The sequence below is a fragment of the Mycobacterium sp. NGS33 genome (assembly GCF_059812885.1).
Genome location: NZ_JCALDN010000002.1, coordinates 624,496 through 705,503 on the forward strand (window position 1 = coordinate 624,496; position 81,008 = coordinate 705,503).

General features: G+C 63.6%; 82 protein-coding genes, 1 tRNA gene and 1 pseudogene (1 of these 84 running past the window's edge). 46 read left to right on the forward strand and 38 right to left on the reverse strand.

Annotated elements, in window-relative coordinates:
• Positions 1–609: the 5' portion of a FadR/GntR family transcriptional regulator gene (locus tag AC5Y5B_RS06970; protein ID WP_066866638.1), read on the reverse strand. 213 nt of this gene lie to the left of the window's left edge; the window shows 609 of its 822 coding nt (coding positions 1–609); the start codon lies at positions 607–609; its stop codon lies beyond the left edge, outside the window.
• 100 nt (positions 610–709) lie between these two features.
• Between AC5Y5B_RS06970 and AC5Y5B_RS06975 the strand changes: the two genes are divergently transcribed.
• A complete protein-coding gene (locus AC5Y5B_RS06975) occupies positions 710–3,097 on the forward strand; it encodes a CaiB/BaiF CoA-transferase family protein (protein WP_112631778.1) in 2,388 nt (795 codons plus the stop codon).
• Between the two features lie 18 nt (positions 3,098–3,115).
• Positions 3,116–3,307 carry a ferredoxin gene (locus AC5Y5B_RS06980; RefSeq protein WP_064884705.1) on the forward strand — a complete coding sequence of 64 codons (192 nt, stop codon included), beginning with the start codon at positions 3,116–3,118 and terminating at the stop codon, positions 3,305–3,307.
• A 24-nt stretch (positions 3,308–3,331) separates the two neighbouring features.
• Here AC5Y5B_RS06980 and AC5Y5B_RS06985 read toward each other — a convergent pair whose 3' ends face one another.
• A complete protein-coding gene (locus AC5Y5B_RS06985; protein WP_430917906.1) occupies positions 3,332–4,630 on the reverse strand; it encodes a cytochrome P450 in 1,299 nt (432 codons plus the stop codon).
• A gap of 93 nt (positions 4,631–4,723) precedes the next feature.
• On the opposite strand from AC5Y5B_RS06985, the gene AC5Y5B_RS06990 reads away from it, so the two are divergent.
• From AC5Y5B_RS06990 to AC5Y5B_RS07020, 7 genes are all read left to right on the forward strand, one after another.
• Complete coding sequence (locus tag AC5Y5B_RS06990; RefSeq protein WP_500004565.1) at positions 4,724–5,833, forward strand: aromatic ring-hydroxylating oxygenase subunit alpha; 1,110 nt, start codon at positions 4,724–4,726, stop codon at positions 5,831–5,833.
• Between the two features lie 10 nt (positions 5,834–5,843).
• A complete protein-coding gene (locus AC5Y5B_RS06995) occupies positions 5,844–7,409 on the forward strand; it encodes an AMP-binding protein (RefSeq protein ID WP_500004567.1) in 1,566 nt (521 codons plus the stop codon).
• Positions 7,410–7,499: 90 nt separating this feature from the next.
• Entirely contained in the window at positions 7,500–7,925 is a 426-nt protein-coding gene (locus AC5Y5B_RS07000) for a nuclear transport factor 2 family protein (RefSeq protein ID WP_112631775.1), read from the forward strand.
• 13 nt (positions 7,926–7,938) lie between these two features.
• On the forward strand, positions 7,939–8,469 hold the full coding sequence (locus AC5Y5B_RS07005; RefSeq protein ID WP_500004570.1) for a MaoC family dehydratase: 531 nt from the start codon (positions 7,939–7,941) through the stop codon (positions 8,467–8,469).
• A complete protein-coding gene (locus AC5Y5B_RS07010) occupies positions 8,466–8,927 on the forward strand; it encodes a MaoC/PaaZ C-terminal domain-containing protein (RefSeq protein ID WP_500004572.1) in 462 nt (153 codons plus the stop codon). The genes AC5Y5B_RS07005 and AC5Y5B_RS07010 overlap by 4 nt, the downstream gene beginning before the upstream one ends.
• Positions 8,918–9,445: a maleylpyruvate isomerase family mycothiol-dependent enzyme gene (locus AC5Y5B_RS07015; protein WP_500004573.1), complete on the forward strand. Its 528-nt coding sequence runs from the start codon at positions 8,918–8,920 to the stop codon at positions 9,443–9,445. Before AC5Y5B_RS07010 ends, AC5Y5B_RS07015 begins: the two co-directional genes overlap by 10 nt.
• A gap of 77 nt (positions 9,446–9,522) precedes the next feature.
• Positions 9,523–10,764 (forward strand): HNH endonuclease signature motif containing protein, encoded by a 1,242-nt coding sequence (locus AC5Y5B_RS07020; protein WP_500004575.1) that lies wholly within the window; start codon positions 9,523–9,525, stop codon positions 10,762–10,764.
• Between the two features lie 103 nt (positions 10,765–10,867).
• On the opposite strand, the gene AC5Y5B_RS07025 is transcribed toward AC5Y5B_RS07020, so the two are convergent.
• Positions 10,868–12,334: an aldehyde dehydrogenase gene (locus tag AC5Y5B_RS07025; RefSeq protein WP_112631770.1), complete on the reverse strand. Its 1,467-nt coding sequence runs from the start codon at positions 12,332–12,334 to the stop codon at positions 10,868–10,870.
• An 83-nt stretch (positions 12,335–12,417) separates the two neighbouring features.
• Between AC5Y5B_RS07025 and AC5Y5B_RS07030 the strand changes: the two genes are divergently transcribed.
• The gene (locus AC5Y5B_RS07030) at positions 12,418–13,767 is read left to right on the forward strand and encodes a lipocalin-like domain-containing protein (RefSeq protein WP_500004578.1); all 1,350 of its coding nucleotides are present in this window, start codon (positions 12,418–12,420) and stop codon (positions 13,765–13,767) included.
• Here the strand turns inward: AC5Y5B_RS07030 and AC5Y5B_RS07035 are convergent.
• Positions 13,750–14,901 (reverse strand): aromatic ring-hydroxylating oxygenase subunit alpha, encoded by a 1,152-nt coding sequence (locus AC5Y5B_RS07035; RefSeq protein ID WP_500004580.1) that lies wholly within the window; start codon positions 14,899–14,901, stop codon positions 13,750–13,752. The genes AC5Y5B_RS07030 and AC5Y5B_RS07035 overlap by 18 nt on opposite strands.
• Before the next feature lie 40 nt (positions 14,902–14,941).
• Here AC5Y5B_RS07035 and AC5Y5B_RS07040 point away from each other — a divergent pair, with 40 nt between their 5' ends.
• The 5 genes from AC5Y5B_RS07040 (at position 14,942) to AC5Y5B_RS07060 (ending at position 28,170) form a co-directional block, all read left to right on the forward strand.
• On the forward strand, positions 14,942–15,838 hold the full coding sequence (locus AC5Y5B_RS07040) for a MerR family transcriptional regulator (RefSeq protein ID WP_500004582.1): 897 nt from the start codon (positions 14,942–14,944) through the stop codon (positions 15,836–15,838).
• A gap of 60 nt (positions 15,839–15,898) precedes the next feature.
• Positions 15,899–16,621, forward strand: coding sequence for a DUF1906 domain-containing protein (locus tag AC5Y5B_RS07045; RefSeq protein ID WP_112631766.1), 723 nt, complete (start codon positions 15,899–15,901; stop codon positions 16,619–16,621).
• A gap of 540 nt (positions 16,622–17,161) precedes the next feature.
• Positions 17,162–26,410, forward strand: coding sequence for a fatty acid synthase subunit beta domain-containing protein (locus AC5Y5B_RS07050; protein WP_500004584.1), 9,249 nt, complete (start codon positions 17,162–17,164; stop codon positions 26,408–26,410).
• Positions 26,411–26,435: 25 nt separating this feature from the next.
• Positions 26,436–26,834 (forward strand): holo-ACP synthase AcpS, encoded by a 399-nt coding sequence (gene acpS, locus AC5Y5B_RS07055; RefSeq protein WP_066862574.1) that lies wholly within the window; start codon positions 26,436–26,438, stop codon positions 26,832–26,834.
• Between the two features lie 10 nt (positions 26,835–26,844).
• Complete coding sequence (locus AC5Y5B_RS07060; protein ID WP_500004586.1) at positions 26,845–28,170, forward strand: dipeptidase; 1,326 nt, start codon at positions 26,845–26,847, stop codon at positions 28,168–28,170.
• On the opposite strand, the gene AC5Y5B_RS07065 is transcribed toward AC5Y5B_RS07060, so the two are convergent.
• The gene (locus tag AC5Y5B_RS07065) at positions 28,167–28,607 is read right to left on the reverse strand and encodes a nitroreductase family deazaflavin-dependent oxidoreductase (RefSeq protein ID WP_500004588.1); all 441 of its coding nucleotides are present in this window, start codon (positions 28,605–28,607) and stop codon (positions 28,167–28,169) included. The genes AC5Y5B_RS07060 and AC5Y5B_RS07065 overlap by 4 nt on opposite strands.
• 132 nt (positions 28,608–28,739) lie before the next feature.
• Between AC5Y5B_RS07065 and AC5Y5B_RS07070 the strand changes: the two genes are divergently transcribed.
• Positions 28,740–30,107 (forward strand): cytochrome P450, encoded by a 1,368-nt coding sequence (locus AC5Y5B_RS07070; RefSeq protein WP_500004590.1) that lies wholly within the window; start codon positions 28,740–28,742, stop codon positions 30,105–30,107.
• On the opposite strand, the pseudogene AC5Y5B_RS07075 reads toward AC5Y5B_RS07070, so the two are convergent.
• The 26 genes and pseudogenes from AC5Y5B_RS07075 to AC5Y5B_RS07200 all read right to left on the reverse strand — a co-directional run.
• Positions 30,108–30,206: pseudogene (locus AC5Y5B_RS07075) on the reverse strand (peroxiredoxin); the annotation flags it as partial. It lies immediately after the preceding gene.
• A gap of 33 nt (positions 30,207–30,239) precedes the next feature.
• The gene (locus tag AC5Y5B_RS07080; protein ID WP_500004592.1) at positions 30,240–31,985 is read right to left on the reverse strand and encodes a hypothetical protein; all 1,746 of its coding nucleotides are present in this window, start codon (positions 31,983–31,985) and stop codon (positions 30,240–30,242) included.
• Positions 31,986–31,998: 13 nt separating this feature from the next.
• Complete coding sequence (locus tag AC5Y5B_RS07085) at positions 31,999–32,367, reverse strand: coiled-coil domain-containing protein (RefSeq protein ID WP_500004594.1); 369 nt, start codon at positions 32,365–32,367, stop codon at positions 31,999–32,001.
• Positions 32,364–32,726 carry a hypothetical protein gene (locus AC5Y5B_RS07090; protein WP_500004596.1) on the reverse strand — a complete coding sequence of 121 codons (363 nt, stop codon included), beginning with the start codon at positions 32,724–32,726 and terminating at the stop codon, positions 32,364–32,366. The genes AC5Y5B_RS07085 and AC5Y5B_RS07090 overlap by 4 nt, the downstream gene beginning before the upstream one ends.
• Positions 32,716–33,198, reverse strand: a complete 483-nt coding sequence (locus AC5Y5B_RS07095; RefSeq protein WP_500004598.1) for a phage gene 29 protein family protein — start codon at positions 33,196–33,198, stop codon at positions 32,716–32,718. The genes AC5Y5B_RS07090 and AC5Y5B_RS07095 overlap by 11 nt, the downstream gene beginning before the upstream one ends.
• A 33-nt stretch (positions 33,199–33,231) precedes the next feature.
• Positions 33,232–35,178: a Gp37-like protein gene (locus AC5Y5B_RS07100; RefSeq protein ID WP_500004600.1), complete on the reverse strand. Its 1,947-nt coding sequence runs from the start codon at positions 35,176–35,178 to the stop codon at positions 33,232–33,234.
• A 187-nt stretch (positions 35,179–35,365) separates the two neighbouring features.
• Complete coding sequence (locus AC5Y5B_RS07105) at positions 35,366–36,382, reverse strand: phage tail protein (RefSeq protein WP_500004602.1); 1,017 nt, start codon at positions 36,380–36,382, stop codon at positions 35,366–35,368.
• Positions 36,383–36,423: 41 nt separating this feature from the next.
• The gene (locus tag AC5Y5B_RS07110; RefSeq protein WP_500004604.1) at positions 36,424–39,075 is read right to left on the reverse strand and encodes a hypothetical protein; all 2,652 of its coding nucleotides are present in this window, start codon (positions 39,073–39,075) and stop codon (positions 36,424–36,426) included.
• A gap of 105 nt (positions 39,076–39,180) precedes the next feature.
• Positions 39,181–39,651, reverse strand: coding sequence for a hypothetical protein (locus tag AC5Y5B_RS07115; protein ID WP_500004606.1), 471 nt, complete (start codon positions 39,649–39,651; stop codon positions 39,181–39,183).
• On the reverse strand, positions 39,618–39,983 hold the full coding sequence (locus AC5Y5B_RS07120) for a phage tail assembly protein (protein WP_500004610.1): 366 nt from the start codon (positions 39,981–39,983) through the stop codon (positions 39,618–39,620). The genes AC5Y5B_RS07115 and AC5Y5B_RS07120 overlap by 34 nt, the downstream gene beginning before the upstream one ends.
• 109 nt (positions 39,984–40,092) lie before the next feature.
• Entirely contained in the window at positions 40,093–40,962 is an 870-nt protein-coding gene (locus tag AC5Y5B_RS07125) for a phage tail tube protein (RefSeq protein ID WP_500004612.1), read from the reverse strand.
• A gap of 65 nt (positions 40,963–41,027) precedes the next feature.
• The gene (locus AC5Y5B_RS07130; protein ID WP_500004615.1) at positions 41,028–41,459 is read right to left on the reverse strand and encodes a phage tail termination protein; all 432 of its coding nucleotides are present in this window, start codon (positions 41,457–41,459) and stop codon (positions 41,028–41,030) included.
• 3 nt (positions 41,460–41,462) lie between these two features.
• Positions 41,463–41,825 (reverse strand): DUF5403 family protein, encoded by a 363-nt coding sequence (locus AC5Y5B_RS07135; protein ID WP_202349069.1) that lies wholly within the window; start codon positions 41,823–41,825, stop codon positions 41,463–41,465.
• Between the two features lie 2 nt (positions 41,826–41,827).
• Positions 41,828–42,214, reverse strand: coding sequence for a hypothetical protein (locus AC5Y5B_RS07140; RefSeq protein WP_500004621.1), 387 nt, complete (start codon positions 42,212–42,214; stop codon positions 41,828–41,830).
• Entirely contained in the window at positions 42,211–42,402 is a 192-nt protein-coding gene (locus AC5Y5B_RS07145; RefSeq protein ID WP_500004625.1) for a hypothetical protein, read from the reverse strand. The genes AC5Y5B_RS07140 and AC5Y5B_RS07145 overlap by 4 nt, the downstream gene beginning before the upstream one ends.
• The gene (locus AC5Y5B_RS07150; protein WP_500004629.1) at positions 42,402–42,788 is read right to left on the reverse strand and encodes a Gp19/Gp15/Gp42 family protein; all 387 of its coding nucleotides are present in this window, start codon (positions 42,786–42,788) and stop codon (positions 42,402–42,404) included. Before AC5Y5B_RS07150 ends, AC5Y5B_RS07145 begins: the two co-directional genes overlap by 1 nt.
• Positions 42,789–42,878: 90 nt before the next feature.
• Entirely contained in the window at positions 42,879–44,087 is a 1,209-nt protein-coding gene (locus AC5Y5B_RS07155) for a phage major capsid protein (RefSeq protein ID WP_500004631.1), read from the reverse strand.
• A gap of 6 nt (positions 44,088–44,093) precedes the next feature.
• Positions 44,094–44,585: a head assembly protein gene (locus AC5Y5B_RS07160; RefSeq protein WP_202349066.1), complete on the reverse strand. Its 492-nt coding sequence runs from the start codon at positions 44,583–44,585 to the stop codon at positions 44,094–44,096.
• Positions 44,586–44,643: 58 nt separating this feature from the next.
• Positions 44,644–45,627, reverse strand: a complete 984-nt coding sequence (locus AC5Y5B_RS07165; RefSeq protein WP_500004633.1) for a VG15 protein — start codon at positions 45,625–45,627, stop codon at positions 44,644–44,646.
• Positions 45,624–47,147, reverse strand: a complete 1,524-nt coding sequence (locus AC5Y5B_RS07170) for a phage portal protein (protein WP_500004635.1) — start codon at positions 47,145–47,147, stop codon at positions 45,624–45,626. The genes AC5Y5B_RS07165 and AC5Y5B_RS07170 overlap by 4 nt, the downstream gene beginning before the upstream one ends.
• Positions 47,144–47,701, reverse strand: coding sequence for an HNH endonuclease (locus AC5Y5B_RS07175; RefSeq protein ID WP_500004637.1), 558 nt, complete (start codon positions 47,699–47,701; stop codon positions 47,144–47,146). Before AC5Y5B_RS07175 ends, AC5Y5B_RS07170 begins: the two co-directional genes overlap by 4 nt.
• Complete coding sequence (locus AC5Y5B_RS07180) at positions 47,617–49,305, reverse strand: terminase large subunit domain-containing protein (protein WP_500004639.1); 1,689 nt, start codon at positions 49,303–49,305, stop codon at positions 47,617–47,619. Before AC5Y5B_RS07180 ends, AC5Y5B_RS07175 begins: the two co-directional genes overlap by 85 nt.
• Positions 49,306–49,332: 27 nt before the next feature.
• Complete coding sequence (locus AC5Y5B_RS07185; protein WP_500004641.1) at positions 49,333–50,298, reverse strand: peptidoglycan-binding domain-containing protein; 966 nt, start codon at positions 50,296–50,298, stop codon at positions 49,333–49,335.
• A 14-nt stretch (positions 50,299–50,312) separates the two neighbouring features.
• Complete coding sequence (locus AC5Y5B_RS07190) at positions 50,313–50,501, reverse strand: hypothetical protein (protein WP_202349113.1); 189 nt, start codon at positions 50,499–50,501, stop codon at positions 50,313–50,315.
• Positions 50,501–52,087 (reverse strand): C39 family peptidase, encoded by a 1,587-nt coding sequence (locus AC5Y5B_RS07195; RefSeq protein ID WP_500004645.1) that lies wholly within the window; start codon positions 52,085–52,087, stop codon positions 50,501–50,503. The genes AC5Y5B_RS07190 and AC5Y5B_RS07195 overlap by 1 nt, the downstream gene beginning before the upstream one ends.
• Before the next feature lie 67 nt (positions 52,088–52,154).
• A tRNA-Trp gene (locus tag AC5Y5B_RS07200) sits at positions 52,155–52,227 on the reverse strand.
• Between the two features lie 195 nt (positions 52,228–52,422).
• On the opposite strand from AC5Y5B_RS07200, the gene AC5Y5B_RS07205 reads away from it, so the two are divergent.
• Positions 52,423–53,040 carry a class I SAM-dependent methyltransferase gene (locus AC5Y5B_RS07205; RefSeq protein ID WP_500004648.1) on the forward strand — a complete coding sequence of 206 codons (618 nt, stop codon included), beginning with the start codon at positions 52,423–52,425 and terminating at the stop codon, positions 53,038–53,040.
• Here AC5Y5B_RS07205 and AC5Y5B_RS07210 read toward each other — a convergent pair whose 3' ends face one another.
• From AC5Y5B_RS07210 to AC5Y5B_RS07240, 7 genes are all read right to left on the reverse strand, one after another.
• Positions 53,041–53,844: a hypothetical protein gene (locus AC5Y5B_RS07210; RefSeq protein ID WP_500004650.1), complete on the reverse strand. Its 804-nt coding sequence runs from the start codon at positions 53,842–53,844 to the stop codon at positions 53,041–53,043.
• A gap of 8 nt (positions 53,845–53,852) precedes the next feature.
• On the reverse strand, positions 53,853–54,272 hold the full coding sequence (locus tag AC5Y5B_RS07215) for a hypothetical protein (protein WP_500004652.1): 420 nt from the start codon (positions 54,270–54,272) through the stop codon (positions 53,853–53,855).
• 8 nt (positions 54,273–54,280) lie between these two features.
• Positions 54,281–55,996, reverse strand: a complete 1,716-nt coding sequence (locus tag AC5Y5B_RS07220; RefSeq protein WP_500004654.1) for a serine hydrolase domain-containing protein — start codon at positions 55,994–55,996, stop codon at positions 54,281–54,283.
• Between the two features lie 3 nt (positions 55,997–55,999).
• Positions 56,000–56,866 carry a collagen-like domain-containing protein gene (locus tag AC5Y5B_RS07225; RefSeq protein WP_500004656.1) on the reverse strand — a complete coding sequence of 289 codons (867 nt, stop codon included), beginning with the start codon at positions 56,864–56,866 and terminating at the stop codon, positions 56,000–56,002.
• Positions 56,866–57,870, reverse strand: coding sequence for an LtfC-like domain-containing protein (locus AC5Y5B_RS07230; protein ID WP_500004659.1), 1,005 nt, complete (start codon positions 57,868–57,870; stop codon positions 56,866–56,868). The genes AC5Y5B_RS07225 and AC5Y5B_RS07230 overlap by 1 nt, the downstream gene beginning before the upstream one ends.
• Before the next feature lie 166 nt (positions 57,871–58,036).
• Positions 58,037–58,480, reverse strand: a complete 444-nt coding sequence (locus AC5Y5B_RS07235; protein ID WP_500004661.1) for a phage terminase small subunit — start codon at positions 58,478–58,480, stop codon at positions 58,037–58,039.
• Between the two features lie 370 nt (positions 58,481–58,850).
• Entirely contained in the window at positions 58,851–59,279 is a 429-nt protein-coding gene (locus tag AC5Y5B_RS07240) for a GIY-YIG nuclease family protein (protein WP_500004663.1), read from the reverse strand.
• Positions 59,280–60,963: 1,684 nt separating this feature from the next.
• On the opposite strand from AC5Y5B_RS07240, the gene AC5Y5B_RS07245 reads away from it, so the two are divergent.
• The 29 genes from AC5Y5B_RS07245 to AC5Y5B_RS07385 all read left to right on the forward strand — a co-directional run bounded on the left by AC5Y5B_RS07245 (position 60,964) and on the right by AC5Y5B_RS07385 (position 80,995).
• A complete protein-coding gene (locus AC5Y5B_RS07245; RefSeq protein ID WP_500004665.1) occupies positions 60,964–61,242 on the forward strand; it encodes a hypothetical protein in 279 nt (92 codons plus the stop codon).
• 1,212 nt (positions 61,243–62,454) lie between these two features.
• Positions 62,455–62,805, forward strand: coding sequence for a DUF7199 family protein (locus AC5Y5B_RS07250; protein WP_500004667.1), 351 nt, complete (start codon positions 62,455–62,457; stop codon positions 62,803–62,805).
• Positions 62,806–63,715: 910 nt separating this feature from the next.
• Positions 63,716–64,213, forward strand: coding sequence for a helix-turn-helix domain-containing protein (locus AC5Y5B_RS07255; protein WP_500004669.1), 498 nt, complete (start codon positions 63,716–63,718; stop codon positions 64,211–64,213).
• 28 nt (positions 64,214–64,241) lie between these two features.
• Complete coding sequence (locus AC5Y5B_RS07260) at positions 64,242–64,634, forward strand: hypothetical protein (RefSeq protein ID WP_500004671.1); 393 nt, start codon at positions 64,242–64,244, stop codon at positions 64,632–64,634.
• Between the two features lie 140 nt (positions 64,635–64,774).
• A complete protein-coding gene (locus AC5Y5B_RS07265; protein WP_500004673.1) occupies positions 64,775–65,578 on the forward strand; it encodes a RecB family exonuclease in 804 nt (267 codons plus the stop codon).
• Positions 65,579–65,826: 248 nt separating this feature from the next.
• Entirely contained in the window at positions 65,827–66,081 is a 255-nt protein-coding gene (locus AC5Y5B_RS07270) for a hypothetical protein (protein ID WP_500004675.1), read from the forward strand.
• Between the two features lie 174 nt (positions 66,082–66,255).
• Positions 66,256–66,441, forward strand: a complete 186-nt coding sequence (locus AC5Y5B_RS07275; RefSeq protein ID WP_500004677.1) for a hypothetical protein — start codon at positions 66,256–66,258, stop codon at positions 66,439–66,441.
• Positions 66,442–66,698: 257 nt separating this feature from the next.
• Positions 66,699–67,127, forward strand: a complete 429-nt coding sequence (locus AC5Y5B_RS07280; RefSeq protein WP_500004679.1) for a hypothetical protein — start codon at positions 66,699–66,701, stop codon at positions 67,125–67,127.
• Between the two features lie 30 nt (positions 67,128–67,157).
• Positions 67,158–67,586 carry an HNH endonuclease gene (locus tag AC5Y5B_RS07285; protein WP_500004681.1) on the forward strand — a complete coding sequence of 143 codons (429 nt, stop codon included), beginning with the start codon at positions 67,158–67,160 and terminating at the stop codon, positions 67,584–67,586.
• 64 nt (positions 67,587–67,650) lie between these two features.
• The gene (locus tag AC5Y5B_RS07290; RefSeq protein WP_500004684.1) at positions 67,651–68,391 is read left to right on the forward strand and encodes an AAA family ATPase; all 741 of its coding nucleotides are present in this window, start codon (positions 67,651–67,653) and stop codon (positions 68,389–68,391) included.
• Positions 68,392–68,653: 262 nt separating this feature from the next.
• Positions 68,654–68,929: a hypothetical protein gene (locus AC5Y5B_RS07295; RefSeq protein WP_500004686.1), complete on the forward strand. Its 276-nt coding sequence runs from the start codon at positions 68,654–68,656 to the stop codon at positions 68,927–68,929.
• A gap of 127 nt (positions 68,930–69,056) precedes the next feature.
• Positions 69,057–69,206: a hypothetical protein gene (locus tag AC5Y5B_RS07300; RefSeq protein WP_500004688.1), complete on the forward strand. Its 150-nt coding sequence runs from the start codon at positions 69,057–69,059 to the stop codon at positions 69,204–69,206.
• Between the two features lie 151 nt (positions 69,207–69,357).
• Positions 69,358–70,176: an alpha/beta fold hydrolase gene (locus tag AC5Y5B_RS07305; RefSeq protein WP_500004690.1), complete on the forward strand. Its 819-nt coding sequence runs from the start codon at positions 69,358–69,360 to the stop codon at positions 70,174–70,176.
• On the forward strand, positions 70,173–70,412 hold the full coding sequence (locus AC5Y5B_RS07310; protein WP_500004692.1) for a hypothetical protein: 240 nt from the start codon (positions 70,173–70,175) through the stop codon (positions 70,410–70,412). Before AC5Y5B_RS07305 ends, AC5Y5B_RS07310 begins: the two co-directional genes overlap by 4 nt.
• Positions 70,409–70,738, forward strand: coding sequence for a hypothetical protein (locus AC5Y5B_RS07315; protein WP_500004695.1), 330 nt, complete (start codon positions 70,409–70,411; stop codon positions 70,736–70,738). Before AC5Y5B_RS07310 ends, AC5Y5B_RS07315 begins: the two co-directional genes overlap by 4 nt.
• A gap of 223 nt (positions 70,739–70,961) precedes the next feature.
• A complete protein-coding gene (locus tag AC5Y5B_RS07320) occupies positions 70,962–71,285 on the forward strand; it encodes an endonuclease VII domain-containing protein (protein ID WP_500004697.1) in 324 nt (107 codons plus the stop codon).
• Between the two features lie 153 nt (positions 71,286–71,438).
• Positions 71,439–71,840, forward strand: a complete 402-nt coding sequence (locus AC5Y5B_RS07325) for a CHC2 zinc finger domain-containing protein (RefSeq protein ID WP_500004701.1) — start codon at positions 71,439–71,441, stop codon at positions 71,838–71,840.
• A complete protein-coding gene (locus AC5Y5B_RS07330; protein ID WP_500004703.1) occupies positions 71,770–72,312 on the forward strand; it encodes a toprim domain-containing protein in 543 nt (180 codons plus the stop codon). The genes AC5Y5B_RS07325 and AC5Y5B_RS07330 overlap by 71 nt, the downstream gene beginning before the upstream one ends.
• 21 nt (positions 72,313–72,333) lie before the next feature.
• Entirely contained in the window at positions 72,334–72,912 is a 579-nt protein-coding gene (locus AC5Y5B_RS07335) for a DUF6378 domain-containing protein (RefSeq protein WP_500004705.1), read from the forward strand.
• A gap of 72 nt (positions 72,913–72,984) precedes the next feature.
• Positions 72,985–73,716 (forward strand): metallophosphoesterase, encoded by a 732-nt coding sequence (locus AC5Y5B_RS07340; protein WP_500004706.1) that lies wholly within the window; start codon positions 72,985–72,987, stop codon positions 73,714–73,716.
• Positions 73,717–73,823: 107 nt separating this feature from the next.
• Positions 73,824–74,429: a hypothetical protein gene (locus AC5Y5B_RS07345; protein ID WP_500004708.1), complete on the forward strand. Its 606-nt coding sequence runs from the start codon at positions 73,824–73,826 to the stop codon at positions 74,427–74,429.
• A gap of 142 nt (positions 74,430–74,571) precedes the next feature.
• Positions 74,572–74,745 carry a hypothetical protein gene (locus tag AC5Y5B_RS07350; protein WP_500004710.1) on the forward strand — a complete coding sequence of 58 codons (174 nt, stop codon included), beginning with the start codon at positions 74,572–74,574 and terminating at the stop codon, positions 74,743–74,745.
• Positions 74,742–76,781 (forward strand): ribonucleoside-triphosphate reductase, adenosylcobalamin-dependent, encoded by a 2,040-nt coding sequence (gene nrdJ / locus AC5Y5B_RS07355; RefSeq protein WP_500004712.1) that lies wholly within the window; start codon positions 74,742–74,744, stop codon positions 76,779–76,781. The genes AC5Y5B_RS07350 and nrdJ overlap by 4 nt, the downstream gene beginning before the upstream one ends.
• Before the next feature lie 16 nt (positions 76,782–76,797).
• Positions 76,798–77,328, forward strand: coding sequence for a D29-gp49 family protein (locus AC5Y5B_RS07360; protein WP_500004714.1), 531 nt, complete (start codon positions 76,798–76,800; stop codon positions 77,326–77,328).
• Positions 77,329–77,449: 121 nt separating this feature from the next.
• Positions 77,450–77,884 (forward strand): helix-turn-helix domain-containing protein, encoded by a 435-nt coding sequence (locus tag AC5Y5B_RS07365; RefSeq protein ID WP_500004716.1) that lies wholly within the window; start codon positions 77,450–77,452, stop codon positions 77,882–77,884.
• Positions 77,884–78,222 carry a protein GP44 gene (locus AC5Y5B_RS07370; protein ID WP_500004718.1) on the forward strand — a complete coding sequence of 113 codons (339 nt, stop codon included), beginning with the start codon at positions 77,884–77,886 and terminating at the stop codon, positions 78,220–78,222. The genes AC5Y5B_RS07365 and AC5Y5B_RS07370 overlap by 1 nt, the downstream gene beginning before the upstream one ends.
• Before the next feature lie 8 nt (positions 78,223–78,230).
• Positions 78,231–80,087, forward strand: coding sequence for a DNA polymerase (locus AC5Y5B_RS07375; RefSeq protein ID WP_500004720.1), 1,857 nt, complete (start codon positions 78,231–78,233; stop codon positions 80,085–80,087).
• A 16-nt stretch (positions 80,088–80,103) separates the two neighbouring features.
• On the forward strand, positions 80,104–80,490 hold the full coding sequence (locus AC5Y5B_RS07380; protein WP_500004723.1) for a hypothetical protein: 387 nt from the start codon (positions 80,104–80,106) through the stop codon (positions 80,488–80,490).
• On the forward strand, positions 80,483–80,995 hold the full coding sequence (locus tag AC5Y5B_RS07385) for an endonuclease domain-containing protein (protein WP_500004725.1): 513 nt from the start codon (positions 80,483–80,485) through the stop codon (positions 80,993–80,995). The genes AC5Y5B_RS07380 and AC5Y5B_RS07385 overlap by 8 nt, the downstream gene beginning before the upstream one ends.
• Positions 80,996–81,008: the final 13 nt, after the last annotated feature.

The following is an 81,008-nucleotide window of genomic DNA, read 5'->3' on the forward strand; positions in this document are numbered from 1 at the left end:
GGTGCCGCGGGACGCGCTCTCGTCGGCCCACTGCCGCTCGTGGCTGCTCCACAGTGTCTCGAGGCTGCCGACGACCGCGATGATCGTGTGATTGCCGCACCCGCGAACGACGTGGTCATGGAACTCACGCCCGATCTCGGTGAAAAGCCTTCCATCGTCCAGGTTTTCGGCCATCGACTCGTTGATGCGGGTGAGTTCGGGCACCAGGGTGCTCGCCCGGTCCGGCCGGCGGGCGGCCAGGGCGGCGCAGGCCGGTTCGAGTTCCTGCAGGGCCATGCCGAGGTCGGCGAGCTCGACGGACTCGCTTTGCAACAGCAGCCCGAGCATGTACGCGGCACTGGTCTTGGCCGGGGCGTGGACGACGGCACCACCTCGGTTGCCCCGCCGCACCGACACCAGCCCCTCGGTCTCCAAAATCCGCAAGGCTTCGCGCAGCGACACCAAGCTCACGTTGAACTGCTCGACGAGCACCTCCTGGCGCGGCAAGAGATCACCATCCGCGAGTTCGCCGTCGATGATCTGACGGCGCAACTCATCGGCTACGATTTCGGCGATCCGCGGCGCCGACAACCGGCGCCGGGCGTCGGGGCCAATTCCCAAGGCGGTCATCCGATCCTCGAAACACAAGCAACTCGCTGGCTTAGCTATTTTAGCAGTAATGATATAAATAGCTTCTCTGGTCGCATGCCGATCGGAAGGGCGGGTGTAATTGAGCGAGCGGGCCGAACGCCGGCCGACACCGCTACAGGATTTGCGTGTCGTCGAGATCAGTGACCGGATAGCGGGCAGCTACTGCGGGAAACTGCTGCTCGACGCCGGCGCGCAGGTGCGTAAAATCGAACCGCCGCAAGGCGATTCGTTGCGGGGCTACTCCGCCGGCGGTTCCCCGGTTGCCCCGGGGCGCACCGCGCCGTTCTTCAGTTACCTCAACGCGGGCAAGCGCAGCATGACGTTCGCCGTGGATTCACAGCGTTACCGCGACGAACTGGCCGGTGCCGACGTCATCGTGGTGACCGCGGGCCGGGCGGGCGCCGCGGCGCTGGGCGTCGACCCAGACCAACTGCTGGAGCGCTCGCCGCGGGCGATCATCGTCACCATCTCCGACTTCGGCTGGACCGGGCCTTACGCCGACCGGGCCGCCACCGAGTTCACCTTGCAGGCCTGGGCCGGCTCGCCGGGCTTCCGCGGCGACCCCGCCGGGCCGCCGATCTCCATCGGCGGCGATCTCGGGGAGTACATGGGCGGCGTGTTCGCCGCCTTCGGCGCCCTGGCCGTGCGCCGCCGGGTCGAGCGTGGCGGGCCCGGTGAGCATCTGGACCTGTCCATGCTGGAAGCGCTGACGACGATGCAAAGCAGCGAATGGCTGCATTCTCAGCTGCTGCGCGTCCCGCCGATCCGCCGCACCACCGAGGTTCCCTCGATCGAACCGGCCAAGGACGGCTACGTCGGGATCACGATGGTCACCGGACAGCAGTGGCTCGACTTCGTCGCGATGGTGGAGTGCCCCGTGCTGGAGGAGATCGAACAGCTGCGGTTTCAGATCGGGCGGTGGCAATACCGCGACCTGATCCGCGAACAGATCCATCCGTGGCTGGCCGAACGCACCGTCGCGGAAATCGTCGAACTCGGACAGCTTTTCCGGCTGCCGATCGCGGCGCTGGGCAACGGTTCCACCATCCGGGAGCTGGAGTATGTGCGCGATCGCGAGGTCTTCGTCGCCAATCCCGCCGGGTTCCATCAGCCCCGGCCGCCCTGGCTGATGGCGGCCTGTGCGCCCACGCCGGTGGGCGATACGCCCTCTGTCGGAGAGGCCGATGGCGAGTCCCCTTGGCGGCGTTCGGGACTCGAAGCGGAGCCGGAGCCCGACGGGCTACCGCTGGCCGGTGTTCGCATCGTCGACCTGACCGCTTTCTGGGCCGGGCCCGCGGCAACCCACCTGCTGGCCGCGTTCGGCGCCGACGTCGTCAAGATCGAGTCGATCCAGCGCCCGGACGGCATCCGGTACTCGGGCGGGATGCGCACCGATGTGGACGACTGGTGGGAGTACGGCTGGGTGTTCCACGCGATGAACACCAACAAGCGTTCGGTCACACTGGATTTGGGCTCCGAACGGGGCCGCGGTCTGTTCACCGAGCTGGTCGCCGGCGCCGACGTCGTGATCGAGAACTTCTCGCCGCGGGTGATGGAGCAATTCGGGCTGACCGATGATGCGCTGCGCAAGGTCAACCCGAACCTGGTGTTCGCCCGGATGCCCGCGTTCGGCGTCGAGGGCCCCTGGCGCGAACGCGTCGGGTTCGCGCCCACCATGGAGCAGATCGCCGGCCTGGCCTGGGTGACCGGCCTGCCCGACGCACCCCCCGTGGCACCGCGCGGGGCGTGCGATCCGCTGGCCGGTGTGCACGCCGCGTTCGCCGTGCTGGCGGCGCTGAACTTCGCCGAACGCACCGGGACGGGCCAACTGGTCGAGCTGCCGATGCTGGAAACCGTGCTCAACGCCACGGCGATTCAGGCGATCGAGTCCGAAGTGTTCGGGGTGACGCTGAGTCGTCGCGGCAACCGCGGTCACGGCGCGGCGATCCAGAACATCTACCGGTGCGCCGGATCCGACGAGTGGATCGCCATCACGGTTCGCGACGACGCGCAGTGGCAGGCGCTGGTGGAGTCGATGGGCCGACCGGCGTGGTGCGATGACAAGGAGCTGTCCACCGTCGCCGGGCGGCACGGGCGAGCCGACGACATCGATGCCCGGCTGGCGGACTGGTTCGTCGGGCGGCCACGCGATTCGACGGTGGAGCTGTTGGCGGGCGCGGGAATTCCCGCCGCGCCGGTGGTGTCGCCGTCGCTCGTCACCGACAACCCACAACTGCGCGAGCGCGGCTTTTTCGAAGCGTTGCACCATGCGAGTACCGGACTCGGGCTATACCCCTGCCCGCCGTTCGCTCGCCTCGCCGGCCAGGAGCGGTGGCTGCTGCGGCCGCCGCCGAAGCTGGGCGAGCACAATGAGGAGATCCTGCGCGAACGGTGCGGGCTGACCGACGAAGAACTGACCCGCCTCAGCACCGGCGGGGTGATCGGGACCCGGCCCAAGGGCCTCTAGAGAAGTGGAGGGCGTCTGATGCGCGTGACGGTCGACGAGAACTTGTGCGAGGCCAACGGCTTCTGCGAATCGCTTGCGCCGGAAGTGTTCGAGCTGGGCGACGAAGACGTCGTGCAGATCGCGGACGGCCCGGTGCCGCCGCGCCTGGAGATCGACGTGCGGGCGGCGGTGGACCAATGTCCCAAGGCCGCGTTGCGGTTGCAGGACTGACGCCGGTCGGTCGGCGCCCCTGACTCAGCGCCGCTCGGTCAGCGATATGGCCATCTCGTCGTAGATCGACATGTTGGTGGTCAGGTTCGGATGGGCCACCTTCGCCGGACCGATCTCGATGTCGTCGCAACGCAGGAACAGCTCGTCCAGGACCGCGCGCAGTTCGGCCCGGGCCAGCATCGCGCCCAGGCAGTGGTGCGGTCCGCCGCCGCCGAACGCCACGTGCGGATTGGGCTGTCGGCCGATGTCGAAGGTGAACGGCGAGGAGAAGACCTCCTCGTCGCGGTTGGCCGACCGCAGGGTCGACACCACCCGCTCGCCCTTGGCGATGTGCTGGCCGTCCATCTCGACGTCGACCTTCGCGGTGCGCGTCCAGTACGCCACCGGCGACGCCCAGCGCAACACCTCCTCGACCGCGCCGGCCCGCAGCTCTTCCCGCTCGCGATAGCGTTCCATCTGCTCGGGGTTGGCGACGAACGCCTGCAGACCGATGGCCAGTGCGTTCTTGGTGGTGTCGCTGCCGGCGAAGGCCAGCACGAAGAAGAAGAACTCGAGCTCGTTTTCGGCCAGGCTGAACTGCTCGCCGTCGTCACCGGTGATCACCGCGGAGGCCAGCGTGCTCCAGATGTCGTCGGTGGGATTGCGCCGCTTTTCGGCGGTGAGCTCCATCGCGTATTCGAAGACCGACGCGAAGAGCTCGGTTTCGACATGTCCGCTCGGGTGCTCCTCGGGCGCAAGCGCCTTCAGGATGCGGTCGAACAGCTCGAATATCCGCGGCCGGTCGTCCTCGGGGATGCCGATGATGTCGCCGATGACCGTCATCGGTAGCGCGTCGGCGACGTCGTCGATCCAGTCCCCGCCGCCCCGGGCGAGCAGGCCGTCGATCATCCGCGCCGCACGCTCCCGGATGCCGTTCTCCAGCTTGGCGATCGCACGCGGGTTGAAGGCGTTGGAGATCAGCTTGCGGCGCTTGTTCAGGTCGGGCGGGTCCAGCGTGATGATCGTGGGGGACGCCGAGAACATGGCGACCGGTTGAATGAGCGGGCCGTCGGCCGCGGTGAACGAGTCGGTGTCGCGGTGCAGGCGGACCGCATGCCGGTGTTTGGTGGCGACCCAGAATTGGCGCTGGACGGTGTCGGCGACGCCCGGTGTCAGGTCGTGCCGAAACAGCGGCCTGGTGCGCCGCAACTCGGCGAACAGCTCGTCGGGAAAACCGTTACGCCACAAAGCGAAATCGGAAAGGTCCACCGCGGCTGCCGTCATGCGAACCCCCATTGGCTCGGGCGCCACGCGACGCCCGGTCGGCGCCGCGTTGACGTTCAATGTCTAAAATAGTAAAAATAGACCTTAGTCGTCGAAACGCGGTGAGGTAAGAGCGGCCCAGATGCGCCCGGCCGCGTGGGAAACGGAGTTCTTGTGACGAATACGATTCCAGGGTCAGACCCTTCGGAACGGGAGTTCGGGCAGGCCGGTATCGCGCTGTCGACCTACCGTTTCCCGACGGGCTGGTTCATCGTCGCCTTCGGCACCGATCTGGCTCCCGGCCAGGTCCGGCGCGCGCACTACTTCGGCGAGGAGTTGGTGCTGTTCCGCACCGAGTCGGGCCAGGTCCACGTGATGGAGGCCTACTGCCAGCATCTGGGGGCCAACCTCGGGGTCGGCGGCACCGTGGAGGGCGAGAACATCGTCTGCCCCTGGCACGGGTGGCACTGGCGCGGCGACGGAACCAACGCGCTGATTCCCTACAGCAAGATCGGGTGCAAGAACAACGTTCGCATCCGGACCTATCCGAGCATGGAGTGGTACGGCTTCATCCTGGCCTGGCACGAGCGGCACGGCCGGGCGCCGTACTGGCAGCCGCCGGTCCTGCCGGAACTGGAAACCAACGAGTACTACTCGCTGCACCCGCACACCCAGATGCTCAACCGGGTCAAGGTGCATCCGCAGATGATCATCGAAAACGCCGCCGATCCCTACCACGTCCAATACGTGCACAAGGCCGCCAATCCGGCCACCACGGCGTCGTTCGAGGTGGCCGGGTATCACCTGCACGCCACGGTCAACGCCCATTTCGGCGGGGGCCGCGCCCAGACGTGGCTGACCCCGAACGGTCCGGTGGACGCCAAGATCATCTATGACAACTATTCGCTGGGGCTCGGCGTGGTGCGCTTCCCCAGCGAGCTGGTGGCGACCGTGCAGGTCACCGGCCAGACGCCGGTCGACGAGGACTACACCGATTACTTCTACACGCAGGCGTCCGTGCGGGAACCGGGCGACAGCGGTGACGTGCCCACCGGTCGTGCCGCCCGGTTCCTCGCCCTGCAGCAAGAGGTCATCAAACAGGACTTCTTCACGTGGGAGAACATGAAATACCTGGAGAAGCCGAATCTGGCCCCCGAAGAGGCACATGACTACGCGGCCCTGCGCCGCTGGGCGCACCGCTTCTACCCGGGGGAGCAGCCCTCGCCCTCGGACTTCGGATACAGCGCCGACGGGGAGCCGGATCCGGCGGCCGCCAAAGCTTGACGAAACCCTGATGCCCGGTCCCGCCGATTTCGGTGTCGACAGTTTCACCGTGCCGGCCGTGCTGGATCGGCGTGCCGAGCAGCATCCCGATCGGGTGATGATGTCGATCGCCGATGTGGACGTGACCTTCGAACAGATGCGTCGGCGGTCGTGCGCGGCGGCAAACATGTTGACCGACTTGGGTGTCGGACGCGGTGACCGCGTCGCGTTGTTCACCGGCACGTGTCCGGAATGGGTCTACTTCTGGCTGGGCGCCGCGCGGATCGGTGCGGTGAGCGCGGCGATCAATGCCGCGAACAAGGGCGACTTCCTGTTGCACGCCCTGCGCCTGTCGCAGGCCAAGGTGATGCTGACCGATGCCGAACGCCGGCCCCGCGCCGCCGAGGTCGCCGACGCGGCGGAGAGCCTGACGAACGTTGTGGTGCAGGGTGATTCGCTGACCGCGGCATTGATTGAACGCACCGGCGATGCGCCGACCGGTGGCCCGGGCCGGGCGGACGACCTCGCCTGCCTGTTCTACACCTCGGGCACCACGGGCCCGTCCAAAGCGGTCGCCACGACATGGCACTACCTGTTTTCGGTGGCCGCCACCGTCTCATCGGCCTGGCAATTACGCGAGGGCGAGGCGCTGTGGACGGCGATGCCGTTGTTTCACCTCAGCGCGGCACCCAGCATTTTGGTGCCCCTGCTGGTCGGCTCAACGACGGTGCTGTCCGGGGCTTTTCACCCCGGCGAGGTGTGGGACGACGTACGCGCCCGCGGCGCCGTCGGATTCGCCGGTGCCGGGGCGATGGTCACGATGTTGCAGAATCTGCCCGCGGATCCGGGTGATGCACGGCTGCCGCTGCGGTTCATCTCCGCCGCGCCGATCGATGCAGGCTCCTACCGCGACATCGAAAAGCGGTACGGCTGCCGCATTGTCACGATGTACGGGCTCACAGAGGCGTTTCCCATCGCGGTCAAGACCGTCGCCGACGACGGGATTCCCGGGACCTCGGGCCGGCCGAATCCCGATTTCGAAGTGCGGATCCTCGACGAACACGGGAATCCACTGCCCCCCGACGGCGTGGGTGAAATCGCCTGTCGGCCCAGGCGCCCGCACGTGATGAGCGAGGGTTACGTCGGCTCGGATGCGCGGATAAAACCGCATCCGGAATGGTTTCGCACCGGCGATCTCGGGCGCCTCGATCGTGATCAGAATCTGACCTATGTGGACCGAATCAAGGATGCGTTGCGCCGGCGCGGTGAGAATATCTCCTCGGTCGAAGTAGAGGCCGTGGTCATGAGCCATCCCGCCGTGGCGGAGGCCGCCGCGGTCGGCGTGCCCAGCGAGTTGGGCGAGGACGATGTGCTGGTGGTTGTCACCCTGCGGCCCGGTGCCACACTGGATTTCGCGGAATTGCTCGACTTCTGCGCGGCCCGCATGCCGTACTTCTGCGTGCCGCGTTTCGTGGAGACCGTGAGCGAACTGCCGAAGAACGTGATCGGCCGGATACGCAAAGACTTATTGCGCGAACGGGGCGCCGGTACGGGAGCGTGGGATCGTGAAAGTAGTGGGTATGTCGTTCGCCGTTAGGTTCCGTTAATGTCACGTAATAGTCGACGAGTTGCCTTAATGTCCCGTCAGCCCATTGTCGGCAGTCATTTCTGAGAGAGGCTGGAAGCGATGACCATGACCTATCAGGAACAGCAAATGCTGCAAGCCGCCACCGCACGCGGCGCCATCCTGGATCTGAATGCCCGGCACAATCGGGCCTACTCCGACGGCGATCGCGACCGCTGGATCTCCACCTTCCGCCATGCCGGAGCCAGCTATACCCGCGACGGTGAGGTGTTCAGCGACCTGCGTTCGGCCTTCGACGGTGGCGACGACCAACGACTTGTCACGGTCGATCACGAGATCCGCGTCGACGGGGTCACCGCGACTCAGCATTGCGTCGCCGTGCTTTACGCCGCGATGTATGGCGACACCACGCTGCGGGCCACCGGGACCTTCCGCGACACCTTGATCTATGAGCGGGGTGGCTGGTACTTCACTTCGCGTACCTTGCAGTGGGATTCGGTCCCGAGTCGCCACCCCCTCGTGATGTAAGCGGCACCGATACGTGGAACAGGACTTCAGTCAGCGGCTGACCTACGGCACGTACGACGACGCGCTGCGGATGGTGGGCGCGCGGAGCGAGCCGCGCATCGCCGGAACCGCGGTCAGCGCCGCACGCATCCAATTGTTCGCGGCGATGGTGCGCGACGGCAACCGCTCGTACTGGGATCCCGAGTTCGCCCGGCGGCAGTGGGGAGGATTGCTCGCACCGCCCGCGCTGTTGATGGGCTGGCTGATCGCACCGCCGTGGCAGCCCGGCGGTCGGAGCACTGTCTCGTTGATCGCCCTGCGGGTGCCGCTGCCCGGTACCACATTCATCAACGCGGCCAACGAGGTTGAGTTTCCGCAGCCCATCGTTGAAGGCGACGTGTTGACCGCAGTCGACGAGCTGGTATCGGTGTCACCAGAAAAGCGGACGCGGCTGGGCGTCGGCCATTTCGTCGAGACGCTGGAGACCTATCGTCGCCAGGACGGAACCGTGGTCGCCACCAACCGCAACACCTTGTTCCGCTTCACCCCCGGCGCGGCGTCGTGACCGGCGACGGCCTGGACTGGGCGACGATCACCGTCCCCGTCGACCTGCCGGAAGTGATCGACCACATCAGCTATCAGCGGGTGGTAGAGAACGCCGGAGCGACGTGGGACTATTTCCCCGGCCATTTCGACCCGAATTACGCTCAGGCGCAGGGTAATCCGACAATCTACGTCAACACCATGCACCTGGCGGGGTTCGCCGACCGCGTGGCGACCGACTGGGCGGGTCCGCGCTCCCGGGTGGTGCGCCGGTCCATGCGGCTGGTCGGGTCGGTGTATGCCGGCGACACGATGATCGGTCGGGGGCGGGCCGTGGCGAAGCGCCGGGACACCTCGGAGGACCCGCCGCGCTGTCTGGTCGACATCGAGATCCAGGTGACCAATCAGCACGGCGCGCTGTGCTGTCCGGTCGAGTTGACGCTGCAGCTACCAGAGTGCTCGGGCGATGGATGGACGTAGGCGAACGGCACTTAACGGCCTGCCGGCGGTTCGGCGAGGCGGTTGCCTCGGCGAACGGCAAATGGGACCGTCCGTCCCCGTGCGATGCGTGGGACGCCCGCGGGGTGCTCGAACACGTGATCGGTTTTCACGACGTACTTCTGTTGCGTCCCTTGGGGTTGAAACCCGCGCGGCCAAGTGGCGACCCGCAGGCCCGATGGCAAGTGACCTATGACGCGCTGGCGACGGCGTTTGATTCGGGTCGACCGAAACAACTCGACGAATACCGGCTGGTGCCGAATCTGACCCGTGACGTGTTGGTGCACACCTGGGACCTTGCCCGCGCGGTGGGCGCCGACGATCGGCTGGATCTCGAGTGGTGTGAGCTGTTTTGCGCCGGCCTGCCGGAGGATCCGCGGGTGTTGGTGGCCACCGGAATGTTCGGTGCGCCGATCCTGGTCGGCGACGAGACGGATGCGCAGGCAAGGCTTTTGGCACGGCTTGGCCGCGACCCGCGGTGGCGGCCGGGGGTCTCATAGGGGCGCCTGCGCACACCACATTGGGGTCGGGAATCGGGCGGGCCGCATTTGTCGTACCCGGCTGCGATGACTGCGTCATGTCTCCGACCGCGACTGCAGCCAGCGTCGAAGCGTCCCCGAAGGAACGTCTCGAGGTGCTCTTCGAGGAGTTGGCGGAGTTGAGCGGTCAGCGCAATGCGATTGATGGGCGCATCGTGGAGATCGTGGCCGAGATCGAGCGCGACGAGTTGTGCGGGATGACCGGGGCGCGGTCGGTGTCGGCGTTGGTGGCCTGGAAGACGGGCTGCTCGCCGGCGCACGCGCACACGATCACCACCATCGCGAGCCGGCTACAGGAGTTCCCGCGCTGCGCTCAAGGCCTGCGGGAGGGCCGGCTGTCGGTCGATCAGGTCGGGGTGATCGCCGCGCGCGCCGGCGCGGGATCTGATGCCCATTACGAGCAGCTGGCCAACGTGGCCACGGTGACTCAGCTGCGCACCGCGATCAAGCTCGAACCCCGACCCGACCCCCCACCCGGGCCCGAGCCCCAGGGTTCGTTCACCGCGACCGCCACCGAGGCGGGCAGCTGTTATCGGATCACCCTGAGCCAGCTAGATGCCGCGAAGTTCGACGCCGCGGTGGCCTCGCACCGCGAGGCGCTGATCGCCGAATGGCAACGCGACCACGGCGCGGGGACCTTGGATCAGCGGCCCCCGATGCCTAACACCGTGGAGGCGTTTATGCGCCTGGTCGAGGCCGGCTGGGATGTTGAGGCGGCCCGGCGCCCGCACGGGCAGCACACCACCGTGGTGGTGCACCTCGATGTCGACAAGCCCGCCGCGGCACTGCATCTGGGTCCGCTACTCACCGACGCCGAACGCCGCTACCTGACCTGTGACGCCACGGGCGAAATCTGGTTCGAACGTCACGGCGAGGTCATCGGCGCCGGGCGGGCGACCCGGCTGATCAACCGGCGGTTGCGCCGCGCGCTGGAGCATCGCGACCGCAGCTGCGTGGTTCCCGGTTGTGGTGTGACCCGTGGGCTGCACGCCCATCACATCCGGCATTGGGAAGACGGTGGGCCCACCGAGTTGGCCAACCTGGTGCTGCTGTGCCCGTACCATCACCGGCTGCACCATCGCGGGAGCCTCGAGATCACCGGACCCGCACACGCACTGGTCGTCCGCGACGACGCCGGGCGCGTGCTGAGCCCGGGATCGCTGGCCCGCCCACCCACCACACCCCCACCCACCGTCGCGCCCTGTCCGGGACCAACCGGCGAGCGCGCCCAGTGGTGGTGGTACACCCCCTTCCAACCCCAACCACCACCAACCAACTAACTTGATGCGGCACCGGCCACGACGGCAAGGCATCGAAGTCGAAACACGTTGCGGCACACACTGATTACCGCGTAGTTGACGGCGGTCCCGACAACCGCAAACCCTAGAGCGGCGGCAGCTGCCCCTTGCAGATCAGCGTCTGCAGCTCGACGTACTCGTGCAAGCCCTCGGGCCCGAACTCGCGCCCGATGCCGGACTGCTTGAAGCCGCCGAAGGGTGCACCGATGTCCAAGGTGTACATGTTGATGCCGTAGGTGCCGGTGCGGACAGCGGCCGCGACCTCGAGGCCGTGTTCGATGTCGGCGGTCCACACCGAACCGGCCAAGCCGTAATCGGTTTCGTTGGCGATGCGGATCGCGTCGTCCTCGTCGCGGTAACGCAGCACGGTCAGCACCGGACCGAAAATCTCTTCCCGGGCGATGCGCATGTCGTTGGTGGCGTCGGCGAACAACGTCGGCTGCACATACCAGCCGCGCTCGGACGGGCTCTGTTCGCCACCGAGCACGACGCGAGCGCCTTCGCTGCGGCCCGACTTGATGTAGTCCTGGACGCGGCGCTGTTGTCGTTGGGCCACAAGCGGTCCGATGTCCGTCGACTCGTCGGTCGGGTCACCGACATTCAGCGCCGACATCATGCCGGCCAGCGCGTCGACGACCTCGTCATGTTTACGGTCGCTGACCAGGATCCGAGTCTGCGCCACGCAGGCCTGACCGTTGTTCATCAGTCCCGCGGACTTCAGGCCGGCCACCGTCTTGCCGATGTCGGCGTCGTCGAGAATGATGGCCGCGGACTTGCCGCCCAGCTCCAAGCTCACCCGCTTCAGCTGCTCGCCGCACAGCGCGGCGATCCGGCGCCCGACGGCACTGGAACCGGTGAACGCGATCTTGTCCACCCCGGGATGACGCACCAGCGCCTCACCGATCTCCGGGCCGCCGGGCAGCACCGACACAACACCGTCGGGCAACCCGATCTGCTCGATCATCTCGGCCAACCACAAGGCGTCCAACGGGGTTTCGGGCGCCGGCTTGATGATGACGGTGCAACCCGCGATCAGCGCCGGGATCAGCTTGGGCATGATCAGGAACTGCGGCACGTTCCACGGCACGATCGCCCCGACCACCCCGACCGGAGCCCTGCGCAGGTGTACTTCGCCGAGCACGCCCTGGCGGCGTTCCTCCCACGGGAACTCGCGGGCGGCGGCCAGCGCAAGGTGCATCAGCGCCGCCGCGGCCGCCCCCTGGCCCATTCGGCTGAAGCTGCGCGGCGACCCCATCTCGTCGGTGATGAGGTCGGCCATCTCGTCGGCGTGGCCGGCGTAGATTCCGGCGAGCTGTTCGACCTTGGCCATCCGCTCGGCATGGCTCATCCGCGGCCACGGACCGTGATCGAACGCCTGGCGGGCGGCCGCGACGGCGGCGTCGACGTCCTCGGGGCCGGCGACCTGGACATGCCCGACCGGCTCCTCGGAGTGTGGCGAGATCACCGCGAGCTGCTGGGGATTGACGGGCTTGCGCCATTGGCCCCCTATGAACACCTCGTTATAGGAGCGATGGTCGGAAGTCTTTGTCATCGGGGCACTTCCTCAGGGGATCGGTCCGCGACCGCAATTTCGCTATTCACGCTAACATAGCGAAAAAAGCAGCGAGGCCCGATATGACCAGCGATTGGCGCAGTTACCCGTTTCAGTTGGTGCCCGGCGACGACCAGTTGGAGTTTCCCGCCGCCGAAGGCGAACATGCCGACCAGGAGTCGGACACCTGGTTCATCGCCGGCCAGCTCGACGCCGCCGAGACCGATCGATCGTTTGCCTTCCTGACCATCTTCAACAAGAACCGGCCCGGGGGGACGGTGGTCGCCGACTTCTACACGATGGCGCTGTTCGACCTCGACACCGGCGACTACGGCACCTTCACCGATTACGACATGCCGCCGGCCAACATGGAGCCGGGCGCCCAGCCGAAGATGACGATGGCGTCGGGCCATCTCGACATCACCTATCACAGCAGCGCGGGAACCGCGTCGTGGACGACCGGTCGCAGCGGCGACGGCGAACTGCTGCCCTACACCTACCGGGTCAGCCTGGTCGGAACGGATCAGTGCGGTCGCCCCATGCGACTCGATCTGGCCGTAACACCCACGCGCGCACCGACACCGGTGGGTGCATCGACGTACAACGGAAAGATCGTCTGCTTCGGTCAAAGCGACACCTATTCCTATTTCCAGACCGGAATGGCGATGACCGGCACCTTGCGGTGGGGGGACACGGTCCAGCAGGTATCCGGCGCCAGCGGGCACGTCGATCGGCAGTGGTTTCCCAAGTACGCCGGCGGAGGCGGATCCGGGGGAGACCCGCGGGCCAGGTCCCACGAATGGCGCACGATCAACTTCGACAACGGCGTCGACCTGAGCATCTGGCGCCAGTTCGACCGCGTCAACGCCAATGCGCCGCAGCCGTTTACCGGCATCACCACAAGTCACCCCGACCCCGCGATCGCACCGCAATGCGCCGAAGACATCGAGGTCACGGTCAGCAGCTACGTGCGATGGCCGGAGGCCGTGCGGCCCCTGGTGCGACCGCTCGCGCCGGCGCGGTACATGCCCGACCGGCACCGGATCACCTGTCCCACACTGAAACTGGACCTCGTGGGGGAGCCGCTGGTGCCCGCCCCCGCGCACGGGCTGCCGATCGAGTACATGGAGGGCCCCTACCGTTACCGCGGAACCATGTGGGGAGAACCGGTGACGGGCTTCGCTTTCAACGAGCGCTCCCTCGCGCTCTACCGGGACTGGGAACTCGTCGAGGTGCTGTCCACCACCGTCGCGAACCTGGCGCCGCCGGAACCCGGACTGCAGGCGATGGTGGATCAGGTGGTGCCGTTGGTGGCCGCCGGGCGGCGCAAGGACGCCGTCGAGCTGCTGTTCAGCTCGGCGCCCGTCGAAAACGGTGCGCTGGCAAAGCTTCTCGATGATCTGATCGCGGTGCTGTCAGCCGACGGCGGCTGAGTGCGAGAGCGCCTGGGCCCACGTGATGTGGCGATGCTGCAAGCCCGGCTCGTTGCGGCCGAACACCAGGTGATCGCGCACGCCGGACTCCAGATTGGCTTGCAGCCCCTCGACCAGCCGGTAGTCCTCGTCGCGCACGGTGGCGTGCGCGTACTCGAAGACGGCCTGCGCGCCGGCGGCCACCGCTTCGTCGGACAGGTTCTGCGGAGTTGCGTTCTGGTGGACGGTGATTGACCTGCCCGGCCGGTCGCCGGGGTAGACACGGAACAGCTCGCCGTTGGCGATGGTCACCGACAGCACGATGTTGGGGAACAGCGCATAGATCACCACCATGTTGTGGAACGGATTCCACTGATCCTCGGGCACGTTGTCGAGCTCGAGGATCGTGTTGAGCGGGAAGATCAGCCGGTGGTGCGGCCCGTAGGAGTCGAACACCGTGCAGTTGCTGCGCGCGATGGTGGCAAAGGTCTGCTGATGGACGGTGGCGAAGTGGTAGTTCTCGGCAAAGGTGTCGATCGCCAGTTTCCAGTTGATCGGGGAGTCCAGCACCTTCTCGCCCAGCGGTGACCACCGCCCGATGCCCCACGAGTCCAACTCCTCGGCGAGCGGGCCCAGGTGTGTGGCCACATCCAATGTCGCCCCGGGATCCAGTGCCACCCAAAGGAATCCAGCGAACTCCGTGGCTGGGAGTTCGGTCAGGCCATCGGACTTGATGGTCACTTCCGGGAACCCCTCGCGTCCCGGAAGTGCCACCAAGCGCCCGGTGTTGTCGTACGTCCAGGCGTGGTACGGGCAGGTGAACCGCTTGGCGGTGCCGCATCCGGTCACCACCTGCGACTGGCGGTGCAGGCACACGTTGTCGAACGCCCGGACCGATCCATCGGACGTTCTGGTCAGCAGGATGGACCGCCCCATCACCGTCTTGGTGCAATACGCGCCGGGAGCGGGAAGTTCCGAGACGTAGCCGACCAGTTGAGGACTGGCGAGCAGCATGGCCCGGTCCAGGTCGTGTCGCTCGATGCCCGTGTAGTCCCGCGCGTCGACGGTGTGCTGCTCGGGAGCGAGGTCGGTCGTCTTGTCCCGCGCCAACTTCAACGCGCGCCGGGTCAGGTCGATCAGCTGACCGTGTTCCATCCGCCCAGTACAGACCTTGTCACAGTTGTAAGGTCAAGGGGTGGCTGAGCAGTTGCTGATCGGCGACGTCACGGCCTTGACCGGCATCGCTTCCGGCCGTATTCGCCATTACGAGAAAATCGGTCTGCTGCGCGCGCAACATCTGTCCAACGGGTACCGCGTCTTCGGCGTCGAGCAGGTTCTCGACTTGTTGCGCATCGACCTGATGCGAAGCCTCGGCGTCGGTATCAACGACATTCAGCGGCTGATGCAGGGTGGACACAGCACGCTGGCCGGCCTGCTCGACCAGCACCGCACGCTGCTGATCCAGGAACGTGATCGGCTCGACCAACTGATTCGGGCCATCGACCAATCCTGCGCCGCCACCGAATGTTCCGGCACGGACCTCAACGAACACATCCTGCACCGGTTGGCCACGACGCACCGCGACAGCATCGGCGTGATCGGCCGGCTGAGCGCCCCGCTGTCGGCGCCGGTCGCCGCCATGTACGCGGGCCTGTTCGAGGAGTGGGAGTTACCGGTTCCCGCCTTGTTCGGGCAAATGGTGCTGCCGAGCGCGGCGAGCACCTTGTTGTCGCGGCTGGCCGAGACGCCGGGCCATGAGGTGCTGTTCGCCCGGTTGCGCAGCCTGGCGGCGGACGTGATCGCGCTCGGCGAAGACGATTCGGCGGCGGCCGAGCTTGCGCGCCGTTGGATCGACCAGCAGCTGGCCGACCCGCTGCCCGATGACGTCGTCGCTGTGCTGCGGGAAGTGCGACCGCTGCTGGAGCACGACCCGGTGATCGTGCAGGGCTTTCGCGCCTGGGCGGCCTCGATCAGCCCGGCGGCCGCGCACTTCCTCGAGGAGATCGCCCAGCAGGCCGCTCGTCGCGGATTGGAGGCCGTGAGCGTCATCGTGCTCCCCGAGCACGTTCAAACGAACCAGGCGGCGTTGTGATACAGATGTGACCCGTGTGATCAACGTGTCATATGGTGCTCCTGTCGTACCCTGTGGTTTGTGTCCTCCGTTTCGCGACGCGACCTGCTCAAACTCGCGGCCGCCGCCCCGGCCCTGCTGGGCCTCGGCGCCGCGGGAGCGTCCCTGGGCGCCGCACCGGCGTCGGGCTCGCTCGGCACCCTGCTGGATTACGCGGCCGGGGTCATTCCGGCCAGCCAGATCAGGGCCGCGGGGGCGGTGGGGTCGATCCGGTACGTCTCGGATCGTCGCCCCGGCGGCAACTGGATGCTCGGCAAGCCGATCCAGGTCGCCGAAGCGCGCGACCTCAATAGCAACGGGCTCAAGATCGTGTCGTGCTATCAGTACGGCAAGGGCAGCACCGCGGACTGGCTGGGCGGCGCCAACGCCGGCCTGCAGCACGCGCAGCGCGGGATGCAGCTGCACGCCGCGGCCGGCGGGCCCGCCAGCGCACCCATTTACGCCTCGATCGACGACGACCCCTCCTACGAGCAGTACAAGAGCCAGGTGGCGCCGTATCTGCGGTCGTGGGAGTCGGTGATCGGTCATCAGCGCACAGGCGTGTACGCCAATTCGAAAACCATCGACTGGGCGCTGCACGATGGATTGGGCTCTTACTTCTGGCAGCACAACTGGGGCTCGCCCAAGGGATACGCCCACCCGGCGGCCAATCTGCACCAGGTTGAAATCGACAAACGCAGCGTCGGCGGGGTCGGCGTGGACATCAACGAGATCCTCAAGCCCGAATTCGGGCAGTGGGCCTAGGCCCCGCTCCCGTCGTCTAGACCGGCCGGGGCGCCGGACTCTTAAAATTTCCAGCAAACACTCGTTCGCTCATTTTCCGGAGGGGTGCGAGCGGGCATTCGTCGCCCGTCGCCGCCGAAGGCCCCATGACGGCGCTCCGCGACCCAAAAATTTTATATAACGATTCGATAACAAGACTGCCTTGATCTGCGCAGTTATAGCTACTCGACCGTAACCACCTGCATGCAGCGGGTTTGTTAACCGGGTCCGTGCCGCCGCTGAAACCGCGTGTTACCCAGGACACGGTTACCCATGCGTAGAACTCACCAGTAACCGATCAGCACGCGAAACAAGCGCCGATCCTTATGACACTCTTAGTACAGCCGATGGAGTCCGTCGCGCCGCTTCGCACCACTGAGGCGGTCCGCCGACAACGCACCGGCCGGCCGTTTTTCCGGCTGTGATTCGACGCCGAACCACGCCGCATCGACAGAGCCCCGCCAGGCGGTGGTGACCGCCAGACGACGAGACCTAAAGACGCATACAGGGGAGACAGACAAGGTGACGATCCACGAGCACGACCGGGTGTCCGCCGACCGCGACGGCCAGGGCAAGGTCCCACAAGCCGGGGACACCCACGCCCTTGTCGACCGCCTGACGGCCGGCGAGCCCTACGCCGTGGCTTTCGGTGGCCAGGGCAGCGCTTGGCTGGAGACGCTCGAAGAGTTGGTGTCGGCGGCCGGCATCGAGTCCGACCTGGCAACGCTGGTCGGTGAGGTGAGCCTGCTCCTCGAGCCGGTGGCCAAAGAGCTCGTCGTGGTCCGTCCGATCGGTTTCGAGCCGCTGACCTGGGTGCGGGCGCTGGCGGCCGAAGACCCCGTCCCCTCGGACAAGCACCTGACGTCCGCCGCGGTGTCGATACCCGGCGTGCTGCTCACCCAGATCGCGGCCGTGCGTGCGCTGGCGCGGCAGGGCATGGACCTCAAGGCGACGCCTCCGGTGGCCGTGGCCGGACATTCCCAGGGAGTTCTCGCCGTCGAGGCGCTGAAGGCCGGGGGTGCCCGCGACGTGGAGCTGCTGGCGTTGGCCCAGCTGATCGGCGCGGCCGGGACGCTGGTGGCCCGTCGGCGCGGAATCTCGGTCCTCGGCGATCGCCCCCCCATGGTGTCGGTCACCAACGCCGATCCCGACCGCATCGGCCGGCTGCTCGACGAGTTCGCGCAGGACGTGCGCACCGTCCTGCCGCCCGTCTTGTCCATCCGCAACGGCCGCCGTTCGGTCGTCATCACCGGCACCCCGGAACAGCTGTCCCGCTTCGAGCTGTACTGCCAGCAGATCTCGGAGAAGGAAGAGGCCGACCGAAAGAACAAGCTGCGCGGCGGCGACGTCTTTTCGCCGGTCTTCGATCCGGTGCAGGTCGAGGTGGGCTTCCACACGCCCCGGCTGGCCGACGGCATCGACATCGTCGGCGGCTGGGCCGAGAAGGTCGGCCTGGACGTCGAGCTGGCCCGGCAACTCACCGAGTCGATCCTGGTGCGTCCGGTCGACTGGGTCGAGGAGATCACCCGGGTCAACGACGCCGGCGCTCGCTGGATCCTCGACCTGGGGCCCGGCGACATCCTGACCCGCCTGACCGCGCCCGTGATTCGCGGCCTCGGGGTGGGCATCGTGCCGGCCGCGACCCGCGGCGGTCAGCGCAACCTGTTCACCGTCGGCGCCGTCCCCGAGGTGGCGCGGGCCTGGTCAAGCTACGCCCCGACGCTGGTCCGCCTGCCCGACGGCCGGGTCAAGCTCTCGACGAAATTCACCCGGCTGACCGGCCGCTCGCCGATCCTGCTGGCCGGCATGACCCCGACGACCGTGGACGCCAAGATCGTGGCCGCCGCGGCCAACGCCGGGCACTGGGCCGAGCTGGCCGGCGGCGGGCAGGTCACCGAGGAGATCTTCGCCGACCGCGTCGCGGAGCTCGCTGAGCTCCTGGAGCCGGGCCGCACCTACCAGTTCAACGCGCTGTTCCTGGACCCGTACCTGTGGAAGCTGCAGGTCGGCGGCAAGCGGCTGGTGCAAAAGGCGCGGCAGTCCGGGGCGGCCATCGACGGCCTGGTGATCAGCGCCGGCATCCCGGATCTGGAGGAGGCCGTCGAGCTGATCGAGGAGCTCGGCGAAGTCGGCATCAGTCACGTCGTCTTCAAGCCCGGCACCGTCGAGCAGATCCGCTCGGTGATCCGCATCGCCACCGAGGTGTCCACCAAGCCGGTGATCGCCCACATCGAGGGCGGCCGCGCCGGTGGCCACCACTCCTGGGAAGACCTCGACGACCTGCTGCTGGCGACCTACTCGGAACTGCGGTCGCGCTCCAACATCACCGTCTGCGTCGGCGGCGGCATCGGCACGCCCGAACGGGCGGCTGAATACCTGTCCGGCCGCTGGGCGCAGGCATACGGCTTCCCCCTGATGCCCATCGACGGCATCCTGGTCGGCACCGCGGCGATGGCCGCCAAGGAGGCGACCACGTCGCCGTCGGTGAAGCGGATGCTGGTCGAAACCCAGGGCACCGACCAGTGGATCGGCGCCGGAAAAGCCTCGGGCGGAATGGCATCGAGCCGCAGCCAGCTCGGCGCGGACATCCATGAGATCGACAACAGCGCCTCGCGGTGCGGCCGGCTGCTCGACGAGGTCGCCGGTGACGCGGACGCCGTCGCACAGCGTCGCGACGAGATCATCGCGGCGATGGCCAACACCGCCAAGCCGTACTTCGGCGATGTCGGTGACATGACCTACCTGCGGTGGCTGCAGCGCTACGTCGAGCTGGCCATCGGCGACGGCGACTCCACCGCCGACACCGCTTCACCGGGCAGCCCCTGGCTGGCCGACACCTGGCGCGACCGCTTCCAGCAGATGCTGCAGCGGGCCGAAGCCCGGTTGCACGCACAGGATTTCGGTCCTATCGAGACGATGTACAACGACGAAGCGCTGCTGGAGAACCCCGAGGCGGCGATCGATCTGCTGCTCGACCGTTATCCCGAGGCCGAGTCGGTGCAGCTGCACCCGGCCGACGTCCCGTTCTTCGTCACGCTGTGCAAGACGCCGGGCAAGCCGGTCAACTTCGTGCCGGTGATCGACAAGGACGTGCGCCGCTGGTGGCGCAGCGACTCGCTGTGGCAGGCGCACGACGCCCGCTACGACGCCGATCAGGTGTGCATCATCCCGGGCACCGCGGCCGTCGCCGGCATCACCCGGATGGACGAGCCCGTCGGTGAACTGCTGGACCGCTTCGAGCAGGCGGCCGTCGACGAGGCGCTCGCCGCCGGACTCGAGCCGGTGGTCGTCACGTCGCGCCGGACCGGCCGCGCCGATGTGACGGGACCGCTGGCCGTGGTGCTGGACGCCCCGGACGTGCAGTGGGCGGGTCGCACCGCGATCAACCCGGTCCATCGGATCGCCGATCCGGCCGAGTGGCTTGTGCATGACGGGCCCGAGAGCCGCCGCGCCACCCATTCGTCCACCGGGGCCCGGCTGCAGGTCGAAGGCGACCGCGTCGTCCTCAGCGTGCCGTTGTCGGGCACGTGGATCGACATTCCATTCGCGTTGCCGCCCAACACCGTTGACGGTGCTACCCCGGTGGTCTCCACCGGGGACGCCGCCACCGCCATGCGGGCAGTGCTGGCCATCGCGGCCGGCGTCGACGGGCCGGACTTCTTGCCCGCGGTCACCGACGGCACGGCCACAGCCACGGTGGACTGGGACCCCGAGCGGGTCGCCGACCACACCGGCGTCACGGCCACCTTCGGAGAACCGTTGGCGCCCAGCCTCACCACCGTGCCCGACGCCCTCGTCGGGCCGTGCTGGCCTGCCGTCTTCTCGGCGATCGGCTCGGCCGTCACCGACGCCGGCGTCCCGGTGGTCGAGGGCCTGCTGAGCCTGGTGCATCTGGATCACGCCGCCCACATGGTCGGCGCGCTGCCGAAGGTCCAGTCGCAATTGACAATCGCTGCAACGGCTTCGGCGGCCATCGACACGGACATGGGGCGCGTCGTTCCCGTCTCGGTGACCATCACCGATACCGAAGGTCAGGTGATCGCCTCCCTCGCCGAGCGGTTTGCCATCCTGGGTCGCACCGGTGGCGCCGAACTGACCGAGCCGACGCGCGCGGGTGGTGCCGTCTCGCAGAACGCGACCGACACCCCGCGTCGGCGCCGCCGCGACGTCACCATCACCGCCCCGGTCGACATGCGTCCGTTCGCCGTCGTCTCCGGTGACCACAACCCCATCCACACCGACCGGGCCGCCGCGCTGCTGGCCGGCCTGGAATCGCCCATCGTGCACGGCATGTGGCTGTCGGCCGCCGCCCAGCACGCGGTGACCGCCACCGATGGTCAGGCCCGCCCGCCGGCGCGGCTGATCGGCTGGACCGCCCGCTTCCTGGGCATGGTGCGGCCCGGTGACGAGGTCGCGTTCCGCGTCGACCGTGTCGGAATCGACCAGGGCGCAGAGGTTTTGGAGGTCACCGCCAAGGTCGGATCCGACCTGGTGATGTCGGCGACGGCACGCCTGGCGGCCCCGCACACCGTCTATGCGTTCCCCGGTCAGGGAATTCAGCACAAGGGCATGGGCATGGATGTGCGCGCCCGGTCCAAGGCCGCCCGCAAGGTGTGGGACAAGGCCGACAAGTTCACCCGCGACACCCTGGGCTTCTCGGTCCTGCACGTGGTGCGCGACAACCCGACCAGCATCATCGCCAGCGGTGTGCACTACAACCACCCCGAGGGCGTGCTGTACCTGACGCAGTTCACCCAGGTCGCGATGGCCACGGTGGCGGCCGCGCAGGTCGCCGAGATGCGCGAGCAAGGTGCCTTCGTGGAGGGTGCGATCGCCTGCGGCCACTCCGTCGGCGAGTACACCGCGCTGGCCTGTGTCACCGGCATCTACGAGCTGGAAGCCTTGCTGGAGACGGTGTTTCACCGCGGCTCGAAGATGCACGACATCGTGCCGCGCGATGAGCTGGGCCGGTCCAACTACCGGCTGGCGGCGATTCGGCCGTCGCAGATCGACCTGCCCGACGACGAGGTCCCCGGGTTTGTCGCGGGGATCGCAGAGAGCACCGGCGAGTTCCTGGAGATCGTCAACTTCAACCTGCGCGGTTCCCAGTACGCGATCGCCGGCACGGTGCGCGGCCTGGAAGCGCTCGAGGAAGAGGTGGAGCGGCGTCGCGAAATCACCGGCGGCAAGCGCTCGTTCATCTTGGTGCCCGGTATCGACGTGCCCTTCCACTCGCGCGTGCTGCGGGTCGGTGTGGCGGAGTTCCGGCGGTCGCTGGACCGAGTGATGCCGCGCGACAAGGATCCCGACGTCATCATCGGCCGCTACATCCCCAACCTGGTGCCCCGTCCGTTCACCCTGGACCGCGACTTCATTCAGGAGATCCGCGACCTGGTGCCCGCCGAGCCGCTGGATGCGATCCTCGCCGACTACGACACCTGGCTTGCCGAACGGCGCATCGAGATGGCACGCATCGTCCTGATCGAGCTGCTGGCATGGCAGTTCGCCAGCCCGGTGCGCTGGATCGAAACCCAGGACCTGCTGTTCACCGAGGAGGCCGCCGGCGGCCTCGGCGTGGAGCGGTTCGTCGAGATCGGTGTGAAGTCCGCACCGACCGTCGCGGGCCTGGCCACCAACACCCTCAAGCTGCCCGAATATGCCCACAGCACAGTCGAAGTGCTCAACGCCGAGCGCGACGCGGCGGTGTTGTTCGCCACCGACACCGACCCCGAGCCGGAGCCCGAAGACGAGCCGGCGGCGCCCGCCGAGAGCGCGTCGGCGCCGGAGGCGTCCGCGGCGGCCCCGGCGGTCCCCGCCGCGCCGACGGCGCCGTCGGGTGCGGCACGACCGGACGACCTCGTGTTCGACGCCGCCGACGCCACGCTGGCGCTGATCGCGCTGTCGGCCAAGATGCGCATCGATCAGATCGAGGAGCTGGACTCCATCGAATCCATCACCGACGGCGCGTCGTCGCGACGCAACCAGCTGCTGGTGGACCTGGGCTCGGAGCTGAACCTGGGCGCCATCGACGGCGCCGCCGAAGCCGACCTGGCCGGGCTGCGCGCGCAGGTAACCAAGCTGGCACGCACCTACAAGCCTTACGGCCCAGTGCTTTCCGACGCCATTAACGATCAGCTCCGCACGGTGTTGGGGCCCTCCGGCAAGCGGCCGGCCGCCATCGCCGAGCGGGTCAAGAAGACCTGGGAGCTCGGCGAGGGCTGGGCCAAGCACGTCACGGTGGAGGTCGCGCTGGGAACCCGTGAGGGCACCAGTGTGCGGGGTGGCGCCATGGGCCACCTGCACGAGGGCGCGCTGGCCGACGCCGCCTCCGTCGACAAAGCGATTGACGCCGCGGTGGCTTCCGTGGCGGCGCGTCGTGGGATCGCGGTGGCGCTGCCGTCTTCGGGCGGTGGCGGCGGCGGTGCGGCCATCGACGCCGCCGCGCTGGGCGAATTCACCGAGCAGATCACCGGCCGCGACGGCGTGCTGGCCTCGGCGGCGCGCCTGGTGCTCAACCAGCTGGGCCTCGACGACCCGGTCAGCGCCTCGCCGGCGGCCACCGACGCCGAGCTCATCGACCTGGTGACCGCCGAACTCGGCGCCGACTGGCCGCGGCTGGTGGCACCGGTGTTCGAGCCGAAGAAGGCCGTGCTGTTCGACGACCGGTGGGCCAGCGCGCGCGAAGACCTGGTCAAGCTGTGGCTGGCCGACGAGGGCGACATCGATGCCCGGTGGGTGGAGCTGTCCGAAAGGTTCGAGGGCGCAGGCCATGTGGTGGCCACCCAGGCCACCTGGTGGCAGGGCAAGGCCCTGTCCGCGGGCCGCCAGATCCACGCGTCGTTGTACGGCCGCATCGCGGCCGGCGCCGAGAACCCGGACCCGGGCCCGTACAGCAGCGAGGTCGCCGTCGTGACGGGCGCCTCCAAGGGCTCGATCGCCGCGTCGGTCGTCGGGCGGCTGCTCGACGGCGGGGCCACCGTCATCGCCACGACGTCCAAGCTCGACGACGAGCGGCTGGCGTTCTACCGCGGGCTCTACCGCGACCACGCCCGGTACGGTGCGGCGCTGTGGGTGGTGGCCGCCAACATGGCGTCCTACTCCGACATCGATGCGCTGGTCGAATGGGTGGGCACCGAGCAGACCGAAAGCCTTGGGCCGCAATCGATTCACATCAAGGATGCGCAGACCCCGACGCTGCTGTTCCCGTTTGCCGCACCGCGGGTCGCCGGTGACCTCTCCGAGGCCGGCTCGCGCTCCGAGATGGAGATGAAGGTGCTGCTGTGGGCGGTCCAGCGGCTCATCGGTGGCCTGTCGAAGATCGGCGCCGAGCGCGACATCGCGTCCCGGCTGCACGTGGTGCTGCCGGGTTCACCGAACCGCGGAATGTTCGGCGGTGACGGCGCCTACGGTGAGGCCAAGTCGGCGCTGGACGCCTTGGTGAGCCGCTGGCACGCCGAGTCGTCCTGGGCGGCCCGGGTCAGCCTGGCGCACGCGCTGATCGGTTGGACCCGCGGCACCGGACTGATGGGCCACAACGACGCCATCGTCGACGCGGTCGAGGAGGCCGGCGTCACCACCTACTCCACCGACGAGATGGCGGCAATGCTGCTGGCGCTCTGCGACGTCGAGTCCAAGGTGGCCGCGGCGGGCGCGCCGATCAAGGCGGACCTGACCGGCGGGCTGGGCGAGGCCAACCTCGACATGGCCGAGCTTGCCGCCAAGGCCCGCGAGCAGGCCACGTCAACGTCGGACGAGTCTGCCGACGAGGCCGCCGCCGAGGGCACCATTGCCGCGCTGCCGGCCCCGCCGCGCGGCTTCACCCCGGCGCCACCCCCGGAATGGGCGGACCTCGACGTGGACCCGGCCGATCTGGTGGTCATCGTCGGCGGCGCGGAGCTCGGGCCGTACGGCTCGTCGCGGACCCGCTTCGAGATGGAGGTGGACAACGAACTGTCGGCGGCCGGCGTGTTGGAGCTGGCCTGGACCACCGGCTTGATCCGCTGGGAGGATGACCCCCAACCCGGTTGGTACGACACGCAATCCGGTGACCTGGTCGACGAGTCCGAGTTGGTCGAGCGCTATCACGACACCGTCGTGGAGCGTTGCGGCATCCGTGAATTCGTCGACGACGGCGCGATCGACCCCGATCACGCGTCGCCGCTGCTGGTGTCGGTGTTCCTGGACAAGGACTTCGCGTTCGTGGTCTCCTCGGAGGCCGACGCTCGCGCCTTCGTCGAGTTCGATCCGGAACACACCGTCATCCGGCCGGTGCCCGACTCCAGCGACTGGCAGGTGATCCGCAAGGCCGGCACCGAGATTCGGGTGCCGCGCAAGACCAAGCTGTCGCGGACCGTCGGCGCGCAGATTCCCACCGGGTTCGATCCGACCGTGTTCGGCATCAGCCAGGACATGGCCAGCTCGACCGACCGGGTCGCGCTGTGGAACATCGTCGCGACCGTCGACGCGTTCCTGTCGTCGGGATTCACCCCCGCCGAGTTGATGCGCTGGGTGCACCCGGGCCTGGTGGCCAGCACGCAGGGCACCGGCATGGGCGGCATGACGTCGATGCAGACGATGTATCACGGCAACCTGCTCGGCCGGAACAAGCCGAACGACATCCTGCAAGAAGTCCTGCCGAATGTCGTTGCCGCGCACGTCATCCAGAGCTATGTCGGGAGCTACGGCGCGATGATCCACCCGGTGGGCGCCTGCGCCACCGCGGCGGTGTCGGTCGAGGAGGGCGTCGACAAGATCCGCCTCGGCAAGGCCGAGCTGGTGGTCGCCGGCGGATTCGACGACCTGACGCTGGAAGCCATCATCGGATTCGGTGACATGGCGGCCACCGCCGACACCTCGATGATGCGCGGCCGCGGCATCCACGACTCGAAGTTCTCCCGGCCCAACGATCGTCGCCGGCTGGGATTCCTCGAGGCGCAGGGCGGCGGCACAATCCTGCTGGCGCGCGGCGACCTGGCGCTCAAGATGGGCCTGCCGGTGCTGGCCGTGGTGGCCTACGCGCAGTCGTTCGCCGACGGCGTGCACACGTCGATCCCGGCGCCGGGGCTGGGCGCGCTGGGCGCCGGTCGCGGCGGCAAGGATTCGGCGCTGGCCCGGTCGCTGGACAAGCTCGGGGTGGGCGCCGACGACATCGCGGTGATCTCCAAGCACGACACGTCGACGTTGGCCAACGATCCCAACGAGACCGAACTGCACGAGCGGCTGGCCGACTCGCTCGGCCGCTCCGAGGGCGCTCCGCTGTTCGTGGTGTCGCAGAAGAGCCTCACCGGGCACGCCAAGGGCGGCGCGGCGGTCTTCCAGATGATGGGCCTGTGCCAGATGCTGCGCGACGGGGTGATCCCACCGAACCGCAGCCTGGATTGCGTCGACGACGAGCTGGCCGGCTCGGCCCACTTCGTCTGGGTGCGCGAGACGCTGCGGCTCGGGGAGAAGTTCCCGCTCAAGGCCGGCTTGGTGACAAGCCTTGGCTTCGGCCATGTTTCGGGACTGGTGGCGCTGGTGCACCCGCAGGCGTTCGTCGCCGCGCTCGACCCGCAGCAGCGCGCGGATTACCAGCGGCGCGCGGAGGCGCGCCTGCTGGCCGGTCAGCGGCGGCTGGCGTCGGCGATCGCCGGTGGCGCGCCGATGTACGAGCGCCCGCCGAACCGTCGCTTCGACCATGACGAGTCGGAGAAGCGTCAGGAGGCGGCGATGCTGCTGAATCCGGATTCGCGCCTGGGTGACGGCGACGCCTACCAGGTCTCCGCCGGATGACGTCGGTCCGTTAGCCTGGCGACCCATGGGAATTGTCGGTGTGGGGATCGATCTCGTCTCCATCCCTGATTTCGCCGAGCAGGTCGACCAGCCGGGCACCGTCTTCTCCGAGACGTTCACCCCGGGGGAGCGCCGCGACGCGTCGGACAAGAGTTCGTCGGCGGCGCGTCACCTGGCGGCCCGCTGGGCGGCCAAGGAGGCCGTGATCAAGGCGTGGTCGGGGTCGCGGTTCGCCCAGCGGCCGGTGCTGCCGGAGGACATCCACCGCGACATCGAGGTGGTCACCGACATGTGGGGACGCCCGCGGGTCCGGCTGAGCGGCGACATCGCCAAACACCTGGCCGACGTGACGATCCACGTCTCGCTGACGCACGAGGGCGATACCGCCGCCGCGGTGGCGATCCTGGAGACGACGTCCGACTAGCCTCGATCCCATGAGCGATCTGGTTGAGCGCGTCCGCGAACTGCTGCCGTCGGTGCGGCGCGATCTGGAAGACCTGGTGCGCATCGAATCGGTTTGGGCCGACCCCGGCCGCCGCGACGAGGTACAGCGCAGCGCGCAGGCCGTCGCGGATCTATTGTCGCAGGCCGGTTTCGGCGACGTGCAGATCGTCAGCGAAGGGGGAGCGCCGGCGGTCATCGCGCGCCATCCCGCGCCGGACGGCGCGCCCACCGTGCTGCTGTACGCACACCACGACGTGCAGCCCGAAGGCGACCGCAGCCAATGGCTCTCGCCGCCCTTCGAGCCCACCGAGCGTGGCGGCCGGCTCTACGGGCGCGGCAGCGCCGACGACAAGGCCGGCATCGCAACGCATTTGGCGGCGTTTCGGGCGCACGGCGGGCGGCCGCCGGTGGGCGTGACGGTGTTCGTCGAGGGTGAAGAGGAATCCGGATCGCCGTCCCTGGGCCGGCTGCTGGCCGCGCACCGCGACGCGCTGGCCGCCGACGTGATCGTCATCGCCGACTCGGACAACTGGAGCCCCGAAATCCCGGCGCTGACGGTCACGCTGCGCGGCCTGGTCGACTGCGTGGTCGAGGTCGCCACGCTCGACCACGGCCTGCACTCCGGCATCTGGGGCGGCGTGGTGCCCGATGCGCTAAGCGTGCTGGTGCGGCTGCTGGCCAGCCTGCACGACGACGAGGGCAACGTGGCCGTGGCCGGTCTGCACGAAAGCACCGCCGCCGCAGTGGATTACCCGCCCGAGCGGGTGCGTGCCGACTCCGGACTGCTGGACGGCGTGTCCGAAATCGGCTCGGGCTCGGCGCCGCAGCGGCTGTGGGCCAAGCCGGCGATCACCGTGATCGGCATCGACACCACCCCCATCGAAAAGGCGTCGAACACGCTGATCCCGCGGGCGCGGGCCAAGATCAGCATGCGCGTCGCGCCGGGCGGTGACGCCTCCGCGCATATGGACGCGCTGACCGCTCACCTGGAAAAGCACGTGCCGTGGGGTGCGCAGCTCAGCGTCACCCGCGGCGACCTCGGCGAGCCCTACGCCATCGACGCCAGCGGCAGCGTCTACGACGCGGCACGTGCGGCCTTCCGGCAGGCATGGGGCACCGATGCGATCGACATGGGCATGGGCGGGTCGATCCCGTTCATCGCGGAGTTCGCCGAGGCGTTTCCGCAGGCGAAGATCCTCGTCACCGGCGTGGAGGACCCCGCAACCCAGGCCCACAGCATCAACGAGAGCCTGCACCTGGGCGTGCTGGAACGCGCGGCGATCAGCGAGGCGCTGCTGCTGGCCAACCTGGGCTAGCGCTTGGGTGTCAGCACCACGATCGGGATCGGGCGCGACGTCTGTTCCTGGTACCTGGCGTACTGGCCCTTGTTGACCTTGTTGACGATCGTGAAGAGCCGATCGTAGGTGGGATCGTCCGGCAGAACCGGTCGCGCCGTGGCGCCGAAACGCCTTGGGCCGACGTTAATTTCCACGTCGGGGCGAGCCTTCAGATTGTGATACCAGCCCGGCGAGCGCGGCGCGCCGCCGTTGGACGCCGTCACGAGGTAGTCGTCGCCGTCGCGGCCGTAGGCCAGCGCCGCCGTGCGTGGCTCGCCCGTCTTTGCACCCACCGTGTGCAGCAGCAGACTGGGAATCAGCATCATCCGGTGCCCGATCCACCCGCGGGTCCCCCGATACACGCGATCGTGGAATCGGATGAATCCGGCGAGCGTCTTCTCGGCGAGGGAACTCATGGCGGTCAGTATTGCCGAGTCGGCGGGATCTCTCCCAGTTGGGCCGACTGGTCCCCAGAATGCTTAACGAGACCGGCAGTCTCGCGGCATACTGCTTCTACACGCAGCCACTCGTCCGCAGGAGACGCGACCGTGAGCACGGAAAACACCCTGGCCGGAGACGCCCGCAAGACCAATCGTTACCACTTTGATCGCCACACCCCGGAGTACCGCGAGCGGTTCACCGCGATCACCGAGGAGATGCATGCCAGGTGTCCGGTCGCGTGGACCGACACCTACGACGGGCATTGGGTCGCCGCGGGCAACCGGGAAGTCTTCGAGCTCGCTCGTTGCCCGCACGTGTCCAACGACCACGACGTGACCGGCGAAGGCACTGGGTACAAGGGCATCACGATTCCCACGCTGCCGCAGGGCACCGGCGTCCGCGGTGGCATGCTCGAGATGGACGAACCCGAGCACTCCGCGTACCGCAGCATCCTCAACCCCTACCTGTCGCCGGCGGCCGTCAAGCGCTGGAAGCCGTTCGTCGACGAGATCGTGCGGGCCAGCATCGACGAGAAGATCGAAACCGGCCGGATCGACTTCGTCGACGATCTCGCGAACGTGGTGCCCGCCGTCCTGACGCTGGCGATCATGGGCGTTCCGCTGAAGAAGTGGCAGCTGTATTGCGAGCCGGCCCACGCCAACGTCTACACCCCCGCCGATTCCCCGGACGCCCCAAGGGTTTTGGAGCAGACGATGGCGATGGGAGCGGACCTGTTCAACCATCTCCTGGAGATCCGCGAGAACCCGCGACCCGGCATCGTGGACGCGCTCGCGAGGCTGAAGATCGACGGAGAACCCGCGCCCGACGCCGAACTGCTCGGGATGCTGGGCTTGATCATCGGCGGGGGGTTCGACACGACGACGGCGCTGACCGCGCACGCACTCGAATGGCTGGGCGAAAATCCCGAGCAGAGCGAACTGTTGAGGCGGGAATCGGAGACGCTGCTCGACTCGGCGACCGAGGAATTCCTGCGTTACTTCACGCCCGCTCCCGGCGACGGGCGCACGATCGCCGCCGACCTCGAAATAGCGGGCACGCGGTTCAAGGAGGGCGATCGCCTCTGGTTGTCCTGGGCGATGGCCAACCGCGATCCCGCGGTGTTCCCCGATCCGAATCGGCTAGACCTGAGCCGAAAGAACAACCGGCACTTCAGCTTCGGGCTCGGAATCCATCGCTGTATCGGTTCCAATGTCGCGCGGGTGGTGTTCAAGTCGATGCTCACGGCGGTGCTCGACCGGATGCCCGACTACCGCTGCGACCCCGAGGGCACCGTGCACTATCCGACGATCGGCGTGATCCAGGGCATGCAGCACCTCCCGGCCACCTTCACGCCCGGAGCGCGGCTGGGCCCGGGGATCGACGAGACGCTGGAGAAGCTGCAGTGGGTCTGCGACGAACAGGGGGTCGCGCGGCCGATCACCGAGTACACCGAGGCCGCCGTCATCGGCGGCTGACTACACCGACAGGTCGCGGCGCAGCTTGGCGACGTGGCCGGTGGCCTTCACGTTGTACAGAGCACCTCTTCTACCCAAACAAAAAAAGCCCCGGACCAGGCAATAAGCCCAGTCCGGGGATTCTTTGTGTCGCTAGGGTTGTCGTGCAACGAACCAGGTCTGCGCTCGGCCACCCTTACCGGCAGAGCCGGAGAAGGTAGCCCACGAGCCACCACCCGCACCGGGTGATGGGCCGTCCTGGCCGGGGACCGTAGCCTCGCCACCGCCTTGGTAGATGACTCCTTGGTAGGTGAACGGGGTGACACCCTGGCCGAAGAAGCCGGGAGCGCCGGAGGCTGCACCGCCTGCTGCGGTGAGAGTCCCGTACCCGGGAACCACCACGGTGTTGCCGGAGCCGTTGCTGCCGTTGATGTTGGAGACAGATCCGCCAGCTCCACCGGGGCCGTTTGTGCCTGTGATGGTCGTCGTGCCGTCCGGGATGTCGACGCCGTATTCGAGCGTCGTACCCTTCCACTTACCGCAGTCACCACCGGGAGCCGCTGGGATGGCATCTCCACCACCACCGTCACCCAACTGGACGATGTCGATCAGGCTGCCCTTGACACGGAACTGCTCGGGGATGGTGTAGGTGAAGTTGCCTGCAGCAGCGAACGTCTGCTTACGCGGAGTCAGGACAGGCGGCGCGATGTCGCCTGTCACGATCCCGATGCCGAACCACGGGATGTCGCTGGAGTAGGTCGTAGACGAGAAAGCCAGGGCACCAGAACCCGTCCGGGTGGATGCCGGCCGAGCCGGGACCACCGTAGGGTGATCCGGCAGCCACGAGCCCGCCGACTTACCGGCGATCGAGTGGGTACCTGTACCGACGACCCGCCAGGCCACGCCCAGCACGTCGCTGGGCTGGATGTCCAGCCGCTCAGCCTCGTCCGCGATTGAGTAGACCAGGTACTTCCACGTCGTGTCGACGGGGCCAATCTGGTTGGGAGACGTGTGGATCAGGTCCCAGGTCGACGTGTCGTAGTTCGCTTTGTACACGTCGATGTACAGGGCTGTGATGTTGTCGAAGCCCTTACCGAACCAGGAGATGAACCCCTTCTTGGCAGCCTGCTCCGCTCGCCAGTAGGCGACGGGGACAGAAGACGCTGTAGCCGAGATGATGTCGGTCGGGTCGGTCCCTCCGCTGAACAAGTCGGTCAGCAGGAAGTTCGACTCCTCGGTCTCGTCAATCCCGGACATGATCGACTTGTTGTTGCGGATCGACAGGATCTCGCTGTTGAGCTCACCGATCGAGGCGGCAGAATCCGCTTTGGTCGAGGTGTCCGCTGCGGCGTTACCGACGTCCGCAGAGGTGGCGTTAGTTCCGTCCTGCTGGGCCAACCCGCCGAACAGGTTGGCCACCAAGTTCTTCAGGTTGTTCTCTTGAGCGGAGACCCAGTCCTTGATGGACTGGACACCCTCGTTCACCGGGGTGACAACCAGACCCTGGAAGATCTCGATGATCTGGTTGAGGACGGTGACGATCGTCCCCAGCGGATCGACCAGCAGCCCGTTGACGATCGTGCTGACCGCCGTTGTGACGTCCGCGAAGTCTTCTGCCACCGAGCCGGGGATGAACCCCTCGAACAGCTGCAGCGCCTCCAGCGGAAGCGTGGCCAGGTACTCACCCAGCTTGACGATCGCTGCCGGGACGTCGCTGATCGAGGTCGGCAGCGAGATGGCGGGGCCTTTGATCAACGACTGGACGAAGTCCTCTGTGACGCCCTGTCCCCAGTTGGTGGACCCACCGCCTCCTACTTTGAACGCCCCGAGACCCACCAGCGAGGCGAGGTCGGGGATGTTGCCGAAGACGTCGGCGTCCGACTGATTCGGTGTGGTCACAGGCCGACTCCTTTCAGAGGTCTAGGAGTGCCGGTGCTACGGGAGGTGTCTTGTCCGGGACATGGCGAGAGATCCAGCGCAGCAGCGTGACGATATAGTCAAACGCGAGCTGCAGCTTGGCCTTCGAGTCCTTGTTCTCCTGCTCCAAGCTGTCCAGCCGCTCGTTTAGATCGGCGATCTCCTGCTTCAGCGGTGCTACCAACACCACCGCCGTGTCGGCGATGATCTTCGCCGCCTCGGCGTCCAGCTTGGGGATCTCAGCCTCGGTCCTGCTGGCCTCAGCCTTGCGGCTGCGCTTCTCGAACAGACCCTTAATCCACGCACCCAGGAGCAAGCCGGTTGGGCCGGAAGCGATCCCCGCCCATTCCAGTGCCTGGCTCATGTCGACGGAGGAGTAACAGCCGAGACCTTCTTGACCTTGCGGCCAAACCAGATCGACAACCCGAACGGCACGATCAGCGTGTACACGGCCAGGGCCGAGTCGATGATCGGGGTGATGTTCACATCACGCCCAATCCCCGCTGCCACAACGGAAACCAGCGCGATAGCGACCGCACGGACCTCGGCAGGACTCGGCAGGTGTTCCATGATCTTCTCGACGGTGGGAGTGTCCTGCACGTCGGATGTGTCAAAGTCCTCTGTCACTGCGGTGCCTTTCGGTTGGTCTGGGGGAGTGGGGACGGGATCGTCCTGTAGCTCTCGCGGGTCGAGGGCCTGCGTGTCCTCAAGCTCACTGCTCATGGGAAACCTCTGATTCCTCAAAGACTCTGGCCTTTGAAGGTTGTGGCGGGTCTGGGATCTTGTAGCCGGCTGCCTGGAGCTGGTATGCGAGAGCCCAATTCTCTTGCTGTGTCATCTGCCGGATGTCCGGGATGACGGTGACTTCAGGCTCGGGCTCATCAGCCCGAACCCAGCGGGCCGCTCCGTTGTACTGGTGCTGCGGCCCTCGGAATGCTTCTTGGAACTTGATCTGCTGCTCGGGCAGCTTGCTGACGTGGATGTTGCCGTCCTCGTCGGCGAGACTCGCCAGATAGTCGCGGTGAGCGAAACCCGCCTCCCACAAGTGCTTCGACCACTTCCTCAAGAATCCTGAGTGGGTGATCACCCCGGAGCCCGCGAATGCAGGCATGTTTCGGAGAGCCCAGAGGAAGTGCTCCTCTGGGTCTCCCGGGTTGCACTCCGATTGGGATGGCATGGGTTTCGTCTTCTGCATGGCGAGCCTTCCTGCTCCAGCTACGCTGGAGCGTTACAAAATCCCCAAGCCGCCTCCGACTTGGTTGAACTGACGAATCAGGTCCAGCGCCTTGAGCGCCGGGTCCTGCGGTTCCCGGTATCCGACTTCGGCCTGCCAGCCGCGAGGGCCGTCTTTACCCCAGCCGTACTTCAACTTGCCGATCCGCTCCACGAAGATCACATTCGGGATCGGGTAGTCGTACACCGTTGTGCCGACTCGGTTCCCGACCCAGCAGTGGCCGTAGCCCTGCTCCCCGAAGATGTACGGGGAAGCGTCAGCGACCTTGATCTCGTGGTTAGTATGCGGACGGGTAGCCCACATCTTCGCCCGGATGGCCATCATCGCGGACAGGGTGAAAGCGCGGTCTGCGCCGTCAGCCCAGCCCTCGTAGTAGTGGAAGTCTCCGAGGCTCGTAGCGTTGTCCTCAAGCCCAGCGATCGGCAGGGTGATACCGCCCGAAGCCGCACGCAGACTGGGGATCTCCATGAACGCCAGGAACACATCCTCGTAGAGGATCTTGGCGAGGGCGTCCATGACGCCGCCGAGCGGCGGGAGGTCTATGGCCCCGCCGAATGCAGCAGCACCAGGTGCCGCAGCGATCGCCGAGTTGATCAGCGAGGTGAGGAAGTCCCCGACCATGTTGACACCGGCCGAGATAGCCTCGTTCACACCGGGCATCGAGTGCCCACCGGTCAGGAAGGACGTATCCGTAGCCTCGTAGTAGGTGAACTCCGAGGACTCGATCCCGGTCAGGGGACCGTCCTCGAATACCACCCACGGGGCCATCGGCCTCGTGCCCAGGAAGCCCGGGTTGTAGTACTCCCCTGGGAATGTGGCATCGCCGGTGAAGATGTCGATGCCCTCGGTGTAACCGTCGTCGGTGATGTTGACAACGGCCCTGATAAGCCCTGTGAGCAGCGAACCGCCGAAGGCGGTCTCTGTACCCCAGCCGGAGTTGTCGACGCAGTCCCAGACCAGACAGCCGTGCCTAATCGGTATGTGGCTGAACAGATCCTCGAAGATCGAGACCCCGAGGATCTCGATGTCGAACTCACCCTGAAGGTCTTGGAACGGGTGAGGGTCTTCACCCTTTATGTACCGCCTGCAGGTCATCGTGAGCTGAGCGTCTTCGAGCGTCTTCTTAGCGACGTCGTGGAACTTCTGGAACCGGGAGAAGACGATCGTCAGGTTGGAGTTGTCCCCGAGCAACGGGAACGGCTTGACGATGTTCCTCCACGTCGCTGTGTTGAGCGAGAACGGGAACCACTCGGATAGATCGAGAGGGTTATCCGGCAGCGTCCACAGGCTCGTTTCGAGCCGGAGGATGTTGACGAACAACGTCATCAGCAAACACCACTTGGCCGGCCCGAATACGATCCACAGCTTCGGGAACTGAAGCTCGGGACGCAGGAACGGGTTAGCCCAGCAGACGATGTGCTTAGCCTGCTCGTAGTCGTGCTTGAAGGTGATCTCCAGGTGGGCCATCCCACCCTTTTGCTTTTTGATCGTGTAGTGATCCATAAAGCCCGACCACCGAGAGCCCTGCTTGTCGATCGTGATCAGCACGTTGCGCTTAGCGCGGCCTCGGAAGTTCATCACCCACTTGGCCAGGTAGTGCACCAGCGGAAGCTGGAGCACCGCAGTCCCGGTGTCGTTCTCGATGAACTCGTAGTCGATGTCCAGCCAGCCGGCGACCTCTCCCCGGAGGTTGAAGTCGCCGTCCCACAGACGAATCCGAGGGGGAGCAAGCCTCGCCTGCTCCAGCACATCCCTGCGCTTGAGGGTGTCCTGCCAGAGCCGCTCGTGCTCAGCCCGCTGACTCAGGTCGTACGGCGGGTACAGCTTCGGCGGCTTGATGTCCGGGATCGGAGGACCGGGGGCACCGATGTCCCCTCGGTCCCTAACAACCTTGTCGTACAACGAGGTCGACTCTTCGAGAGTCGCCAGCCCGGGGCTCACTTGGGGCCTCCGCTAGGTCTGAATCTGAAGTCAGACTCCTCTTCCTCGTATTCGACCTCAGAAGCCTCCTGAGCGAGCTCAAACTGCCCTCCGGTGTTGCTTATCCGGGTCTGCAGTTCTAGCTCGTCCTCGGTGTACTCAGGGCCGAAAGTCACTACCGGATGTCCGAATATGCGAAGGACGTAAATCATTCGAGCCCCCACGGGCGAGACCACGGACGGGGGATGCGGAGCGTGATCATCTGCCCCGGAGCACATCCGGCGACGGTGATCTCGAACTTCTTGTTCTGGGTGTACGGCGGAACCGGGTAGCGGAACCTGACACCGTTCATCCGAGCCCAGACCTGAGAGCCGCTGGCAGAAGTGATCTGCTCGACCCGTGGGTCTGTGTCGATGACACAGTCCTCACCGATGATCAGACCGGGGAGCTGCAGACGTCTGTCGGCCTGCTCCTCGTCCTCGAACGAGTAGTCCGGGATGATCCACTGCGTGTAAGGGGCCTGGTCCCACGGGATGGCGATGCCAGGTGGGAAAGGCCAAGGCAGATCGGGGATCTGCTCCTTGGAGCCTGGAACCGTCCACTTCAACCAGATGTACTGGTCGGTGGGGTTCAGGTTGGCCACGTTGATCTTCAGGGTCTCCTGCGGCAGCGTGGTGAACGCCGGGAAGATCCCGTCGACAATCGTCGGCTGGAACCGGGTGTCCCGCTTGGTCTTCGCCGTGTGGACTACGTCGTCTTCCCACCAGAACGGGTCCGCTGCGACCAGCGTCATCTTGACGTCGAGCACCAGACCCAGGTGGGGGTCGGTGTCGAGGTCTACCTCAAGGGCAGACCCCAGACGTACCTTCAACTTCCGGTGCCCGGACTCGGGCGTGGTGACGTGGATGTATGCGTCCCGGTTGAAGGCCAGCGCCTTCCTCAGCGCGGAATCCCTTCCAGACCAAGGGTCGTCCCGATCCGCGAGGATCAGGATCGCCAGCGTGATGTCACGGCGCAGGATGCGGTAGGAGAGGAACCTGGCTCCCGGGAAGTTGCCAGGCTCCTCGTAGACCGTCTTGACGGGAGGGTCGAACAGACCCTTCACCCCGGTGCCGAGGTACATACCCCGGTCACCGGCATTCGGGCCGGCGATCGTGAACCACTCGCCGTTGACACCTTCGAGCTCTACGACGGTGTCGTCGTGCGTTCCGTATTGATTGCTCATCTACCCTCGTTAGGTGTCAAGTCGAGAGCGTCGAAAAACGCTCACCGACCGGCGTATTGCAGCGCCTTACGGTTCTGCTCGTTCTGCTTGACGGCCATCGCCTCGTCCACGGAGTTGACGTGGATGTGGGTGTCGTTACCGCCACCGGGCTTCGCCTGGTTACCGAACGCGCTACCGATCGACTTGGACAACTGCGAAGTCGCCCACTGGATACCGATGTTGGCGATCGTCGGGATCGCACCCTTACCGGAGATGCCCAGGTCCTGCTCGAACTGGTTGATGTTCGCCATAGCGAAGTTGGACCCGATACCCGGCAGCTTCTGGAGCTGCTGACCGAACATCTGACCGATGTTCATGTCCTGCGGGGAGTTTCCCTTCTTGTCCGGGAAGTAGTCCTTCCCCAACTTGAGCTGATCCCTAAGGGTCTGCAGTTGGCGCATCTGATCGGTGATCGACTTGCGACCGGCCTTGTCCTTCGGGTCGAGCGAGTCTCGCTGGACCTTCAGTTGGTCGTACTCCGCACCGATTTCCTTCAGCTCATCGCTGATGTTCTTCGCCAGACCAGGAGTGGCCACACCGTTCTTCATCGCCTCGGAGACCCGACCCGCTAGGTCGGTAGCCCGCTGGATTACACCTTGGAAACCACCCTCCAGGCCCTGTTGGAAGCCCTGGGCTGTGTAGTTACCGATACTGGCGAATACCGTTGACGGTGACTTGATTCCAAGCTGCACCTTCGCAGCGCCCTCGACAGCAGAAGCCAGGTCCTTGGCAGCAGCTACGGCTGCTCCCTTGCCGGCTGTGATACCAGCGGCCATACCCTGGCCTAGAGCCTGTCCAGCAGCCTCACCCGCAGCCCTCAGCCCGGATAGGGCCTTGGTTACCTCGCCGGGGATCTTCCCGACTTCTGCGATGATCTGCTGCACAGCGGTCTTCGCTGCGTTCACCAGGCCGTCGAAAGCACCTTGGGAGCCTGCGGTGACAGCCTGCCAAACCCCTTGCAGTTGCTGGGGTATCTGGTCGAACGCGGCCTTAATCTGACCGGAGATCCCCTGCGCCTGCTGGGCAGCCTGTTGGGCTGCCTGCCCTGCCCCAGAGGGGTTTTGTGCGAACCCAGGGGCCACCGGCCCGGGATTAAACGGGGTGGTGTCCGCTTGGGCGTTGGCGAGCTGAGGCGTAAGGACGCCCAGCGGCTTCTTGCCGAGTCTGTCCGGGTTGAATATGTCCTTGAGCTGATCTAGGAAGCTCTGACCGAGCGACCCGCCGCTGGTGTCGAAGATGCCGGTGAACTTGTTCCAGAGCCCTTTGGCTCCGTTGATAATTCCAGCGTCGTCCGTTGGTATCCCCGGAAACATCGGACTCCCGATCTTTCCGCCCTGTGTCGGGTCCTGCTTGCCAGACCACCACGGCTGGAAGCCGGGCCGGACAGGAGTCGCCGGAGATCCGTCAGGGTTCAGTGCCTGAGTGTGCCCTCCGGGCAAAAGGTTTACAAACTTCTCGATGATCGGGGCGATCGTGTTGAAGAAGTTCGTCAGGTCGGGCAACGCCTTAACCGTCAGGTTGGTGATGGAGTCCAGCGTCTGCTTGATGCTGTTCTGCATCTGCGGATCGGCAGCCAGCTTGATGCCGGCGTCGAACAGCTTGCCGACGAACCCGACTACCGAATCCAACACCGGGCGCATACCCGAGATCGCTTTATCGAGAGTCCCGTCCGCGCTGATCTTCGAGACCCAGCCTGAGAACTTGTCTCCAAGCTCGTTGAACCAGTTGGCCAACCCGGGGAAGTGAGTAGACACCTGGGTGGCCAGGTTGACGAAGCCCGTCGTGAACGCCGAGATGCCCGGGGCGGCAGCCGAAAGGCCTCCACCGATGTTGGCGAACAACGTGTTGAGCTGGTTGACGATCGCGGGCGATGTCAACGTCTTGGCCACGCCAGAGGCGACGTTGACCAGACCCTCGGCAATGCCGCGCATCGCCGTGGTAACCGGCTTAGCGACCGTGAGGAGCTGCTGAAGAACCGGGGTCATCCCCTTGGCGAAAACGTCCGATACGGAGTCTGTGAGCGCCTTGAGGGCGGGTCCCGCCTTCAGCTTGCCCTTCTTGTCTGTGGTAGCCAGGCCTGAGTCCTCAGCGGCCTTCTTGAGGCCGTTCATGCCTAGTGCGACAGCGCCAATCGGTGCCACCACGCCCGAGATGAGCGCGGGCAGCGATGCCAAGGCCGGGGCGAGGATGGCTAGGGCCGGGGGGAGCAGCGACATGATCGCGATCAGGTTCGCCGGGGAGCCGAAGTTCCCAGCGGAACCTAGACCGCCGCCGAAACCACCACCGCCACCTCCGAAGCCGCCCCCACCGCCTCCACCGCCGCCGATCCGGCCACGGAGGCGGTCGAGGAACGACCGGTCGACATCAACGTCAACCTTGACCTTGGTTCTAAAGCCGCTCAGCTCCTGGGCAATCTTGCCCTTCAGGTAATCGGTGTTGACGTCTACCTTCACCTTGGCCCTGGCATCAGCCTCTTCGGCTGCCGCCTTAACCTTCTCGGCTAGGCCGTTCTTGTCAAAGTCGGCCTTAACCTTGACCTTGAATTCTTCGCTTTTCTCGATCGCCGCCAGCTCGGCGTGCAGCTCACGCCGGAACTTCGAGGTGTCCGGGGTGACCTTGATCGAGATAGTGCCGACTACCTGTCCTCCAGCCATCAGCCATCAGACCCCTTCCGCTTCTCGATGACCTCTAGCGCAGCCAACAACTTCCTCCGGAACTCAGCGGTGTCCGGGGTGACCTTGATCAAGGGGGGTCGCCGTTCAGCCATTAGCCTCAGCCGCCTTTCGTTTCTTCGCTTTCGCCAACAGGGTTTTGGCCATGAATCCGAAGGAGCCTGGCTTGTCTTTGAGCTGCTTCTTGACCTTGATGTCGTCGGGGAGCGGATACGGCTCCGGCATCTCGGGAGCTTTACTGTCCGGGTCTCGGTTGGCGCTCAGGAACATCCAGTTCGCTATGGCCTGGAGGTCTATCTGCCTCGCTGCCATGTACCGATCCGGTGACCAGCCTCTGAACTCAGGCCCACCGCGCAGTTGCGCTACGAACGCAGACTCGATCGGCAGGTGCAGAACATGCATCAGAGCCCACCGGGGGGAGAGGGGCTTGTCCTCCGAGAACAAATCCCGGAGGTCAATCCCGTAGTACTGCTTCAGATCCGGTATGAGATCCTCGCCAGCCTCGTCAATGAGGCGGGCGAGCTCTAGGCTTCCCCCGCTTCGGTGTCCTCGATCCATGCGTTCAGGACCTTGGACATCAGGGCAACATGGATGTGCTTGTCGTCATCGTGGAGATCGGACAGGAGCTTCGCGGGCTTGTCAGCCACCGCGTAGAAGATCTTCGAGATGATCTCGACAACCTTGTCCAGTGCCTCCGGGCTGTCATCCTCGGAGTCCACCTTGGACAGGGCATCTATGCTGTCCTTCACGGCCTTACGGTCTTCCTTGGAAAGCCGGAGGGTCGATTTCAGCTCGCACTGCGAACCATCGGACAGCTTGATTGCGAACGGCTCGAACTGCTTCTTGGTTTCCTCTCGGAGCGCCTGCAGGGTGAATACGTTGTTAGTCATTGGGTAGCGGACCTTTCGTGTCGGCGGGCGGTGTTAGAGGAGGAGCGGGCGGCCCGCCAAGGTGAACCCGCTCCCCCGGTTAAACAGACACCTCGGGAGGTGTCAAGTACTACGCAGAACCCAACAGGTCCAGCGAGATCCAGTCGTACAGCCGGCGAGTGCCGTAGTTCAGGAAGGTGGCCTTCACCGGCAGACCGGCGAAGTTGTCCAGCGGCATCTTGATCGAAGCGTCGCGGGAGATCTCAGCCTTGGAGGCGTAGAACCCGACGCGGGCGTCGCCGTCCACCAGGACGACGAAGACCGACTTCTCGACCGGGGTGAAGTTGCCGTCAACACCGAACACGCCGGACGTGTCAGCGGCGTCCTCACCGAAGTACAGCTCCAGCGAGTTGCGGTCGAACTGCTCCAGCGTGAACTTCAGCGAGTCCTCAGTCGGGTCACCAGACTCGACCTCGCGGAGACGCTTGCGCTGCCAGGTGCCGCGCATCTGCTTCTTGCCGCCGTCGAATCCGAACTCGGGCAGGTCATCACGCGAGGTATGCCCCACGTTGACCCAGCCGTTCGGGGACGCCACCTGAGTGACGGTGACGGTCGGGGTTCCGGTTCCGGTGGCGGTACCAGTGACAGCAAAGGCGGTGCCCATCTTGTCACCGATCAGGGCGATCGTGAATCCATCGGTGTCGGTAGCCGACTCACCCTTGATGTCGATGTTCCCCGGGCCGACGCTCTCCAGCGCCTCTAGGGCGTTCTGGACCTGTTCGGCAGTGGCCGGCAGGTTGATGTCATCGGTGGTGTCCTCACCGAGCGTCAGGGTGAACTTGGTGGCCGTGTTGGTCACCTTGATGTTCCGAACGTCCGCTCCGAACGTGTCGGGGTCGAGGGTGTCCACCTGGCTCGGCGTCGGGGCCAGAGCCGCGACGTCGTTGATGAACACAAACCCCTGTGCTACAACCAATGCAGCGTCGTCATCGAGCGCCATGTGCGCTCTCCTTTCGGGTTGTTATGTGGTGGGTCGGGGCGGTCGTACCCCTAAGTCGCTTGGCGCTACGACCGAGAGGGTCGTATGCCTAGCTGGATAAGCCCCTGGACCCGCCAGGAGTCCTGGAACGGGGAGCCAAACTCGGTGGCTCCCATCGTTTCTTTGATTGACGACAGATACCCGTAGGGGGTCACCGTCTGCTTCCGAACGGCTGTGTACAGGGCCTCCAGGGCAACGTCGTACAGGTTTTCCGTGGTCGGGAGATCTACTACGTCGTAACAGGTCAACTCGATGACCGTTAGACCGAACTTCAAGGGGCGCTTCTCGTTGCGCTTCCCGCCGAGGCGTTTGACGTTGAACAACGGGAAGTCCCGGTAGTCGATGTCCTCGGTCCATGTGCCGACCTTCACAGCCCGGTCGTAGTCTGCGAAGGCGGCGCTCAGGATGGGCAGAACGATCTTCTGCGCCCGAGACAGCTTGGGCTTTAGGTCTGCCATGTCCTATTCCAATCCGAACCCGGATGCCTTGTGCAGGATGTACAGGCCCTCGGGCGCTTTGGTCTTCGTGTCCCCGTATCGGCCTCCGGGGCCGAACACACCGGACGGTTCGTGACCGAACTCGATGGCCATCGGGTTGGGTGCGTTGAGGTTGGCGAAAGCGTCAACCTCGCCTTGGCTGGAGTCGACGTTGGTCAGGTGGGAAGGCCCGATGATCTTGTGCCACCGGGTACTTGCCCTCGCCTCTTCGAGGATGGCCTTAGCCGCTTCCGCGATGCCCCTGGCCTCGTCGTGGACCTTGCCTTTGACTTCTCCCAGGTGGGAGACGACGGTGTTCATCGCCTTCTCGCTGATGAGCTCGACCATCGCTAGGTCCGCTTGATCGTGTAGACGACGTGCCGCGTCCTGCGGGAGCTGCCGTATCGCTGTGCGTCACCGAAGATCTGGTACCGAGCCGGCCGACCCTGGGAGTCCAGCCCCCACTCGATGACAGCCTGCGCTCCGAGCTCTCCGTGCTCTGCGGTGAACGAGTTCGGGAAGCGAACGGTGTAGACCCGCTCGCTGCTGAACCCCTCGTCCTCCTGCTCAGCCAGACGGCTGGAAGTGCCCGACTGCCCTTGGATCTGGAAGCGGGCTACCGCGTTGATCCCCTCGGTGGAGGCCTTCGTGATGGTGTTCCCGTCCTCGTCGATCCTCGTGACCTCCGGGTAGACGACGCAGGGCTCGAAGCTGGGGCTGCGGTCGAGGAGGCTCATTGGGCATCCGAGTGGATGTCGCCCGTCTTTTCGACGTTGTCCCAGAACTGATCCGGCTTGCCGGTGAGGGACTTAACGCCTGCGGGGCCTGTGATCCGCCAGTCGTGGACACACTTGTGGCCGCCGGGAACATCCCACTGGCACTGTGTGGCGTCGACCGTGTAAGGGCCGACAACAATCGTGGCCATCAGGAACCCACCACCGGGAACGGGGTGATGACGAACATCCCCTCGTTGATAACGCCCAACGCTTCCCACTCGCTAGGGAGAATCTCCAGCGTCCCGGAGGCGATGTCGTTCATCAGCATGTACTGGTAGTTGCCGTCACCCTCGGACAGGTAGCCGTCCGGGTTCTTGGCCAGCCGCAGAACGGCTTCCGACTCGACCCGCTTGACTTCCGCGAGGAAGTCCTCGTCGTCGTCAGCTTGGGTGGCGAGGTCTGCGATCTTCCGCTTCAGCATCCGCTCAGCGTCAGCGAGCCGGGTGTTGATAAGCGTCTGCAGCGCGGTGTCGAGGGAGGCAGGGTCTTTGCCCCAGCGCGCCGTTACGTCGCTAACGTCAGCGTAGGCAGCCATCTATACCACTCCTCTAAGTTCGTCGGTCTCAGGGCATCTCAGCCCTAGAAGAGGAGGCCCCGAAGGGCCTCCCCTGTTAGGTGTCAAGGCTTACTTAGCAGTAAGCGTGGTGGTGGTGGTGGTGTCAGCCTTGGTAACCGCAGCAGACGACATCAGCGAGACAGATCCCGCCGTGGCGTCGCTGATACCAGCCAGGCCCGCAGCGCGGACATCGGAGATGCCAGCGTCGGCCAGAGCGGCGTTGACGTCGGCAGCCTTGATGCCAGCAGTGGACACGGTGATCGCACCGGTCTGCACGCCGTTCACGGTCAGCTTGGTGGAACCAGCGGTCCCGTTAGCGGACAGGGTGTAGGCGTACGGAGCCAGCTTCACGAAGGCCTCGGTGTCGTTGATCAGAACACCGAACTCGGCCTCGACCAGGATCGCCACCAAGTTGTGCTGCCACAGCGAGACGAGGTCGCCACCGAGGGTGACCGTGGCCTCGTTGCTGACCGAGTAGCTGATGCCACCGATCTGGCCCCAGACGACCTGCGAGAAGTCACCGATGTAGCCGTAGACTCCGGTGCCAGCCTCAACCTGGTCCGACAGGAAGGTCGGACGGCCGATGATGCTGCCGGGGCGAACCGGTCCAGCCTGACCCGAGTAGGTCGGCTCGTTGAACAACGGACGCCCGGTGCTGTCCACCGCGCCGTTCAGGATCGGCTCGGTGATGACGTCCAGCGCGGTACCCGTCCAGCGGTAGCGGTTGCCGTCCGCGTTGCGGTCGGCCGTCAACTGAGACAGCGCGTCGACCGACAGGTCCAGGTAGACGTTCGCGGCAGACCCGTGGGTCTTGGTCCCCAGCGAGTTGATCTTGCTGGTCTGGTCCAGGTACTTCCCGAAGGGGGAGCTGATCCCGTGCAGCACAGCGTCATCGAACGACTTGCCGATCGCTTCACCGACAGCCTGCTGCATGTGGGTGATGTAGGCACCCGGGTTCAGACGCACAACCTCAGCGGAGTCAACGATGATCGCCGCGATCTTGTGGGGCACGAACGACTGCATCGACAGCGCGCCCTTGGTCGTCGGCTTGGCCTCGGCTTCGCCGACCCACTGCGCGGTGACGTTGGTCTTGTTGAAGTGCGGGATCTTGACGCCGCTCGGGCCGAGAGGCACCTTGCGGGCAAGCTGCTGCACGACCGAAGTCCGCTGCGCCGCAGCGAAGTAGTCCTGAGCGAGGTCCGGGGTGATGAACCCCTCGAAGATTGCGTCCTTGGTCTGAGCGAAGTCAGCCTGGTCCGCATTAGTGGAGAATGCCACCTTAGTTTATCCTAACTTTTGCTTGAGCGCCCGCAGGAGCGGGTCACCGTTGAGGGGGAGGGCTTGCGACCCTTGACCCTGGGTAGGGTCGAACGCCGGCATGTGAGCTGCGGGTGCAGCGAATCCACCGGCCAAGTCCGACAACGCTTTCGCCGAGGCCTGGACCTCGTCTACCGTCGAACCTTTGATGCTGTCTACGAACGTCTCGATCTTGTCCTTCGGCACACCGAGTTCGAGGGCGGCTTTCAGCTTCGCCACTTCGATCTCTTTGGCACCGATAACAGCCTGAGCCTCAGCGACTTTCACGTCTGCCTCTGCCTTCAGGCTGGCGACCGCTTGTTCGTGCTGCGCCTTCAGTTCGTCCACAATCGCCTGTTTGGCGGTGCGGTGCTTGGCTGCCTCGTCGCGGAGCGACTTGACGTAGTCCAAGCTGAAGGTCTGCTGTTCTCCGGCCTCCGGGGCCTCGGCAGCAGGGGTCGTGCTTTCGTTGTCAGACATGTTGCCCTTCCAGAGCAGTTGTTGGTACGGACCCCTCCAGGGAGTCTTTTGTGTTGGGCTACGCCGCTTCTGCTGTAGGAGCAGCGGCTGCGTAGTCAGCGGGATTTATCTGGCCGTCGTCCAACGCCCTGCGAAGTGCGTTGAGAGCCCGCTCATTCGCGGTGAACTTCTTGCCCTTTTTCTTCCCGGCTGTGTGGGTGCGATCGGGATCTTCGATGAGTTCCTCGTTCGCTTGCAGCGTTGCCTTTTTCCAAAGCTCCAAAGCTGCTTCTGATTCGGCCTTTCCAGGCCAGCTCTCGACTTTGAACACAGGGACGACCTTGCAGTCGCAGTTGGGATGCCACTGCTCCATGTGCCCGTCGATAGAGTCGAAGAACGCTTGCAGGTCTGCGCCTGCTTCGTCCCATTTCGCTTTGACCTCTGCATCGGCAAGGTCAAGACCAGCGCTGTCAGCGCCGAGATATACGGGGCCTCGGCTGATCAGCATCAGGCACCACGCGCAGGTCTCCCTGCCGGTGGCTACCCGAGCCCAACCACGGACGACTCGCTCCTCGGGAGCTGTGTCTTCCGGCTTCTTCCCTTGCTTCTCGCGCTTGGCGACCTCCTGCTCCTGCAGCTCTGCAAGATCGGTGTCGTCCTCTACCGCGTGGATGATCTGTTGTCGGCCGGCGTTTTCCACCGCCCGGACGGCTTGCGCCGCTACCTGACCAACCGCATCCTGTGGGGATTCCGCCTGGGACATCCGCTTTCGGGCCGGCTCCATGTCTCGGATAAACGAGTCCATCGAGTAGCCTTCCAGGATGCGATCGTTCCTGGGTAGGTCAGGGTGGTGCTGCTCCCGCTGGGAGTCGTAGAACTGCCGAGCGAGAGTGGCCGACTGCTGACGATGAAACTCCACCTGCGGGAAGAGAAACGACAACAGCGCCAACCACTCCTGGACGGTCAGCTTCGGATGTGCGAATAGCTGACCGAACGTCAGGGTGTACCGAACAATCGACGCCGAGATGAGAGCCTGTTGGGCCGCATACTCGTCGGGGTTCATGTCTGCGGGCTAGCCGTCTTGGTCTGAGTCGGCTTCGCTGCGGACGTTGGCTTGTCTGAGGATGACTCAGACGAGCCGGTGCCAGGCTGCTTTATAGGCTGCCCAGGCGCGTACAACCCTGCAAGCTGCAGAGCGGCGGATTCCTGCTTGTCCCAGTCCTGCATCTGCAGACGCTGTTGGACCGAGTAACCCATATCGACCCGAGCCTGCTCCTTGGGGATCACACCCAAGCCGCCACCGTAAAGCTGAGCGGCAGCAGCCGCTTTCGAGGCGTACGTCGGGGTAGCTGGGTCACGCCAGATCGCTTCCATCTGGTAGTCGTCCGGTGTCAGGGACTGCATACCGCCGCCCATAACGGCCTTGGCGATACGCATAGCCTGTTCCCAGGCCCCGCCGAACACGCGAGCCTTCCGCTCGCACTTCATCACCAGCCGAGCCTCGGAAGACTCGATAGCCTCTGCAGACGCCGGGTTCTCGCTGGAGAACGACAGGTACTGCGGGGGCAGGCCGGTGTAGGCAGCAGCCTTGCGGTCGAGCTGATCCAGCGCGTCACCGAAGTTCCGCAGCTCTGCGGCTGCGAACTGGAACGCCTTACCCTCTGGGTCGGCGAACGCGAGAATCCTTGCCATGTAGGCGTCGTACTGCGACTGGCCGGTAGCCGGGTCCACGCCGATGTCCTGCGGCTTGACACCGAACAGCAACCGCTGCGGCACCGCCATCAGCTCGGCAGCGCCTTGCATGTCCATCAGAATCCGAGCAGCCGCGTCGGTTACCGACTGCAGCTCCGGGGTGATCTCCGACGTGCCGTAGACATCCGAGAGCAGAGTCAGGTTCGGGACCGGCACCACCGGTACCACTCCCAGGTTGTGCGGGATCGTGATCGGGGCCTGCGCCTGGCCGCTGATGTACGGCCATGCGATGGTCTGCATCGGGGTGTACAGCGTGACGTACTGGATCTGCCCGTCCTGCGGGGTGCCTGCAGCACCCATCACCACTCGCACCGCCTGAGCGACCTGCCGGGTGTTCGGGTCGACAATCGCGTACAGCGTGTTGGCCGACTCGACTTGGATCTTCGGGATCGTCGGGTCCCAGTTCAGGTCAATCTGCGGGTTGGGAGCTGCGATCGTGATGTACGACGAGCCCATCACCAGCGACTCGGAGAATCCCAGGATCGACTGGACGTCGAGGTTGTTGTAGTCCCACCACGCCTGCAGGTCGGTGTCGGCCTCGTCTTGGCCTCCGAGCCGGAAACCCTCCAGCTTCAACCGCTCGGTGATCGAATCGACGTACAGCCGTGGGTATCCCACGTACGCCAGCAGCTTCCGCATCTCCTGCGGAACGGCGATACCGACCGCGTTCGGTCGGGCGTTCGACAGGTAGTAGTCCATCAACGCTTGGTTGTTCTGGACCTTCGCCTGGTACTGGCTGATCATCGCTTCCCGAGCAGATTCAGGCTGAACCGGCTGCAGCGACGTAGGGTCAATCGGCTGACCCTGAGGCTGCCCGTTAGGCGTGGTCATGTCAGCACTCCGTTAGCTGTCAAGGCAGCTTCAAGCTCTTTCACTCTTGCCTCCAGGGCAGCTATTCGGGCCTCGTAGTCCCTGCGGGACAGCATCTCCAGGACGTTGTCGGCTTTCGAGGCACGTTGAAGGTGGTTGGGATTGACACAGCGGCTATTCGCGCATGTGTGGTGTACCTGGCATCCGGCGAGATCCTCGCCTGTATGTTGTTGGTACACGAATCGGTGGACCTTTACGACTGAGCCGTTGTGGCGTAGCTCTGGGTAACTTGACGACGGCGTACCTGGCCAGATGTAGCAGTCTCCCACCCTTTGGCACTCAGCAAGGACATCAACTACGGTCCAACAGCGAACCTTTGGCGCGTAAGGTGCTCCCTCCAGTTCACCCCGCCTATAGGCTCTGAGGTAATGCGGCTTACACAAAGAGCGGGAGTGCACAGGGGCATCACAGTGCGGCGCTGAGCAGCTGCTCATCGTATTATCACTGCTCCTGTGGCTCGGTTTTTGCGACTCATAAGGAAATCTTGGCGAGATCCATACGCAAGGACGGCGCATACGGCTGCGTCGATCTTCTTGCTGCTGTCCTTGCTTGCTTTGCGTATCGAGATTGCGTCGAAAGTCGTAGGGTGACGTCGTGCGTTAAGTACGTGTTGCTTCAACACCGGGTCGTTGTCGTGGAACAGCTCGCGCTCGATGACCGCGTCCAGGAACCTTTCGCAGTCAAATGCGAATCGCTTTGTCTGCCCTCGCATGTCGAATGCGACCGGGTTACCGGGTGTTGCGTTCACCTTCAGGGTTCTGCGGAAGTCCTCGCCCCAGCGGTCTACGTATGCCTCGAACTCCTTGACGTCGGCCCGGAAGCCGACGACCTCGTACCGCTCGAAACACGAACGGACAGTGGCGTCCACGTCCTCGCGGGGGACCTCTCCGTTCGGACCCTTGGTCGGGTCCCAGACCTTGATGACGAACAACATCCCGTCGCTGACACGGCAGGCGACCAACGCGGTCCAGTCGTTCGACTTCGATCCGTCGAACCCGAGCGTGATCCGCTCACCGGGCTTCAGACCGAATATCGGGTCCGTCAGCGCCAGGCGGTTCCACTCGTTCGGCGAGATCCAAGCATCCTCGTGGGCGTTCACCTGGTTGAGGAACTTGCGCCTCGACTCGGTGATCTGGTTCTTGGTGTCCAGGACACTCAGGAGGATCTCTTCCAGCGGAAGCCAGTACGAGTCACCCCGAGCGACCTTCAGGCCGTCCATGAGCTTCTCGATGCCCTCTGCGTAGCCTTCTGGATCTTCCTTCTCCGAGGGGATCTCGGAGACCGGGGTGTCGGCCGGCGCTTCCAGCGCGTCGTACAGCAGACCGACATCGACGGCGTTACCCGCCTGGATGTCGTTCCAGGAGTCGTAGACCCGCTCGGCCACGGTGTCGTAGCCGGGGATGTGCGCGTTGCAGATGGCCAGCTTTCGGGCACCCGGGATCTTGGCGACGTTCCCCTCGATGACGTCGTTCATCGCGTGGCCGTCGTTGACCTCACCGCTGGGGCCTGCGCCCCACCACTGGATCTCGTTCTCGATCACGAAGGTGGGTCGGTTACCCTCCATCGACGCGGGAGACGCTGTGACAGCTTCCATCTGACCGCCAGCAGCGGTGTACATCAGGAACTTGTGCATCTCCAGGCCGTAGGTGGCCTTGAGCTTCTCCGAGACCATAATCGGGAACAGCCGGAAGGTGTTCTTCGTCTGGTCCTGCGACACGGCGGCGATCTGAACCCACGCTGCGTGGCGGGTCTTGCCGACCGGCTCACCATTCTCATCTAGGTGTGAGAACGCGACCGGGCCACAGAGTTCCACCAGCGCCAGGGCTGCGGCGAACGGGTCTTTACCCCACCCCTTCAGCCTGCGCAGGCAGCCTTCGCGGTAGACGTAGCGGCCTTGTTCATCGACGGCGTACCACCACAGCGTGAACCGGGCCTGCTCCATCGTGGGCATGAACGGTTCCCCGGCGTGGTCACCGCCCGGGGTCTTGACGTACTCGGCCCACCAGTCGAGAACTCCCCAGCCGAGGGTCTTTTCGGGTAGATGCCACCCGCCGTCGACTGTTCTGGCCCACGAAGGGCCGACGACATGCGGGGGAGAGGGTGCCAGTTCCACCAACACCCTCACCTCCGTTAGTTGTCAAGTTGTCTACGTCAGGAGGTTCCTGACCCATGCCTTTCCAGGCTCGATGTCGTACGGCGAATAGTGCGGGTTCGGGTTGTCAGCGAGAAACACAACCCCGCTGACGATCGCCTGCACCACTCCGATTCCGAACGTCAGGAGCTCAAAGTAGTTCTGGGTAACAAGTGCTCCCATCTGATCGAGCAGCTCCGACACCAGGCCGTAGGGATTCGAGAAGAAGTCCCCTCGCGCCACGGCCTCGTAGATCGAGGCCTTCAACTGACCCTTCATGTCGTCGGTGTTCTGCGCGAAGATGTCCCCCTTACGCCAGACCTCGTAGACGACCTCCGGCTGCGGGTAGCAGCCGTCCAGGCCGAACCGCTTGTACGGGTCGAGGCCGTGAGAGCCGTCTTTGATCGGGCCGGAGTTCTTGGCGCGACACGGGTTCCCGTAGAACAGGTAGCCGAGACAGTCGTCCTTGCGCCACTCCAGATCCCCACCGGGGCTGAAGTGCTGCTCCATGAAGTCGTACAACACGATCATGCCCTGGCTGAACCCGCCCAAGATGAACGGAGTCCCTGCGGGTAACCGAACACCGTTGTCCTGCACCGTCTGCGAGAGACGACGAGCCAGCTCGTCAACACCGGACTGGTTGTCGAACGGGATGGCCCCGTTGTTGTAACCGGTCGGCAGGTGGTGGCACAGCCCCTCAGCCTCAAGCTGCGTCGCGGTGTCTGCCACCGGGCCGGCGAACATATTCGACATGTGGCCCTCGACCGAGAAGAACAGCGGGGTCTCGATGTACCCCGACGCCTTAGCGGTCTGGATGTTGAAGTGCCCAGTCTGGTTCAGGCCGAGGCGGCGCTGCATCTCCTTCGTCGCTGCCTCCGACGCGGCGTCGAAGACGCCGGTAACCGGGGGAGCGTAGAACGAGTAGGCACGCTGAAACCACTGCTGCCATCGGGTGATGTCCGGGCCGGTTTCATCCGGCATGAGGGGGAAGTGCATCAGAACAGTCCCTTCAGGATGTTTCCGATAGTCGGGACTTGTGCTGTCAGGTTGGAGACGATCTTGGCCGGGAGAGTCTCGACCTCAACCGAGATGCTTTTCACCGCTTCGTCAACCGCGTCTCTGATGAGCTTCTCCAGCTTGGGCTCCAGCAGAGGCCAGATCTGGTTGAAGATCCACTTGACCATCAGGCGTTCGCCTTCTCGGCGTTGAGCCACGCCAGGATCTGGGTGTTGGCCCGGTTCAGCGCGATCGGGTCGCACTTCTCCAGGATCTTCTGCGCCAGAGCCTTATCCGAGTCCCGCCCGGGCTCGTCGGTCTGGGTGACCGCGTACAGGTTGGTGATGGCCTGGGTGTCGCCGTACTCGACGGCGAGCTTCTCGGTCTGCATCACATGTCCGAAGGCGTCTGCGTTCCAAGCGAACCCGGCGCAGGTGTCCACCTCGCCCTGGTGCGGCCAGCGCAGCGGGCTGCGGGACTCGCGGCGGAAGCCCGAGATCTGTCGGACCAGGTCCAGCAGCTCTGCCTGTTCGTCGGCAGTCAGTGCCATAAAGGGTCCCTCTTCCTCTTGGTTCAGTAGTCGGAGCAGCGCATCGCCTTGGGCGAGCGCCAGATTCCAGCGACGGGTGCGCTCGTCAAGTCCGTTGGTGCCGCCGTTGATCGCTCGGGTCACGCCGAGGATGTCGCCGTTGTCGCAGAGCGAGTTGATCTGCGGTCGGGCGACCGTCCAGTACCACGCAGCCCCTACGCCTGCCCACTTCTCGTCGGACAGCTCGGTGGGGTTGTCCACGAAGTACGACGAGGTCGGGACGAGACCCTTGCTGAATGCCCACTGTGAGAACAGCCCGTAGTTGTGCCGTCCGGTGATCTGAATCCAGGTGCGTCCCTTGAAGCGGACACCGTCACCGGGGACGGTGTTGCCCAGGTCTGCTCGGCCCTCGTACTCGGCACCGGAAGCGAACTCCTCGGTGGTCGAGAACCCGGCGCTCTCCTCGCCGCACTGGGCCAGGAACATAGCGATCCGGTTGACGTTGGTGCATTCGGCCGCTGAGAGGCCCGCTGAGACAGCGGGAAGCAGTTCGGTGGCTCTGTCCTGTGTCAAGCCTGTAGCAGCCGCCAGGACGCTTACAGCCCCAGGAACGGGCGCTTGCGGTGGAGCTGGAGGAGTTACTACCGGGGGTGCCGGGTCCTCAGCCGGTGGAGGCGTTGGGGTGTCCACGACGGGGGCCGTCGAGTATGCGTAGCCCTTCGGCGGGATCAGCGTGGCGAGCTGGTCGAGCGAGACCCAGTAGCCGAACGGGGAGAACCCCGGGTCAGCAACCCAGACGGCGCGCAGCGCCGGGTCGTCGTCGTAGCCCATCAGGGCGATGTAGTGGAACACCGTCCCGCCTGCGTAAGACGGCGAGACCGAGTTCTTGACACCGCGTGGGTAGTTCGAGGGAGGCGCAACGATGTTGGCCACCACGCCGTGCCCGGAGTTGATCGACTCCACGATGTTGTTCCACAGCGCGTTCTTCTCGGCCTGGGTCGGCGGGTCGTCGGGCATGTGGACCGACTGGTAGCCGGCCTCGGGCATGTACTTGTTCAGCACCGGGACGATGAGATCGACGTCGTTGGTTCCGTTCTCGGTGGTGCCCTCTTGGGGGATCAGCTCGTCCTCGGAGACGACGATGCTACGACCACTCAGCACCACCTGGGTGCTGGCGGGGCCACAGTCCCAGTACTTCTCCTGGGGCGTGACGTTGTGGTCGTACTGCAAGACGTGCTCGGTCATCCCGCTCCTCGTTAGTTGTCAAGTAAAGGGCGGGGGCTCCCCCTCGACAGGGGGACCGCCCGCGTAGCAGATCTGCCAGGACTCGAACCTGGAACATGCGGCTTTGGAGACCACTGCTCTGCCAATTGAGCTACAGACCTACGCCCCGAAGGGCTATTCAGTTATGCTGGTCAGATGCAGCACCGGTTTAACTTCACCGCCCGCTACGACAGCCGGAAGCGACAATGGGTCGGAACCTGCGTCGAGCTTCCCGACCTGTCATGTGCGGCACCGACTGCTGATGACGCCCTCGACGGGATCAAACATCTAGTCTCAGAGCAGGATTACTGCTGAAGATGGGCTGGTTCGACGCGCTGCCCGAGTCAACACAAACGAAGTTGGTCGATGCTCAGTGGGCTGTTGCAGCCTGGCGCACCCGACACCACTGGTTGAGGGTCGTCATGGACCGTGAAACTCGCCAGCTCATCGACGGGTTGTACCCCGCACGGCTCGACGCCTTGGAGATTTCCGGGAATACGTGGGGTCGCACTACCCGGTTCGGGTCGTACAGTTCGGTGTATTACCCAGAGTTCGACGTGTGTGCAGACACCCTGGATGAGCAGTTCGATCTGATCCTAGCCGAGCAGGTGTGGGAGCACCTGCTGTGGCCCTACCGTGCCGCGAGGAATGTGCGCGAGATGCTTAGACCCGGTGGGCATTTCCTCATCACCACTCCGTTCCTGGTGAAAATCCACGGTGGCTGGTACAGCGACTGCAACCGCTGGACCGAAACCGGCCTCAAACACTTTCTCGCTGAGGCCGGCTTCGACATCGACAAGATCCAGACCGGGTCGTGGGGAAACCGGCGCTGTGTTCGAGCGAACCTCAACCGGTGGGCATGGCGCTGGCCGTGGCGATCGTTGAAGAACGAGCCCAATTACCCGGTGGCAGTCTGGGGCCTTGCTAAGAAGTAGCTACGCTACCGACCACGCCCGCAGCCTGTGCAGCGCGGTAGCCCCGGTGTTGTTGTTGTTTGCACCCCATCCGACCTGAGTCGGGGTAATAAAATCGGTCCTAGCGATGCTGTGCAGCTGCGTCCAGTCGAGTCCGTTGTAGCTGTACTCGCAGATCCGGTTGGTTCCGTCGTCACGAATCCGAAACCATTTGGGCAACAGTGCAGGGTCTGAGATGGACGTGGTTGTGTAGTTCGCGCTGAAGCTGGTCGCGCTGTTCCACTTCTTCACCGCAATAACCACGCCACTGTTGTAGTCCATCCCGAACTCGATGAACTTCCCAGTCCCGTCCATCAATATGATTCCGCAGCCGCCGTAGTTCGCCGCTTTGAACGCCATATCGAGATAGGCGGTGACGGTGTAGTTGATGGTCGGCGAAAGGGCCTTGTACTCGACGCGCCAGTTGTCTCCAGACACCGCAGGGGCGGTCAGCAGACGGTCACCTTTGTCGGATGTGAATGTCGCCGTTCCGAGAGCGGTGGTGGTGAGCCCCGTCGACGGAGGTTCGGCCAGGGTTGCAGCAGCGAAGCTCCCGAGCCGGACCAACTTCCAGGCGCTGCCGTCGCTCTTGTATATCTTGTTGGTGTCGGTGCAGATGTAGACGACCCCGGTGTTGCTTGCACTCGGAGTCGGGCGGTTGGCGAAGGTGTCGGCTGTGGCGCGGGCGTGGGTGTTGGCGTTAACCGCCGCCCCGAGTCCGTTCAGGTAGTCAGCATCCACCTGCATGCCGACGTTGTTCTCGAAGTCTGTGCGAATGTCTGTCATGGGTTCCCTTAGAGGTCGAAGATTTCCCCATCGGGGAATTTGGCGATGACGTTGCTGCCGTTCAACGTGATTGGCAGCAGCGACTCTGCGGTGTCGATCTTGATGACGAGACGCGAAGTAGCGTCGTCCCCGGTGTCTGTGTGTCCGACGAGCAGCTCGGCTACTACCGGACTACCGGGATCACCAGGGGAGTCCGAGAAGGTGATCGAGTCTGCGGCGAAAGTCCTTCCGGTTACAGACTTCCCGGTGAGAAGGTCCGAGGTGCTAAGGATCGCCTCGCTAGGGATATCGCTGAGGAACTCGTCCGCTTCGATGTCCACCGTGTAGGCGTCTGCATCAACGATCGAGAACCGGACGTCTGCGGTGATCAGGTCGCCTTCGCCCTTCATGCACGCCTCGGCGTACTTGGCGTATTTTTCGTTCGACATAACTTCCTTTAGACGTAGAACGGGACCTTAAGCGGGACAGCGGTATTCCCGTCTTCGTCGCCCGGATCGTGGTAGACGAACAACTCCGGCTCGTTGACCGACGTCGTTGACGGGACGGTGTCCACCCGAATCGTCTGGTCTTTGATGACCGTCGTCTCCGGGAACATCAGGAAGGCGATCTGGTAGAACACAGAAAGCGGGTCGCCGTCCATGTGGTTCATAATCACGGCGATAACCGACCCGTCGTCCGGGTTGACGAACACCACCGAGTGGTATCCCGCCAGGTTCCCGATCCACCCCAGCCAAGAGCCCCACTGGATTACACCCAGTCCGAAGCCCATCCATCCCGGACCCTCATAGTCGTGGGCCGGGGTGTACGTGAGGTAGGTGACGAAGTTCTCGTCCCGGTACTGCTTGAGCTCTGAGCTCAACATCGGAGCACTGCCCAGCACCTCACCGAATTTGACGAGGTCTGCGATGGTTCCGTCGATGGCACCGGCCGCACCGCCGTATGACGGGTTGACCGCAGTCCATTCGACCTCGGCCCCGGTCGGGTAGCCGAGCGCTCCCGCGAGGAACGCGAACGGCCCGAGGATCGCCTGGATCGTCGGCAGAGCAAGGTTGGACGCCCAGCCCCGGGAATACGGGGCCGTCATGTTGATCCCGGCAGGCCACTCGGTTTCGTTCAGATCCTGGGGGTCTAGCAGGTCTTCCTTGACTATGGTCTGGATGTCGCGGCCCGTCCCGTACTCCGCGTCAACCCATTCGAGGATCTTCCCGAGCAGGATGTAGTTGCTGTTCGAGTACGAGGACTGCGTCCCAGGCTCGTAAAGCGGTTGGTAGCTTCGGATGTAGGGCATCGGGTCGAAGTCCGCTGTGGTGCTCGACGGGAGGAAGTAGATCTGCTGGACCGCAGGGTCCTGTTGCAGGTAATCCTTGATGCCCGACTGCATCTGCAGCAGGTGCTTGATGGTGACCTTGTCGCCGTTGGCGACCCCGTCTACGAACTGATCCAGCTTGTCATCGAGCGACAGGCGACCAGCGTCGATCTGAGCCAGCACCAGAAGGGCCGTGTACATCTTCGTGACGCTGCCGTACCGCATCCGCTGGTCGAGCGACAGCGTGAGACCAGCAGTGCGGTCACCGCCGTACGCCCGGTAGAAGTCGTGGTCGGGGGTCCTGATGCCGACCAGGCAGCCGTCTACCAAGGTGGTGGGCTTCAGCTTCGGCGTAACGAATCCGTCGATAGCATCCTGAGTCTCCTGCGGCAGGAGCCTGCTCAACACAACGGTGGAGGCCATCAGAGTCGCGTATTTCGCTGACTCGACGCCACTTCCGTTGACGAAGGAGAACGTAAGCGTGTATTCGACGCCGTCGTCCAGGTCGGTGTAGGTGTACACCCCGTCTGCGTCGGCGGTAGCGTTGTCCTTCACACCGTTGATGTAGAAGAAATACCCGGCTACGTCGCCGAAGCCCTCCTCGGTGGGGGTGCCGGCTGCTGTTACCGATAGCGAATCTGCCGAAGCAGAGACCAATCTCAACGACGGCGGCGGGGGAGCAGACGGCGGTCCCACAACATTGAAGGGGACCGTGTACGGGACCTGGTCGTTGGGAACCGGGGCCTCCCAGACAACTTGATCCCCCACGCTGATCTTGGTGACTGGCGAGTCCCCCGCAGTAACCGCCTGAAGCGGAACGATGGCCTGGGAGACTGAGATCGCCATGGGTTACGCCTCCAAACGGAAGTAGATCGTGGTGGGGTCGGGTGTTTCGATCGCTTGGAACTCGTCCTCGCTTAGCGCGTCGAGCTTCCAGGCAACCGGGGTTCCGTTTGAGTAGCCGGTGACGAGGTTGGTTGGCTTATCGGAGATGTCGTCCCAGGAGGAGACTCCTGACTCCCCGGGGTCGCCCTTCTCGCCTTGAGCGCCGACTAGGCTGTCCAGCCACTCTTCCTCGGTGCCCTCGAAGCCGTCTGCGACCGCGATCTCGTACGCGGAAGCCCCGGGGTCACCCTGCTCACCCTGAAGACCTTGCTCGCCTTGCAGATGAGCGCCGTCGCCCTCGGCAGGCCATGCGGTGCCCGACCAGATGTACAGCGCACCCTCGTCTTGCACCCAGACCGACCAGCCGGAGTCATCCGGCCCCTTGTCGCCGGGCAGCGCGGCGTAGTTAGCGACAGTCTGGTTGATCTGAAGGCCGTCGCCTTTGTCGCCTTTCGGCAGAACGAGATTAAGCGTCTGAGACGGCGCGGTACCGGTGATTGTGGCCTGGGCAGTGTCACCCCCGGTGACCGTTCCCACGGTGAGGGTGTTGGCCGGCCCGGTGTCGCCGGGATCACCTTTATCGCCTGGATCGCCTTTGTCTCCCTTGGGGAGTACGAGGTTCAGCTCCTGCTCAGGGGCTTCTCCGGTGATCGACGCTTCGGCGTCGTCCCCTTCGGTGACCGTGCCGATGCTGAGGGAGTTCGGAGGACCGGGCGGGCCGGCAGGGCCTTCGTCTCCCGGGTCGCCCTTGGGTCCCTCATGCCCGGGGACAGAACCGATCAGGGTCGTCACCGAAGGGTCGTCGGTGGGATATCCGCGTAGCAGCAGCATTACGACGCCTCCTTGACATACGCATCGGGCATCTGGATCTTGACGAAGCCCTCGGCGATCGGATCGCCGCCCGACGCTTCGCCTTCGGGTAGGAACACAAGCTGAAACTTGGTGTTCGCGGAGATCTGGTCGGCGGCTTCGCTCTCAACCTTCAGGTGCGCCAGCGTCTCGGAGATGTCGAAGGACCACTTCGTGACTGGAGCCCGGCCGGGGTCGAGGACCTCGACCGAAACGGACGGGGTGTCGATGCCGGTCAGCAGCGAGTCGTCCACCGTGATGGTGGGCTGCGGCTGCAGGCCCAGCTCTCCGGTGAACTCGACGGTGTACTTGTGGACCCAGTAGAAGTTCACGTTCAGCACGTCGAACACCCCGAGGAAGTCGGCTACCGCGTCGAGCGCGTTGGAGATCGTCGTGGAGGTCACGTCGACCACGAAGGTGATCAGACCGACCTCGTCAAACGAGCGGTTCGAGGTGACCTTGACGGTCAGGTTCAGGTTGTCCTGGATGGTGAAGTCGACGGTGACGCCGAGCAACCCGGCGAACGTGTTGTACAGCGATGTCAGCGTGGTGTTCAGCGTGTTGACGAGCTGCTCGGACAGGACGTGTCCCGCGTTGAGCGTGAGCTCGACCTCCCAGACCGGGATCAGCGACGACGGGTGAACCTCCACGTTGCCCGCGCCGATCGTCGGGATGCCTTCCAGCGCATCGGTGATGTCGCCCGAGAGGTTGTGCGGGTTGTCTGTGACGTCGTTGAAGTCGATGGCGGGCGACCACTGGTCCTTGAAGCCGAGGATGTACGTCCCGCCCGTTGCCTGGGTGACCGTGACCTCTTGCAGCGCGTTGGTCTCGCCCCGAGTCTGGAGCTCGAAGAACAGATCGCCGGCCGGGAAGTCGACCGGCTGCGGTGGTGTGCTGCCGTCGAGATTCTGGAACGACCACTTGAAGTCTCGGCCGCGAGTCAGCACGAGCTGGTCCGTTCCGAGGTTTACACCGATGTAGGACATCGGTCTCCTTTCCGGGTGGTATGGCGGGACTGGAGGGCCTCCCCGGGGCAGGGAGCGCGGGCAGCGGGAGCAGGAGAGGAGCTGCTCCCTCGAAGCGTCGGCAGCGAAGCTGCCTAGCGGCGCGCTCAACCCGCCCCAGGGGGCGTATTCGGGGCAGCGCTTCTGGCTAGCCCCGGTTTGCGGCCTCGTCCAGCCGTTGGCGGTAGAGGGCCGAGATGGGAACGACGGCTGCATCGCCGGCGCTCGCGTTCCGCTCGACCTCGATGCGGACTCGACGGCGGTCGCCTTCGGTCAGCAGGAGCGAGGTCAGCATGGAATGCACCGAGGCAAGCATCTGAGAACTCGGCTTCGGCGAATACAGCAGTTTGTTGAGAAAGTGCAACGTCACTTTGGCGAAAGCCCAGTCCGTTGGCTCGTAATACTTCTTCTGCGCCGATTTCTTCATCGACTCATAAAGCTCTGTCACCATAGGGTGAGGGTCGACAATTCCCAGCGGGGGAATTGCGACGGGACCGATCGCGGTCACTTTGTCGATTTCCATGTCGGGCGCATTACGCCTAACACGTTCTTCGGATCGCTTCGGAATAGGACCAGTAAGTCCTCCAGCCATTTTTGCCTCCTGGGCATAAAAAAAGCGGCCCCAGGCCGCTTATCTCATCCCAGCTAGGCAGCGACTCGCTGCCGACGCCATCAGAACGCTTATCGCGTTCCAGGGTGTCGTTCCGGTGGTCGTTTCCTCTGGGCTGCTAATTTCCTCCGCTGGGCTACACCCTGTCTGGAGGTTTTCCACTTGTGGTGATCCGAGCACAGCGCCTGAAGGCGGCTGTGATCGTCTCGATCGCCTGTGTGGTCGACATCGGTCGCCCGGTTAGGGCACCCGGGCTTGGCACACCGGTAGTTGGCATCCCGCAGCACCCGGCTGCGGATCACCGGCCAGTCCGGTGGTAGCTCGGCTCGCCTGCGTGAGGTGGTGTTCCAGGTCATCGCACGCTCGCGATGTACTCTGCCAATTCTGGCGAGTAGGAAAATTCCTCTCCCGGACCGGGGACTCTGTGGCTGCGGAACTTTTCATGCAAGACCGTCTCAGCCACGAACCCACCTGGGATCTTCGCAAGCGGTATGACGGGGGCACCCTGCCGCTTTGAGAGGCTGCGGAGTCTCCGCTGGTAGAGCTGCTCTGTGCTTGAGTATCCGATCTTCAAGTTGCCATTCGGCAGGAGCACGATGTAGCAGATTCCTGGGAACGACTCAAGGGGGTGGTAGTCGACCGCCCTCAGGATCGCCTGCTTCCCTTTCGAATCCCAGCGAGATCTCATAATCTCGCGATGATCTGGACAGAGGTCCAGATTCGCCGCCACAGACGACTCTTGGTAGCAACTTTCACCTTGGTTTACCCAGGTACAGGGCATGTTTTCTCCATTCTGCGGGCATGGTTACGCCCCTCGCGTGATAGCTAGTCACCAGGGGCTCTACTGATCCGCAGAGGTCAGCAGCGGTTTACAGGGGTGGTAGGACGTTCTTATGTTCGCGGGAGAAGATAGATCTATCTTCGACCAAGAACAGAAGACGGACTACCGGGGTGATGCCCTCTTCGCTCTTACGGCTCCGAGGGCATCTCCGACACGGAGATGCACGAGCCGCAGTTTGCGGCTCTATGGGGAGCGCCTGAGGGCGCGACTGCCCCACCCCCTTACCCCCTCCCCAAACCCCTCAAATATCTCTTTACCCCCTCACTAAGTAGTAGGTGTATGTCTTTCGGGTTCCATACACAGACACCTCTATTTGTGATTAAGCTCACAGCGAGTATGGGAGCTCCAAAAAATACACCTACTACCTAATGTCAGGGGCTCATCAGGCCCCCCGAGGGCCTGGTGCGCCGATTCCCGGGGCCTGTTAGGGCTCTGACCTGGGCTTATCGACTTTCAAACCCGTACAGGAGGTCGGTGGCGCATAACCTACCGGTCATCATGTGCGGGGGCGGGGGTACCCCACCCGGGTACCCACCCCTGCGCCGGCACGCCGCACCCGGTGCACACCCCACGCTGTGCCCTGCCATGCCTGCACACCCGGTGCTGCCCATGCACCAACACACCCCATGCCCTACCCCTACCCCTGCACCCACACCCTGCCTAGTGCCCTACCCCCTGTGTGCCCCTGTGCCCTACGTACTAGGCCCTACCCACACCAGGGCCTAGCCCTGCACACCACGTACAGCACAGCCCCATACAGGCCCTATATACGACCCCCCTATATACGGGCCCCTACCTGTGGGAGCGGACTAATTCGGGAATAGTGCTTGACACGTAACACCATTCGGTGTAGCGTCTGCGATGAACAACTAAATAGCGGACAGGCAAGTCAGATCAGGACGAAAGTCCGTTCGGGGAACCCTAGCCAGCGGGTTTGAGAGCAGCACAGGCGACATGCAAACAACCGGATCACAAGACTTGACAACTAACGTCCGAGATGATAGGTTTCAACTACAACTAAACGAGCAAGACCTTCGGCAGACGGCGTGGCGAAAGCTTCCCCGACCGGAGTGCAAATCCTTCATCGCCGGTAAGGCCCGGTTCGAGATGGCTAGGGGCTCGTTGTTCATAGATTTCTCAGAGGCGGGTGTCAGCTTGATTTTGGGAGCTGGCCTGCCGAACCGGATAGGCATGGTGCGATGGAATGATCGCGTTGCCTCTGTCTGGCGCATCGCGACTAGACACCCCTTAAACGGGTGCATGAAAGCGATGGCGGCATCACGACACCAGGGTTCGATTCCCTGGCTATCCACCAGCACGTCAGGTCAGATCAGGTAAGAGACCTCCGAATGCGTTCGTAGCGATAACGGAACCGCCTGGCGTGCGATCTTTCAAGGCAGCACCAAGACATGGTGCGCCGCTTGTGATTGGAAGTGAACGAGCAATGACGCTCGTGATCGTTCTCGTGACGTTCTTCATCCTCATGGCGCTTGGCGCTATGGGCTTGAGCATCGCCTAGAGCTTGACACGTAACAGAGTGAGGCATGATGCGCGTCTACATCGACGGCAAGGTTTTCGTCCTACGCGGTACGCGCTGCGTCCGCGTCAAGTGAGAGGGAAAGGCATGGTTTCAGGCAAGGTTAAGGCGATCGCTGCGGCATCGCTGATCTTCTTCGGCATGGCGGACACGGCTAAAGCTTTGGCTGATGAGCCGTTGGAAGACGAACCGGGTTGGTCATGTGTTGACGATGGCAACCGCGTCTGCGGCCCGGGCAACAGCAACGGAGTACCAGCCGGCTGCTACGACGACGGCGGCGTGCTTTTCAAGGTATGGCCTTGCGAGGCTTGGAAGCCAAGCGATGGTTACCGGCACGGCGACGGCTCAGTTACCTACACCAACTGAATAGACCGCCCCCAATGGTTGCCTGATCTTCCCCTCGGAGACTCACTGGACTCTGAGACATGACAGGTGGCGCGTCCGATTCGCGCCGGGGGCACAAACTTTGAGAAAGGCAACGTTCGATGCCATACCGACCAAGTTCCTACGACAAAGAGACCATGCGGGCTTATCAGCGTAAGTGGATCGCTGCCCGCAGGGCTGCGTACTTTGCGGACAAGCTATGTGCCCATTGCGGGTCCGCTGAAAGGCTTGAGCTGGATCACATCATCCCAGAAAGCAAGGAACACAGCGCGATTTGGAGCTGGTCTCAAGCTCGCCGAGATGCGGAGCTGAAGAAGTGCCAGGTTCTATGCCACGACTGCCACCAGAAGAAGACATCGGAGGAACGGCGGCAACGTGTCCGCCGATCAGCCTGTGCAAAGGAACGAACTCGCCGCGCCCAAGCCGCGCGAGCTCTCAAGTAACGAGACTTGACAATTCACAGAGAGGCATAGTGATGATCGAAATCATCAACCTGGAAGGCGAACTGACAGGCCCTGCGCGTATCGCGCAGAGGTTCGCCGCTGAAAGGGATCGTGTCGAGTCGTTCAACCAGCTGATGCGATCAACAGGCATGTCACATCGAACAGCGTTGTGGCGCGGTCTGCTTGGCGGTCGACGTCGCAGAGAGGTCTGACATGGACCCCGAGGACGAATACACAGCGGTGCTCGACTACTCAGGTTCACCCGCTGACTACCTAGACGAAGACATGAATGACTGGCCGATGATCCCGGCCAGTTTCCTACCGCGAAAGGCTTGACAGGTAACGGAGGCATGATGACCTTCAAGTCATGGAAGCAGGATGTGAACCTGATTATCCGGCTGATAACAGGTTTCGACGCTGACGACCTAACCGACTACCCGTATCGAGACGCCTGGGACAACGGGCGCAAGCCGGCTTCGGTTGCGTACGAAGTCCTAGCCGCTAACGGCTACCTGAACTAAGAGAGGTTTGACATGAGCAGCATGGCATATATCGACACCGAGCTGGAATTGAACTGGTGGACTACTGGCTACGGGTATCGACACGCGCACAGCGACTATCGAATCGTTTGGTGGAACAGCAACCGAGACACGGTCAGCGTCTACCGACACACAGCGGACGAGTGGTTGCCAGTCCTACACGGGGTGGATCTAGCTACCGCAGTACACCATGTAATACAAGAGGTTTGACGATGACAAAGTCATGGATAGCCTTCTGGCTGTTCATCATCGGCTTACTTGCTGTGTCGTGCAACTCACCTGACGCTAGTGCTCAACCTTTGTGTGCCCACCGCAGCGTTGAACACGCTGCCCAGCACCACGAGTCACGAGAGTCGGACTCTCGGTGGCATGAGCTCCACGGTGACCTACCGACGTGCAACCTCGATAAGAAAGACGACGTTGACGACCGGGACCACGAGAAGGACGACCCGCGTTGGTTCCCGCACCACAAGAAAGACACCGACAACAAAAGCGATGACGACCAGAGGATTCCACGAAGGGATCACCCCGGATTCCATTGCACCTGGCGGGGTTGCGGCTAAAGCCGCTGCCCCCTTTGCATTGCACTCCGTGCAACGCGCGCGGGTGTGGTTAAGAAAGGGTTGAACAGCAAACATGGACCGGAATGCAGAAGCCGCCGAGATCGAAGCGGCCATCACAGAGCTTGCCCACGAGATTGAGGTAGCGAACTTCGCCATCGAATCTCCGACTGAGCAAGCGCGAAGGCTCGTTGAGCAGGGGTGGAATCGCCGCTGTTTCACCTGCGAGAACCGTGCGTAGCGCGGCGTTATCGGCAGAGGAGAGACATGAAGAGGAAAGACATGAACGTACGTGAGCGAGCGGCCCTGTTGGTCGACCGTGCTGACGCGCTAAGGGCGCAGGCAAACACCCTTGATCGGGCCGCAGTAGGGCTACTCCGAGAGGCTGGTGAAGAGGTCCCTGCGTCGTATAGGCGGAACATCACCACCTGACGTAAGGCTTGAGCCATCGGCTCTCAGACCCAACCAACGGCGACACGGGCGTCGCCACACAACAGAAAAGAGAAAAAGAGATGAACACCTTGACACAGGACGGCTCAAGACAGGGTGTCCGAAGTCACTCACCCGAGGATCGAGACGCCCTAGCGGCTCGGCTCGGGCTGTCGAGAGAGACGCTCTCATAGGAATGAAAGCCGGGGTTTCGACCCCGGCTGGGGGCAGTTCCAACCAGTATCTTAACTACTCTGATCAGGCATTTTGAGTTTTTTCATACCAAGAGTTGGAAACCGCCCCCGGATGTCGGCGGGTGGTACAATACTCTGCCCATGCAACAATTTGCATACTCTTCCGACGGGGTCACCGGGCCTATGAACGGCCCTGGGAAAGGGGTTGGTCACCTTGACCAATAACACTTTGACAACTAACGTGAGGTGCCGCACTGAACGACACCCAATCTCCGACAGGAGACCAAAACATGGACGGCAACAACAAGCTGACGCTTGCCATCATCGAGGCCTTGAAAAGCAAGGGCCTTAACCAATCTGAGATCGCGGAGATGTACGGCGTGACCCGCCAGTATGTTTCGTGGATCAAGCACACGTACGGTGGCCGGCTCACTCCGCGTGAGCAGGTCATGGAGGAATGGCCGTTCCAGGTCCCGGTAAGGATGGGCAACACAGGCCCGTTCAAAAGGCTTCGGGACCACGGCGAGTACGTCGCAACTAACGGAATCGGGATGAGCCACGACAAGCTGTCGAGGCTTCGGGGGTGGTACAGAAAGCTTCGGGACGAGAACCTCGTCGTGGAGTTCGACCCGAACATCCCGCCGATCGAAGGCGTCAGCCCCGTAGGGGGCTGGGCCTACCGCAAGCGCAGGAAGTCTGACGGCGACCTACTCATCCGGGTGAACAAGCACACCCGTCTAACTGAAAAAGGAAGAATGATATGGCGTTTACCGCTGACCGATCCGTAAAGAGAGTGATCCAGTGCCTCTACAAGTCATGGCCCAGGCCCTCAACCTACCCGATGCAGTCACCAGACTCAACGAACCAGGATGGGCCTTCGCCCAGACCGTGAATCTGGAGACATCGCAAGGTTTGATTATGTGGCGGATACCTCTGGTGCGTGATACCGATCCGATGTACGCGCCTCTGGCGGATCTGATGGCCCGGTCTGAGGTCGAGGTCATTCTCGACGGTTCGATACCCGATCCCGGTGTAATCGGCGGGAAACTACAAGCTTTCGTTGCGCTGCTGCACCCGGAAGGCCAGCGGCAGACGCCCAGCCCGCAGCAGCACACGTTCGTAGACATCTTCAAGAACTGGGGTGATCTGGTGCTCCCCGAGCACCTCCCGGAGAAGATGGAACGTATCTGCGCGCTGCACACACACTGAGAGGTACGGAATGGACCCCAAAGACGAGGATGCTTCAGCTGTGGCGTCAGCGGTGTATGACTGGCTGCTGACTCAGGTCGATCCCGGAATGCACCACGAGGCCGAGACAGCCCGCTTCTATGCCCGGTTGGAGGCTTCAGGTGAGCGACCCGTTTGACCCTAAGCGCTCCCTCTCGGTCAGCCAGTACAACCAGTTCCGGAAATGCCCCTACTCCTGGTATCTAGCAAGGGTTAAGCGAGCCTGGCAGCGTCCTGCTGCCTGGCTTCCCCAGGGAAGCGCGGAACACACCGTGTTCGAGGCTGTAGCCCGGAGCGGGTTCACGATGCCCCTAGAGGAAGCTCAGGCCCTTTTCGGGGTGGAGTACGCCAAAGAGGTAGCCGGCTACACCGAGATCACCCCGAACTTCGAGTGGTGGTCTCGGTCCGGCCCCTACGGGGCCAAGAAGGATCTGCCACGGAGGTATCAGCTTGGGATGGAACAGATCGAGAGGTTCTACGCCTGGGTCAGCAACTCCCCAGGACATGACGTCTGGACGGCCCCCGATGGAACCCCAGGTATTGAGCTGGGGTTCGACATCGACCTGGACGGTGTTCAGGTTCGAGGTTTCATCGACGTTGTGATCCTCGCTGAGAGTGGCGATGTCGTGGTGGTCGACTACAAATCGGGCAACCAGCCTGGTGATGACTTCCAGCTTGGTGTCTACGCATTGGCTCTGGCTGAGACGTACGGGATTGAGCGTCCGACTGTAGGTGCTTACTGGATGGGTAGAGCCGGAAAGCTTACGTATCCATACGATCTCACCGACTGGACGAAGGAGAAGGTGACCGAGGCGTTCCACGAGCTTGAGGCGAACATCCAATCGGAGAACTTCGACCCGAAGCCGACAGAGGATTCTTGTCGGTTTTGTGATGTCTCGGATGCCTGCGCCTATCGTTTAGCTTAGTTCCTTGACACATCACAGGAGAGGTAAGAGATGAAGCAATTGTTTTATTGGACATTAGGACTTTGGACAGGGGTTGGCATTGGGCTTCTAGTGACACTAGTGCCATCCCCGTCCGCTCACGCGGACCCTCCGGCGTGCGTGGTCGGCAGAGACACGGTCTGGAACAACCCGGTGTGCCGGGATTGCATCGTGGCCCACTACCCAAACACGGGTCCCTGCGTCGAGCCCACCCCTCCGGGGGTGAAACCATGAGCAGGCTTCGGGCTATCCACGTCTCCGTGTGGTTCTTCGGGATTGCCCAGCTGCTGTTCGACATCACGTTCGTGTTGCTGCTGACAGCACCGCCAGCTCATGCCGAACCTGCCTACTGCTACAGCTCGGGGGAGTGGATTCCCTTCCCCGACTACAGCGGGTACTGCCTCGACGGGCAGGCCCCGTTCAACGGCCCGGGGCCGAGTTACGGCGGCGGCAACCATCGTTGGCCGGATGGCTCCGATGAGTAACCCTTACGAAGAGGGGACGCAGGAGTCGGATTGGCTCGGCTGGGACGGTGTTCAGGCTCGCATCGAGGACGCCTACTACGACGCTTTAGTGGACTTTGGGTTCGCTATGGGAGAGCTGCGATCCAGAGGCAGCGATGACTGACATATCGCTTGATTATCGGTGAGAGGGCGAACATGCGCGAGATCATCAACACAGAAGACCCGAACGGCAGCGTCATCACCATCGACACCCCAGACGGGCCATGCGGCACACCAGAGGGCGGCAAGAAGATCCGCCTCTGGTCGGCCGACTTCCACTTACTGGCGTCCTGGTGCTTCGAGTGCAAGCGGTTTCATAAGACGAGAGGATTATCCGCATGACACAGTGCGGTATTTGCAAGTGTGGTCACGCACTGAGTCGACACGAGTTCTACACCCAGACGCTTCACGGCTGCAAGGACTGCCCCGACTCTCGGTCCTGCACGTACTTCCGGCCAGCAATCAATGAGACTTGACGTAAGGCCATCTTATCGGCGAAAGGGGAACAGCCCGTGGGTTTTCTGCGCCTTGTGGCGCTCTTTCTGCGTGACCGCTACTTGACACGTAACGGGGGCGACAGCCCCCTCCAGGAGACAACAATGACAGACCTCAACAGCCCGGAGGAACGGGCAATACTGGAAGACCTCAGCATCGGTACCCACGGCAAACCGGCTACCCACGAGACCGCTGCGCTGCTGCGGATGTACCGCACCGGCTGGACCGGGTCGCAGATCTCCGAGGTGCTCCAGCTCAGCCAGCCCCGGGTGGTCAGCCAGCTCCGCACGGCGCTGACCCAAGAAGGCGAAGCAGCCCGCGCCGGCCGGGAGCTCGTCGGTGCTTCCGCCGCACCGTCGCAGATGGTCCGGGCACGGCAGATCGTGGTGGGAGACGAGCTGGTAGCCGAAGGCGGTGCTGTCGTCAGCATCCGCCGTATGCTCACCGACTTTGTGTTCGTCCTAGACGGAGGGCGGGAGGTTAGGCACACCGCGCTGGACGAGGTGCTCATCCGCCGCGCCAAGGTTTTCTGAGCTCGACTTGACAACTAACGAGAGGAACCCATGACGCCTGAGGACAGCCCCTGTGAGCTATGGACCCGGGGGCATAACGGAAATGGCTATGGCGCCATCGTAATTGGAGGGAAAACACTTGGCGCACACGTCATCTCCTACCAACTACACGTTGGGCCTATACCGAAGGGGTGGCTGGTTGACCACATATGCAGGGTGCCCGCCTGCATCAACCCCAAGCATCTGAGAGCAGTAACCAACAAGCAAAACCAAGAGCATCGAACCCCAGAGGGAGGGTTGGGGCGATCCGGCGTCAGGGGAGTCACCTGGGTAGGCAAACGAAAGCGCTGGCGCGCACAGGTGAGGCATAACGGCAAGCTACACACCTTCAAGGATTACGAGACCATAGAGGAGGCTGCGGAGGTTGTGAGACAGAAGCGTTTGGAGTTGTACTCCCACAACGATTTAGACAGGGAGTGAAACTATTTACACCGTCTTACAGAGCCTCGAAATCAAAGGCAGCGCGGGAGATCCGTTGCCCCAGGTGTGGAAGTCCCTGCCCACCAGGTTCCTGCGCGGTCAGCTCGGGCTGATCTGTGCTGCACCCGGTATCGGCAAGTCGGGGTTCATCCTGACCTACGTCGTCAAATCCCGGGTACCGACGTTCTACTTCAGCGCGGACTCGAATCCGTTCACCCAACTCTCCCGGATGGTGTCCATCCACACCGGGATTCCGATGGAAGCGTCGAAGAAGCAAGTCCGTTCACGAGACCTCGGGGATGCCGGCGTAGAGCTCAACGGGATACCGGTGAGGTTCGGCTACGACGCCTCACCCTCGCTCGACCAGATCGAGACGTCGCTAGAGGCGTACGACGAGGTCTACGGAGACTTCCCGTCGATGGTGGTGATCGACAACATCACCAACGTCCGAGGCATCAGCGGGGACGAGGACGACCCATTCTCAGGCCTTGAGGCGATGATGGACTACCTCCACGACATGGCCCGAAAGACAAACGCTTTCGTCGTCGGGCTGCACCACGTCCAAGGGAAGTACAACGACGGGAACATCCCGATCCCGCTCGGCGGGGTGAAGGGTCAGATCACCCGAGTCCCGGAGCTGGTGCTGACGCTGCACCGCGTCCAATCCGAGTTCGGCCCGGACAGGCTGAACGTCTCCACGGTGAAAGACAGAGACGGCAACGGAGACCCGTCTGGTCTGTCGTTCGCCCCTCTGGAGTTCATCGGGGAGAGCATGACTATCAAAGATTTTCAGACACATTCGTAACGGCACAAGAAAGGAAGGTCGTATGCAACAACCGATTGAACTAAACGAGGCTGAACGTAGCGTGGCGCTTGAAGCGTTGATGTCGGCCCGATACGACGATAGTGACCCAATCAGCACGTTGGCCCGCATCTTCGATGCAGTCAACCGGGTTAGAACTGCGACGCCAAAGCACGTCTGCACGCAAATGTACTGCTGCGACGGCGGCTGACGTAAGGCCTCTACTCGGGCATCGAACTTGACAACTAACGAAAAGGGAAAGAACATGGCCATCACCCCAAACAACGCGACCATCGAAGAAGGTCGCTCTGCGTCGGCAGCTCCGCTGCCAAGCGCCATGCCCCGCAAGGCGAATGTGATTCACCAGCAGATCCTCTCGGGTCTCCTGGCCAACAAGACCACCACCCGCACCGAGCTTCGAGAGCGACGGGACAAGAAGGGTGTGTGGACCCTGCAGGAAGTTCCGGTGTCCGTCCCGACTCTGGCCGGGAACGTCTCCGACGAGAACGTCGACCTGATGGCACGGCGATGGATCAAGTGAACAAACACCACTGGGGGACCAGAGCTAACGGCGACTACGTGGTGTTCTTGTCCGAGGCTGCATGTCCGGGGGAGTTCGTTCGCTGCTGGGCACTTTCCAATGTGTATCAACCGCATGAGGTCATCCGATGAAGTACGCAGTCCGCTACCCGCGCAGCGGGATTCACCTGTGTCCCTTCGGCAAGAAGCAGGCCGAGACTATCTGGCTGCTGGCGCTACGCAACGGCGTAGACGCCAAGATCGCTACCTCACTAGACGGAAAGGTCTGGGTGTTCTGATGAGAGCTGATGGCAAGCACCCGAAGGAATTAGTCCTCGCGTGGATGCGCGGGGAGATAGACCACGTCGTGTTCTTCTCGTTCCGGCGTGAGGCTTTCGTCCGGTACAGCTCCGACTGCCGGGGAGCTGACAGCCCAGGAGGGACAATCCTATGAAGCAATACACCATCCTGACGGCTGACGGCTTCCGAGTAGCCGTCACCGAGGGCGGGTCTGGTATCCCCCTTGTATTTTTGCACGGGCTCTCGGTCAGCGCAGCAGCCTACACCGAGATGCTGGAGCTGCTAGCCGACAACGGCTTTCACGTCTTCGCCTTCGACTGCCCGGACCACGGTGGCAGCGACTCGCTGCCGTGGGGCCACACCGTCAAGGACATGGCTGAGGTTATCTTCCAAGCAGCGTGGACCATTCCCGGTCTTGAGTATCGACAGCCTGTTCTGGTTGGCCACTCCATGGGCGGGTGGGTTGCCGCCGAGTACGCAGCCATGCATCCGGGGTGGGTGCGTGCCTTGATCCTGCTCGATGCAGCGGTAGGCCGGGAGTTCCACGAGTCTGTAAGGCTCCGTAGCGGGGCTCAGTTCCTCGCTGGCGGGGTTAGGGACATCCTCGGGGATGCCCGTAAGGCCGGCTCGATTAGGACGCTCTGGGAGCGTCTCAGCCTCATTTCCCGCTTGACATCTTCCGTATCCGGCCCCGGCATCTTGAGGGCTATCAACGCGGTGATGCACGGGAGCTCCGAGGACGCTCTGCGAGCTCTGAGAGGACACGTCCGAACCGTAGTGGTCCACGGGTCACTGGATGGCATTGTGCCGAGGGATGCCGCATGGAGCGCCGCCAAGGTGGCGGGGGCCAGGCTGAGGCTACTCGGTGGTCGCTTCCATTCTTGGATGATCTCCGACCCGGAGCTGGCTCTCAGCGTCATCAATGACGCCTTGGACTTGACAGATAACGATGAAGGAGATGCAGCATGAGCGAGCACGAAGAGGTGACCGAGTTCCTGATGGCAGCGAACCCGAACCGCTGGCCAAGCACCGCTGATGAGCTGCGTGCAGTCGAATCGGTTCTGGCGGAGGTGTACGAGCCGGAGGGTGTTCGTATCTGGCTTCAGGCCAAGCAGGTCCGATTCGGTGGCCGAACTGCGCTGGAGATGATTGGTGCAGGGCATGGCGACCAAGTGCTGGCCGCAGCCAAGGCAGTTGCAGCATGAGCGATCTTCGCGCACGCCTCGCAGAGGCACTACAGGCTACGGGCATCAAAATCCCGCAGAGTAATCGTCTCGCTGACATGTTGTTGTCGTTGCCCGGTATCGCCATCGTGGAACTACCGGAGCCGAGCTACACCGATGAGCCCGAATTAGATCTTAAAGGCTACGGATTCAATGGAGGCCCATCCGATTCCGACATCGCAGGAGAGCGTGGCGTATACGCGCACGATGGTCTCGTCTATGACCAATGGGACGGATTGACACCTGCCCAAGCTCGAACGGTCGCCTCATGGTGGCTGGCCGCAGCCAACAAAGCCGAGGACCGATGACCGCCGACGCCTACGCCGTGCTCGGCCTCGTGATGTTCATCTTCGTCTGTTTCGGGTTCGCATGGCTGGACAAGTAGCCTGCATCGACTGCCGCAAGGAGGGGATCACCACCCCCCGCAAGCCGGTAGTCCGCAACGGAAAGCCGGTGCCCGGTAGTCGGTGTGCCACCCACCACCGGGCTAAGAGGACTGCTACGCGGGACACCGCGTGGGAACGCCGTCTGATGGCTCTGTACGGCCTGCTGCCGGAGGAATACGAGCGGATCAAGGCTTACCAAGGTGGCAAGTGTGCTCTCTGCCAGAGAGCTACTGGAGCCGTCCGCAGGCTGGCCGTAGACCACGACCACTCATCCGGGGTGATCCGGGGTTGTCTGTGCAAGCGGGACAACGTCCTGCTGGGTCACGCTCGGGATCAGATCGAGTTCTTCGAGAGGTGCATCGAGTACCTGAAGAACCCGCCAGCAGTTCAGGTTCTCGGAGAGCGGATCGCTCCTATCGAGGCCGGAAACTTGACAACTAACGAGGATGAAGATGCACCTCCCGTTTGAGCTTGAGTCGGAGGAGTACTGGCAGGACGTTGAGTGGGTCCTGCATGACCCCTACTGCAGGGCAAGTGCCTACACGCGACCGATGCTAGAGGAGATGGAAGTCCCCGCGTACGAGGCGTGCGAGTACGAGATCGAGCGGTACGGAGACTGCGTATGCACGACGGCCTTCTGATCGTCAGGGCAATCAAAAGCATCTACCCCGGGTGGGAGCCACCGAGGGATACCGGTAGGGACTGGGTCAAATGTCTGTGCCCGTTTCACGGGGATGGGATTGCCAGCGCCGGCATCTCGTTTCGGTACAACGCCTTCCGGTGCCTGGCTTGTTCGGTGTCTGGTAGCGCAAGGAGGATTCTGAAGGAGCATAAGGGTTTAACTGATGCAGAGATTGACAGATTCGCAGAGGAAGTTTCTGAGGGCAGCGACGGAGCGGTACCACGCGAGCTTGGTCGGAAGCCGGGGCGAAGAGTATTTGCGGACGAGGGGGTTGTTCCCCACCAACGACAAGGTCGTTCCGTTTCGACTGGGATACGTGGAAGATCCACTCCCTGGACATGAGCTCTACCGGGGGATGATGGCCATCCCCTACATACGCTGGTCCCAGCCCCTGGGCTGGTCTGTCGTGAAGATCCGCTTCCGCAAGCTCCACATGCGGGAGGACGAAGGGGGTAAGTACCTCGACGTCGCCGGCTTCAAACCCCGGCTGTACAACACGCTGGCGCTCCTGGGGGACAGCTCGAAGATCGCCATCACCGAAGGCGAGATCGACGCTGTCACAGCGACTCTCTGCGGTATCCCCACGGTAGGGGTGCCCGGAGCACAAGCGTGGAAACCCCACTTCCGAGAACCCTTCCTGGGTTATCGGGATGTGTACATCCTCGCTGACGGGGACGAGGCGGGGTTGAACTTCGCCAACACAGTGGCAGCTTCGCTGTTCAACGCCAAGGTGATTCCGATGCCACCAGGTTCTGATGTCAACGATCTGGTGGTTTCACAGGGCAAGCAGGCTCTTTTGAGCCGTTTAACTTGACAACTAACGAAAGAGAGACAAATGGAGTCGATTCTCGAAGAGGCTCAACGGATTATCCACGGGCAGCGGAACAAGGACTACGGCCACCCGAGGGAGAACATCGGGCACACCGCTGCGCTGTGGTCGGCGTACCTCGGCGTGGAGGTCACGCCGCTGGACGTGTGCCACATGATGCAGCAGCTCAAGCAGTCTCGGATGAAAACCACCGGTTATCACCGTGACTCGAACGTCGACATCGGCGGCTACGCCGGGGTGGCCGAGAGGATCTACGAGGAGCCTGTCCAGGCCGTGGGTGGGACGTTCACCATCACCGGCCCCCCGGGAACGGTGGGGCCGTTCCCACACGACATCGACCGGGGAGAACTGGACGAGCACATCAAGGGGTTCCGAGACCTGCAGAAGCAGATCCCCCGGGTATGGGGGTCGCTGGCTGATGTCCCCCACGACGTCCGCGTCGTGGACGAAGAGGGTGACGTGTGGGTCTACTACGACGGCCCCCGGGGCGTCGGCTGGGGCTTCCTGGGGAAGCCGGCGTACTACACCTCCAGCCTCTCGGAGTACGACTACGTCGCTCCCTTCACCGAGATCCTCGGCGAATGAACGCACTTCAGGCCCGCCGCTTGAAGAAAGGTACACATGAGTAAGCGTCTGTTTATAGTTCCCGATTGCCAGATGCCGTTCGATGACAGGAGAGCACTCAAGGCCGTCATCCAGGCGATCGGAGATATGCAGCCTGACGAGGTCATCCACATAGGTGATCTGGCTGACTTCCCTCAGCCATCTAGGTGGAGCAAGGGCACCGCAGCAGAGTTCGAGGGCTCGGTCTTCGAGGACTCGGAACAGATCAAACGCCGGTTCCTGGGGCCTCTCAGGGCCGTTTACGACGGGCCTGTCGGTATCCACGAGGGCAACCACGACCTACGCCCCCGGGAGTACCTAGCCAAGTACGCTCCCGCCCTTGCGGAGTCAGGCGCTTTCAACATGGAAACGCTTCTCGATTTCGACGGTTTCGGTGTGGAGCTGCTGCCGGCGTTCAACAAGATCGCCACCGGGTGGATCACCACCCACGGGCATCTCGGTCAGATCTCGCTGTCGAGGATCGCGGGTAACACCGCGCTGAACGCGGCTAAGAAGTTCAACGCCTCGGTGGTGATGGGACACACCCATCGCCAGGGGATCGGTTCTCAGACCTACGGATTCGGCGGGAACGTCAACCAACAGGTCACCGGAGTCGAGGTTGGGCATCTGATGGATCAGACGCGAGCAGCGTATCTCAAGGGCGGGACTGGAAACTGGCAGCTCGGGTTCGCTGTGCTGACCATCGACGGGCAGCACGTCCACCCGGAGTTAGTTCCGATTCACCGAGGCAGGTTCACGGTAGACGGCCACGTTTGGGAGGTCTGACTCGATGAACAGAGTTCAGTCGCTAGCGCCGCAGACTTTCGTCTGCTAGCGACTTGACAGATAACGGGACGGGGCTGAAAGGCCCCTCCCCTACACGAGAGGGATACGTGGAGGAACTTGTAAGGCCGATCAAGAGAGCAGCCAAATCTGTTGCCTTCCAATGGCCGGGAGTCATCGAAGCCGATGACGTAGAGCAAGGGATCTATGTGCGGCTGCTGGAAACCCCAGGCTCCGTGGAGAAGATCCTCGACATGGACCGCGAGGCACAGTATCGGGCGATCGTCGGGGTAGGCCATCAGATCGCGTCTAAAGAGCGCAACGACTACGCCTACTACTCGGGCAACTACAAGTACTCGCTGGCCGATGTCAAGCAGATTCTGAGGGACAAGATCCTGACGTCCGACGAGTTTCACTGGAACGAAGCGGTATCGGACATCACAGAGTCCATCGGGTCGTTGAAGCCGGATTACCAATCTGTCATCGCCGAGCGCTACATCGACGGTGTGACAAGCGAGGGTGCCCGGCAGGTGATGTTGACCCGCGCCATCGAGTCGCTTACCGACGCGATGAACGCCAACGCCAGGCGCAAGTACGCCGAGCAGGACGCGCAGATGCGGAAGGTCATCCCCAACGCACAAGCCCGCGCCATCACCGACAACGACTACGAGGGATGGGAAGGGTCTGAATACAACCACCAAGGAGGTTGGCGATGAAAGAAAACTTCGGGAACGGGTGGGTCGACAGAGGCCCACGGTCTGCCGTCCCGGTGTGGGACGACAACATGCGGGCCATCAAGAAGCAGGAGAAGTTCTACGCAAACTCCTTGGAGGACGACTACTCCGAAGAGTCTATGCCGTGATTCAGAACATCTTCGATGCGAAATTCAACGGGATGGGCCGGTCTGAGATGTACCGGCATCAGATCACCCCTGATCTGTTCCCCTATGAAAAAAAGATGCTGATCGAGAACTGGTCAGCGGAGGACCGAGAAGCCTACTGCGGAGGCGAATACACGAGAGGATATGCGTGACAACGGATGAGATCAACTGGGGACCAACAGGACAGCTCGTCTACGAGCGAACCTACTCAAGGACCAAGCCAGACGGCTCCAAAGAGTCCTGGCCGGACACCGTGGAGCGAGTTGTTGAAGGGAATCTCGGACTTGTCGATAACCGTTACCACCTGGATGGAGAGCAGGAACAGCTAATCCGTCTGATGACGGAGTTCAAGATCATCCCGGCTGGACGGCATCTGTGGGCTTCGGGTGTGAAAGGTGCTCAGCACCTGTTCAACTGCTGGGTCTCAGGGTGGACCGACCAGGTGTCGGAGCACTTCGAGTTCACGTTCATGCGCCTGATGGAAGGCGGCGGTGTTGGGGCTAACTACTCCAACAGCTTCCTGGCTGACTACCCGATCGTCCCGCAGGACCTTCTGGTCGACATCGTCTGCGACCCAGAGCATCCCGACTACGCGGCCTTAGAAGAGGCTGGGGTCCTGTCCAACCAGTACCACTCGGATTGGGTGGGCTCCTACCAGATTGAGGACTCCCGTGAAGGATGGGCCGCTGCCCTCACCGACCTCATCGACACCCACTACCGGGACGAGGTCAAGAACTTTCACCGTGTATACGACGTGTCTCGTGTGCGGGCGGCGGGAAGTCGTCTCCGCACCTTCGGTGGAACAGCGTCCGGGCCTTTACCACTGGCCAAGATGCTGCGGGACGTTAACGGTGTCCTTTCCTCTCTAGCCTACGAGGGGAAGCGCCTAACCGGGCTGGACGCGATGGAGATCGACCACGCCATCGCGCAGTGTGTGGTGGCTGGTGGTGTTCGCCGGTCTGCTCGCATGGCCCTGATGCACTGGCAAGACCATCAGATCTACGACTTCCTGCGGATCAAGCGGGACAGCGGTTGTCACTGGACAACTAACATCTCGGTCGAAGTCGACAGCCAGTTCTGGTCTCTGGTCCGGGGGCCACACCACGGGACCGGCGACGCCCCGGAGATCCTGAAGCGGATCACCGAGGGCATGGTGAACAACGGGGAGCCGGGGTTCTGGGACTCGTCGCTGTCGAACGTCGGTGAGCCGAACGAGGTTATCTGCACTAATCCCTGTGGAGAGATCACGCTCGAAGCGTGGGAGCCGTGCAACCTCGGGCACATCAACCTGGCGGCGTTCGTCCGGGATAACGGGAAGGTCGACATGCTCGACCTGCTCCGGGCTCATAAGTTGATGACCCGGTTCCTGATCCGGGCCACGTTCTCCGACGTGGCAGACGAGAAGTCCCGAGAGGTGCTGGACCGTAACCGACGAATCGGCGTGGGCCACACCGGGGTTGCCTCGTTCCTGGCGATGACCGGCCGGAAGTACTCCGAGACACCTGCTGACAGGTCGTTCACCGCGTACCTGCGGGAGATGGCCTCCGTGGTTGACGAAGCGGCGGCAGACTACTGCCACCAGCTCCGAATCCCGGTGCCGGTCAAGAAGAGAACGGTAGCCCCCACCGGAACCATCTCGAAGATGCCGGGTGTCTCCGAGGGTATCCACCCGATCTTCTCGAAGTACTTCAACCGGAGGATCAGGTTCTCCAAGCACGACTCTGATCAGCTCCTGACTGCGGTGGAGTACGCACGGAAGGGCTTCCAGGTCGAGGACGACCTGTACGCCTCTATGACGTCCGTGGTGACCATTCCTACCAAGGACAGTCTTTTGGAGGCTGTAGAGGCGATCTGGGGCCGGGAACAGGCAGAGGAGATTGTCGAGTCTGCTGACGACTTGACACTGAACCAGATGCTCGCCTTCCAGGCGATGTACCAGATGTGCTGGGCTGACAACGCCGTCAGCTTCACAGCCAACGTCGAGCAGGGTGTCGACCCTGCGTTGGTGGCGGAGCAGATCACCAAGTTCGGTGGACTCCTCAAGGGAGCCACCATCTTTCCGGAGTCCTCGATGCCGCAGTCTCCGTACGAACGAATCACCAAGGCTGAGTACGAAGCAGCCACCGCTAAAGCCGTCGCAGACGGTGTTTCAGAAGAATGCTCGGGCAACTCGTGCCCGATCAGGTAACAAGAGAGGTAACTACATGACAGAGTTCGACCCCTTCGCCGACGCCCCCGAGGACGAGGCTCAGTCGGAGCCGACCCAGGAGCCCGTAGAGGCCCCTGCACCGGCCAAGAAGGCTCCCGCCAAGAAGTCCATCGGGGCTGTCTCGGTGGACGTCAAGCCCAACCTGCTTCCGCTGGACGAAGGCAAGGTTGTCCTGACGTTCAAGGGTGGTACTGGGTTTGACGCTCCGTGGATCGTCATCCACGCGAAGGACCTGCAGGACGCTCACGAGCAGATCTCCGGCGAGAACGCCACCCTGCTCGCTGCGGTCATGGAGCAGTCCCAGAAGGCTGGACAGCACTTCGCCAAGCTCGGTGGTGGGAAGCCCTCGCAGGGTGCTCCTGCTCGCCAGGCTGCGCCTGCGCCGGCTCAGCAGCCGCCTGCCGGCTCGCCTCCGTGCCCCGGTGATGGCTGGGTCTACAAGTCCGGTGTCGGCAAGAGCAACGGGAAGCCGTGGCAGGGCTGGATGCCCCCGCGTGGCTCGGACGAGAAGCCCGTCTTCTTCTGAGCGGTGCTAGGAAACCAGAGGTTTCCGGCGCGAAAGCGCAGCAGCTTCGCTGCAAGCGCGACTTGACACGTAACGGGATGGGGGCGAAGGCCCCCTCCCACCAAACTTCTGAGAGGAAACCATGAAGCTGATTGACAAGTCGGTGGATCGACTGATGGCCGAGCTGTTCCGGTTCTGGCTGTGGCTGGGTATGGAGGTCCTTGGCGTCCTCCGAATCCCAGACAAAGACCGACCGGAGACGCAGGAGACGCTAGCCAAGCTGGTCGCTGAGAACGACGAGCTGAAGGCACAGCTTGCGTCTCAGATGGCATCGGAGCTGCGCGAGGCAGCTCAGTTCGGGGAGCTCGTTGCAGAGCGGGTCAACGCTGGCCTGTCTCGCACAGGCCCCAACCGCCCGAACAACAACCGGAAGCTGACTGAGCGCGAGGTGCGAGAGATCCGCGAGCACAGCCGGATGGGTTGGAAGAACGCTGATCTGGCTCGTGCCTTCGACGTCAACCCCGCAACGATCTCCCGAATCATCCGGGGTCAATACCACAAGAAGAAAGGTCTCTGATGGCTGACAGGATTCAAGTAATTATCGCCGTTCCTCGGGACGAAGCACTCCCCGTGGATGTCCAGGGTGTCGGATTGCGCCGACGCGCAATCGAACTCATGCAGGAGATCGCCACGGTGGACGAAAGCACCGTGCGGTACAGCGCGGCGAGTGACGACGCGACAGTCAACTTAGGCGGTGACATCGGGCTCCTCTCTACGTGGCAACACAACCTGCTGGCGGCGCGCTTCAGAGCTGACGGCACCGCCCAGCCCGGGGTCTGTGGCCCCGTGACCCACCGGGACACGGTGATGCGCGTCTATTCAGCGGCAAGCGTCGTACGCAACGAATTCGACTAAGGGGCAGCATGAAGGTACACGAGCATGTGGTGGCTGGTGAACTGGTTCAGATCAACGTCGTTGAGACGGAAGAGGATCTGGAACCCTTCCGCGACTTCATCCGTGGCCACCTTCGGTTCCTCGGTCTGGACTCGGAGACCACCGGACTGGACATCTACGACGACAAGTTCCGTTGCCGTCTAGTCCAGTTCGGTACTCCGACAGAAGCCTGGGTAGTGCCGGTCGAGAAGGGTCCCCGGTTCGCTGAGGACGTTCGGCTGGCGCTTAAAGGGGTCCAGGGCTTTGTGTTGCACAACGCCTCGTACGACCTTCAGGTCTTCGAGAGGACGCTGGGCGTCCCGATGGAACAGATGTGGCCGAAGGTCACGGACACCCGCATCCTGGCGCATCTGATCGACCCCAGGGGTAAGGACGAAGGCGGGTACGGACACTCGCTGGAGGAGCTGACCCGCGTCTACATCGACGCGGAGGTAGCGGACAACGTCAAGACTCTGATGGCAGATCTTTCCAAGGAGCACAAGACAACTAAGGCGAACGTATGGAAGAAAGTCCCGCTGAACGACCCGCACTACGAGCTCTACGCCGGGATGGACCCGATCCTGGCGGCGAGGCTGTCGCAGAAACTGACCCCGCTCGTGCCGAGCGTCTCGCAGAAGCTTATTCCCTACGAGCACAAGCTCGCTGAGGTCTGCTCCTACATGGAGCGGACTGGGTTCCTGTTGGACGTGGAGTACACCGAGAAGCTCTCGGACAGGCTGAAGTACGAAGAGAGCCTGAACAAGGAGATAGCCGACAAGTTCGGCTGTGAGAACGTCAATTCGACGGAGATGGTAGCCGACGTGCTCGAATCACTCGGCGTGAAGATCGTCGGTCGGACTCCTTCCGGTAGGCGGAAGGTGGACGACGACCTGCTATCTAAATTTGCCAGCTCCGACGACCTGGCGCACGACTACGACGAGGGTCTAGCGGAGTTTTGCAGGGCTGTCATCGAGGGGAAGAAGGCTGGGAAGTGGAGGAAAACATGGGTGGACACGTTCCTCAAGGAGAGGGACGCGCAGAACAGGTGCCACGCTTCTATCAACCCGCTTCGCGCGCGGACTGCCCGCATGTCCATTACCGGTATTCCAGCTCAGACCCTGCCAGCGGGCGACTGGATGATCCGCCGGTGTTTTGTGGCAGACCCGGGGCATGTAATCGCCAGTGTCGACTACCAAGCCCAGGAACTAAGGGTACTTGCAGCCCTATCTGGGGACTTGACGATGATCCGGGCGTTCGAGAACGATGCTGATCTTCATCAACTGACAGCGGATGCTGCCGGCGTCGACCGTAATGTCGGCAAGAGGGCGAACTTCCTGAAGGTCTACGGTGGCGGGGCAGCGAAGCTGGCCACCTCTGCCGGGATCACCTTCCCCGCAGCGAAAGCCGTTATCGACGGCTTCGATCGGACCTACCCGGGTGTGCAGAAGCTCAGCGCCAAGCTGCAGCGGGAAGCTACCCAGACCGGGTACATCGTCACCCCGATGGGCCGGCGTCTGCCGGTGGACGAGGACAGGGCGTACAGCGCTCTTAACTACCTTATCCAGTCCACGTCTCGGGACGTGACCTGCAAGGCGCTGGTTCGGCTGCACGAGGCGGGATTCACTCCGTACCTTCGTCTTCCCATCCATGACGAGGTCTTGGTGAGCATTCCCGAAGGGAAAGCGAACTGGGGTGCTCAGCGCATCGCGGAGCTGATGGCAGAGGACATGGGACCGGTTCACATCGGAACCGACCCCGAGGTCGGAGGGCGGTCCTGGGGATCGCTGTATCTGAAAAAGGAGGACCGTGCCGGTTGCACGGACCCTTACCTGCTGAAGCCAGCTTGACAACTAACGAAGGAGTATGACCATCGACGACATCGACTTCTTCTCCACCCTCTACCAAGGGTGGAGCAAGACAACAGGAGCCAAGGACACCTACTGGATGCCGGAAGAGGACCACTGCGAGGACGTGGACGGCACGGACCTGAACCTCTTCAGCATCGTGGCAGTCGACCAGGGGGAGAATAAGACGTACATCGCACAGTACGTCCGGGAAGATGACGCTGCGTGGATCACCGCGCTGCACGGGTGCTTCGCCGACTTAACCCGCAGGCTTCACCAGGCGGTAGATGAAGCTGAGCGCTTCGACATCGAGAAGGACCGGGTCATCTCGGAGCTGGCACTTGCTGAGATCGAAAACAACGATCTGCGAGAGCAACTCGAAGGGTATCGGCAGCGGTATGGCTGAGGAGGCGTCCTACGCCGTCTCGATCCCTCTTGGAACTGATTTGGAGTGCGAGGTCTGCGGGTCACCCTTCGTGAAGGCGGCTACCACCCAGAAGTTCTGCCCTGACGAAGAGTGCAAGAGGGAGCGAGCCAGGAGAAGGTGGCAGAGGTGGAAGGATAAGGACGGGTCACAGGAGCGGGTAAATGAATACCAACGCCGGTACCGGAAGGCGACACACTACGGTCGCAAGTGGGAAGTTAAGAATCGGTACGGGCTTGAGTGGGATGAGTATCTAGCCTTGCTCGATCGCTACAACCACAGCTGCGCGATATGCGGCGAGTCCGACGATATCTGCGTAGACCACTGCCACAGGACGGGGAAGGTCCGTGGCATCCTGTGCCGCAAGCACAACGCAGCGATCGGGGCACTAGGCGACACAGTAGATTCTGTGTTGAGGGCTTACGAGTATCTGCTGGGCTCGTCGCCGCAGCCGGCGTCGCAGAAGTCATCTGGCCAGAAAAGCTGAGGTACACCTGATG

What these genes read in the sequence shown, in the direction of transcription:
- AC5Y5B_RS07275 (WP_500004677.1), top strand. Translation starts at nt 66,256, where the DNA reads ATGCGCGAGATCATCAACACAGAAGACCCGAACGGCAGCGTCATCACC.
- AC5Y5B_RS07115 (WP_500004606.1), bottom strand. Translation starts at nt 39,651, where the DNA reads ATGGATCGAGGACACCGAAGCGGGGGAAGCCTAGAGCTCGCCCGCCTC.
- AC5Y5B_RS07385 (WP_500004725.1), top strand. Translation starts at nt 80,483, where the DNA reads ATGGCTGAGGAGGCGTCCTACGCCGTCTCGATCCCTCTTGGAACTGAT.
- AC5Y5B_RS07300 (WP_500004688.1), top strand. Translation starts at nt 69,057, where the DNA reads ATGAAGTACGCAGTCCGCTACCCGCGCAGCGGGATTCACCTGTGTCCC.
- AC5Y5B_RS07175 (WP_500004637.1), bottom strand. Translation starts at nt 47,701, where the DNA reads ATGCGCCGTCCTTGCGTATGGATCTCGCCAAGATTTCCTTATGAGTCG.
- AC5Y5B_RS07250 (WP_500004667.1), top strand. Translation starts at nt 62,455, where the DNA reads ATGACAAAGTCATGGATAGCCTTCTGGCTGTTCATCATCGGCTTACTT.
- AC5Y5B_RS07165 (WP_500004633.1), bottom strand. Translation starts at nt 45,627, where the DNA reads ATGAACCCCGACGAGTATGCGGCCCAACAGGCTCTCATCTCGGCGTCG.
- AC5Y5B_RS07230 (WP_500004659.1), bottom strand. Translation starts at nt 57,870, where the DNA reads ATGTCCTACATCGGTGTAAACCTCGGAACGGACCAGCTCGTGCTGACT.
- AC5Y5B_RS07225 (WP_500004656.1), bottom strand. Translation starts at nt 56,866, where the DNA reads ATGCTGCTGCTACGCGGATATCCCACCGACGACCCTTCGGTGACGACC.
- AC5Y5B_RS07220 (WP_500004654.1), bottom strand. Translation starts at nt 55,996, where the DNA reads ATGGCGATCTCAGTCTCCCAGGCCATCGTTCCGCTTCAGGCGGTTACT.
- AC5Y5B_RS07015 (WP_500004573.1), top strand. Translation starts at nt 8,918, where the DNA reads ATGGACGTAGGCGAACGGCACTTAACGGCCTGCCGGCGGTTCGGCGAG.
- AC5Y5B_RS07185 (WP_500004641.1), bottom strand. Translation starts at nt 50,298, where the DNA reads ATGCCGGATGAAACCGGCCCGGACATCACCCGATGGCAGCAGTGGTTT.
- AC5Y5B_RS07110 (WP_500004604.1), bottom strand. Translation starts at nt 39,075, where the DNA reads ATGGCTGGAGGACAGGTAGTCGGCACTATCTCGATCAAGGTCACCCCG.
- AC5Y5B_RS07335 (WP_500004705.1), top strand. Translation starts at nt 72,334, where the DNA reads ATGGAGTCGATTCTCGAAGAGGCTCAACGGATTATCCACGGGCAGCGG.
- AC5Y5B_RS07020 (WP_500004575.1), top strand. Translation starts at nt 9,523, where the DNA reads ATGTCTCCGACCGCGACTGCAGCCAGCGTCGAAGCGTCCCCGAAGGAA.
- AC5Y5B_RS07065 (WP_500004588.1), bottom strand. Translation starts at nt 28,607, where the DNA reads ATGAGTTCCCTCGCCGAGAAGACGCTCGCCGGATTCATCCGATTCCAC.
- AC5Y5B_RS07135 (WP_202349069.1), bottom strand. Translation starts at nt 41,825, where the DNA reads ATGGTCGAGCTCATCAGCGAGAAGGCGATGAACACCGTCGTCTCCCAC.
- AC5Y5B_RS07380 (WP_500004723.1), top strand. Translation starts at nt 80,104, where the DNA reads ATGACCATCGACGACATCGACTTCTTCTCCACCCTCTACCAAGGGTGG.
- AC5Y5B_RS07305 (WP_500004690.1), top strand. Translation starts at nt 69,358, where the DNA reads ATGAAGCAATACACCATCCTGACGGCTGACGGCTTCCGAGTAGCCGTC.
- AC5Y5B_RS07310 (WP_500004692.1), top strand. Translation starts at nt 70,173, where the DNA reads ATGAGCGAGCACGAAGAGGTGACCGAGTTCCTGATGGCAGCGAACCCG.
- AC5Y5B_RS07090 (WP_500004596.1), bottom strand. Translation starts at nt 32,726, where the DNA reads ATGAGCAGTGAGCTTGAGGACACGCAGGCCCTCGACCCGCGAGAGCTA.
- AC5Y5B_RS07235 (WP_500004661.1), bottom strand. Translation starts at nt 58,480, where the DNA reads ATGGCTGGAGGACTTACTGGTCCTATTCCGAAGCGATCCGAAGAACGT.
- AC5Y5B_RS07035 (WP_500004580.1), bottom strand. Translation starts at nt 14,901, where the DNA reads ATGGAACACGGTCAGCTGATCGACCTGACCCGGCGCGCGTTGAAGTTG.
- AC5Y5B_RS07315 (WP_500004695.1), top strand. Translation starts at nt 70,409, where the DNA reads ATGAGCGATCTTCGCGCACGCCTCGCAGAGGCACTACAGGCTACGGGC.
- AC5Y5B_RS07295 (WP_500004686.1), top strand. Translation starts at nt 68,654, where the DNA reads ATGGCCATCACCCCAAACAACGCGACCATCGAAGAAGGTCGCTCTGCG.
- AC5Y5B_RS07280 (WP_500004679.1), top strand. Translation starts at nt 66,699, where the DNA reads ATGACAGACCTCAACAGCCCGGAGGAACGGGCAATACTGGAAGACCTC.
- AC5Y5B_RS07145 (WP_500004625.1), bottom strand. Translation starts at nt 42,402, where the DNA reads ATGGCCACGATTGTTGTCGGCCCTTACACGGTCGACGCCACACAGTGC.
- AC5Y5B_RS07260 (WP_500004671.1), top strand. Translation starts at nt 64,242, where the DNA reads ATGGCCCAGGCCCTCAACCTACCCGATGCAGTCACCAGACTCAACGAA.
- AC5Y5B_RS07150 (WP_500004629.1), bottom strand. Translation starts at nt 42,788, where the DNA reads ATGGCTGCCTACGCTGACGTTAGCGACGTAACGGCGCGCTGGGGCAAA.
- AC5Y5B_RS07270 (WP_500004675.1), top strand. Translation starts at nt 65,827, where the DNA reads ATGAGCAGGCTTCGGGCTATCCACGTCTCCGTGTGGTTCTTCGGGATT.
- AC5Y5B_RS07030 (WP_500004578.1), top strand. Translation starts at nt 12,418, where the DNA reads ATGACCAGCGATTGGCGCAGTTACCCGTTTCAGTTGGTGCCCGGCGAC.
- AC5Y5B_RS07095 (WP_500004598.1), bottom strand. Translation starts at nt 33,198, where the DNA reads ATGCAGAAGACGAAACCCATGCCATCCCAATCGGAGTGCAACCCGGGA.
- AC5Y5B_RS07340 (WP_500004706.1), top strand. Translation starts at nt 72,985, where the DNA reads ATGCCGTTCGATGACAGGAGAGCACTCAAGGCCGTCATCCAGGCGATC.
- AC5Y5B_RS07205 (WP_500004648.1), top strand. Translation starts at nt 52,423, where the DNA reads ATGGGCTGGTTCGACGCGCTGCCCGAGTCAACACAAACGAAGTTGGTC.
- AC5Y5B_RS07255 (WP_500004669.1), top strand. Translation starts at nt 63,716, where the DNA reads ATGGACGGCAACAACAAGCTGACGCTTGCCATCATCGAGGCCTTGAAA.
- AC5Y5B_RS07285 (WP_500004681.1), top strand. Translation starts at nt 67,158, where the DNA reads ATGACGCCTGAGGACAGCCCCTGTGAGCTATGGACCCGGGGGCATAAC.
- AC5Y5B_RS06980 (WP_064884705.1), top strand. Translation starts at nt 3,116, where the DNA reads ATGCGCGTGACGGTCGACGAGAACTTGTGCGAGGCCAACGGCTTCTGC.
- AC5Y5B_RS07140 (WP_500004621.1), bottom strand. Translation starts at nt 42,214, where the DNA reads ATGAGCCTCCTCGACCGCAGCCCCAGCTTCGAGCCCTGCGTCGTCTAC.
- AC5Y5B_RS07170 (WP_500004635.1), bottom strand. Translation starts at nt 47,147, where the DNA reads ATGACCACGCCTAACGGGCAGCCTCAGGGTCAGCCGATTGACCCTACG.
- AC5Y5B_RS07190 (WP_202349113.1), bottom strand. Translation starts at nt 50,501, where the DNA reads ATGGTCAAGTGGATCTTCAACCAGATCTGGCCTCTGCTGGAGCCCAAG.
- AC5Y5B_RS07125 (WP_500004612.1), bottom strand. Translation starts at nt 40,962, where the DNA reads ATGGCGCTCGATGACGACGCTGCATTGGTTGTAGCACAGGGGTTTGTG.
- AC5Y5B_RS07000 (WP_112631775.1), top strand. Translation starts at nt 7,500, where the DNA reads ATGACCATGACCTATCAGGAACAGCAAATGCTGCAAGCCGCCACCGCA.
- AC5Y5B_RS07325 (WP_500004701.1), top strand. Translation starts at nt 71,439, where the DNA reads ATGCACGACGGCCTTCTGATCGTCAGGGCAATCAAAAGCATCTACCCC.
- AC5Y5B_RS07085 (WP_500004594.1), bottom strand. Translation starts at nt 32,367, where the DNA reads ATGAGCCAGGCACTGGAATGGGCGGGGATCGCTTCCGGCCCAACCGGC.
- AC5Y5B_RS07025 (WP_112631770.1), bottom strand. Translation starts at nt 12,334, where the DNA reads ATGACAAAGACTTCCGACCATCGCTCCTATAACGAGGTGTTCATAGGG.
- AC5Y5B_RS07210 (WP_500004650.1), bottom strand. Translation starts at nt 53,844, where the DNA reads ATGACAGACATTCGCACAGACTTCGAGAACAACGTCGGCATGCAGGTG.
- AC5Y5B_RS07240 (WP_500004663.1), bottom strand. Translation starts at nt 59,279, where the DNA reads ATGCCCTGTACCTGGGTAAACCAAGGTGAAAGTTGCTACCAAGAGTCG.
- AC5Y5B_RS07120 (WP_500004610.1), bottom strand. Translation starts at nt 39,983, where the DNA reads ATGACTAACAACGTATTCACCCTGCAGGCGCTCCGAGAGGAAACCAAG.
- AC5Y5B_RS07215 (WP_500004652.1), bottom strand. Translation starts at nt 54,272, where the DNA reads ATGTCGAACGAAAAATACGCCAAGTACGCCGAGGCGTGCATGAAGGGC.
- AC5Y5B_RS07360 (WP_500004714.1), top strand. Translation starts at nt 76,798, where the DNA reads ATGACAGAGTTCGACCCCTTCGCCGACGCCCCCGAGGACGAGGCTCAG.
- AC5Y5B_RS07160 (WP_202349066.1), bottom strand. Translation starts at nt 44,585, where the DNA reads ATGTCTGACAACGAAAGCACGACCCCTGCTGCCGAGGCCCCGGAGGCC.
- AC5Y5B_RS07245 (WP_500004665.1), top strand. Translation starts at nt 60,964, where the DNA reads ATGGTTTCAGGCAAGGTTAAGGCGATCGCTGCGGCATCGCTGATCTTC.
- AC5Y5B_RS07105 (WP_500004602.1), bottom strand. Translation starts at nt 36,382, where the DNA reads ATGAGCAATCAATACGGAACGCACGACGACACCGTCGTAGAGCTCGAA.
- AC5Y5B_RS07195 (WP_500004645.1), bottom strand. Translation starts at nt 52,087, where the DNA reads ATGACCGAGCACGTCTTGCAGTACGACCACAACGTCACGCCCCAGGAG.
- AC5Y5B_RS07130 (WP_500004615.1), bottom strand. Translation starts at nt 41,459, where the DNA reads ATGGCAGACCTAAAGCCCAAGCTGTCTCGGGCGCAGAAGATCGTTCTG.
- acpS (WP_066862574.1), top strand. Translation starts at nt 26,436, where the DNA reads ATGGGAATTGTCGGTGTGGGGATCGATCTCGTCTCCATCCCTGATTTC.
- AC5Y5B_RS07375 (WP_500004720.1), top strand. Translation starts at nt 78,231, where the DNA reads ATGAAGGTACACGAGCATGTGGTGGCTGGTGAACTGGTTCAGATCAAC.
- AC5Y5B_RS07370 (WP_500004718.1), top strand. Translation starts at nt 77,884, where the DNA reads ATGGCTGACAGGATTCAAGTAATTATCGCCGTTCCTCGGGACGAAGCA.
- AC5Y5B_RS07365 (WP_500004716.1), top strand. Translation starts at nt 77,450, where the DNA reads ATGAAGCTGATTGACAAGTCGGTGGATCGACTGATGGCCGAGCTGTTC.
- AC5Y5B_RS07320 (WP_500004697.1), top strand. Translation starts at nt 70,962, where the DNA reads ATGGCTCTGTACGGCCTGCTGCCGGAGGAATACGAGCGGATCAAGGCT.
- AC5Y5B_RS07060 (WP_500004586.1), top strand. Translation starts at nt 26,845, where the DNA reads ATGAGCGATCTGGTTGAGCGCGTCCGCGAACTGCTGCCGTCGGTGCGG.
- AC5Y5B_RS06995 (WP_500004567.1), top strand. Translation starts at nt 5,844, where the DNA reads ATGCCCGGTCCCGCCGATTTCGGTGTCGACAGTTTCACCGTGCCGGCC.